This is a genomic window from Aeromonas sp. S16(2024), from assembly GCF_041403065.1.
GTDB lineage: Bacteria > Pseudomonadota > Gammaproteobacteria > Enterobacterales > Aeromonadaceae > Aeromonas.
In genome coordinates, this window is the sequence record NZ_JBGLQX010000007.1 from 55,796 (window position 1) to 171,138 (window position 115,343).

Genomic DNA, 115,343 nt, shown 5'->3' on the forward strand with positions numbered 1-115,343 from the left:
AAAACCAAGCCCCACCAGCAACAGCATCAGGGTGAAGCCGACGCAGATCCCCATGAGCAGCGGCAGGCTGCGCCTGATCCCGAAGTTGGCGCCGGCGCTCATCACCATGATGTTGTTCGGTCCCGGGGTGACCGATGCCGAGATGGCAAAGAGCACCACGGCGTAGAGATAGTCCATGAGAGCCTCGTGGGTGACATTCCGTTGTCTTCCCTATATTGGGGGACTGCCCCCGCTTTCAAGGTGCGGGAAGGGCAGAAAAAAACAGGCCCCATGACGGGGCCTGTGCAAGCGGGCGGGATCAGACGGGGTGGTTCCCCGCCGGCGGCAGGGCCGGGCGGGATTCCACCTTCTGCTCGTCTCCCTGCATGTTCTTGATGTAGACATCCATCTGGTTGAACGCGATCTCGATGCCATGCTCACGGAACAGCACGTCGATGCGGCGGTTCAGCTCGTCGATGGCCGGGTTGCGATCCCCGAGCTCGCTGACGAAGAAGCGCAGCTCGTGATCCAGAGTGCTGGGGCCGAAGGTGAGGAAGTAGACGATGGGCGCCGGCTCCTTCAACACACGGCTGTTCTCCGTGGCAGCCTGCATCAGCAGGGTGCGGGTCAGCTCCAGATCCGAACCATAGGCCACCCCGACCCGGGCGATGACCCGGGTGACGGTATCGGACAGGGACCAGTTGATCAGCCGCTCTATCATCAGCTGCTGGTTCGGGATGATCACCTCCTTGCGGTCGAAGTCGGTGAGGGTGGTCGAGCGGATGCGGATCTTGTTGACCGTGCCCGAGATGGTGCCGATGGTGACCGTGTCCCCGATCCGTACCGGACGCTCGAACAGTATGATGATGCCCGAGATGAAGTTGGAGACGATCTGCTGCATGCCAAAACCGATACCGACCGAGAGACCGGCGGCCAGCCACTGCAGCTTCTCCCACTGGACCCCCAGCATGGCCAGCGCGGTGAGCGAGCCCATCCCGATCAGCACATAGTTGAGCATGGTGGTGAAGGCGTAGGCGGTGCCCTGGGCGAGGCGCAGCTTGGAGAGCACCAGCACCTCCAGCAGGCCTGGCAGGTTGCGAGCCAGCGACAGGGCCGCCCCGAACAGGAAGAGGCCGGTCAGCACGTCGCTCAGGCTGATGGGATAGAGCACGGCATTGGCACCCGTGCCCTCGCTCTTGTGCCACAGCACCACGCTGTCGAGGTAGGTGAAGACAGCGACCAGATCGGACCAGAGCCAGTAGAAGGCGACGCCGAACACCAGCAGCAGCATGATGCGGGTCAGGCGCAGGGACTGCTGGCTGACCTCTTCCAGATCCATGGGCTGCTCTTCGATGGCCTCGCCCCCTTCCGCATCTTCCGAAGGCTTGTGCTCGCGCTTGGCGACGGCGCGGCGGTAGGCCAGACGGCGGGCCGCCAGCTCCAGACCACGCAGGGCGGTGCGATAGACCAGGCTCCAGATGATGATGAGGTAGAAGGATTCGATCAGGCGACCGGTCAGCTTCAGGGCGGTGTAGTAGTAGCCGAGCGCCGCCAGCACCATCAGGGCCACCGGCGCCAGCGCCAGGGCGACGGCCGTCATGGTCTGCAGCATGCTGGCCTCGCCCTTGATGCGGGCGCGGGAGATGGGCAGCACCAGGTAGGCGGTCAGCCCCAGCAGCAGCATGGTCAGCGCCTGGCCGATGACGTCGTTGCCCAGCGATGAGGGCTCCACCACCGCCTTGGTCGAGAGCATGATGAGGGGCAGCAGGGGTAGCCAGAGGTAACGCATGCTGTTGCGCTTGGCCTGCAGCTCGTCCCGCGGGATGCGGAAGTGGCTCTCGCCGATGCCGCCAGGGCGCATCACCGACAGGTAGACGCTGAACACCAGGTAGCCCAGTGCCAGGTTCAGGGTGATCTGGAAGATGAGGCGCGGGCTCAGCAGGCCGCAATAGGCCAGCAGCAGGCCGGCGGCCAGGATGAAGAGGGTTCCCGGCAGGCGCTGCAATACGGTGTAGAGCAGGGCGCGGGGGGTGTGCCACTGGCTGTCCTGGCGGAAGCGGCCGAGATCCTTGGCGATCCGCTGCTGGCGCTTGACCAGGGTCGGGCGTTTCCACAGCAGCAGGCCACCCACCAGCAGCAGCGGCAGTGCCAGCAGGGAGACCGCCAGCAGCATGTCGCCCCAGCCTTGCCAGTCCGGCTTGAGCACCCAGTCGGAGGCCTGCTTGTAGGCATGGCCCGGCCAGTTGATGAACCACTTGCCATCGATGGGCTTGTTGCTGCTGACCCAGAAGATGTGCTGTTGCAGGGTGAATTCGATGGAGGCATAGATGCGCGTCAGCTGCTGCTGGGTGAGCTGCAGGCTGATGGCGTTGGTCAACTGGGCATCCATCTGGCGGTTGAGCTGATCCAGCAGACTGATGCGGGTGTCGATCAGCTTGACCAGGTTCGCCTTGTCCTCTTCGCTGACGGTCTCCCTGCTGTTGGCGATCAGGTTGTCCAGATACTGGCCCTTCTGGAACAGCTGATCCCGTTGCTGGCTCAGTTCAAACTGGGCCAGGTGCAGGTCGGCGATCTGCTCTTCCAGGTTCTTCACCAGGGTGGAGGGGGCGGCCTCCAGCTGCTGGTAGAGCTGATAGAGGATGCGTGACAGCAGCAGGTTGCCCTTGAGCATCTGCACCTGTTCGTTCAGGTTGCGCTCGGTCTGGGTGCCGCGCTCCAGCCAGCTCTTGGCCTGCAGGTTTTTCTGGGCGAGCAGGTTGAGGTTGGTGGTGGCGCTGATGAGCTGCTGGCTGAGCTGGTGGTTGATCTCCTGCTCTTTTTGCACCAGGGGGTTGCTCGGGGTGGCGACCAGCTCGCCGGTCTGCTCGGCGGCCTTCTCGGTGTCGCCGAGGCGCTTGGCGCTGCTCTGCTCCTGCAGGGCCTGCAGTTTTTGCTCCTCATGGGCGAGGCGCGCACTCTGGTAGTCGCGCTGCTTGACCGCCAGATCCTGCATGCTGGTGCGGTTGTCCAGATCCTTTTGCAGGTTGGCCAGTTGCAGGTCCAGCAAGGCCAGCTCGGTGTTGAGCTTCATCTTCTCGGCGCTGCTCACGCCATCCCCGGAGTTCAGGCGAGTGCGGATCTCCTGGCTGCGTTGATAGGCGCGGCTCATGTTGGCCTGGGCCCGCTCCGGCAGGGTTTGCAGGCTGGTGATCTGGCTGCCTATGGTGCCGAGGGCCTCCTGGGCATCCTGCATGTTGGCCAGCACTTCCGGCTGACGGCTCTCCAGCTCCGCCAGGCTCATGCTGGCGTATTCACTCTTGAGCTGCTCAGGACCCTTGTCCTGGGCCAGGGAGTCTATCTTGGCGCCTATCTCTTTCATTTCGCCGGGCAGGGAGCGTACCCGCTGTGTCAGCGCCTTGGCCTTGGCCTGCTCCTTCTCGATGCTGTCGAGCAGGCCTAAGGTATCGGTGAGCAACTTCTGATCCGCCTGCTGGCTGACGGTCAGGGTCTCTGATTTGCCGAGGGCATCGAGCGCCCGCTGTACTGTGGCGCGCTGGGGCAGATCCTGCGCCATGGCTTGGGGGGCGCAGAGGCTGATGAGTAAACAGAGCAGCGGCAACAGGGTGGCCGAGGCTCTTCTGAACTGTATTGAGGGCATAAAACGTCCGGGTGATTATGCGAGATTCGGGAGGTTTCCCACTGGGGGAAATCCGCGTGGATTCTAGCACCGGCGCGAGAGAGGCAGCAGGGGGGAGAGATAAAAAAAACGGCGCCCCAAGGCGCCGTTTTCAATGGTTCAGGACTGATTACAGTACGTGAACGGAGGCGGTGTTGGTGGTACCGCTCGGTACCAGGGCACCGGAGACCATGACGACCACGTCACCCTTCAGGCCCATGCCGCTTTGCAGTGCCGCTTCCTTGCCGATGCGATAGAAATCGTCGGTGGAGGCGATGCTGTCAACAACGTGAGCAACCACACCCTTGGTCAGGACCAGCTGGGCAGCAGTTTTCTTGTTGGTGGTGATGGCCAGGATCCAGGCTTTCGGGAAGTACTTGCGAATGGCCTTGGCAGACTTGCCGCCTTCGGTGGCAACCACGATCAGCGGGGCGTCCAGCTTCTCGGAGGTCTCTACGGCACCTTTACAAACGGCTTCGGTGATGCGCAGCTTGTTGCTGTCGTTGGCAGCAGACAGGTTGGACGGCATCACGGCGTCGGTACGCTCGCAGATGGTGGCCATGATGGTCACGGCTTCCAGCGGGTACTTGCCCTTGGCGGATTCGCCAGACAGCATGACGGCGTCGGTACCATCCAGGATGGCGTTTGCCACGTCACCGGCTTCGGCGCGGGTCGGACGCGGGTTCTTGATCATGGAGTCCAGCATCTGGGTGGCGGTGATGACCACTTTACGTGCCTTGTTGCACTTGGTGATGATCATCTTCTGGGCGAAGATCACTTCTTCAACCGGAATTTCCACACCCATGTCGCCACGAGCAACCATGATGCCGTCGGAGACAGCCAGGATGTCGTCGAAGTTGTCCAGGCCTTCCTGGTTTTCGATCTTGGAGATGATCTGGATGTTCTCGCCACCGTGGGCCTTCAGGTGCTCACGGATTTCCAGCACGTCTTCTTTCTTGCGGATGAAGGAGGCGGCAACGAAGTCCACGCCCTGCTCGCAGCCGAAGATGAGGTCACGCTTGTCTTTCTCGGCCAGGGCCGGCAGCTTGATGGAGACGCCCGGCAGGTTGACGCCCTTGTTCTCGCCCAGATCACCGTTGTTCAGCACCTTGCAGATGACTTCGCGCTCGGTGATTTCGATGACGTCCAGACCGATCAGGCCGTCGTCAACCAGGATGCGGTTGCCGACGCGCAGGTCGTTGGCGAAGCCGGCGTAGGTCACGGCGACTTTGTCTTTGTTGCCAACCACGGTCTGGTCGGTGGTGAAGGTGAAGGTCTGGCCGGCGACCAGAGAGACATCGTTGCCACCTTCCAGCTTCATGGTACGGATTTCCGGACCCTTGGTATCCAGCAGGATGGCTGCGTGCTTGCCGGTCTCGGCCATCACTTCACGCAGGTTGCGGATACGGGTGCCGTGCTCTTCGTAATCACCGTGAGAGAAGTTCAGGCGCATGACGTTCATGCCGGCGTCGAGCATCTTGCCGAGCATTTCTTTGGATTCGGTCTTGGGACCTATGGTGCAGACGATTTTGGTCTTTTTCATGTCAGTCTTCATGGTTAAGGAGTTTCCGCCGTGCAATATACACCAGTTTTTGGATACTTTTTATGATCCAGAAACAACGTTTTGAGCTAAAAACGCCTCAATTTGAAAGATAACGTTTTCGCTCACAGCTGATTTTAGGGGCTAAAATAATTGATTTTCCGCGAGTGAGGCCATTTGGTTCCCATTTTTCGCCCCCGTCGATGACCCGATCCCATGTAGTTAAATGACAAACAAGGGATGAGAGTGCCGGCGACGGGTCAGGGCCCCTTTCCCCCTTTGGCCGTCACCCAGTGTAGTCATTGGGGCGCCACAACGCAGGATGGGCGTCAGCGTCCGACCAGGCGCGTCGCCCGGGCAGGCGGCGCGCCTGTTGCGCAGGCTTAGCCGAAGAACCAGTAACCGCGGTTGATGAGACGGGTCAGCAGCTGCAGGAAACCGGCCTGATCGGCGAGTTCCACCATGTCGGCCTGGGTGATGATGTCCTTGTCGCACAAGAGCGAAATGGCGGCCGCATCCTCGCTCGGCAGGGTCCAGGCCTCGCCGTCGATGTAGCAGCTACGGCTCTCGCCGCTGAACCAGACGGAGCGCAGGCCCGGCACCTTGATGGCGGGCTCGCCCTGGGTCAGCAGGTCGGCCACTTCCTCGGCGCTGTAGTCAGGCTCCATGGGGCTCACGTCCAGATCGTGCTTGGCCTCGGAGATCATGGTGCCGAACCACTCCTTGAACAGGGTCTCGTCATCCAGGGCCTGTTGCATCAGCTCCCGCAGGCGGTGCAGTTCATGGGGCTGGATCTCGCCGTGACGGGCGCGGGGCTTGAGGTCCGGGTCGCCGTAACGCTCGGTGCGCAGATCGTTGTCGATCAGGTGATCGGCAAAGGAGGAGATAAGTGCTTTGGCATCCGGTGCCCGGAAGCCCACGGAGAAGTTCAGGGAGGGCTCGATGGCGTAGCCCTCGTGGGGGAATCCGGGCGGGATGTAGAGGATGTCGCCCGGCTCCATGATGGCGTCGATGATCGCCTCGAACGGCTCGCAGTGCAGCAGGGCGGCGTGGGCGGCAAACTCCTCGAGGGGCTTGGCATCGCCGACCCGCCAGTGACGCTTGCCCTGGCCCTGGGTGATGAAGACGTCGTAGTTGTCGATGTGGGGGCCGACGCCGCCATGGGGGGTGGAGAAGCTCACCATCACATCGTCAAAGCGCCAGCCCGGGATGAACTGGAACGGCAGCGCCAGCTCGTGCACCTCGGGGGCCCAGTGGTTGCAGGCCTGTACCAGCACTGTCCAGTTCTCTTCCCCCAGGTGGTCATAAGACTCGAAGGGCCCGTGTTCGGCGGCCCACTTGCCGTCGAAGCGGGTCACCAGGCGCGATTCGATCACCTCCTCCATGGCCAGCCCAGCCAGCTCGTCCGGGCTGATGGGATCCTGAAAGTCGGTGAAGCCGCCCTTGATGAGGAGCGGGCGCTTCTGCCAGTAATGCTCGAGGAAGTGGGCAATATCCAGATTGAGTTCGTACATGGTGCTTCTCGTATCTTGTGAGAGATCTTGCCCAAATCGGGCTTGGGCAAGGGCTCTGAAATGGCCCGATAGCCTGTGATGCTATCAAATGGGCCAAAATCAACGGGGGCCCTGCCGTCATGACAGAGCCCCCGCCGGTTCGGTTTAGCCGCTTACTTCAGCAGATCGACCAGACGCTGGGCCTGACCGAGGTAGTTGGCCGGAGTCAGCTTCTTCAGTTCGACCTTGACGGCCTCGGGCAGTTCCAGGGTATCGATGAAGGTGCGCATGCCTTCGGCATCCACGCGACGGCCACGGGTCAGCTCCTTGAGCTTCTCGTAGGGCTTCTCGATGCCGTAGCGGCGCATCACGGTCTGGATGGGCTCGGCCAGTACTTCCCAGTTGGCGTCCAGATCGGCGGCCATGGCGTCCGCGTTCGCTTCCAGCTTGGAGATGCCCTTGAGGGTCGCCTGATAGGCAATCAGGGAGTAACCCACGGCCACCCCCAGGTTGCGCAGCACGGTCGAGTCGGTCAGATCACGCTGCCAGCGGGAGATGGGCAGCTTGGAGGCCAGGTGCTGGAACACGGCGTTGGCCAGACCCAGATTGCCTTCGGAGTTCTCGAAGTCGATGGGGTTGACCTTGTGCGGCATGGTGGAGGAGCCGATCTCGCCCGCCACTGTGCGCTGCTTGAAGTGACCCAGGGAGATGTAGCCCCACACGTCCCTGTCGAAGTCGATCAGGATGGTGTTGAAGCGGGCCATGGCGTCGAACAGCTCGGCGATGTAGTCGTGGGGCTCGATCTGGGTGGTGTAGGGGTTCCAGGAAAGGCCCAAGGAGGTCACGAACTCCTCGGAGAACTGGTGCCAGTCCACTTCAGGGTAGGCGCTCACGTGGGCGTTGTAGTTGCCCACGGCACCGTTGATCTTGCCGAGGATCTCCACCGCCATGATCTGCTTGTACTGGCGCTCCAGGCGATAGGCGACGTTGGCCATCTCCTTGCCCATGGTGCTCGGGGTCGCCGGCTGGCCGTGGGTGCGTGACAGCAGCGGCATGTCGCGGTACTCAACGGCCAGACGCTTGAGCTCGGAAATCAGCTTCTCGCAATAAGGCTTGATGACCTCGTCGCGGGCGGTTTTCAGCATCAGGCCGTGGGAGTTGTTGTTGATGTCTTCCGAGGTGCAGGCGAAGTGGATGAATTCGCTGACGGCGGCGAGCTCCGGGTTCACTTCGACTTTTTCTTTGAGGAAGTACTCCACCGCTTTCACATCATGGTTGGTGGTGCGCTCGATCTGCTTGATGCGCGCGGCGTCCGCTTCGTTGAAGTTCAGGACTATGCCGTCCAGCACGGCATTGGCGGCCGCACTCAGGGCAGGGACTTCCGGGATCCCGGCGTGGCTGGCCAGTTTTTGCAACCAGCGCACCTCGACTTCGACGCGAAAACGCAGCAGACCGAATTCGGAGAAGATGGGACGCAGGGCATCGGCCTTGTCGCCATAACGACCGTCAATCGGGGAAACAGCAGTCAGCGCGGACAGCTCCATGGGGTGAACTCCTGATGATTGGTGTGGGGGATTCTCATCAACTCGCGCTCCTGTTACGAGACCGTTATCAAGGCTCATGTGCTGCTCGGCATCCTTATTTATCGACATAAACTCCGGTACCTGCGTTGCGCTTCACCTTGCTTCCGGCCTCTCACGACGGAGCTCGAGCCGATTCTTAGAAACGTTTGGCCAGTTCGACCATCTTCTTGCGAGCGAAGATGATCTGGGTACGGCTGCCGCCAAGCTGGCGCCACAGCACGCAGGCACGGATGCCTGCCAGCAGCAGGGCGCGCACCTTGTGCTGCACCAGGGGCTGCTGCAGGAACAGCGGGGTGCCCGCCACCTGGATGCGCGGCCCTATGGGGCTGATGAGATCGCTGTAGATGCTCGCCATGTTGGCCAGGATCTGCTCGTCGAGCAGATCGAAATGCTGTTGCTGGCGGCCGATCTGTCCGATCCGCTCCCCCAGCATGTTGAGAATGTCCTTGCGCTTGGCCAGCTTGCGCTCCAGCGCAATCAGGCTCACCACGTAGCGGGTCAGCTCGGCATTCTTCTGGCTGCCGTCGGCCCCCAGCTGCTCCACCAGGGCGCGGTAACCGTCGCGGATGGCGAGGTGGCTGCCGAACACTTCCAGCGGCTGCTTGGGATTGGTCACCAGCACGCTTTGCAGGCTCTCGCGCAGGGAGGCCTCGTCACAGTTGCCGTCACGGGCCACTTTCTGCACCAGATAGGCCGCCTGGCAGATGCCGGCGAAAGCCATTGTTCTGTCTTGGAATTTGTCGCTCACGTCTGCTGCCTTCTGTTAAGGATTCAAACCGGATGGCTGAAACGCTGTTCTATGATGCCGCCGCCCAGGCAGACTTCCCCGTCGTAGAAGACGGCGGACTGGCCCGGGGTCACCGCAGCCTGTTTCTCGTCGAAGATGACCCGTATGGTCTCATCGTCGATGGGCTGGATGAGGCAGGGGATATCCTGCTGGCGGTAACGGGTCTTGACGGTGCAGCGACGCGGCGCCCGGATCGGGGTGCGATCCACCCAGTGCAGCTGGCTCGCGATCAGGCCATCGGAGTAGAGGCGGGGATGCTCGCCTTGCGCCACCACCAGGGTGTTGCGCTCCACCTCTTTGTCCACCACGTACCAGGCCTCTTCGGTCGCATCCTTCATGCCGCCGATGCCGAGCCCCTTGCGCTGGCCCAGGGTGTGATACATCAGCCCCTGGTGCTCGCCGATCACCTTGCCATCCACGGTTTCGATGGGGCCGGGCTGGGCGGGCAGGAACTTGGCCAGGAAGTCCTTGAACTTGCGCTCGCCGATGAAGCAGATGCCGGTGGAGTCTTTCTTCTTGGCGGTGATGAGCTCGAGCTGCTCGGCGATGCGGCGCACCTCGGGCTTCTCCAGATCGCCGACCGGGAACAGGCTCTGACCCACCTGGGCTTCGCTCAGGGTGTAGAGGAAGTAGCTCTGATCCTTGTTGGTGTCCAGACCGCGCAGCAGGCGCGGGTGGCCGGTGCTGTCGTCACGGCGCACATAGTGGCCGGTGGCGATGTAGGTGGCACCCAGCTCTTCGGCGGCAAATTCGAGGAACGCCTTGAACTTGATCTCCTTGTTGCACAGGATATCCGGGTTCGGCGTGCGCCCCGCCTTGTACTCTTCCAGGAAGTGCTCGAACACGTTGTCCCAGTACTCGGCGGCGAAGTTGATGGTGTGCAGCTTCATGCCCAGCTTGTCGCAGACGGCCTTGGCATCAGCCAAATCCTGGGAGGCGGAGCAGTACTCGTCCGTGTCGTCTTCTTCCCAGTTCTTCATGAACAAGCCTTCGACCTGATAACCCTGCTGCTGGAGCAGGTAGGCCGAGACGGAAGAATCCACGCCGCCGGACATGCCGACGATCACCTTGATTTGGCTGTTGTCTGTCATTAGTCGAAGTTACCAGTTCGTTTAAACGGGGCGTATTCTACCAGAGTTTTGCGCCCCCGGTCACATCTCCCTGCCGTCGTTCCCCTCGGGAGCCCGGCGACGGGAAATCGTTTTTCCGTCGTTTGCCAAGATAGGCAAAAAACGGCTTCAAATGGACTCAAATAAAGGCCTTGAGCGCCGACAGGGGCAGGCGGGTGCCCCCCAGGTAGTCCTGGATGCACTGCCACACCAAGGGGCTGCGCAGGGCCGGTTTGCACTCGGCTATCTCTTCCAGGGTGAGCCAGTGGCAGGCCAGCACATCGCCGTCGGGATCCTCTGGATGGTGCTGACCCGGCGCCTTTTCAAGGTCGAAGATGACGGCGGTGCGCACGAAGGTGGCCTCGCTGTCCGCCGGCTTGAACAGATAGACCCCGAGCCAGGCGCTGGGGGTTGCGGTCAGCCCCGTCTCCTCTTTCAGCTCGCGGCAGGCTGCCTCAATCAGGTTTTCCCCCGGCTCCACGTGGCCGGCGGGCTGGTTGAAGCGGCGCTGCCCCTTGATCTCCTCTTCCACCAGCAGGAAACGACCCTGCCAGTGCACCAGGGCGGCCACCGTCAGGCGGGCGGGCAGGGGCGGGTGTTCGATCATGATGACTCCTTGTCGCCGGGGTGGCGGGCGGGTCGGCGGGCCGTGCCCCGGCCGCTGCTGCGGGGTTTGTTCTCGCCCGTCGTGGGTGATGCGGGCTTGCCCGTGCCGCGTGGCTTGTGGCGTTGCGGGGGCTGGCTCGCCCGGCGCGGCGCCTCCCCTGCCGGTTTGGCTGCGCTGCCACTGGTTCGGGGTGATGACGGCTGGCGCCTGGCCGGCGCCAGCTCGGGGGCGGGCAGGCTGCGGCTCTGGCCGGGTGCCAGCCCGTCTTCTTGCCAGTTACCCAAGGTCCAGTCGCCGATGGCGTAGCGAATGAGGCGCAAGGTGGGGTGGCCTATATGGGCCGTCATGCGCCGCACCTGACGGTTGCGCCCCTCGATGATTTTGATCTCGAGCCAGCTGGTGGGGATCTCCTTGCGCATCCGTATGGGCGGGTTGCGCGGCCACAGCTCGGGTTCGTCCATGAGCCGCACCCCGGCGGGCAGCGTCATGCCGTCGTTGAGCTCCACCCCGGCGCGCAAGCTGGCCAGTGCCGCCTCGCTCGGCACCCCTTCCACCTGCACCCAGTAGGTCTTGGGGGTCTTCTCCCCGGGCTGGGTGAGGCGTGCCTGCAGCTTGCCGTCGTTGGTGAGCAGCAAGAGCCCCTCGCTGTCTCTGTCGAGCCGGCCCGCGGCATAGATGCCGGGCTCTTTGATGTAATCCTTGAGGGTTTCGCGCCCCGCCTCGTCGGTGAACTGGCAGAGCACCATATAGGGCTTGTTCAGCAGCAAGAGCTTGCGATCTGCCGGTGCCACCTCTGGTTTTTGCCCCGCCACTCTGGCGTCGCCCGCCTGCCGGGTGCCGGCCCGTGAGCGGGCAAGGCCGGGCTTGTGGGCCTCATCCTGTGGGGGGCGGCCAGCGGCGCTGGTGCGGTCGGAGAGGGAGAGGCGGGGACGGGCAGGTTTCATCGCGTGCATACCAAAAACAGGGGATGCCGGAGTGTATCACGGCGGCGCTCGCCATGGGTCATCGGGGCATAGAGGGAAAGAGTGCGGCAGACCCTCTCCCTGCCTCTCCCTTCGCAGGGAGAGGGGTTGGGAGATTCAGCCGAGCATGCTGTCGATGACGATGGCCTGGCGGGCGGGGGCCGAGCTTGCGTGCAAGAGCGCCGTGCTGACCACCTCGTCCATCAGGGCGCGGGCCAGCCGGGTGAGGGGGCGCAGCTGTTCGGGGGCCAGACCGGCCGGAATGGCCAGCAAGATGATGGTCTGCACAGGCCCGAGCGCCGACCCCCAGGGGAGGGGCTCATCGCAGCTGAGCAGCGAGAGGGCGGGCTGGCGGATGGCGGGGCAGATCACATGGGGCATGGCGAGGCCCGGCCTGATGATGGTGGCGGCGAGTCGCTCCCGATCTGCTACGGCTTGCTCCAGCGCGGCTCTGTCGCGCACCCGCTCCGCTGGCAGCAGATCCACCAGGACCTGCAACGCTAAGGCCTTGTCGAGGGGCGCCGAGCTGTGGCCGAGCTGGGCGAGGGAAAAGCCGTAGTCGGGCAGGGCGGCGGCCAGCCGCTGCTCGGCCCGGGCCGAGGTGGCGGGGCGCCCCAGCGGCTGGCCCAGCTCCACGCACCAGCAGGTGAAGGCCATGTGGGCGAGCTCGGCATCCAGTCCTTCGATCAGCAACTGGCAGAGATCCCCGGGCTGGGTGGCCAGGGTGAGCAGGGCGAGCTGGCTGCTCGCCTCTGCCCGCTGGCGACGGCTGATGTTGATGAAGAGGATCTGGGACTTGAACAGCCCGGCCAGTCGACAGAGCTGCTTGGCCTGGGTGATGGTCAAGCCCTGATGGCAGCAGAAGGTGAGCTCGCGGCGGAGCATTCAGGCGCCAGGGGTGGCGGCTTTGAGCACGGCGGCGGCGTCCAGCAGCACGGACTCCAGGGATACCTGGCGCACTGTGCAGCCGAGGAAGCGCTCCTTCTGCTCTATCTCGATGTCGGAGGCGATCAGCACCAGATCCGCGCTGGCGATGTCCCGGGCGGTCAGCACGTTCTCCAGCCCCATGGCGCCCTGGGTCTCCACCTTGATCTTCAGTCCCAGCTTGTCGGCGGCGTTTTGCAGCGCCTCTGCGGCCATGTAGGTGTGGGCGATGCCGGTGGGGCAGGCGGTGACGGCGAGGATCTTCATGGGCTCTCGAAGCAAATTGAGGTGGGGCCACAAGATAGCGCCATGGGGCGGCTTTTGCCAAAGGTGCGGGGTGAAAGTGGGATCTTGGCCGCGCCCACAGGCCTTGGCTGCGCAAGGGGTGAGCAGAGAAGGGGGCATTGGCAGGCGCTTGACGCCTTGGATAAAAAAACGGCCCGCCAGAAAGGGGGGCCGAATGCACGCTACGAAGTGAAATGTGTTGCTGTTATCAGGCGGACTGGGTAGCCAGCTCGGCGGCTTTCAGTTCACGCTTGATGCGGCGGATCTTGCGCTCCTCGGCCACGGCCACGCAGGCCATCAGCACCAGGCAGGCGGCGGCGGCCATGTCCAGCGCCGCGAAGGTGCCGGTCCAGCCGGTCAGGCCGAAGATGGGGGTGCCGTCGGCTATCATGCCCAGACCCAGCTTGGCGAAGCTGTCACCGATGAGGTAGGCGAAGGTCCCCTTGACCCCGTCGGCCACGCTGATGCCCTGTTTCGGCACGAAGCCCACGGCGGCCACGCCGATCAGCAGTTGCGGACCGAACACCAGGAAGCCCAGCAGGAACAGGGAGCCCAGGAACATGAACTGGGTGGTGGCGTGCTGGTAGAGCCCCAGGGTGGCGATGATGAGCGCCAGTGCCACGCAGGCCACCAGACCACGGCGACCGTTCGCCAGATCCGAGAGGTAGCCCCACATCAGGGTGCCGACCAGGGCGCCCACTTCGAAGAAGGTAAAGCCCTGGATGGCGACTTCCTTGGAGAAGCCGAGCTCCTGGTGGGCGTAGACGGTGGACCATTGGTCGATGCCGATGCGCACCACGTAGAGGAAGATGTTGGCAAAGCAGAGCAGCCAGATCACCTTGTTCATCAGCACGTACTTCACGAAGATCTGCCACTTGGTCAGCTTCTGCTCTTCGGTGGCGATGTCCTCTTCGCTGGCGACTTCGTCAAACAGCTCCTCCACCTTGCCAAGGCCATAGGCTTCCGGCGAGTCGCTGCCAAAACGCAGGCCGACGAAGCCGACGATGAGGGCGATGATGGAGGGGAAGATGAACATGCCGAGCACGTTGCCATCGAACAGGTAGTTGGCACCGAACAGCGCCACACCGGCCGCACCGGCGCCGCCCACGTTGTGGGAGAGGTTCCACATGCCGAGGTAGGTGCCGCGCTTGTTGCGGGGGGTCCACTTGGTGATGGTGGAGTAGCTGCAAGAGCCACCACAGCTCTGGAAGAAGCCGCTCAGGGCATAGAAGAAGATCATGAAGTAGAGGCTGAACCCCGTGCCCCCCATGCTGGCGCTGAAGCCCAGCATGCAGAGGGCAGAGAGGATCAGCATCAGCGGCAGGAACTGCTTGGTGTTCTTGCCGTCGGCATAGTAGGAGACGACCGTCTTGCCCACCCCGTAGGTGATGGAGAAGCCAAGGCCTATCATGCCGAGTTCGGTCATGGAGAGACCGTACTCCTGGATCATGTCGTTCTGGGCGATGTTGAAGTTCTTGCGGATCAGATACATGGTCAGATAGCCAATGAATACAACCAGATAAGATTGCATGAATGGCTTGAACCAGAGCTTGCGCCGGGCTTCGACCGGCAGGTCCAGGGTGGGGATCCGGACCTGTTCGAGCAGTTTAAACATCTTCGTTCATCCTCTGCGAGATAGACGCTATTCCCGCCGCGTTCCTCATTTGTGTATTGAACTCGTTCAATCTGTTATGGGAGGTCACGCCACGGAAAGGGCGACAGGAAGAGGGCGAACTGCGCTGCGCTCCCCTGTCGATTGAACCCATGCCCGAACGCACCATGGCGTGCCGGGTAACTACATCAGGTAGGTCGACTGTAAAGAGGCGGGCTGTGGATGGCGTGAGAGCCATGCCTAGGGGGCTTAAGAAAATTTCCTAGTTTGGCGGCTTGTGACCCTGAAGCGTGAAGGGGATCACAGTGTCGGCTCACAGGGTCGCGCGCCTGGTGTGGCGTCGCGCCGCAGAGGCAGGAGCCGAAAGGCTCACAAAAAGGTGGTCAGGGCAGGGGCGTGCAAAAGCAAGGAGGCCACCCGGGGGTGGCCTCCTTGTCATCTCAAGTGCCTGTGGTGGACAAGGTTCAAGCCGCCTGGGCCAGCGCCACCTGGTCAGCTTTCTTCACCCGCAGCTTTTTCAGGGCGACCGCCACCACGCCGGTGACGATGGCGCCGCAGATCATGCAGAGCAGGGCCAGCAGCGGCTTGTTGACGGCGCCGAGCAGGGCGACTATGGGACCACCGTGGGCGACGCTGTTGGTGATACCAAACAGGAAGGCCATCACGGCGGCTGTCATGCTGCCCAGCACGTTGGCGGGGATGACCGCCAGCGGATCACGGGCGGCGAACGGAATGGCGCCCTCTGAAATCCCCACCAGACCCATGGCACCGGCAGCCTTGCCCGCCTCAATCTCGGTGGCGTCGAAGATGCCGAGCTTGCGACCGAGCACGGTGGCGAGCGACATGCCAAGCGGCGCCGCCGGTATGGCGCAGGCCATGGCACCCATAAACTGGGTCTGGCCGGAGGCAATCATGCCCACCGAGAACAGGAAGGCCACCTTGTTGACCGGGCCACCCATGTCAAAGCCCGCCATGCCCCCAAGCACTATGCCCAGCAGCACCAGACTGCCACCGCTCATGGAGAGCAGCATGGCGTTCAGACCCGTCATCATGTCGGCGATGGGCGCACCGATGATGAAGATGAAGACAGCGGCGATAAAGAGCGAACCGACGATGGGGGCGATCAGGATGGGCACCAGCGGCTGCACCATCTTGTGGTAGTGACGGGTGGCAATCCAGCGCACCAGATAACCGACCAGCAGGCCCGCTATGATGGCACCGATAAAGCCGGTCCCGGCGTCGGCGCCGTAGAAGCTGCCGTTGTTGGCGATCCAGCCGCCGATAAAGCCCGGTGCCAGAGCGGGTCTGTCACCTATGGCGTAGGCGATATAGCCCGCCAGTATGGGGATCATCAGGGTGAAGGCGGCGACGCCCACGTTGAGGATCTGGTTCCACATGCTCCCTGCCGGGATCTGCATGCCGCTCGGGGTCGGATCCCCACCGATGGCGAGCGCCAGGGCGATCAGCAGACCCCCCGTGACCACGAAGGGGATCATGTGGGAGACGCCGTTCATCAGATAACGGTAGAGATCCGAACTGCCGCCCGTGCTCTTCTCCTCGCTCTTGCGCTCATCCTTGTCCGCCACATAGGCGGGGGCCTTCAGCGCCTGCTCGATCAGACCCTTGCCATCCTTGATGGGGGCCTTCACCCCGGTCTTGATGAGCGGCTTGCCGTTGAAGCGGGCCATGTCCACCTGCTTGTCACAGGCCACGACGATGGCGCTGGCGCGGGCGATCTCGGCCGCGGTCGGGCTGTTCTTGACGCCGATGGAGCCGTTGGTCTCCACCTTCACCTCAAAGCCCAGCTCCTTGGCGGCGCGCTCCAGGGATTCCGCCGCCAGATAGGTGTGGGCTATGCCGGCCGGGCAGCCGGTGACGCCGATAATCAGCCCCTTGTCGGCGGCCGGGGCGGCCACTTGCGGTTCTTTCTTCTCGAGCAGCAGGGCCAGCGCATCGGTCGGCGTCCTGGCCGCCAGCAGGGCGTCGATAAAGCCCTCTTCGATCAGCTTGGCGGATAGCTCGGCCAGCACCTCGATATGGTGGTTGGCGCCGCCCGCCGGGGAGGCAATCATGAAGAACAGCCGGGAGGGCTTGCCATCCTCGGCGCCGTAATCGATGCCGCTGCGGCTGATGCCGATGGCCACCGCAGGGGTGCTCACCGCCGCGCTCTTGGCGTGGGGCAGGGCCACGCCTTCCTCGAAGCCGGTGTTGTCCAGCTCTTCCCGGGCCCACAAGTCCTTGATGAACTGCTGCTCGTCGCTGACCTTGCCTTGGGCGACCAGCAAGCGGGTCATCTCGGTGAAGACCTCCTCCTTGCGCGTCGCCTTTAAATCGAGCGCGATCAGCTGCTCGTTGATAAGGGTGGTGATCATGGCGTTCTCCCTGCTCCCTTGATGGAGCCTGTTGGCATTGCCGTGCTGGCACGACATGCAGACAAAATTGACACGACTATTATCGCGCCGGGACACACGCCACCCTATCGGACAAATGTGCGAATGACTGGATTTTTGTGCGGTAAAATACCGAGTGTGAGCCGGATCCCAAAGCGAGGAGTTGGGCAGTAGTAGCTAATCTAATTGGTTTTTACATATAAAATCATGTTGTTAGCGGGCATTCTCTTGCGGTTATATAGCTGTGGCCCTACCAGTCTGGACGGGAGAGACAAGCTTCTTCTGTAAATTTGTGAGAAGGCGTGATGAAGAAAGATGTGAAGCAGCGCACACAAATAGCGGTGATGGGGCTATTGATAAGAGGAAGCAGGCGAGGGGAAAGGTGGAGAAATGGGTTGAGCCATTGGAGCCGGACAGCCCACCACTACGCGCGAGTGAAACCACAGCTATGAGGACCCCGTAGGGTGCAATGAACGAAGTGAATGGCACCGCTTGTGTGGTGGCAGAAAAGGTAGGGGTGCAATGCGCTGCGCTTATTGCACCCTACTGTGCTGGTGACTGTCCGGGGCGGGCCGCCCTCGAGACCTGGTCGTTACTCAATATTCCAGAAACTTTTCGCCGCAGCGCTCGCAGATAAGGTGCTTTACATGGGTGGCCTGATAGGCCAGGGTCTCGCCGAATGCCCAGTTGGTGAGGGTGCTGGAACGAAAGGCTTGCCAGAAGGCCTTGCGCGGATCCTTGGGCATGATGTCCTGACTGTGATCGCGAGGGACCAGCACCACTATATGGCGGGTGCGCTCCCCGCACCGGTCGCAGCGGTGGATTTCGCACTGCTCCTGTTGTTCACTCCGTTTTTGCTGTTCACTCTGGGCTGTCATGATGCACTGGCTCCTGTTCTGGATGGCGCGCTCATCATATTCCTCTCCACTTGGCTCTCCTACTCCCCATACGGAGTTCTGCAATCGGGAGCGGGCTCACTTTTTATCTGCCGGGTTATCTGCCGGGGGAAGGGGCGGCAAGTTTCCCTGGTTAGAGCCAGCATCATCTGTCGGGGCAGGGGGCGACCCGTTTTCACTGGCTAAAGCCTGCCGCATCACGCTGCGCCAATGCTCGCTCCACATAGAGATAGCCGATGCCCATCACCTGTTGGGCACGGGTGAGCGTGCCAAAGCGCAGCTGGGTCGCATTCACCGCATCGCTGCAGTCGAAGGGGTTGGCACCGGTCTGGCTGACGATGGTCTGCAGCCAGGGCTCGCCGAAGTCGCAGCTGCGGCCATAGAGCCAGATGCGGTTGATGTTGAGGATATTGAGGAAGTTGTAGAGGCTCAGGCCAATGGCGCGGGCCCCTTCGTCCACCAGGGCACGGATCATGGCATCCCCCTGATGGTAGAGCGCGAGCAGCTGGGCCGTGTCGAGCTCCCCACCCGCCAGCGCCGGGTTGTCGGCACTGGTTTGTTGCTTGAGAAAGACCCGGGCCCGTTTTTTGATGGCAAACAGCGAGGCGACCGTCTCCAGGCAGCCATAGCGGCCGCAGGCACAGGCGCTGCCGTCCGGGTTGATGATGGTGTGGCCTATCTGGCCGCTGCCAAAGAGAGCACCCCGGTAGATCTGGCCGTTGATGATAAAGGCGGAGCCGATGCCGTAGTCGACGTTGATGACGCAAAAATCCCCGTTTCCTTCCCGGCCCTGCCACTTCTGGGCCAGCGCCAGCATGATGCAGTCGTTATCCACCATCACCTCGCAGCCGAGACGCTCTTCCAGCAGGTATTTGAGCTCGACCGGCGCGTGCCAGGGGGCCTGTGGCATGGTTTGCGACACCCCGGTGGCCGGGTTGACCTGACCGTGTACCGCCAGCGCCAGCCGGATCGCTAGCCCCTTGTGGCGGCGCTTGTGCTGGTAGTAGTGCGCTTCAATCAGGCGCAGCAGCTCATCTGGGGTCTGCGGCGCTATCTTCTGGCCGCTGAACTCACCCAGTGGGGTGATCAGGTTATCCACCAATATGCTCTCCAGACTGGTGGGGCTGATATTGAGGCAGAAGATGGCCCCCTGGCCGCTGGCGATGCGGTAGCTGCCGCCATTGATGCCGCGCAAGGAGAGGTTCTGTTCGCTGTGGCTGATGGCGCCGTCGGCCACCAGTTCGTCGAGGATCTTGCTGACCGCCGGGATGGAGAGCTCGCAATGGCGGGCCAGGGTGGACTTGCTCGCCTCCTTGAGCTGGTAGAGCAGCGCCAGCAACACCTGCTTGTTGTGGTGGCGTACCTTCTGGTTGTTCAGGCCGATGATCATCAGTTCACTAAACTCCGCTTACTGTATTGCGTGATCTTTAAGCGAAAATCGCTGTAATCACCATTCTAAACTGGCCTCATCGAAACGTTTACTAATAAATGTTGAATGAGGCGAGATTGATGAGAGCTGATGTAAGAGTCTGGGTAGAGGCCGTCACCCTGCCGACCTACGAGGTCGGTGCCGAAGATCCCAACCCCATGTTTCTCGAGAAGCGGGTCTATCAGGGCTCCTCGGGGGCTGTCTATCCCTATGGGGTGATCGACACCCTGACCGGCCAGAAGCAGATGAAGTCCTATCAGGCGGTCTGGCTGGAGAACGACTTCATCAAGGTGATGCTGCTGCCGGAGCTGGGTGGCCGTATCCACCGCGCCTACGACAAGGTGATGCAGCGGGACTTTGTCTATTACAACGAGGTGATCAAGCCGGCACTGGTGGGGCTGGTGGGTCCCTGGATCTCCGGCGGCATCGAGTTCAACTGGCCCCAGCACCACAGACCCACCACCTTTATGCCGGTGGACTTCACCATTGCGGATCGCGAGGGTGGCGCCAAGACCGTCTGGCTCGGCGAGGTGGAGGCGATGCGCGGTCTGCAGGTGATGGCGGGCTTTACCCTCTATCCGGACAAGGCGCTCATCGAGATCACCGGCAAGGTGTTCAACGGCAACGACACCCCGCGCCACTTCCTCTGGTGGTCCAATCCGGCGGTGAAGGGGGGCGATGCCCACCAGAGCGTCTTCCCACCCGACGTCACCGCCGTCTATGACCACGGCAAGCGCGATGTGAGCGCCTTCCCCATCGCCCGCGGCACCTACTACAAGGTGGATTACTCCGCCGGGGTCGATATCTCCCGTTACCGCAACATTCCGGTGCCCACCTCCTATATGGCGGACAAGTCCGACTACGACTTCGTCGGTGCCTACTGCCATGACGAGCAGGGCGGCCTGTTGCACGTGGCGGATCACCATGTCTCCCCTGGCAAGAAGCAGTGGAGCTGGGGCAACTGCGACTTCGGTCTGGCCTGGGATCGCAACCTCACCGACCACAATGGCCCCTACATCGAGCTGATGACCGGGGTCTACACCGACAACCAGCCCGACTTCACCTGGCTGGATGCGGGGGAGGAGAAGGTGTTCGTGCAGAACTTCCTGCCTTACAACACCCTCGGCACCCTGCAAAATGCCAACACCCGCGCCGCCATCAAGCTGGAGCGCACCGACGACGGCCTGCTGTGCGGTGCCTACGCGATCGCGCCGTTGTGCCACGCTTGCTTCGAAGTGAGCGACGAGGGGGGCGCGCTGTTTACGCAACCTCTGGATCTGCAACCGGGTCAGGCCTGGCTTGAGTCGTTCGCCATCACCAGCGAGGGACGCTTGCAGGTACGCCTGCTGGATGAGCAGGGCCAGTCGATCCTGAGCTATCTCGAGCATCAGCCTGCGGGCGAAGCCCTGCCGGATCCGGCCACGGCGCCGGAACCTGCCGTCAATCTCGATTCGGTCGATGAGCTCTACTTCATCGGCCAGCATCTTGAGCAGTATCTGCACGCCAGCCGCTCCCCCTTTGATTACTACCTGCGGGCTCTGGAGCTAGACAGTGGCGACTATCGCTGCAACCTGGCGCTGGCAACGCTGGAGTACAACCGCGCCAACTATGAGCAGGCGCTGGCCTACGTCAATCAGGCGCTGGTCCGTGCCCATCGGCTCAACAAGAACCCCCAGTGTGGCAAGGCGAGCTTGCTGCGGGCCCATATCGAGGAGCGTTTGGGCCAGTTTGATGCCGCCTTCGATGACTTCTACAAGGCGACCTGGAGCGGTAACTGCCGCGACAGCGGCTTCCTCGGGCTGGCCCGCATCGCCATGGTGCGCCGTGACCCGCTGCAGGCGCTGCCCTTTGTCGAGAAGAGCCTCGCGGTCAACGGTACCCACTATGGCGCCATCGCCCTTAAAGGGTTGGCGCTGCTGGAGTCTGGCCAGCGGGAGGCAGCCATCGCCTATATCGACGAGCAGCGAGTCCGTTATCCGCTTCACTATCAGCTGGCCTTCCTGCGCTGGCTGGCAAGCGAGCAGCCGACCGATCTCGAGGCGCTGCGCACCCTGTGCAACGGGCGCGGGGTGAACCTCTGCTTCCTGGCCAGTAATCTGCTGGCACTGGGGCGCCCCGAACTGGCCCTCGAGCTGCTGACGTCGGTGCCGGTGGAGGAGACCCTGCCGCTGCTGTTCCAGGCCGCGTTGCTGCCGGAAGGTGAGGCGCAGTATGCCCTGCTGCAACGGGCCGAGCAGGCCTTTGGCCGCAAGGTGCGCTTCCCCAACACTCTGGGGGAGGTGGCCATGCTGGCTCAGCTTTCCCACAGCTGGTTTGCCAGCTATCTGCTGGGCTGCTTCCACTACAGCAAGCGCAGCTACCCGCAGGCCATCGCACTGTGGCAGCGGGTGTGCGAGCAGGCACCCGGGTTTGCCCCCACCTGGCGCAACCTTGGCATCTATCACTTCAACAAGAGCGGCGACCTGGCGGCGGCCGAGCAGTGTCTGAGCCGGGCCTTTGCCCTCAAGCCGGATGATGCCCGCCTCTTGTTCGAGCTGGATCAACTGCACAAGCGCTGCGCCATGGCACCCGCCGAGCGGTTGGCGCTGCTGGAAGCACACCGTGAGGTGGCCCTCAAGCGCGACGACCTGACCGCCGAACTGCTCAGCCTCTATCACATCGAAGGGCGGCTGGAAGCGGCGGCGGAGATCTTGCGGCTGCGCGAATTCCACCCCTGGGAGGGGGGCGAGGGCAAGGTGACCGGCCAGTACCTCATCAACCAGCAGCGCCGGGCGCTGGTGTTGATGACTCAGGGACGTCACGAGCAGGCCATTGTGTTGCTGCAACAGGCGCTGCACTACCCCCTCAATCTGGGGGAGGGGCGTCTGGTGGGGCAAACCGACAACGATATCCACTACCTGCTGGCGCTCTGCCACCTTGCCTGTGACCACCAGAGTCTGGCCGCCCAGTGTTTGCAACAGGCCTGTCTCGGTCAGGGGTCGCTGGGGGTCAGTCGCTACTACAACGATCAGCCGGTGGATTACCTCTTCTATCAGGGCATGGCGCTGGCGCGCCTCGGCCGCGCTCCTGAGGCCCATCGCCTGTTTGAGGGGATGGTCGGCTGGGCCGAGCAGGCCATGGACGAGCGGGTCGAGGCGGATTTCTTCGCCGTCTCACTGCCTGACCTCATCGTGCTCGATGACGACCCGCAGCACAAACATCGCCAGCACTGTCTGCTGGTCAGGGCGCTCGGCCTGTTGGGGCTGGGTCAGCGGGATGGCTGTGAACAGACCTTGCGAGAGCTGCTCGCCCTCAACCCGGCTCACGACAAGGGGCACCTCTTTGCCCTGATCTGCCGCGAGTTGTCACTCAACTCATAACTCTCATAACAAAAACCGGCGCTTCGCCACGGTGCGAAGCGCCCCAGTACCCTACAATCGACAAGATAGAGAGAGTGCGTCATGAAAAGTTCGCAAAATCAATTGGATACGTACGGCCTCAATATGGGCTACATCTGGATGATCTGCCTGGTGGCCGCCTGCGGTGGCCTGCTGTTTGGTTATGACTGGGTGGTGATTGGCGGGGCCAAGCCCTTCTATGAGGCCTATTTCGCCATCACGGATCCGGCCCAGTCCGGTTGGGCCATGAGCTCGGCGCTGGTGGGCTGCGTGCTGGGGGCGGCCATCTCCGGCTGGACCGCCGATCGCTTCGGTCGCAAGAAGCCGCTGATCCTGGCCGCCATCCTCTTCACTATCTCGGCCTGGGGCACGGCCGCTGCCGGCAACTTCGATCTGTTCGTGGTCTATCGCATCATAGGCGGCATCGGCATTGGTCTGGCTTCGGCGCTCTCCCCCATGTACATCGCCGAGATAAGCCCGGCCGACAAGCGGGGCAAGTTCGTGGCCATCAACCAGCTCACCATAGTCATCGGGGTGCTGGCGGCTCAGCTGGTGAACCTGATGATCGCCGATCCGGTGGCGAGCAACGCCACCCAGGCCGATATTCTGGCGACCTGGAATGGTCAGTCCGGCTGGCGCTGGATGTTCGGTGCCGAACTGGTACCTGCCCTGGCGTTTCTGGTGCTGATGTTCTTCGTGCCGGAGTCGCCGCGCTGGTTGGCCAAAGATGGCCAGTATGAGAAGGCCTCCCGCATGCTCGGCAAGATTGGCGGTGATGCCTATGCCAAGCAGACGCTGGCCGAGATCCGCCAGACTCTGGTGGGCGAGACCCACAAGGTGTCGCTGTCGGAGCTGGGCAAGCCCTCGGTGCGCCCCATCCTCGTCATCGGGATTGTGCTGGCGGTGTTCCAGCAGTGGTGCGGCATCAATGTCATCTTCAACTACGCGCAGGAGATCTTTGCCTCCGCCGGGTTTGACATCAACAGCACCCTCAAATCCATCGTCGCCACCGGTCTTATCAACCTGCTGTTTACCCTGATTGCGCTGCCCATGGTGGACAAGATTGGTCGTCGTAAGCTGATGCTGATTGGCTCGGCCGGTCTCACCATCATCTACGCCATGATGGCGGCTGCCTATGCCAGCGGCGTGCTGGGGCTGCCGGTATTGCTGCTGGTATTGGCGGCCATCGCCATCTATGCCCTGACCCTGGCGCCGGTCACCTGGGTGCTGCTCTCGGAGATCTTCCCCAACCGGGTGCGGGGGTTGGCGATGTCGGCCGGTACCCTGGCGCTCTGGATCGCCTGTTTCGTATTGACCTACACCTTCCCGCTGCTTAACGCCGGGCTGGGCGCCGCAGGCAGCTTCCTGCTCTACGGCCTCATCTGCTTCGCCGGTCTCATCTTTATCTACCGCAAGGTGCCCGAGACCAAGGGGGTGACACTGGAAGCGCTGGAAGCCCAGCTGGCCCAAGGCAAGGTTGAACTGACGCCGGCCAAGGCGAGCACGGCTGCATGAGGGTATACACATTGAGCAACCCGCATCTTAGGATGCGGGTCTCTGCACAGGGGGCTTGCCTGCTGGGGCTGGAAGATGACAAGGGGCGTCCGCTGCTGCGAGACACCGACCCGGCGCAGCCCTGGCATCCCGGGCAGAGCGCGCTGTTTCCCATGCTGCCCTTGGCCAATCGGGTTGCAGGCAACCGGTTCGAACTGTGGGAAGAGCAATATTCATTGCCCGCGAGCGAGTGCGATCCCCACTTCTTTTTGCATGGGGATGGCTGGTTGCAGCCATGGCAGCCGGTGGCGCTGACCGGCAGCTCGGTGACCTTGCAGCTCACCAGCCATTGCGGCCCTTTTCACTATCTGGCGGAGATCGACTATCGCCTGCTGGGGCCGAGTCTGGTGGCGCGCATCGGCTTGACCCATCTGGGGGAGGTGCCCTGCCTCTACGGCGCGGGTTTCCACCCCTTCTTCTGGCGCGTCGAGCAGACCCGCATTCGCTTTCTGGCGAGCGGCGTCTGGCAGGAGGGGCCGGATCATCTGCCGACCGACTGGTCGAGCAGACTGGCGCCCCACCTCGACTTTCGTCAGTGGGCTCGCCCACAAGGGTGGCTCAATAACTGTTACGGCGGCTGGCGTGGTCAGGCCGAGATTGACCACCCGGCCCGCCAGCAGCGCCTGCTGGTCTCAAGCGGGTGTGAATTCCTGATGCTCTACCAGCCCGATGAGGGGAGCGGCTTCGTCTGCCTGGAGCCCCAGAGCCATGCCGCCAATGCCCACCAGATGGCCGGTCACCCCGGCTTGCGGCTGCTCGACAGAGGGGATCGCATGAGCCTTGGTATGACCCTCAGCCTGCGCCGGCGCCATGACTCAGGGTTGGCAATGACAGGGGCCCGAAAGGGCCTCACTTGTTGGCGTCTGGCGCGGTTCTGCGGCGTATAAGGGGCGGCTTGTCAGGGACTTGGGGGCGGGTTGCCAGGTTTCATCGCGATTTTCTTAACCCAGGCTGTCTGCGCCGTGGCTTTCGGTGGACGGCAAAATGCCCCCTTGCTCTACTCCCCGTCTGGTTCAAACAGCCGCAGCGACAGGCGGTCCCGGCGCACGCTGAGCGCGCCGGCAAGGGCGTGGTTTAGGGAGAAATGGGTAATGGCAGTGGGCAAGTGGTTGGTAGCAGGATTGGCAGCGCTGGCGCTGCTCGGGTGTGGCAGTGATGACGAGGAAGGTTCAACGGGGGAGGGGCCCTCCCTCGCCTCGCTGCAGATTAGTCCGGAAGAGATCAGGATCCCGGTCGGCATCGAGCAGCAGTGCCAGGTGCAGGCGACCTGGGATGATGGCGCCGTGCAGGACGTGACCGGGCATCCCGACCTTGTCTGGAGCAGCAGCGACACCGCCGTGGTCAGGGTGGATGAGCAGGGCCTCGCCATGGGGATCGGCCCGGGCACGGCCACCCTGACCAGCGCGGGCACAGTCAACGGGGAGTCTCATAGCGCCACCGCCAGGGTGGAGGTGATCGATGCCTATGTGACAGAGTTGCAACTGACCCCGGTCACGGCCAGGGTGCCGGTGGGATTGAACCAGCCCTTCGTGGCCATCGCCACCTTCTCCGACGGCCAGTCGCGAGACGTGACCAATGCCGCAGGCCTGCAGTGGCGCAGCAGTGACGAGGGCAGCGCCCTGGTCAGCAACGACGCCGGCAGCAAGGGCCTTGCCACCGGGGTGGCGGTCGGGGAGCCGAACATTGAGGCCAGCGGCACCCTCAATGGCGCGTCCTTCCAGGCGTCGGCCCCGCTGGCGGTGACGGATGCCGTGATCACCGGGCTGGATATCCATGCCCCCCAGGATCCGCTGCCCATGGGATTGAGTGCGCAGCTGCACGCCTTCGCCACCCTGTCCGATGACAGCGATCCCATCGAGGTGACCGAGCATGACGCCTTGACCTGGCACAGCAGCGATCCGGCGGTGGCGAGCATCAGCGAGACCGGGCTGGTCACCGGGCTGACGCCGGGGAGCGCCACCATAGGGGTGAGCGGCATGATCAACGGGGTCTCCCTCGAGGCGACCGAGCCGCTCAGGGTGAGCTCGGCCGCCGTCATCGGACTCGAGGTGCAGTCCATGGGGGGCGCCATTGCGGCTGGCCTGCAAACACAGTTTGTCGCTGCGGCCAATCTCACCGATGGCACCTCGTTCGATGTCACCGACAACGACCTCATCCAGTGGCAAAGCAATCAACCCGGGATAGCGAGCGTCAGCAACCAGGCGGGGAGCAAGGGGCTGGTGACGGGCCAGACGGTGGGGACTGCCGCCATCATGGCGAGCGGCACCCTGGACGGCACCACCTTCACCGCCTCGGCCCCGGTGGCCGTCTCATCCGCCGTGGTGACCAATCTGGAGCTGACGCCCGCGGATGCCTCTGTCACTGTGGGGGGCAGGGTGCAGTTTCAGGCCATGGCGACCCTCTCCGATGGCAGCAACCAGGAGGTGACGGACGACGACAGCATCCTCTGGTCTTCCGATGCGCCCGCCGTTGCGTCCATCAGCAATGCCTCTGGCAGCCGGGGGGAGGCGAGCGGCCTGAGCGAGGGGATGGCACTCATCACCGCCAGCCTGGGGGGCGTCACCAGCACGTCGGCCCGGCTGACCGTGATGCCGACGGCCCCCGAGGCTCCCATCCTCATCGAGCCGCGGCAAAACCAGTTGGCCTCGCTGCAACTGAGCCCGGAGGCCTTTGCATTCTGGAATGCGACCTCCATCAACTCCCCCGAGGGGCAGGCGGCGCTGAAAGATCTGACCGGACAGGTCTACAACCAGTTCAGCGATGCCTTCGACTTCATCACAGTGGTGATGAACAACGACGATGTCCCAGCGGGCATGCCCACCGGCGAATATGCCCACGTCAGAAACGATGTGGCGGGCATAGGCCTTGGCATGTTTGATGAGACGGCGGCATTTCACTCGGACGGCAAGCTGCAGGGGGTCTTCTTCCTCTACAAGAAGAAGTACCTGTCGACCTCGACCTATGGTCCCATCCTGCACGAGATGGCCCATCGCTGGGCGAACTGGGTGGTGCCACCCGCTACCGGGCACTGGGCTCCCTGGCTCGGCATCGTCGGCCAGTTGAACAACGTGAGTGCCAACTACGCCGACATCGAGCTCTACCTGATGGGGTTGATGGACGCCTCCGAGATGACGGATCCCGCCAGTCTCGATGCTTATGCCCTGATCCCGGCCGATCAGAAGCCCAGGGTGCCGAGTACGGCCACCTCGCAGAAGGCGTTTCGTACCCTGCTGCTGATCCTGTCGGATCGGCCGCTCAATGCCACCGAGATCCAGAACTACAACAACGGGGCCACCCTGCTGACCCGGACAGACAACCCGTCCCAGCAGGGCACCAACTTCCACAAGATGACCCGAGGCAGAGGCACCCTGACGGTGAACGCTCTGGATACCCTGATCAAGCCGACCCCTTGATCCGGCTGCGTGACAGGCGATCGCGCCCCATCCCGACCGGCGAGCCGGCCGATAGCGGCCGCCCATCACGATGTTATCCGGCGCCCCCTGGCGCCGGATTTTTTATGGGGGTGGGTCAAGGGTGAGCGGGCGTCTCGGGTGGCTTGGTTTCGTTCTGAGGAGGAGGTTCAGGCCGGTAGCGGGTCTGCTCAATCTGATCGTGCCGCAGCAGCAGGGTATCCCCCTCCATGAGGCGATAGGCGCAGTAGGTGCCGTTGCAGGCGATGCGGATATGGGGTTTATTCCCCAGCAGGGGTGACTGGCTATGGGCCTCGCTTATCGGCCAGTTGCCTTGTTCTAACTGCGCTATCTGTTTTTTAGCAAGGTCTTCGCCCATGGGCTTGAGATGTTCAGAGGCCATGATGACCAGCAAGGGAGGCACGATAAAAACAGCGAGTTTTAAAATAGAGTTCCTTAGCCAGATCATGGACTTGAAGGTAAAGGGGGCCGGGTAGTTATTGGCTATTTTTCCTCCCTTCTGCACGAGAGGGCTCAGGACAAAGAAGCGAATAACCCACCATGAGAACGTCAGGCGCCACTTCACGGCAAACAGCATGGCAAAGAGAGCAAGAAAAAGCGTTCCTAGCACTGCGATTAATGGGACTACATAGGGTAAAAGAAACTGGAGCAGCAGATAGAAACCGGTAAAAAGCGTGATATCGGCGGATGGAGAAAACTCTGTTGAGTCCAGTCCGAATTGCTTCAGGTAACCTTGGTAATAGCGCATTCCCACAAAGTACACCGTTGCCGTCAGCAAGGGGATCAGAGCGCATAGAATGCCGACGAATCCCAGCATTCCCCCTTTCTCTTCATCCTCATCCTTTGCTGCCCGCAGCTCTTGCAGATGTTTCTTAAGCCAACGCCTGCGCAGGGTGTTCAGATCCATATCTGGTGTCATCAAATCCCTTCTAGCGACTTGGCTTGGCTGTGGTGATGGATAAACCATCAAGGGTGGTTGCGTACCCTAATGGCATAGCAGTTGGCACCTTGTCAGAGGATGGCGCGGCTGCGAAACAGCACCTTGCCGCAGGCAAGGCAGGTGTGGCGCAGGCGGTAATCGCCGGCACCGGTAAGAGGAAGGAACAGCACCTTGTCGGAGCCGCAGCCATGGCAGCGGGCGTTTTCGGCATCCTCGATGGCGCACTCGGGGTGCCGCTCGAGGTACTCAGGCAGGGTCGGCAGCCTGTCCCAGTCGGGTTGGGTAACCGAGCGGTTTTTGAGGATGATGCCGGCGGTGACCAGACCCGCCAGGGTGAGCAGTGCGTCAGTCAGTTCCATGAGTATCAAGGCTTCCATTCCGGGGGCCGCAGGGCAGTCGGCCTGTGCGAGATGACGCTTATCCTATCGGGCGGTAGGCTGAGTGCGCCATCCCCACCTGGATAGCCGACACCGCAGGCGGGTTGGCTCCGAGCGCTTGACTGCGTGAAATAAGTGGAGGGGCCCTCGGCCCCTCCTGTTGCACATCAGATAAAGCGTCTTCGTCAGGCGACCTTGCTGCTGCCGGCCAGGGTGCGGGCCAGCAATCCATCTGGATTGTGGATAGCATCCTTCGTTTTGACATCGATTATTTCGATACTATTGAAGCGCTCCCGGTGCTTGATGGCCACGTCATGGGCCAGGATGACGCAGCGGGCGTTGGCCACGTCCTTGGGGGTGATGCGGTTGATGATGCCGTTGGCGCCTTGGGTCTCCACCTTGAGCTTGATGCCCGCCTTGGCGGCCGCCTTCTGCAGGCTCTTGGCGGCCAGGAAGGTGTGGGCCACGCCGGAGGGGCAGGCGGTGATGGCGAGCACCTCTGCCTCACCTTCCGCTTCGATGACCTCATAGCCGCCATCCGGGGTGGTGACCTCTTCCTCGTCGGTCACCGGTTTTTTCAGCAGGTTGACGACAAGGGCCGTGGTCAGGGCGCCGAGCAGGGTGCCGAGGATATAGCCCATCTTGCCCTCCACCACTGGCAGCACTATCCAGCCGCCCCAGGGGGCGTGGTTGATGCTGTGCATCATGAAGCCGGTGATGTTGCCGACGATGCCGCCCGCGACTATGGCCGGGATGACGCGCACCGGGTCGGCGGCGGCAAAGGGAATGGCCCCCTCGCTGATGCCTATCATGCCCATGATGGCGGCCGCCTTGCCCGCTTCACGCTCCTCCTTCTTGTAGCGGCGGGGGGAGAGCAGGGTGGCCAGCGCCATGCCGAGCGGCGGCACGCAGATGGCGATGCCGACGCCCCCCATCAGCCAGGGCTGGGTGTTGACCTGGGTCTGGGCGAACAGGGTGGCCACCTTGTTGACCGGGCCGCCCATGTCAAAGGCGGTCATGCCACCGAGGATGGCCCCCAGCATCACCTTGCCGGAGCCCGCCATGCTGGAGAGCCAGTGGTTCATCCCCTCCATCATGGCGGCGATGGGCGCCCCTATCACCCACATGACGATGCCGCACACCAGGAAGGTGCCGATCAGCGGATAGATGAAGATGGAGCCGAGCGAACTCATGGAGTCCGGCAGCTTGATGCGCTTGAGCTGATTGACGATGAGGCCGGCGATAAAGCCCACCAGGATGGCGCCGAGAAAACCGGTGTGGAACTGCTGCACCGCTACCCAGGAGCCGATCATGCCGGGGGCTAGGCCAGGCTTGTCCGCCATGGAGTAGGCGATGTAGCCGCCAAGCACGGCGGTAAACAGGGTGAGCCCGGCGATGCCCATGTCGGCCATGTCCTTGAGCACGCCCGCCTCGGGCACGGCGCCCTTGCCGCTCATCATCACCGAGAGTGACAGCAAGACGCCCCCCGCGACGATGAAGGGGATCATGTGGGAGGTGCCGAACAGCAAATGCTGCTTGAGGGTGTTGAGCTGGCCCTTGAGGCTGCGATCCCGGGGCTCGGGCGCCTGGACTCGCGGTTGAGCGGTTGCCCCGGCGCGTACCGGTTGCTTGCCGGCTGCACTGGCGGGTGCCTGGGCCGCCAGCAGCTTGAGCACCTCGGCCTTGCTGGTGGCCGCTTGCACCTGCGGGATAAAGCCCGGCTCCAGCAGCTTGGTGGAGAGCTCGGCCAGCACCTCGATATGGTGGTTGGCGCCCCCCGCCGGGGAGGCAATCATGAAGAAGAGTTTGGAGGGCAGGCCATCTTCGGCGCCATAGTCTATCCCCTGGCGGCTGATGCCGATGACGATGGCGGGCTGCAGCACCGCCTCGCTCTTGGCGTGGGGCAGGGCGACCCCCTGTTCAAACCCCGTGTTGTCGAGGTTTTCCCGCGCCCAGAGGTCGCGCACGAACTGATCCTGATTGGCTATCTTGCCGCAGGCTTTGAGGCGGGCGGCCAGCTCGACAAAGAGCCCCTGTTTGTCGTTGGCCGCTATGTCGAGGCAGATCAGCCCTTCGTCTATCAAGGTGGTGAGCATAGGTGTCTCCTGGCTCCTTCATGGAGCCGTTGCGATGGGTAACAATTGACCCGCCTATTGTTTCGTCCTTGCCCTCGGGTCGAAATCGGATATATGTGCCCTTTACTGGATTTTTGTGTCAGCACCCCCGTCCTGTGACCCCGCTCGCATTTTCCTGTCGGTTTGCTGACTCGATGGGTTATTTTTTATTTCTCTTTAAAACAATTATTTATGTTTTATTTTGATTCATTTATCAGAAGTGGGCTGCCAGATGCCGATTTCAAGCCAAGAGCGAGAGTTGGAGATTTGTGTGATGTGGCCGTGCCCTGAAATGTGAGCCATCTGGCAAAAGTGCGGCTCGAGAGCGGTTTCGCATGGGCGAGGCGGCCCAGGCGGGGGAGGTGAAAAAAAATCTGCATAACCAGAAGCCCCCGACAAGGTCGGCGGAAAGGCTGAGGTGAATTTGTTCAATTTACTGATAATAAAAGAAAAAGCAGGATTTTATTGCACCAGTTCAGGAGGCTTTTATGTGGTTTCACAAGAGGCCCCTTGCTGCTTTTTAGATTGGTTTTTGCATAATAAATCGTTTATTTAGTTGGACAATCGGGAAAGAGTTGGTGTCCAATCGGGTAGAGCAGGTTGGCCAACAGTGCCGTCAGCCAGTGTGTAACCCGAGATACAAGGAGACATCCTGATGGAAAAACTTGACCAAGAAATCGACACCATGCGCCAGGAATTTGAGTCACAGGGGCAAAAGCAGGCCCATGACAAATGGCAAGCCAGGGTCGATGAACTGCAGCGGGAACGCTCGGAAGCTCCCCAGCCGGAAGCGGCAGAACACTAGCCCCCGACGGCCATGCTGGCCATCGGTTGAGCAGATAATGAAAAACCACTGCCCTGAGTCAGGGCAGTGGTTTTTTTCAAGGGGCGGGCACCCCTGAGTTACAGGCGATAGAGATTCTGGGCTATGTCGAAGTGCGCCGCACTCTCCCCCGTGCCGCCGTTGAGCACTGTGTGGAAGAAGGTCGCCACCTTCTTGTTGGCGATGGCATCCCCCTCGAAGTAGGCGTGGGAATCCCCCACCTGGGGCTGATCGGTGAAGTCGACGTAGATGGCCGTCCTGGAGTCCAGCTTCCTGGTGTAGTGGCCGAGGCGCGCCTTCTGCTGCTCCCCCATCTTCATCCGCGACGCCATGAGGGCGCTGTCCCGCTCATTGATGGTGATGTAGAGGCGGTTGCGACACTGGATCCGGTCGACCCACTGGGCGTGGTCCTCGTTGTTGGTATCCGCCGCCACCATGACGACGTTGTCGAACAGCAGGTGGTTGGCGTTGTAGGTGCTGCTGCCGAGCAGGTGCTTGAACAGGTAGTTGCCCATGCTGTGCAGCATCAGGTTGATGGTGAAGGGGCAGCGTTTGTTTACCTCCTTCGAGAAGTAGCGATCCCAGGCCTCGCCGTTACCGGCAAACTTCTTCTGGGCCTTGCCCTCCAGCTCGGTCACATACTGGGCATTGAACTCCTCGAGCAGCAACCGCATCTTCTCCAGCACCCGATCCAGGGCCCCGGCAGAGGCCAGCGCATCGCGCTTGTCGCTCTTGTAGCTCAATACCCCCTGGACGCCCCCGCCATTGGCGGGCCAGCTGAAGCAGAGCACCTCGACCCCATACTGGGCCTCGAGACCGGCCGCCCGCTCAAGCACATCCTCCAGGTTGTTGTTGAAGCCATGGACGAACAGCAGCAGGTGCTTGCCGGTCTTGAGCTTCTGTTTGCCCGTCCCCGTACCGGCGCAGCGCTCCAGCAGCTTGCGCGCCACATAGGCGCTGGCCGGGTAGCTGGCGGCGGGATCCAGCCCCACGCTCTCGGCCATCTCGGGGGTGATCTGGTCGGGTAGCAAGTCGAGCTGCCATTTGTCTCCCTGGCGGCTGGCTTCCGCCAATCGCAACTCATTCGGGCCTGCCTCCGGCCTGTCGCCGAAGACGCCAAGGGGGCTCTTGCTCCCCTCGTTCACCACACGGTTGGTGACGATAAACATGATGTTCTCCTTTTCTCGTGCGCTCCTCAGGTGGCCAGCGACTCGTTTGAGGTCCTGACCGATTGGGAAAGAGCCTAGTCGGGATCCGGCGACTCTTCCTTGGGACAGAAACGACAAGGGCCATCAAAAGATGGCCCTTGTGGATTAGGGGTCATGGCGCCCCTTAGCAGCGGTTGCCGGCGCGGGCGACCCGCCCCTCGGCCAGCAGCTGGTAGCTGCCGGTGGCGGCGGGGACGAAGGCGGACTGCCCCTTCTCGAGGCGCAGTGACTGCTCACCCTGCTGGAGGACCACTGTGCCATCGATGGCAAACAGTATCTCGGCGCTGGCGGTGGTGAGTGCATGCTCACCGGCCGGGTAGACGCTGAAGGTGAAGTCAGGTACCGGCACCTCGAAGTGCTGCACCGCCCCTTCAAGGTGGGGGACCAGCAGGATCTGATCGTCCGGCTTGGGCAGGCAGCGGGTGCAATCCAGCAGCTCGGCCACGTCTATGTATTTGGGGGTGAGGCCGGCGCGCAGCACGTTGTCGGAGTTGGCCATGATCTCAAGACCCGTGCCGCGCACATAGGCGTGGGGGGTGCAGGCGTCCAGATACATGGCCTGACCCGGCTTGAGTGTCACCACGTTCAGCAAGAGCGGCGAGAAGAGCCCGACATCCCCCGGATACTGGGCAGCCAGACTGGTGATCAGCGCAAAGGTCTCTTCATCCTGATGGACGGCGGCATAGGCCAGCAGACCCGCGAGGGCGGCTTCCTTGCGAGTCCCCTCCAGCACCAGCAACTGGTGGAAGAAGTGTTGCAAGCCGGCCTCATCCTGTGACTGGCGCAGCGCCGCGGTCAGCTCGGCCAGCGCCGGCAGTGCCATGGCATCGAACAGCGCCAGTATGGCCGGGATGGTGCGAAAGCCGTTCATCGCCTGATAGGGGGTGAGGGCAAACACCAGCTCCGGTTTGTGGTTGGGGTCTTTGTAGTTGCGATTGGCGGCCGTTGGCGAGATGCCGGCGGCCTCTTCCTTGGCAAAGCCGGCTTCGGCCTGGGCCTTGCTCGGGTGCACCTGGATGGAGAGGGCCTTCTCGGCGCACAGCACCTTGAACAGGAAGGGCAGGCTGCCGAAGCGGGCCAGGGTGGCGTCCCCCAGCACGGCGGCGGGGGCGCGCTCTATCAGGGTCGAGAGCCTCTGCACATCTCCCGCCAGGGTCACCTCGGAGCAGCCGTTGGGGTGGGCTCCCATCCAGAGTTCCGCCTGGGGTTTGCCGGCCGGATTGGGGATGCCAAACAGTGTGGTGAGGGCGTCATGGCTGCCCCAGTCGTAACCTTGAATCGGATTTTGCATCAACAGAAAGGAGGGCAGATCTCGACTGCTCATAAGGGACGCCTCATTTGGTGTGAACAAAGTGGTTTGAAGAAAAGGGTGGAATTGACGGTCCGGCCCGGACTATAACATGGGCGGCCTTTGCCGCCGCAACCGCTTGCCTCTCTCTTGATCGGGATCATCATGTCACTCATCTTCAGCCAGCTGCTCGACGGCGCCCTCCACGACCAGGTTCCCTTCGAACGGATCTGGTTTGCCCAGGATCAGGGGGTGCCACCGGGCTTCAGCTACCAGGTCAACTTTCCCCGCCTCGAGCTGGTGTTCAGCGGCGAATACCTCAACCAGGTCTGGGACAGGGAGTCGGGCTGCCAGGAGATAAGCGTGCTGCCGGGGCAGGCGCTCTACATACCCCCGAACGGCTGGAACAAGCCGCTCTGGACCACGGATTGCTCGGTGCTGAGCCTGCTGTTTGGCAAGCGCCAGCTCGGTTTCAGCCTGGTGAGCAAGCGCCGGGAAGACCCGGATTTCTTCGATGTGCAAAAGCACAGCATCATGGCCCGGGCCGGCCATGTGAATGAGCACATACTGGCGGCCCTCAACGTGCTGGTGGAAGATCCTGGCCGCTCCCCCACCGACAACCACCTGTTGCAGGCGCTGCTCACCAGCGCCCGTCAATTGCTGGCGGAGTCCACCTTCGAGCGGCCGAGGGGGGCTGAGCTGTTTCACGGCATCTGCATCTATATCCAGGAGAACTTTCACCGCCCCATCACCCGGGACTCCATCGCCCACCGCTTCAACGTCTCGGCGAGCCACCTCTCCCACCTGTTTCGCGAGCAGGGGCACATGCGCCTGGCGGACTACATCAGCTGGGTACGCATCGATAGGGCCAAATTCATGCTGAAAAAATATCGCTTTCGCCTCGAAGAAGTGGCGAGCCGCTGTGGTTACGGCGATGTGAACTATTTCTGCCGGGTGTTCAAGCAAAAGACAGGGCTCACCCCCTCCCAGTACCGCGCCCTGAGCCAGCCCCAGGGCCAGAGCGAGAGCCTGACGCCATGACGGCGGCGCTCGCCATGGCCGAACTGCACTGGCTTGCACCTCATGGGGCGCAAAGAGAAGTGGCGCATTGTGATCCAGTCCCCGACTATGGTCGGACATGCACGCCCGCCATTTGATTATGCAAATGGATGGGCTAAGATGGCCGCGCGCAACGATCAACGATCAGATTGATAACAAACGGAAGTTAGGAGATGCCGATGGAAAGCAAAGTAGTTATCCCGACCCAGGGTCAGAAAATCACCGTCGATGCCAGCGGCAAGCTGCAGGTTCCCCACAACCCCATCATTCCGTTTATCGAAGGGGATGGTATCGGTGTGGACGTGACCCCGGCCATGCTGAACGTGGTGAACGCTGCGGTCGAGAAAGCCTACAAGGGCGAGCGCAAAATCGCCTGGATGGAGATTTATACCGGCGAGAAATCGACTCATGTCTATGGCGAAGGTGCCTGGCTGCCGGCCGAAACCCTGGATTTCATTCGTGAATACTGCGTGGCCATCAAGGGCCCGCTGACCACGCCGGTCGGTGGCGGTATTCGCTCCCTCAACGTGGCCCTGCGTCAGGAGCTGGATCTCTACATCTGCCTGCGCCCGGTCCGTTACTACGAAGGGACCCCGAGCCCGGTCAAGCACCCCGAGCTGACCGACATGGTGATCTTCCGCGAGAACGCCGAAGACATCTACGCCGGTATCGAGTGGAAGGCGGACAGCGATGAAGCCAAGAAGGTGATCGCCTTCCTGCAAAACGAGATGGGCGTGAAGAAGATCCGCTTCCCCGAGTCCTGCGGCATCGGCATCAAGCCCATGTCCAAGGCCGGTACCGAGCGTCTGGTCCGTGCCGCCATCGAGTACGCCATCGACAACGATCGCGACTCCGTGACCCTGGTGCACAAGGGCAACATCATGAAGTTCACCGAAGGTGCCTTCAAGGATTGGGGCTATGCCCTGGCCCAGAAAGAGTACGATGCCCAACTGATTGACGGCGGCCCCTGGTGCTCCTTCAAGAACCCGAAGACCGGCAAGACCATCATCGTCAAGGACGTCATCGCCGATGCCTTCCTGCAACAGATACTGCTGCGTCCGGCCGAGTATGACGTCATTGCCTGTATGAACTTGAACGGTGACTACATCTCCGACGCCCTGGCCGCCCAGGTCGGTGGCATCGGTATCGCCCCGGGCGCCAACATCGGTGACGGCGTGGCCCTGTTCGAGGCCACCCACGGCACTGCCCCCAAGTACGCAGGTCAGGACAAGGTGAACCCGGGTTCCCTCATCCTCTCCGCCGAGATGATGCTGCGCCACATGGGCTGGGTCGAAGCGGCCGATCTCATCATCAAGGGCATGGAAGCGGCCATCGCCAACAAGACGGTCACCTATGACTTCGAGCGACTGATGGAAGGCGCCACCCTGCGCTCCTGCTCCCAGTTCGCCCAGGACATGGTCGATCAGATGTAAGCGGTGAGACTGAAATGCAAAACCGGCGCCATGTGCGCCGGTTTTTTTATGGGTGAAGAGCTGAGGGACTTATTGCGCCTGCTCTGCGTGCTGCTGATAGCGCTGCTGCCATTTGCTGCTTTCGGCTTCGTCGCCCTGGGTCTGCCAGAACTCGCAGATGGAGTTGGCGAGCTCGGATGCCATGGCATGATCGCCATCGCGACGACTCATCAGATATTGTCCAAGCCAGCTTTGATATTGTTTCATTGCCCGATCTCCTTATCTAAGGTGCCCCTGGTGTCGCTCGCTGGAACAGGCCGCCAGCATTGACTCAACCGGGTCACTTGTGGTGCCGCGCCGCCGCTCGTTGTGCCCACCGGACTGGGTGGTGATCTTGCAGGATCAAGGCGCTAACGGGGCGCAGATGTCAAAAAACGGACCCTATCTTATCACAAAATAACCAACTTGGGGGGATTGACGGCGGGGAGAGCGGGACGGGGAGTGGCAAATCGTCGGCAAAGAGCATGCCATCTTGCTGATCCCAGAAGAGAAAAACCCGCCAGGGTGGCGGGTTTCTTGGTTGAAAAAAAGATCAGAGGTGGGCAGTGGCGAGGTATTTTGCCATCTCCTCGGCGGGCACCATGCCGCCGCCGGTGGCCCACACCAGGTGGGTGGCCTGCGCCATGCGACCGGCATCCAGAGCGCGCGATGCCTGCCAGTCGCCATCGGCGCTGACCCGCCAGGGGCCCGGCATACCGGCCAGGGCGGAGGGTTCGAGGCGGATCTGCTCATCCCGGGCCAGCAGCCCCAGCAGGTCATACATCTCCTGATCGCTCAGGGTGTAGAAGCCATCGAGCAGCCGCTCCATGGCGCGGCCGACGAAACCGGAGGCGCGTCCTACCGCCAGGCCGTCGGCGGCGGTGAGGTTGTCGATCCCCAGATCCTGCACCGCGATGGCATCGTGCAAGCCGGTGTGCACCCCGAGCAGCATGCAGGGGGAGTGGGTGGGTTCTGCGAAGAAGCAATGAACGTTGTCCCCGAACGCGAGCTTGAGGCCAAAGGCCACCCCGCCGGGACCACCACCGACGCCGCAGGGGAGGTAGACGAACAGCGGATGGTCGGCATCCACCTTGATGCCCATCTCATCGAACTGTTTTTTCACCCGCTCACCGGCCACCGAGTAGCCGAGGAACAGGGTGCGGGAGTTCTCGTCATCGATGAAGAAGCAGTTGGGGTCGCGTTCGGCCTCCTTGCGCCCCTGCTCCACAGCTACCCCATAATCTTCCGCATATTCCACGACGATCACGCCGTGTTCGCGCAACTTGCGCTTCTTCCACTCCCGCGCATCGGCGGACATGTGGACGGTGACGGTGAAGCCGAGCTTGGAGCTCATGATGCCTATGGACATGCCGAGGTTGCCGGTGGAGCCCACCGCAATGCTGTACTGGCCGAAGAACTGGCGAAACTCCTCGCTGAAAAGCGTGCGATAGTCGTCCTCCTCTCGCAGCAACCCGGCCTTGATGGCCAGCCGTTCGGCGTGGGTCAGCACCTCGTAGATGCCGCCGCGCGCCTTGATGGAGCCCGAGATGGGCAGGTGGCTGTCTTTTTTCAGCAGCAACTTGCCGGTCAGCTCGACGCCGTAACGCTGGTTCAGAGTGGCCTGCATCGCCGGGATGGCCGCTATCTCGGACTCCAGAATGCCCTTGCTGGCACGGGTCTCGGGGAAGGCGTCGCACATGTAGGGGGCGAAGCGGGCGAGCCGGGCGGAGGCATCCGCCACATCGCTGCCATCCAGTCCCACATAGGGCAGGCCGACCTCGAGCGTGGTGGCCTTGGGGTTGAACCAGGTCACGGGCTCGAGTGCTATCAGGGATTGCACCAGCGGAAATTGGCTTGTGAGTTGTTGGACGTCGATGTTTTTCATGGGATGTCTCTGTCTTGTTACACGATATAGGAGAGCAGGAAGGTACCGGCCAGCGCCATCAGAGAGGCGACAAAGGTGGCACTGGTGTAGTACTTGAGCGTTTCGTTCAGGGTGGCGCCGCAATACTGCTTGACCAGCCAGAACAGGGAGTCGGTCACCATGGTGCAGCCGATGGCGCCGGATCCGATGGCCAGCGTCATGATCTCCGGGCTGATGTTCGGGTAGTGCACCATGATGGGGGAGACGATGGCGGTGGCCCCCATCATGGCGACGGTAGCGGAGCCCACGGCGGCGTGCAGCACTATGGCCACCAGCCAGGCCAGCAGTATGGGGTGCATGTCCAACTGGGAGAGGATGGTCGCCAGGCTGTCCCCTAAGCCGCTCGCCTTGAGCACGCCGTTGAAGGCACCGCCCGCGCCGATGATCAGCAAGATGTTGGCGATGGAGGAGAAGCACTCCTCTGTCTTGTTCAGCAGCCCTTCCATCTTCATCTGCTGACGGATCCCCAGCACGTAGTAGGCGGTGAAGGCGGCGATAAACATGGCGGTGATGGGGTTGCCGATAAACTCCAGCAGGGTATAGAGGTGGCTGGCGTGATCCATGTTGAGCTCGGCCACCGTCTTGGCCAGCATCAGCAGTATGGGCAGCAGCACGGTGAAGAGAGAGGCACTCAAGGTAGGGAGGCTTGCCTCATCCCGGGCCTCGATATTCGCAAAGGCGGCGGGTACCTCCTTGAACGGCACCCGTTTACCCAGCAGTTTCAGAAACAGCGGGCCGCCTACCAGGGAGGCAAACAGCCCGACCGCCAGACCATAGACGATGACGGAGCCTATGTCGGCACCTAGCTGATTGGTGACATAGAGCGCGGCCGGGTGGGGCGGCACTATGCAGTGCACGGCCATCAGGGCGGTGCAGAGCGGGATGGCCAGGGTCAGCAGCGAGGTTTTGGTCTTGCGGGCGATGGAGAAGGCGAGCGGAATGAGCAGTACCACCCCCACTTCGACAAACAGGGTGATGCCGCACACCAGACCGACCAGCACCATGATCACCTGGGGCGAGAGCCAGCGGCATTTTTGCAGGGCGAGACCGATGCGCTCCGCCGCCCCCGACACCTCCATCATCTTGCCGAGTATGGTGCCAAGACCGATGACGGCGGCGAGAAAGCCCAGGGTGCCGCCTATGCCCGCTTCCATGGCATTGACCATCTTGACCGGGTTCATCCCCATCATGGTGCCCACATAGAAGCTCGCCAGCAGCAGGGCGAGGAAAGGATGCACCTTGCCCTTCACTATGGTGAAGACAATCAGGATGATGCTAGTCAGCAAGGTACCGACGACCCACACTTCAGAATTCATACTGCGCCTCTACATGTGTAATGAGTGATGATTTATGCGCTATTGAATGAAAATGACGGGCGGCTGACAAATGATGAAAATGGCCTCTTGGATGAACTGGGTTGATGCAAAGGTGCCACATTCATCACATTTAGCGGTATTTATGTGACTTGGGTTCGGTTACGTCATCCTGAATCGGGTCGTCCGGGATATCATGACGGCGATGTTGAGCCTGTGACGGGGAAGGCGGATGTATACCGAAGACAACTATGTATCGAGAAACAAGCTGCTGAGCGGCTATCAGCTCGCCAAGCTGCACACCTTCGAGGCGGCGGCCCGCCACAGCTCCTTCGCCCTGGCGGCGGATGAGCTGGCGCTCAGCCCGAGCGCGGTGAGCCACAGGATCAGTGCGCTGGAAGAGGAGCTCGGCTTCAAGCTGTTCCAGCGTTTTCACCGCAAGGTGATGCTGACCGCAGAGGGGCAGCGGGTCTTCTGGGCACTCAAGTCGTCGCTTGAGTTCATCAATCAGGAGATCCTGGAGATCAAAAATCAGGAGCTGTCCGGTTCCCTGACCGTCTATTCGCGCCCCTCCATCGCCCAGTGCTGGTTGGTGCCGCGGCTCGCGGATTTTTCCCGCCTGCATCCCCAGATCGATCTCAACATCATGACCGGCAACGAGAACGTCAATCTGCACGGCTATGGCATCGATCTGACGATCTATTTCGATGACAAGGTGCCGGAGCGGCTCGCCATCCACCCGCTGATGGATGAATACATGGTGCCGGTGTGCAGCCCCGAATATGCCGAGCGGCACCAGCTGCTCAACAACCCGGACAACTTGAACCACTGCCGCCTGCTGCACGACAGGCAGGCCTGGGGATATGACTCCGACACCGACGAGTGGTGCAGCTGGGCTCGCCAGGCCGGGATCTCCCTAGATGGCTGCCAGTCGAGCATGGGCTTCGATCGCTCCGATCTCGCCATCATAGCCGCCATGAATCACGCCGGCGTGGCCATGGGTCGCAAGAACCTGGTACGTCAGCGGCTGGAGCGCAACGAACTGGTGGAGCCCTTCCCGGGCAAGGCGGTTCGCTGCCATCAGCGCTACTACATGGCGACGCTCCCCCATCGCCAGTGCCCCAAGATCCAGGCATTCATCGAATGGATAAACGCCCAGGCAAAGGAAATTGATTGAACCAGGGACAGAGATACACAGCAGCAGAACTGCCCGGTCTCGATCTCATTTCATTCGACCTTGGAATGAAGAGGCCAATATTTGTACATTTCGTGCCTATGGGCTTAAGCCGCGGTATGGCTTGCTATATATGAACGCAGATGCTTGGATGACACCCCTTTTATCTCTGTGACAAATACCTGGGGAAGTGGGCCGATTAACCCATGTTGAAGAAATAATGTCTGTGGAGTGGTGAGCCGATAAGATCCCTGATGTGAATTAACCACGGTGAATAATGATCATGGGATTGTCAGGAATAGCGCTGGCACTATAAAATCATTATGTTGTTATCGAGTGGACATGCTATTCTCAAAATGAGTTATCCCTGTGACATACAAAAATAATTCTGTGAGGAAGTAATGAACGAGTTTCTGAAGGTTCTGCTGAACATTCGCAGCTTGCGCGCTGCCATTCGTGAACTGCCGTTTGAGCAACTGCAAGAAGCGAAAGAAAAGTTTGATCTGGTATATAACGAGCGTGCCGAGTCCGTAGAGCAAGAGCGTGCCGAGCAGGAAGAGCGTCAGCGCAAGCTGAGCGAGTTTACCGAGATGCTGCAACAGGCTGGCATCGATCCGCGCGAGCTGATCGGCAGCGTGGCTGCACCGGCCGCTGCTGGCGCGACCAAGAGCAAGCGTGCTCCGCGTCCTGCCAAATACAAGTATCAGGAAGATGGCCAGGAGAAGACCTGGACCGGCCAGGGCCGCATGCCCAAAGCCATTGCCGAGCAAGTTGCGCTGGGCAAGGATCTGAACGACTTCCTGATCTGATTGTCAGGATAGCGTCGTCAATAATGCCGCCCAAGGGGCGGCATTATTATTTTCAGGATCCTGTCTATCTATTGCCCATCCAGGAAGCCACCTAATTAGGATCGCCCAACCACAATAGCCATGACCATCATGGGCCAATAAAAAGTATCCTTTGGCGGTAAGCCAATCTCTGTCGCGCCTCGTCAGCGACACAATGAGGACTCATACAGCCCATTTGTTATCTCTGATGACAAAAGATGACAAATAATGGCCCGTCCTTATGGAATGAAATAGGTGGATTGACGGGCATGCCTCCCGCTTTGCCTAGCTACCCATTCTCCTATCAATGGGGAAGTGCTGGTCCCTCTCGCACTATTTTTCTTTCCCCATCACTGCCCTATTTGACACCCCTTTTCAGACAATATGTGAATGTCATTTCTCGGGGGGGATTGAATAGGGGCCTGGCGACCCCGCTGCGAATAAATAGGAAATAGGTCAGCTGACCGGCTGGCCGAGATCACTGCGAAGGGGAATGGGGTGACTGTGTGCAAATTGACGGCGCGCCATGACCCCATCGGCCAGCATGGCCAGCAGGGTCTCACTCTCTTGCCAGCCGAGGCAGGCATCGGTGACCGACAAGCCATATTGCAGCTCACTCAGTGGCGCCGGTTTCTGGCTGCCCCCCTGCAGAAAGCTTTCGACCATGACGGCGGCGATGGTATTGCTCCCGCCCCGCAACTGGCGGCAGAGCTCCCCGGCGACCCGAAGCTGGTTCTGGTGCAGTTTCTGGCTGTTGCCGTGGCTGCAATCCACCATCAGCCGAGGGTTGAGCCCCTGGCGCACCAGGCGCTCGGCCGCGTCCATCACGTCGCTCTGGTGGTAGTTTGGCAGGGTACCGCCACGCAATATGATATGGCCGCTCGGGTTGCCCTCGCTCCTGATCACCACCATGCCCCCCTGGCTGCCAGGGGCGGTGAACAGATGGGAGGCCTCGCTGGCCAGGATGGCATCGATGGCCACCCTGATGTTGCCATCCGTGCCGTTCTTGAAGCCGACCGGACAGGGCAGGGCCGAGGCCAGTTGTCTGTGTACCTGGGATTCGGTGGTGCGAGCACCGATCGCTCCCCAGCTGACGAGATCCGCCAGATAGAGGAAGCTGGTGGTATCGAGAAACTCGGTGGCGGTGGCCAGCCCCAACCGGTTGATGTCGAGCAGCAGCTGACGTGCCAGGCGGAGCCCGTGACCGATGTCGTTGCTGCCATCGAGATGAGGGTCGAATACCAGCCCCTTCCAGCCGACCGTGGTGCGCGGTTTCTCGAAATAGGTGCGCATCACTATATGCAGGTGCTCCTGATGCTCGGTGGCGAGCCGTGCCAGCCTCTTGGCATAGTCGAGGGCGGCGACGGGATCATGGATGGAGCAGGGGCCTATCACCACCAGCAGACGATCATCTACCCCGCTCAGGATCTGGCGTACCTGGTGGCGGTGCTGGTCAATGTGCTGCGCCATGTCGGCCGGGCAGGGATGCTGTGCCAACAGGTCGGCAGGGGTGGGGAGCGCCTCCACCGCGAAGGCGCGCATTACCGAATTCAAAACAGCCATCTGGGGTTACCTTGCAGTGCAAATGGGGTCGACGACGTGTCCGGAGCGTTCGGGTGTCTGGATCAGGGGATCTGCGCCCGGCACACATCATCTTTGTTGAGAGTGATTATCATTATCTTGCTGTTCGTCTCAAATGCAAGCACTACCGAGAGGATCACCAAAGATGGGGGGCTGGCTGAAAAAGGGGGAAGGAAAACGGCAACCAGGCCCGCTCCCGAGCGGGAGAAGGCCTGATAAGAGCAAGGAATACAGGGTGTTATCAGCTATCCATCACGACATGGCGATCCTGATGGTAGGCGTCTTCATCCTTGCCGCTGCGCCAGTAAGGCACTGCGTAGACCCGCTGGCGATCGGTGTCCAGGGTCCGCCTGACATGACGACGCAGGGGCACCACCAGACCCTCTTCCCCCCCGAACCAGAAATAGCTCTCCTCGGCGGCCATGGGCAGGGAGGTGAAGTACTCCACCAGGGGGCCGGTCTGGTCCGGCGTGCCGACAAACCAGCGCAGGCTGACCCCTTCGGGCAGGGACAGATCCTGCACATCGTCCTGATGGGGCACCAGCAGGGCGATATGGCCCCTGGCCTCTGCCGGCATCACCTCGGCCATGGCGCTGATGGCGGGCAGGGAGGTGAGATCGCCGGCCATGTAGTAGTGAGCGGCCAGCTGCAACATGGGGTCCGGGCCGCCCGGACCCGAGATGGCGAGCCTGTCCCCCGGCTTGGCGTGGAGGGCGAAGCGGCTGGCGGGGCCGACGTCGCCGTGCAGGGCGAAGTCGATGTCGATCTCCAGGGCCTCGCGGCGGAAGGCACGGATGGTGAAGGTGCGGATGATGGGCTTCTGGCTCGGATCCTCCCAGCGGGGACCCTTGGGGGTCGGGGTTGGCAGCACTATCTCGCTCTGGCCCGGCCGGGGCAGCATGATCTTGATATGGGCACCGCCACAGCTGAAGGGGTAATCCGCCAGTTCGGGGCTGGTCAGGCAGACTCGGCGCAGATGAGGGCTCACATCGTGGACATGCTTGACGGTGAGCAGGCGAGGGCGATTGACCGGGGCGGGCTGTGACATTTGAGTACTCCTGACAGACGAGAGCGCTCATTTTTCATCAAATGAAAACTATTATCAATTGCTTTGTTATGAAGAGGATACAAGGGCAGCCAGCATGGAGGTCATGTCGGCCGCCCTGGGGGCTGACCGGGCTCTAGCTCCGATCGCTCCCTCCCAGCGCCCGGTAGATCCCGGCCATGGTCTTGAGCTGGCTCTGTTGCTGGGCCAGCACGCCGAGCTCGGCATCCCACAGTCGATTCTGCTCGTCCAGCCAGGGCTGAACCCCGGTGGCGCCCGCCAGGAAGCGGGCCCCCGCCAGCCGCTCGGCCTCTTTGGCATAGGCCAGCTGCTGCTCGAGATAACGCAGCCGCTGCTCCCCCTGCTGGCGAGCGGCCAGGCCGTCTTCCACCTCCAGCAGGGCCGTATAGAGCTGCTTGCGAAACTCGGTCTCGGCTATCTGATAGTCAATCTCGGAGCTCGCGATGGAGAGCCGGGTCTTGTTGTACTCGAGGAAGGGGAGCGCCAGGGTCGCCCCCAGGGTCCCCACCGGGTTTTGCAGCACCTGGGTCAGGGTGTCCGAGGTGGTACTGGCGCCGCCGGTGAGGCTGAGGGTGGGGTAGAAACCGGTGCGGATCTCGTCCCCTCTGGCCAGCGTCTTGCGAAGGCGCAGCTCCGCGGCCCGCACGTCTGGGCGCCTGGCCAGCACATCGGCGGGGATGCCGACCGCCAGCGTCGGAATGGGGCCCATGGCGAGGGAGGTCGGGGCAAATTCCAGCGGGCCGCTGCTGCGGCCGAGCAGCAGGCGCAGGGCGTTGCCGGCCTGCTCCCGTTGCAGGGTGAGAGAGGCGAGCTCCGCCTGCTTGCCGGCTTTCTGCTGGCTGGCCTGTACCAGATCGAGGCGGGTGACGGCCCCTGCGTCATATTTTGCCCGGGTCAGCCGCTCTATCCGCTCGTAGTTGGCCAGCTGACGCTCGCCAAGGGAGAGGGCCGAGCCGAGATACGCCAGCTGCCAGTATTGCTCCAGGGTCTTGCCTACCAGCATCAGGCGGGTGGCGGCGCGATCCTGCTCGCTGGCCTCTGCCTCCCACTGCGCCTGATCCCGCACCGAGGCGAGCCGGCCCCAGAGATCCACCTCATAGCTCAGGTTGAAGGAGGGGCCCAGGTTGCTGCTGGCGCTGCCATCCTTGATGTTCTTGTTGCCGCTCGCCCCCAGGCTGGCGTTGACCGAAGGGGTGAGGTTGGTGTCGGCGAGATCGGCGCCGAGCAGGGCGCTCTTGAGCCTGAGCCCCGCCACCTGCATGTCCGGGTTGGCCGCGAGCACCTTATCGACCAGCTGGTCGAGGGCGGGATCCCGGAACCCCTGCCACCAGAGCCCGGCCTGCTGGCCGCCAAGATCCCGGGCGTCCTGCTGCCACGCTGGCGCCACATCCAGTTCGGGTCTCTGGTAGGTGCTCTGCTGGCTGCAGGCACCGAGGCAGACGGTGAGCACCAGGCTGAGCGCAGTCTTTGACCAGAGGCGCAGCCCCCGGCCGGATACGTTGTGCATCATCATTCCCTCGCCAGTGCCTCGACCGGATCGAGCCGGGCCGCATTGCGGGCGGGCAGGTAACCAAACAGGATCCCGATGAGCGAGGAGCAACCGAAGGCCATCAGGATGGAGAAGAGCGAGAAGCGCATCTGGAAGCTCTCCACGAGCAGGGAGAAGATAAAACCGATGAAGATGGCCAGGCCGATGCCGAGCAGGCCCCCCAGCAGGCTGACCATCACAGCCTCGATCAAAAATTGCTGCAGGATGTCGGACTGACGGGCGCCGACTGCGATGCGGATCCCTATCTCCCGGGTGCGCTCCACCACAGACACCAGCATGATGTTCATCACCCCGACCCCGCCGACGATGAGGGAGATCACCGCGATGGCGGAGACCAGCAGCGTCAGGGTAGCCGTGGTCTTCTCCACCGACTTGACGATGCTGTCGCTGCTGAAGGTGAAGAAATCCTTCACCCCGTGGCGCTGGGTCAAGAGCGCCACGGCGGCCTGCTCGGCCAGCGCGGGCTGGACCCCGTCCTTGACCCTGATGGTGATCTGGCTGAAGTGGTTCTGGGAGATGAGGCGGCTCATTACGGCGCTGTAAGGCAGCCAGACATTGACCGACTGGCTGCTGGGGCCAAAGCCGGTCTCCTGGGCCACCACGCCGACGATGCGCACCGGCAGGGTGCCGACCAGCACCACCTGGCCGACGGGATCCGTCTTGCCGAGCAGGCTGGTGATGGTCTTGCCATCCACCACGGCCACCGCCGTCCGGCTGCGGATGTCCCGCTCGTCGAGCAGGCGGCCCTGGGTGAGGGTCATCCCCTTGACCCGGAAAAAGTCGCTGCCGACTCCCACCACGCTGCCGCTGCTGGTCTTGTTGCGATAGCGCAACTGGCCCGAGGTGGCGATCTGGGGGCTGGCCCCCTCCAGATAGGGCTGGCCGAGCAGGGCGTCGAGATCCCGCTCGTTCAGGGTCTGGATGCTGGCGGCCTTCTCGTCGCCCCAGTCCTTGCCGGGGAAGATGTCGATGGTATTGGTGCCCATGGCGTTGATGTCGTCGATCACCTTGGCGCGGGCCCCCTGGCCGAGCGCCACCACGCTGACCACGGCGGCGATGCCGATGATGATGCCGAGCATGGTGAGGAAGGTGCGCATGCGGTGGGCCAGCATGGCGTGCAGGGCCATGCGACCCGCCTCCCGGTAGCGATCCCAGCCCTGGCTGCCGCGTTTGGCGACGGAGGCGGTGGGGAGCCGGTCCGGCGCCGGCTCGCGGGCTTTCTGCCCGGTAGCTGGCCGGGGGAGGGCGCAAGATAGCTGTTCGACGCTGGCCTGGGGGATCTGCTGACGCTCTTCCATCCCCTGGGCCTTATCTGGGGAGATGGCGAGGCTGGCAGCCGGCTGGCCGCTGTCCTCTACCACGCGTCCGTCCCGCAGGGTGATGATGCGATTGGCGTGGTTGGCCACCGCCATGTCGTGGGTCACCAGAATGATGGTGTGACCCTGGGCGTGCAGCTCCTTGAGGATGGCCATCACCTCCTTGCCGCTGTGGCTGTCGAGGGCGCCGGTGGGCTCGTCGGCCAGGATCACCTCGCCGCCATTGGCCAGCGCCCTGGCTATGCTGACCCGCTGCTGCTGGCCGCCGGAGAGTTGGCCCGGCCTGTGGTGGCTGCGATCGCTCAAGCCCAGGCGGGTCAGCAGGGTGCGGGCACGTATCTGGCGCTCGGGGCGGGAGGTGCCGGCATAGATGGCGGGGATCTCCACGTTGGCGGCCGCATCCAGATGGGGCAGCAGGTGGTAGCGCTGGAAGATGAAGCCGAAGTGGTGGCAGCGCAGCCGCGCCAGGGCCAGGGCATCCAGACCGGCGGTGTCCTGACCACGAAACAGGTATTGGCCGCCGCTCGGACGATCGAGGCAGCCCAGCAGGTTCATCAGGGTGGACTTGCCGGAGCCGGAGGCACCGACGATGGCCACCATCTCCCCCGCCGCTATGGTCAGATCCAGCGGGTGCAGCACCGTCACCTCGTGCTCCCCGCTCTGGTAGCGGCGCTCTATGCCCTTGAGCTGGATCAGGGGCTCGCTCACGGGACCATCTCCATCTCATCGTTCTGGACGGGCTTGCCCTGCTCCAGTGTCACCTTGTCCTGCTCGTCAAGGCCGCTCACCACCTCTATCTTGATGTCATCCTTCATGCCGGTCTTGATGCGGCGGGTCTCTTTCTGCCCGTCCTCCTTGAGCAGAGAGACCTCATATTCGTTCTCCCCCAGCTTCTTGCCGAGGGCGGTCTGGGGGATGGCCAATACCTGTTTGCGTTCACCCAGCACTATGGTGACCTGGGTCGTCATGGCGACCCTCAGCTGATGGTCGGGGTTGGGCACATCGAACAGGGCGTAGTAGTAGATGGCGGCATTGCTGGTGGTCGTGGTGTTGGCGCTCTGCTCGTTGATGTTGGTGGGGGCCAGATCGACAGTGCGCAGGGTGCCGTGATAGCGGCGGTCCGGGTCTCCGATCAGGGTGAAGTAGACCGGCATGCCGGCCCTGACCTTGGTGACATCCGCCTCCGAGATCTGCGCCTTGACCGTCATGGTGTCCAGGTTGGCGAGCTTGAGCAGGGTCGGGACCGTCTGGCTGGCGGCCAGGGTCTGCCCCTGGCGGGTCACTATGCTGACGACGGTGCCATCCATGGGGGCTTGAATGCGGTTATAGCCGAGCTCCGTCTTGGTGCGCTCCACCTTGATCAGGGCGTTGTCGATGTCCGCCTGGGCGCTCTGCAGCTCTGCCCGGGTGACGGCCAGCTGCGCCTCTGCGCTCTCCAGATCGGCCCGGGAGCTCGCCTCCTGCTTGAACATCTGCTGCTGGCGGCGCCAGGCCAGCTCGTTCTGCTTGAGCTGTGCCTGCTTGATCTTGAGCTGGGCACGGCGGCTGGCCAGCTCGGCCTCGGCGGTCTTGAGGTTGTTCTGGGCTATCAGGGGATCTATCTCTGCCAGCAGGTCCCCCTGCTTGACCTGTTGCCCGGCCTCCACCGCCAGATAGGTGACCTGACCCGAGACCTGGGCCCCCACATCCACCTGCTCTATGGCCTGCAGTACGCCGCTGGCCAGCACCGTCTGCTCCACGTCCTGACGGGTCACGGTGGCGGTCAGCACGGGGTCCGGGGTCTTGCCGGGCCAGGCCAGCCAGACCACGAGGGCCAGCAGTGCCAGGGCAAGCAGGGCATATTTGCCTGGTTTTGGAAGAGTCTTCATTTATCACCTGAACGAAACGAGTGAAGGCGTGCGAGGGCGATATCCTGCAGCAAATGGCACTTAAAAAGAAGCGAGCAATGTGTAAGAAATCATGTAGATGAAGTTGTCAATTAAGTGGCCGGGTGACGGCGGGAGGAGGGAGGGTGGACCAGCATGATACCCGCTGGGGGCGGTGCAAGGGGCCGGGAGGTCTACCTAGGGGATAAATGCAGGGAGCCCGCTCGTTGAGCGGGCTCCCGGGTACTCAACCGACGGCCTTGAGCTGCTCGGCATAGGGCTCGTGGCAGATCTGGATATCGACGGGCAGCTTGTAGATGAGCAGGCGGGCCAAGGATCCCTCCATCCAGTGGTGGCGGCTGCCGACCAGCAGGAGCGAGGCCGGGTGGGTGCTCAGCCACTGGCCCAGATCCCTGACCACGTCATCGACCACCAGGCAGTGGTAATCCACCGGATGAGGCAGCAGGGCGATGAGTTCGCTGATGATGGCCTTGGCATCCAGCGTGCCCTGGGCACTGCGCTCTTCCTCGGACAGCGACAGGCTATTGCGGCGCACCTTGCTGCTGTGCGTCAGGTGCAACAGGGTCAGATCGCCCCCCAGCCCCTGTGCCAGGCGGCTCGCCTTGGCCAGCGTCTCCTGCTCGTAATCCTTGCCTTCCAGCAACAGCACTATGTTGGTGTGGGTCATCAGCAGTTCTCCTTGGCATGGCGCGGGTCACCGGGAACAAAGGGGCTGTCCCCTACCACAGTGATCCCGCTCTGTATTGCATGGTTCTCACTAGTCTGTGGGCGCCAGACGTCATCCTTTGTCGGTGAGGGCGCGCAAGATCACCTTTGTTTACATCAGCATAACAGAGGCAGTTGAACGGAGAATGAAGACATGCCGCCCATGGCCCCCTTGATGGAGGAATGAGATGGGTAAATGGTCTATGGGCAGCATAGCTGTGGGATTTTTTTTGGATGAGCCTGGTGATCATGCTGCTCGCCCGGCTTCGAGCCAAGGTGCCGGGACCTGGTGTCGAAGGGGGGAATCCCAGTGGCGGTCGGCGGGCCGCCACTGTGACAGGGGCTGGCTGGGGGCTTATGACAGCTGTCGGGTCAACCAGGGAAGCCCCTCTTTCTTGCGGCTGAGGGCACCCGCCAGCTGGACCGGCTCGACTGGCAGTATGCCCCTGCTGGCAAAGTGGAGCTCACTGCTCCCCTTGGCCAGATCGGTCAGCATCAAGACATAGCCATCCAGCGAGTCCTGGGTCAGCCTCTGCGTCATGGCGTGATGCAGCTCCTCCATCCGGCTGTGCACCTGGCTCGGATCCATCACGCAGATCTGGCTGACCATGAGGGAATGACCCGCTATCTGGTAAGCCTTCTCGTCGGCAACGAGCAGCTCGCACAGGGGGGTATCGCCCAACTGGGTGCGCCGCTCCAGCAGGGTCTGGGCAAAGGGGGCCAGGGCCAGATCGGCGATGGGCAGCAGCCGGTCGACCGCGAGCCTGTCCTCTGCCGTGGTGGTGGGGGAGGTGAAGTTGAAAGTGTCGCTGATGATGGCCCCCAGCAACAACCTGGCCTGGGCGCGGGACAGATTGTCATGGCCCATCAGCTCCAGCAGCACAGTGGCACTGCACCCGACCGCCCTCACCCAGGCATCGAGGGGGCCACGGGTGATGAGGGTGCCGATGCGGTGGTGATCGATGAGGCCCTGCACATCGGCCTCCGCCAACCCCTCAGGCCCCTGCTCCAGTTCGCTGAAATCCACCAGAAAGACCGGCTTGTCGGCGACGCTGCCCGTCAGAACCGGGGGGGCCTCCACCCCTGCCGTCTCCAGGATGAAGCGGGTCTCGGCAATGGGTTCACCCAATGCATAGGCCTGGGCGGGGCGACCCTGACGGTTGAGCCAGTCGGCGGTGACCAGCGCGGTGCAGATGCTGTCGCTGTCGGGATTCTTGTGGCCAAAGACATGAAGCATGAGGCGGTTCCTGATGTGGGGTGATGGTCTCGGCGCTGTGTCGCGGCGCCGGGCCAGAGGGGGCCATGGGGCCCGAGTCGGTTCCACTCTACTGTCTGGCGGTGATGGGGGCAAATCCGGCCAGGCTCTGGTCTCTGGCCTGGGGCACCGAGAGTCGGAGAAGGAGAGGGCGCACCGCCGTCATTGACCAGGGCCACTGGCGGCGGGTCCGGGGTATGGGGTGACTGCGTGGGCGTGCTTGGGTTCGTGATTTCGGGCAGATCACCGAAAGAATTGAAGACCCGCCACTTTGGGCATGCCGCCAAAGGGGATGGTTCACCTTTCCGGGCAGGTTGCCGGAGAGGTTTGCTACTCGTCTTCCCGGTCAGGCCACCGAAAAGGTTGAAGGCCCGCTTCTCTGGGCAGGTCACCGAGGGGGGGATGGTTCGCCACTCAGGGCTGGTGCCGGAAGGCAGATGACTCACTCCCGGTCAGGTCATCGAAGGGGCTGATGGCTCGCCGCCCCTGAGGCGGCGAGCGGCGTCGATGGCTTGCCGCACCGCCCTCAGGAGGCAAGCAGTTCGCGGGCATTGGCCAGGGTGTTGTCGGTGATCTGATCCCCCCCCAGCAGACGGGCCAGCTCGTTGAGGCGGGCACCCTGGTTGAGCGCCTGCATCTGGGTCTCCGTGGTCTTGCCGTCCGTGTGCTTGCTGACCACCATGTGCTGGTGACCCTTGCCGGCCACCTGGGGCAGGTGAGTGACCACCATCACCTGGGTGGATTCGCCGAGCTGGCGCAGCAGACGGCCCACCACGGCCGCCGTCGGGCCGCTGATCCCCACGTCCACCTCGTCGAAAATCAGGGTAGGGGTGGAGATTTTGCGGGCACTGATCACCACTAGGGCGAGGCTGATGCGCGACAGCTCGCCGCCGGAGGCCACCTTGCCCAGCGGCTGTATGGGCTGCCCCGGGTTGGTGGTGACCATAAATTCCACTCGATCGATGCCGAGTGGCGACAGGCTGCTCTGGGCGTCGGGGCGCACCTCGATGGCGAAGCGGCCATCGGGCATCGCCAGTTCGTGCATGCTGGCGGTCACCTGGGTGGCCAGCTCCTGGGCATAGCGCTGACGGCTCTGGCTGAGCACCTCTGCCGCCTGGACAAAGGCCTGACGGGCCTCGGCCAGTTCATCCTCCATCCCCTCTAACCGCTCCTCATCGGAGTGGAGGCGGGCGAGATCGCTGGCCAACTCCTGATGGTGCGACGGGAGATCCGCCGGCTTGACATGGTGCTTGCGGGCCAGATTGATCGCCTTGGAGAGGCGGGCCTCCAGCTCGTTGAAACGCTCGGGATCCAGCTCCAGCAGATCCAGATAGCTGCGCAGCTCGCTGTGGCTCTCCTGCACCCCGATCAGAGCTTCGTTCAGCATGCCGAGCACGTTGCCAAGGCGGCTATCCATGCCGGCCAGGTTCTCGGCTCTGTCCACCGCCACCTGCAGCAGGCCGGCTATGGTGGTCTCCTCGTTGTCATAGAGCAGGTCGAGGCAATAGCCGCACTCCTGCATCAGCTCGGTACCGTTGGCGAGGCGCTGGTGCTCCTCTTCGATGGCCTCAAACTCCCCGGGTTGCAGGGCGAACTCGTCCAGCTCCTGCACCTGATACTCGATGAGCTGGCGACGGGCTTCCCGCTGCTGCTGTTCGGCCTTGAGACGGTTGAGCTCGTTCTGCAGCTGACGCCAATGCTGATAGTGCTGGCGCACCTCATCGAGCAGCAGGTGGTGACCGGCATAGCCGTCCAGCAGGGCGAGCTGATAGTCAGGTTTGAGCAGCAGCTGATGCGCGTGCTGGCCGTGAACGTTGACCAGCAACTGACCTAGGCTCTTGAGCTGCACCAGGGGGACGGGGACGCCGTTGATGTAGCTGCGCGAGCGCCCCTCGGCGGAGAGCACCCGCCGAACGATGCACTCACCGTCGTTCTCCAGCTCGTTGGTGGCGAGCCAGGCGCGGGCGGCGGGGTTGCCGTCCAGCAGGAAACGGGCACTGACTTCCGTCTTGTCGCTGCCCGGCCGCACCATGCTGGCTTCGGCCCGCTCGCCGAGGCAGAGGCCGAGGGCGTCGATGGCAATGGATTTGCCTGCCCCCGTCTCCCCTGTGATGCAGGTCATGCCGGATTGCAGATCGAGTTCGAGAAACTTGACGATGGCGAAGTTGTTGACGGTCAGCTGGGTCAGCATGGTCTCATCCTGTATGGGTCAACATTACTGTGTATGCATCCAGTATATACTGGTCTTATATACAGTAAAGTGTGCGTGGCGGGATTTTTTTGCCGGGCAAGGGGATGAGGGGCTGTGCGAGAGGTGCTGCATAGGGAGAGGCGCTGAGCCGCCATGGCATCTCATGGGCGATGTGTCCTTAGGGGCCAGGTGCGCGATGAGCCTGTATTCGTTCACCTTTATGGGGTCTTGTCGAGGCGGTGAACTTGTGGAGTCCGGGTGGCTGAGACACACTCGAGACAGGCATGGATCGGGTTCACCGGGCAGGCCACCATGCTCTTCACCAAGGATGCGTCTAGATGATCCACACCCCGACCCTGCTGTTGATCTCTCTGGCAATCAATCTGATGTCGGCACTGCTCATGTTGTTCATCCATTTCTTGAAGCCTGGTCGGCGCAACTTCCTGTTCTGGTCCCTGTCGGCCTTCCTCTTCTCCCTCTCCATCCTGCTGCTCAGTCTGGGGATAGGGAGTGGCCATCCGGCCCTGGGGATCAGGGTCGGTGGCCTGGTCTCCCTCATGAGCATATTGCTGTTGCTGGCCGGCTTTTATGCCCTCTATGGCCGGTCCTGGCGCCCCCGTCCCCTGTGGGGAGGGGTTGCCCTGTTGCTGCTTGCCTATCTGGGGCTGTCGAGCCGCTTCGAGGTGCGCATGGTGCTGGCCCTGATGGAGTCGGTGGTCTACCTCTGGTGTGCTTGTCTCATCGTCTCCCTCAGCCGGCACCAGAAGCGGGTGCTCCATGCCGTCGCTGCCATTTATCTGCTCCATTTCACCATACTGCTGAGCCAGGGGCTGCTGCTCTTGCTGGGGCCTGATAGCCGCATGGGCAACGGAGACGGGCTGCTCGATGGCATCTTCTTCATGCACATGGTGCTGACCATAGGCTCGGTACTGCTGCTGCCCCTGGTGGCCTATGTGGAGGCGGAGCAGGCGCTGCTGGCCCTCTCGGAGCGGGATCCCCTCACCGGGGTGCTCAACCGGCGCGGCCTGTTCAGGCTGGGGGAGCGGGCGCTGCCGGGGCAGATGCGCTGCGTGGTGGTGCTCGACATAGACCATTTCAAGAGCGTCAATGACCGATTTGGCCACGGCTGCGGTGACGAGGTGATCCGCTACGTGGCCCGGGTGCTGGTGGCCGAGGCGCGCAAGGATGATCTGGTGGGGCGCATAGGTGGCGAGGAGTTCGCCCTCATCATGGGAGGGGTGAACGGCCAGATGGCCCATGACATCTGCGACCGGATCCGCCGCCAGATAGAGACGGGCTCCCGTCAGGGGGCCTGCCCGCCGTGCGAGGGGGTGACGGTCAGTGTGGGGGGCGTCTGCGCCTGTGCAGAGACAGGGTTGGCGCACTTGCTGACGAAGGCCGACGAGGCCATGTACAGGGTCAAGGCAGCGGGGAGAAATGGCGTGCATCTGCAGCTCGAACCCGGACCGCTTCGGCTGGTTGAGGGGGGCGAGGGCTAGGCCCTCGCCTTCAGGCTAGCGTCGGCCCGGGCCCGCTTTCTAGAACAGCTTGCTGCCCCAGCCGAGCTTGTTGCGCAGCACGTGGAAGTAGCTGTAATCCAGCGGATGCACCAGGTGCAGCTTGTGCTGGCTCTTCTTGATGAGGATCTCGTCCCCCGGGTGGACCGCCAGAGTCACCTGACCGTCGCAGCTCACCTGCATGGCGTCATCCTGATTGTCGGGGGAGACCAGCAGCCGCACCTCGCTGTCCGCGTCCAGCACGATGGGACGGCTGCTCAGGGTGTGCGGGAACATGGGCACCAGCGTGATGGCGTTGAGCTTGGGGGTGAGGATGGCGCCCCCCGCCGACAGGGAGTAGGCGGTGGAGCCGGTGGGGGTGGCCACTATGATGCCGTCCGAGCGCTGGCTGTACATGAAGCTGCCATCGATATAGACCTCGAACTCAATCATGTGGGCTATCTTGCCCGGGTGCAGCACCGCCTCGTTGACCGCCAGGTTGCTCGACTTGCGCTCGCCGTGGCGATAGACGGCGGCCTCCAGCAGGAAGCGGTGCTCGCTCTTGAAGTGGCCGGAGAGCACCTGCTCCAGGGGCAGCAGGTAGTCCTGGGGCGAGAGATCGGTCAGGAAGCCGAGGTTGCCCCGGTTCACCCCTATCACCGCCACATCGAACCGGGACAGCACCCGGGCGGCCCCCAGCATGTTGCCGTCACCGCCGACGACGATGGCGAGATCCGCCTGCTCGCCGAGCTGCACCAGATCCATCACGTTGTCACCCAGGATCCCCAAGGTCTGGGCGACCCGGCTCTCCAGCAGCACCCGAAAACCGCGGGTACTCAGGTATTGATACAGGCCGCTGAGGGTCTGGTTGGCCCCTTCATGATGGGGCTTGCCGATGAGGGCAACGGTTTTGAACGGAGAATCCATAGGTTATCGGGTCTGGGGAAGTCTTGCGGGGAGTATACCGCGCTTTGCCGGGGATTTGTCTGTCTCCATGCCCCTTGGCGCAATCGGCCCCGAAAAGCGGCAAGCTGGCCGGCTGGCGGCAGGCATTGTGCCCGATATGCCCTTTTCCCCTTGAAAGCCGGGGCTGCGTCCCCATAATAGCGCCAACACAGGGTCCGCTGACGCGTGTCGCTTGTCTGAACGTCAGCAGCCCCTCATAAGCAACCCTGAATATTGGAGATGTCATGAGCCACGAAGAACAAAAGGTTGAAGCGATGGAGCAAGTGGAAGTCCAGCCAGTCGAGCCGACCGATGTAGACAGTGAAGTGACAGCCGAGCAGGCCCGCATTGCCGAGCTGGAGGCCCAACTGGAAGCGGCCCAGCAGGCCTCCCTGGAAGAGCGCGAGCGCGCCGTGCGTGCCGTCGCCGAGATGGAAAACCTGCGTCGCCGCGCCGCTCAGGACGTGGAGAAGGCTCACAAGTTCGCGCTGGAGAAGTTCGCCGCAGAGCTCTTGCCGGTGCTGGACAACCTGGAGCGCGCCATCGAGCTCGCCGACAAGGAGAGCGAGGCGCTCAAGCCGATGATCGAAGGGGTCGAGCTGACCCTCAAATCCATGCAGAGCTCGGTGGCCAAGTTTGGTCTGGTCGCCCTGGATCCGCAGAACCAGCCGTTCGACCCCAACGCCCATCAGGCCATGAGCATGATAGAGAACGCCGAGCTGGCGCCCAACACCGTCATCGCCGTGATGCAGAAGGGCTATGAACTCAACGGTCGGGTGATCCGTCCGGCCATGGTGATGGTCTCCAAGGCCCCGGCCTGAGTCCCGTCCCTGTGCTGAGCCCGCCGCTCGGCGGGCTTTTTATTGGTAGCGGCGCCATCAGGATATGTATTGGCGCCATTTGGCAAGCACTCTTGCGCCCAAGGGGCAAGAATGCGCGGTTTTTTAAGGTCAGGGCTTGAAGCGTCGGCTTGAGACCCCATATAGGTGGCAAGGCCACGGCGGCATCTGATTTCAGTGGCATGGAAACTTGAGTGACACGGAAAGAATTTGATGTCGGGTGCTTGAAAGCCACAGTGTCAGGCCCCACCTAGCCGTTAACGTATTTAAGGCGAGCCCCTCGCCAGTTTATTCAAAGTATTTGGAGATTCGTCAAATGGGTAAAATCATCGGTATTGACCTGGGTACTACCAACTCCTGCGTTGCTATTCTGGATGGCGACCATGCTCGCGTGATCGAGAACGCGGAAGGCGACCGTACTACTCCGTCCATCATTGCCTATGCCGATGACGGCGAAATCCTGGTTGGTCAGCCGGCCAAGCGCCAAGCCATCACCAACCCGAAGAACACGCTGTTCGCCATCAAGCGTCTGATCGGTCGTCGTTTCGAAGATGAAGAAGTACAGCGCGATCTGAAGATCATGCCGTACGCCATCGCCAAGGCTGACAACGGTGACGCCTGGGTAGAAGTCAAAGGCAAGAAGATGGCACCGCCGCAGATCTCTGCCGAAGTGCTGAAGAAGATGAAGAAGACCGCCGAGGATTACCTGGGCGAGCCGGTGACCGAAGCCGTCATCACAGTACCGGCCTACTTCAACGACGCCCAGCGTCAGGCCACCAAGGATGCCGGTCGCATCGCCGGTCTGGATGTAAAACGCATCATCAACGAACCGACTGCCGCGGCCTTCGCCTATGGCGTGAACAAGGTCAAGGGCGAGCGCAAGGTTGCCGTGTATGACCTGGGTGGTGGTACCTTCGACATCTCCATCATCGAGATCGACGAAGTGGAAGGCGAAACCACCTTCGAAGTACTGGCGACCAACGGTAACACCCACCTGGGTGGTGAAGACTTCGACAACCGCGTCATCAACTACCTGGTTGAAGAGTTCAAGCGCGAGCAGGGCATCGACCTGCGCAACGACCAGCTGGCTCTGCAGCGTCTGAAAGATGCCGCCGAGAAGGCCAAGATCGAGCTCTCTTCCGCCCAGCAGACCGACGTGAACCTGCCGTACATCACTGCAGATGCCACAGGTCCGAAGCACATGAACATCAAGGTGACCCGCGCCAAGCTGGAATCCCTGGTGGAAGACATGGTGAAAGACTCCCTGGAGCCGGTCCGTGTCGCCCTGAAAGACTCCGGTCTGGCGGTTGGCGAGATCGACGACGTCATCCTGGTGGGCGGTCAGACCCGTATGCCGCTGGTTCAGAAGACCGTTGCCGACTTCTTTGGCAAAGAGCCGCGCAAAGACGTCAACCCGGACGAAGCCGTGGCCATGGGGGCCGCCATCCAGGGTGCCGTACTGTCCGGTGACAAGACCGACGTACTGCTGCTGGACGTGACCCCGCTGTCGCTGGGTATCGAGACCATGGGCAGCGTGATGACTGCGCTGATCGAGAAGAACACCACCATTCCGACCAAGAAGTCCCAGGTGTTCTCCACTGCCGAAGACAACCAGTCTGCCGTGACCATTCACGTGCTGCAGGGTGAGCGCAAGCGCGCCAGCGACAACAAGTCCCTGGGCCAGTTCAACCTGGAAGGCATCCGTCCGGCACCGCGTGGTCTGCCGCAGATCGAAGTGACCTTCGACATCGACGCCAACGGTATCCTGCACGTCTCTGCGAAAGACAAGGAGACCAACAAGGAGCAGAAGATCACCATCCAGGCTTCTTCCGGTCTGTCTGACGAAGAGATCGAACGCATGGTACGCGAGGCGGAAGCCAACGCGGCGGAAGACAAGAAGTTCGAAGAGCTGGTGCAGACCCGCAACCAGGCTGACGGTCTGGTCCACTCGGTACGCAAGCAGGTGACCGAAGCCGGTGACGCCCTGCCAAGCGATGACAAGACCAAGATCGAGACTGCACTGTCCGAGCTGGAAGCTGCCATCAAGGGTGACGACAAGGCTGCCATCGAAGCCAAGCAACAGGCCCTGATGGAAGCGTCCCAGAAGCTGATGGAGATTGCCCAGCAGCAGGCTCAGGCGCAAGGCGCCGGTGCCGAGGCCGGTCACTCCTCTTCTTCCGCCAAGGCTGACGACGACGTGGTCGACGCCGAGTTCGAAGAAGTGAAAGACGACAAGAAATAAGCCCAACCCAGATGGGCAGAGCAGACTCTGCCCATCGGCTCAGAATCTGTTCGCGGTCTGTCGCGAGAGGCCGTCAGCAAGGTAAAGAGCAGCGCAGGAACCGGAGTGTATGTGAATACATGAGGATTCCGAGCAGCACATGAGCCTTGATCACGGCTTCGTAGTAAGAGTGTGAGCAGATTCGTCAATGAATTTACGGGCGTTGGGTAACCAACGCCCGTCTGCATAACGGCTTAAGTAGAACAGGATGAGTATGTCGAAGCGCGATTTCTACGAAGTGCTCGGGGTATCGAAAGGTGCCGACGAGCGCGAGATCAAGAAGGCGTACAAGCGTCTGGCGATGAAGTATCACCCGGATCGCAATCAGGGTGATGCCGCATCGGAAGAGAAGTTCAAAGAGGTCAAGGAAGCCTACGAGGTCCTGACCGACGAGAACCTGCGTGCCCGCTATGACCAGTACGGTCATGCCGGCGTGGATCAGAGCCAGGGCGGCGGCCACGGCGGTGGTGCCGATTTCGGTGACATCTTCGGCGATGTGTTTGGTGACATCTTCGGCGGTCGTGGCGGTGGTCGTCGCGGCCCGGCCCGTGGCTCCGACCTGCGCTACAACATGGAGCTGACCCTGGAAGAGGCGGTGCGCGGGGTCTCCAAGGAGATCAAGATACCGACCCAGGTCCATTGCGAGGTCTGCAACGGGTCCGGTGCCCACACCGGCAGCCAGGCCCATACCTGCCCGACCTGCCACGGCTCCGGTCAGGTGCAGATGCGCCAGGGCTTCTTCGCGGTGCAGCAGGCCTGCCCCCACTGTCACGGTCGCGGCAAGATCATCAAGGATCCGTGCCGCAAGTGCCATGGGGAAGGGCGCTACCAGAAGACCAAGACCTTGTCGGTGAAGATCCCGGCGGGCGTCGATACCGGCGATCGCATCCGTCTCTCCGGCGAAGGGGAAGCGGGGGAGGCCGGCGCACCGGCAGGCGATCTCTACGTACAGGTCCACGTCAAGGAGCACGAGATCTTCGTGCGTGACGGCAACGATCTCTACTGCGAGGTGCCCATCAGCTTCACCACGGCGGCGCTCGGCGGCGAGATCGAAGTGCCGACCCTGGATGGCCGGGTCAAGCTCAAGGTCACGGCGGAAACCCAGACCGGCAAGCTGTTCCGCCTGCGGGGCAAGGGGGTCAAGTCCGTGCGCTCCGGCCAGGTGGGGGATCTGATGTGCAAGGTGGTGATCGAGACCCCGGTCAAGCTGACCGAGACCCAGAAAGATCTGCTGCGCCAGCTGGACGAGTCCTTCAGCGGTGCCGCCGCCAAGACCCACAAGCCGAAATCCGAAGGCTTCTTCGAAGGGGTGAAACGCTTCTTCGACGACCTGACCAAGTAACCGCGACCCGCGTGACCCAAGCCGGCCTTCAGTGCCGGCTCTTTTTTTGCCTGCCATTTGCCCTCGGATCCGCCCTATTGAGTGGATCCCGATGAGGGATCCTCCTCACAACTCCCGGCGGTTTTTCCTGTGCAAACGTTACCCTGATCACAAGTGGCTGAAACGGTTTAGCTAGCATATTGAGTTAGCTAAAGCGGTTTAGCTATTCTCTGCTCGTCCATAACAACAGCGCCCGGACGGGCGGCAGATGACAGGTGAGGAAGATGACGATGTTCAAGAGCAAGTTGGCGCTGGCGGTGGCGCTGGGATTGGGGATGAGCAGCCCGCTGTGGGCGGCCGAGGGCGGTATCGAAGCCCGTCTGGCGGCGCTGGAGGCGCGGGTGCAGGCGGCTGAGGCGCGTGCCACCGCCGCCGAAGCGCGGGCAGATGAGGCCGAGAGCAAGGCGAGCGAGGCCCGGGAGACAGCCGTGGTGGCCAAGGCCCAGAGCGAGAAGGTGGACAAGCAGACCGCCGGGGCCCAGGGCTTCGAGTTTCACGGCTACGCCCGCTCCGGCCTTCTGGTCAACGGCAATGGCAACGGCGGGCGCGGCGGCCCCTACATCACCCCGGCCGGCTCTGTGGGCGGGGCTGTCGGTCGCCTTGGCAACGAGGATGACACCTACATGGAGGCCAACCTGCTGAAGACCCAGACGTTTGATGATGGCAGCTGGGCCCGCTACAAGCTGATGCTGGCGGACGGGGTGGAGACCAGCAACGACTGGACCGCCAGCGATTCCAGCCTCAACACCCGTCAGGTGTTTGCCGAGATCGGCGACCTGGCGAGCTTCAGCGGCCCCTTCCAGCACTCGGTGCTCTGGGCGGGCAAGCGCTTCGATCGCGACAACTTCGATATCCACTGGCTCGACTCCGACGTGGTCTTCCTGGCCGGGACAGGTGGTGGCGTCTACGACGTGCAGCTGGCCGACAGCTGGAAGGCGAACTTCTCCCTCTATGGCCGCGACTACGGCGACATCAGCGAGAGCGGCCTGTCGGACATAGAGAGCTACATCCTCACCATGAACAATCGCGTCGGCAACTGGCAGTGGATGCTGAACGGCCTCTCGGCCAATGACAACGAGGCGCGCATCAACGACGGCGGCGTTGGCAGCGAGGCGGCGGACAAGGGGGCGCACACCCTGGTGGCCTACCACGCGGACAGCTTCTTTGGCATCAACCCCGGCTTCTCCAAGGCCGCCGTGCTCTACGGCCATGGCCTGGGGGCCGAGCTCAAGGGGCTGGGCTCCGACAGCGAGCTGCTGCCGGACGCCGACGCGGTGCGGGTCGCCGTGTTTGGCGCCACGGATCTCAGCCCGCGCTGGCGTGTCGCACCGGCCCTGCTGGCGGAGCAGAGCCAGGATCGCTACGTGAAGGGGGACGAGTATCAGTGGCTGACCTTCAACACCCGGGTGGCCCAGGTGCTGAGCCAGAACGTCGAGCTGGTCTACGAGGCCGCCTGGCAGTACATGGACTTGGATCCCAAGGGCTACAAGGGGCGTCAGGCGGTGAGCGGCAACTTCACCAAGCTCACCTTCGCCCCCACCTTCAAGGCGCAGACCGCTGGCTTCTTCGAGCGGCCCGAGCTGCGGGTATTCGCCACCTGGATGGACTGGTCCTCCGAGCTCGACAACTACGCCAGCGACGACGCCATGGGCCAGAGCGATTTCACCGCCGGTGGCGAGTGGAACTTTGGCGTGCAGATGGAAACCTGGTTCTAGTTCGTTATCCCGATCACAAAAATGGCAGCCGACGCCGGGATCTGTTGGTTAGCTAAAACGGTTTAGCTGATAATGCCGACCAAGAGATCAGAGCCCGGCTCTGGCAAATCCTGTGCAGCAGTGGAGTAGCAAGGTGACGAATCGTGTGTGGGTAATGGGGGATGCGGTGGTGGATCTTATCCCGGAAGGGAAGGAGCACTACCTCAAGTGTCCGGGGGGCGCGCCCGCCAACGTGGCGGTGGGGGTGGCCCGGCTTGGCGGTGAGTCGGCCTTTATCGGCCGGGTCGGCGCCGATCCCTTCGGCCGCTTTATGGCCGATACCCTGGTGGCCGAGGGCGTCGACATTCGCCACCTGATCCAGGATCCGGCCCACCGCACCAGCACAGTGCTGGTGGAACTGGATGAAGAGGGGGAGCGCAGCTTCACCTTTATGGTGCGCCCCAGTGCCGACCAGTTCCTCGAACCGGCTGACTTGCCCCGCTTCGAGGCAGGGCAGTGGTTGCTCACCTGCTCCATCGCGCTCGCCAACGAACCGGTACGCGGCAGCTGCCTGCAAGCCATGGCCGCCATCAAGGCGGTCGGGGGACGGGTCTGTTTCGACCCCAACTTGAGGCCCGAGGTGTGGGGCAATCCCGCCGAGATGCTGCCGCAGGTAAGCGCGGCCATGGCTCTCGCGGACGTGGTCAAGCTCTCGGTGGAGGAGCTGCAACTGCTGAGCGGTCTGGACGATCTGGCCGCAGGGCTTGCCACCATACAAGGGCCCGCCCTGGTGCTGGTGACCCGGGGGGCGGCCGGTGTGGTGGCCCGTTTGGGTGGCGAGCTGCTGGAGTGGATGGGGCCCAAGGTGACCCCCCTCGACACCACGGGGGCGGGGGATGCCTTCGTCGCCGGGCTGCTGGCTGCGCTGGCCGGGCGTTCGTCGCTGCCGACCCTGGCCGAGCTGCCCGCCATCCTGGCTCAGGCCCACGGCTGCGGAGCGCTCGCCACCACCGCCAAGGGGGCCATGACGGCGCTACCCACCCGCACCGAATTGGATGAATTTTTGCGATCAGGCGCAAGCGGCCGTTGATCTACGGCTAGAACCGCAGCTCAACAGCCCCTACTCTCATGTGACAAGGGCCCGCCAGCTGGCGGGTCATAAGAGGAAGATTATGAATATCAGTGCGATAGCCAAGGATCTGGTGCCCCTGCTCGGGGGCAAGGAGAACATCGTCAGCGCCGCCCACTGTGCCACCCGGCTGCGGCTGGTGCTGGCGGACGACAGCAAGGTGAACAAGGCCGCCATCGACAAGCTGGAGGGGGTCAAGGGGTGCTTTAGCAACGCCGGTCAAATTCAGGTGATCTTCGGCACAGGTCTGGTCAACAAGGTCTATGCGGAGTTTGTGGTGTTGACCGGCACAGGCACCGCCAGCAAGGCGGAGCTGACCGACATGGCGGCGGCCAAGCTCAATGTGGCCCAGCGCCTGGCGCGGACGCTCTCCAACATCTTCGTGCCGATCATTCCGGCCATAGTCGCGTCCGGCCTGCTGATGGGGCTGCTCGGCATGGTGCGCACCTACGGTTGGGTCAATGCCGACAGCGCGCTGTTCGTCATGCTCGACATGTTCAGCTCGGCGGCCTTTATCATACTGCCGATCCTGATCGGCTTTACGGCGGCGCGGGAGTTTGGCGGCAATCCGTATCTGGGGGCGACCCTCGGGGGCATTCTCACCCATCCGGCGCTGACCAACGCCTGGGGCGTGGCGGGCGGCTTCAAGACCATGGACTTCTTCGGGCTCGATGTGGCGATGATCGGCTATCAGGGCACCGTCTTCCCGGTGCTACTGGCGGTCTGGTTCATGTCCCACCTGGAGAAACAGCTGCGCAAGCGCATCCCGGATGCCCTGGATCTGATCCTCACGCCGTTTCTCACCGTCATCATCACCGGTTTCGTGGCGCTGCTCTTTATCGGCCCGGCGGGTCGGGTGCTGGGGGATGGCATCTCGTTCGGTCTGAGCGCCCTCTATGAGCAGGCGGGCTGGCTGGCAGGTCTGGTGTTCGGCGGGACTTATTCCCTTATCGTCATCACCGGCATCCACCACAGCTTCCACGCTATCGAGGCGGGGCTGCTCACCAACCCGCAGATCGGGGTCAACTTCCTGCTGCCCATCTGGGCCATGGCCAACGTGGCGCAGGGCGGGGCCTGCCTGGCTGTCTACTTCAAGACCCGGGATGTGAAGATCAAGGCCATTACCGTGCCGGCGGCCATGTCCTGCCTGCTCGGCATCACAGAAGCGGCGATCTTTGGCGTCAACCTGCGCTACATCAAACCCTTCCTCGCCGGTCTGTTTGGCGGGGCCTGCGGCGGCGCCTACGTGGTGGCGGCCAAGGTGGGGATGACGGCGGTAGGGCTGACCGGTATTCCCGGCATGGCCATAGTCCAGCCCATGAGCCTCATCCACTACGTCATCGGGCTGGTGATCGCCTTCGGTGCCGCCTTCGCCGCCTCCTACCTGCTCAAGTACAAGGTGGAGTGATGAAGGAAAGCCATCTTCTCAACCAGATTGTCCGGTCACTGCTGGCCGGACAGCTCAAGGCGGCGGCCGATCCCCATCGGCCCCGCTGGCACCTGGCAGCCCCGGTGGGGCTGCTCAATGACCCCAACGGCTTTATCGAACACGACGGGCGCTACCACCTCTTCTACCAGTGGAATCCGCTTGGCTGCGAGCACAGCAACAAGGGCTGGGGTCACGTCACCTCCACCGATCTGCTGCACTGGCAGCACGAGCCGGTGGCGCTGTTGCCCACCGAGGCCTATGAGAGCCACGGCTGCTATTCCGGCTCGGCGGTGAGCGACGAGCAGGGGCGCCTGACCCTCATCTACACCGGCAACGTCAAATACCCGGACGGCAGCCGCACCGCTTACCAGTGCCTTGCCCGCTCCGACGGTGAGGGCGGCTTCGACAAGCTGGGCCCCGTGCTGGAGCTGCCGCAAGGCTACAGCGGCCATGTGCGCGACCCCAAGGTGTGGCAGGACGGCCAGCAGTGGCTGATGGTGCTGGGGGCCCGCACCCTGGACGATCGGGGCGAGGTGCTGCTCTATCGCGGCCAGACGCTGGAGGAGTGGCAACTGGTGGGCCCCATCGCTGGCAGCGGGCGCGGCGGTCTCGGGGACTTTGGCTATATGTGGGAGTGCCCGGACCTCTTCCCGCTAGGGGATCGCCACCTGCTGATCTGCTGCCCGCAGGGGATTGCCCCGGTGGGAGAGGATTATCGCAACCTCTATCAGTGCGGCTGGCTGGCGGGCAGCTTTGATGGCGAGCAGTTCGAGCACGGGGCCTTCCACGAGCTGGACAGGGGCTTCGAGTTCTATGCGCCGCAGACCACCCAGGACAGTCAGGGGCGGCGGCTCTTGTTCGGCTGGCTGGGGCTGCCGGAGGAGAACGAGATGAGCCAGCCCACCATCCCCTATGGCTGGATCCATCAGATGAGCTGCCCGCGGGAGCTCTTCTGGCAGGACGACTGGCTCTGCCAGCGGCCGGTGGCGGAGATCGAGGCCCTGAAAGGGGAGCAGACCCGCTTCGAGGGGGCAGTGGGCGAGCTGCCGAGCCTGGCCATCGACTCGGCCTGGCTCGATCTGGATCTCTGCGGTGAGGGTCGTCTCGGGTTCGGCGCCCTGGCCGAGCTGGTGTGGCAGCCGGGACGCATCACACTTCGGCGCCAGAACTGGCAGAGCGGGGAGTGGGAGGAGCGATGCTGCCCCTGGCTTGGCGGCAAGATCACCGTCCTGTGCGATCGCTCCAGCCTGGAGTGTTTCGTCGATGGCGGTCGCCAGAGCCTGTCTACCCGCTACTTCCCCGGTGAAAATCCAGTACTTTCCGCACGTTGTGACGGTGATGGCAGCAAAATTTGCCTCGATCACTGGCCGCTGGCGGCCTGCCTAGTACAATAGCCCGGTGCTAGTCAGCCGGGAGGCCAGGTGGAGAAGAAGAAACGGATCACTATTGCCCAGATAGCCGAACTGGCGGGGGTGTCCAAGGCGACCGCCAGTCTGGTGCTTAACGGCAAGAGTGCGGAGTACAGGATTGCCGACGATACCCGCAAGCGGATCCAGGCGGTGGCGGATGAGTGCCACTACCAGCCGAGCTTTCATGCCCGCTCCCTGCGCGAGACCCGCAGCTACACCTGGGGGCTGGTGATCCCCGATCTCACCAACTTCGGGTTTGCCAGCATAGCGCGCGCCCTCGAGGCCCACTGCCGGGAGGCGGGGATCCAGCTGCTCATTGCCTGCTCCGAGGATGACCCCACTCTGGAGCAGCGGGTGGTGGACAACCTCATCAGCCGTCAGGTGGATGGCCTCATCGTCGCCTCCAGTGGTCACAGCGACGACATCTATGCCCGCATTCACGACCGCCTGCCGGTGGTGCAACTCGACCGCCACATCGGCGAGTCGCGCCTGCCCATGGTCATTTCGGACGCCTGCAAGGCGACCGCCGAACTGGTGCAGGACATGGCGATCGATTGCGACGAGGAGATCTACTACTTCGGCGGCCTGCTGGATCTCTCCCCCAGTCGCCACCGGCTGGCGGGCTATGAGCTGGGGCTCCATCGCGCCGGCTTTGAGGCGGATGCCGTACGGGTGCGCCATCGCGACTATCAGCCGCGCTCGGGTTATCAGCTGATGGCCGAGCTGGTGGAGGAGCTGGGAGCGCCCCCCCGCGGGCTCTTCACCGCCTCCTTCACCCTGCTGGAAGGGGTGCTGCGCTACCTCAACGAGGCGGGGCTGATGGAGACAGGGATGCGGCTCTGTACCTTCGACGATCACGATCTGCTCGACTGCATTCCCATGCGCATCGACTCCGTGGCCCAGGATTGTCCGGCCCTGGCCCGGGCCGCCTTCGAGCTGATGCAGCAACTGATCGCGGGCAATCCCCCAGCACAGACCGCCCAGGTGATCCTCCCCAGGGTGCGCTGGCGCAGCCGCCGCTAGTCGCCCATCACGTCTCATATGAAAAAGCCCCGCCAATACTGGCGGGGCTTTTTGCTGTTGGCGGCGGGCTCAATCCGTGGTGCTGGCACGCCAGAAGATCTGCTTGATGCGGGGATGCTCCCCCAGCGTCTTCATCAGGGCGTCCAGCTCGTCGCCGTCGATGGAGGTGGCGAGCAGCACAGCCGAGATCTCGATGTCCTGCTCCCCGAACGGCTCTATATCCAGCTCGCTCAGGGGGTAGTTGGCCTGCTCCAGCTTCTGTTCCAGCCAGGGCAGCACCTCCTTCTGATGAGTGCGGCGGATCAGCGCCGTGACGCGGTAGGTCACCTCGGTGTCGGTGTTGTCCACCGGATGACGGTTGATCTGATTGACCAGGGGCCGCAGCAGGGTGTTGGCAGCCAGCACAAACAGCGCGCCGAGCACCGCCTCCAGAGCGAACCCGGCGCCGCTGGCGGCCCCCACCGCCGCCACGCCCCAGAGGGTGGCGGCGGTGTTGATGCCGCGGATGTTGCCCGATTCGCGCATGATGACACCGGCACCGAGAAAGCCGATGCCGGAGACGATATAGGCCACCACGTGCACCACCCCATAGCTGCCACCGTGCAGGTCATAGATACGCTGGGCCAGGTTGACGAACAGGGCCGCCCCCACGGCGACCAACACGTTGGTGCGAAGGCCGGCGGTGCGCTGGCGGTACTGACGCTCCAGCCCGACCAGGCTGCCGAGCACGAAGGCGAGCAGCAGGCTGGCCAGGGTGTCGAGCAGGGCGAGAAAATCGAGTTGTTGCCACATTCTCATGAGGTACTCCTTCTGATGAGTGATGGCTGCACGCCATCCATGATGAAACGCTGGGTGGCGGATGGATCAGGGGATGATTGCGCGGATGGCCAGCAAAAAATGAAACACGGCGTGCGGGGCGTCCCCTGTGCATCCCATAGGACAGGGCTGACTGCTCAAGGGGCCGGCATGACCCCTTGAGCCTTGTTAACGTGCCATGGCGCTGTCAGGGGCGCCCGGGATCGCCACCGCGAGGGCGCAGTTCCCAGCGAACCGGGTGAGCGGCCCCGACCTGATGGACAAACTGCACCAGATAGCGGCGCTGGGGCGGGGTGCACTTCAGGTTGAGCACCAGCTCACGCCCGCCGCTGCGGCCCGGTGTCATGGACTGCATTGGGTGCAGCCCGGCCGGTTGCAGGGTGTGGCTCACCATCTCCAGCACCTGCTCCAGATCGGCGCGATCCTCGCAGCGGATCTGCAGCCGGTAGTGGTGCTGGCGCCGTTTGCCCCGCAGCCAGCGCGGCAACATGCCAAGGCCCAGCTTGTTCAGCAGGGGGTGAGTCGATACAGACTGGGTTGATATCAAACGCATAGCAGCCTCCTTGTGGGAAGCAGAAACTATGCAGGCAAGGCGCCCATGGCGGTTGGCCAGGAGTCACCCGACGTCAAGTGTAAAAAGAGAAGAGGGGAGTGGATTTCCGCTTCTCGCAGGGCTGCGAGTTGCGGCAGAGGGACTCTGCGGCTAGCTCGCGACCAGGGTGCCGACGACAGGAGTCGGCGTGGATCTGTCACTTGATGAGTTGCCCACCGACGGTCTCCGCTATTGATTAGAGGCGACATGGTAGTCGATACGGCCGCCGGGGTAAACCCTGGGCCGCCGACAGCAACATATTGAAACAAAATGGGGTTTTCCCACGAGGGAGCCAAAGCTCCCTCGTTTTCATCGTCCGGTCTGGGCTATTTTATGCCCATGCGCTGCAGGATCATGGCGGCGGGGCAGAAGCCGGTGAACGCACTCTGTATCAGGTTGACCCCGACAAAGACGCTCAGCCAGACGAAGCCCGGGTGGACCCAGGCAGTGAGCAGCAGCGACAGCAGCAAGATGCAGCCTGCGACCACTCTGACTCCGTTATCGACTGTCATGTGTCTCTCCTCTTTTTTGGTTATTTAGTGGTTGCTAATTTAGTGTTGATTTATACAATAGACTAAATATCAGCAATTGCTAATTTATGCTTATGAGCCCATTCGACGAGATGACCGGACACGCGACGGCGGCCGCCTCCCTGCTCAAGGCGTTGGCCCACCCTGAGCGCCTGATGGTGCTCTGCCAACTGGTGGGAGGGGAGAAGGGGGTCGGGGAGCTGTTGGCCCACAGCGAGCTCGGGCAGTCGGCCTTCTCCCAGCAACTTTCGGTATTGAAGCGCCATGGCCTTATCCGTTCGCGCAAGGTCTCACAGCAGATCTACTACTCGCTGGTGAGCGAGGCGGCCGCCGATGTGCTGGCGGCGCTGCAAACCCATTTTTGTCACTCAGAAAATAAGGAATCTTGATGATGGAAAGCCAATGGCTGCTCTCTTTGGGCGGCGGCATGCTGGCGGGGCTGTCGGCCCTGATCCTGATGTTATTCAACGGCCGGGTGGCCGGGATCAGCGGCATTCTGGCCGGCGCACTGCAACACCGGGCGCCCTGGCGGGTGCTGTTTCTGCTGGGGCTGGGGGCGGGTGCCTGGCTGGCACTGACCCTGGGTTGGGCCAGCATGCCTGCATTCACCAGCCTGCCCGGCTGGCCTGTGGTGTTGCTGGCCGGTCTGCTGGTCGGCATCGGTACCCGTCTTGGCAATGGCTGCACCAGCGGTCACGGCATCTGTGGCATGGGGCGGCTCTCCTCGCGCTCCATCGTCGCTACCCTGACCTTTATGGCGGTTGGCTTTATCACCGTCTTTTTCACCCACCACATTTTCTGACAGGTTGATTGCCATGAGATTGCTGACAAGTTTGCTTGCGGGCCTGCTGTTCGGGCTGGGGATGGCCATCTCCGGCATGATGGATCCCGCCCGGGTCACCGGTTTTCTCGATCTGGCGGGGGCCTGGGATCCCAGCCTCGCCTTCGTGATGGGGGGCGCCCTGCTGGTCTTTATGCCGGGTTATTTTCTGCTGGTGAAACCCCGTCGCCAGAGTCTGCTGGGGGAGCCCATCGTCGCCCTACCGGCCCCCAGGCTGGATCGCCGTCTGATCGGCGGGGCCGCCCTGTTTGGCATAGGCTGGGGGCTGGTGGGCATCTGCCCGGGGCCAGCCGTGAGTCTCATCTCCAGCGGTCAGCCCATGATACTGTTGTTTATTGCGGCCATGGTGGCCGGGATCCTGCTGTTTGACAGAGGGCTGGCCCGGGTGCTGGTGCGCGCACGGAACAAGGCTCGCCAGTCCCATACCGCCTGATCCCGTGAAGTGACTGATGACGCCAGGGAAGGAGAGTGATGATGGAAAAGATCCGGTTGCTGGGGATCACCTTGCTGGTGATGACATCGCAGGCCATGACATCCACCCAGGCCCTGGCCGCAGAAGGGGGGCCTGTGCCCCCGCTGACAGTGGCTTCGTTGACAGTATCGCCACAGCCGGTGACCGACTGGCTCACCCTGGATGGCACCGTCAGTGCCATCAATCAGGGGACGGTGGCGGCCCAGACCAGCGGTCGGGTCTCCCGCATGCTGGTGGATGTGAACGACGAGGTGCAGGCGGGGCAGCCGCTGCTCGAGATCAGCGGCAAGGAGCAGTTTGCCGCCGTCACGGGGGCGCAGGCGCGGCTGGCGCGGGCGCAGGCCCAGCAAGTGGAAGCCGAGCGCCAGCTCGCCCGCTTTCAGGCGCTGATCGCCAAGGGGGTGATCACCCGCGCCCAGCTCGACAATGCCCAGGCGACCGATCGCGCCACCCGCGCCGAGGTCAATGCCGCCGAGGCGGCCCTCACCCAGGCCCGCGAGACCTACGGCTATACCCGCATTCTGGCCCCCTACGCCGGAGTGGTGACCAAACGGCTGGTGGAGCTGGGGGAGACGGTGGCCCCCGGTACCCCGCTGCTGTCGGGTTTCTCTCTCGACACCTTGCGGGTGGAGGTGGAGTTGCCCCAATCCGCCCTGACACTTGCTCGTGAGCCTGCGGATGTGCAGGTGCTGCTGCCCGATGGCAAGAGGGTTATCCCGGTCAAATTGACCCGCTTCAACTATGCCGACAGCCAGAGCCACGCCTTCAGGTTGCGCCTCGACTTGCCGCCACAAACCACCGGAGTCTTGCCCGGCATGTGGCTCAAGGTGCGGCTCAAGCAGGGTGAGCGTCAGGTGTTGCAAGTGCCGGATCGCGCCCTGCTGCGGCAAGGGGAGTTCGACGGTGTCTATCTGCAGCAGCCCGCTGGCTGGGCCCTGACGCCGGTGCGTGTCGGCCGCTGTATCGCGGGGCAGTGCGAGATCCTGGCCGGGCTGCAAGCTGGCGACAAGCTGGCCCCCGATGCCTGGGCACAGCAGCAGGAGCTGGCCCATGAGTAGCGAGCTGAACGGCAACAAGGAGAGGCTGGGGCCCGCGGGTCGGCTGGCGGCGCTGTTTCAGGGCTCGGCCATCACCCCGCTGCTGGCGCTGGTGGGGCTCTTGCTCGGCCTGTTTGCGGTGCTGGTGACCCCCAAGGAGGAGGAGCCGCAGATCGATGTCACCTTCGCCGATGTCTACATTCCCTTCCCGGGGGCCACTCCGGCTGAAGTGGAATCTCTCGTGACCACACCTGCCGAGCAGGTAGTCTCCCAGATAAAGGGGATTGATACCCTCTACTCTTTTTCTCAACCCGATGGTGCCCTGCTGGTGGTGGTGTTCAAGGTGGGGGTGAGCCGCGAGCAGGCCATCGTCGATCTCAACAACCAGCTCGACTCCCACCGCGACTGGTTGCCACAGGGGATCGGGGTCGGTCAGCCACTGGTGAAACCCCGGGGGATCGACGATGTCCCCATCGTCAGCCTGACGCTCTGGAGCAAGCAGCTGGGTGCCCCCGAGCTGACCCGGGTCGCCCATGAGCTGGAGACCGAACTCAAGCGCATTCCCGGTACCCGCGATATCTACACGCTGGGCAGTCAGAGCAGCGTACTGCGGGTTATGCCGGATCCGGCGGCCCTCAGCGCCCACGGCATCAGCTGGGGCGAGTTGAGCCAGCGGCTTGCCGTCGCCAATCAGGTGGGCACGACACAGGCCATCTGGCAGGACAACAGTGAGATCAAGGTGCAGGTGGGGCAGTTCCTGCAAAGCGAGCAGCAGATCCGCGAGCTGGTGGTGGGGCTGCACGACGGCAAGCCGGTCTATCTGGGGGAGGTGGCCAGTGTTTCTCTAGGTCAGGAGACCCCGACCAGGCGCAGCTGGATGGGGCTGGGGCAGGCCAGTTATCCAGCGGTGACCCTGGCCATCGGCAAGCAGCCGGGCCAGAACGCGGTCGATGTGGCCAAGCGGGTGGAGGCGCGGGTCGAGAGTCTCAAAAATCGGCTCATCCCTGCCGGGGTCGAGGTGACGGTGACCCGGGACTACGGCGTCACCGCTGAGACCAAATCCAACACCCTCATCGGCAAGCTGATTTTTGCCACCACGGCGGTGGTGCTGCTGGTGCTGGTGAGCATGGGCTGGCGCGAGGCGCTGGTGGTGGGCGTTGCCATCGTCATCACCCTGGCGCTGACCCTGTTTGCCAGCTGGGCATGGGGCTTTACCCTCAACCGGGTGTCGCTGTTTGCGCTGATCTTCTCCATCGGCATTCTGGTGGATGACGCCATAGTGGTGGTGGAGAACATCCACCGCCATCGTGGCCTGGGCAAGGGGGCACTCAGGGATCTCATTCCGGGGGCTGTGGATGAGGTGGGGGGGCCGACCATACTGGCGACCCTGACCGTGATAGCGGCCCTGCTGCCGATGGCCTTTGTCAGCGGCCTGATGGGCCCCTACATGAGCCCCATCCCCATCAATGCCAGTATGGGGATGCTTATCTCCCTGCTGGTGGCCTTTATCTTCTCCCCCTGGCTGGCGAGCCATTTGCTCAAGGGTGAGGTACACGGTGCCCACGGCGAGGCCAAGGCGGGTCTCTTTCACCGGCTGATGACCCCTTTCCTGATCGGTGACGGCGCCAAGCGCGCCAGACACAAGCTCTGGCTGGTGGTGTTGCTGCTGGTCGGGGCGGCCGCCGCCATGCCGGTGGTGCAGTGGGTAGTGCTCAAGATGCTCCCCTTTGACAACAAGTCGGAATTCCAGCTGGTGCTCGACATGCCGGAAGGGGCGACCCTGGAGCAGACCGAACGCACCCTGCTGGCGGTGGGGCGGGAGCTTGCCAAGGTGGAGGAGGTGAAGGATTACCAGATCTACGCCGGTACCGCAGCCCCCATCAACTTCAATGGCCTGGTGCGTCACTACTTTATCCGCAGCGGCGCCAACGTGGGGGATATTCAGGTCAATCTGGTGGACAAGCATGAACGGGATCGCAGCAGTCACCAGATTGCCCAGTCGGTACGGACGCCGCTGCAGGCCATCGCCAGTGCGGCAGGGGGCAACCTCAAGGTGGTGGAAGTGCCCCCCGGCCCGCCGGTCTGGTCCCCCATAGTCGCGGAAGTGTATGGCCCGACACCGGCTGCCCGTGAAGCCGCTGCCCGCGCCGTACAGGCCCGTTTCGTGGCCACCGCGGATCTGGTGGATGTGGATATCTATCTGACCGACCCGCAGCCCAAGTGGCGGCTGGTGGCGGATCGCAGCAAGGCGGCCCTGCTTGGGGTCGATCTCGGGGTACTGGTGAGCACCCTCAATGGCGGGGTGGGTTATCAGGATGCCAGCTGGCTGCAGGGGCACGGCGCCAAGTATCCGGTACCTGTTCGCATCGAACTCGCCCCCGGTGACAAACGGGATCTGGCGGGTGTGCTGGCCCTCAAGGTGCGCAGCCAGAGCGGCCAGCTCATCCCGGTCTCCGAGCTGGTGAGCCGCCGTGATGAGGTGGCCCCCAGCTATATCATGCACAAGAACATGCAGCCCATGGTGATGGTGGTGGCCGACATGGGTGGCCATACCGACAGCCCGCTCTACGGCATGTTTGCCGCCGGTGCCGACATCTCGCTGCCCCAATATTACGTGCAGCAGCCCGATAAATTGGGGGAGGTGGCACTGTTGTGGGACGGGGAGTGGAAGATCACCTACGAGACCTTCCGCGATATGGGCATCGCCTACGGGGTGGGGATGATCCTCATCTACCTGCTGGTGGTGGCCCAGTTCCGCTCCTATCTGGTGCCGCTCATCATCATGGCGCCCATTCCGCTCACCCTCATAGGGGTGATGCCGGGTCACGCCCTGCTGGGGGCCCAGTTTACCGCCACCTCGATGATCGGGATGATAGCCCTGGCCGGGATCATAGTGCGCAACAGCATCCTGCTGGTGGACTTTATCGAACAGCAGCGCAGCGCCGGAGTGGCGTTCGAGCTGGCGGTGATCGAAGCGGCCCAGGTGCGGGCCAAACCCATCATGCTGACGGCGCTGGCGGCCATGATAGGTGCCCTGTTTATCCTCGATGACCCCATCTTCAACGGACTGGCCATCAGCCTGATTTTCGGGATCCTGGTCTCCACCTTGCTCACCCTGGTGGTGATACCCTTGCTCTATTATGCCCTGCTCTCCCGACGCTCATGACGGGAGGCACTAGCGAAGGCGAAATGATGCCCTGCTCTCCTGCCAGACGTGACGGGAGTCAATAGCGAAAGGATGCGCGATGAAGAGAGGCTGGCTGTGGTGGGCGGCGGGTGCCGGGGTGGCGGTGGCGGCCCTGGCATGGTGGTGGCGACCCCAGGGGACGCCGGTCAAGCTGGTGGCGGTCGGGCGGGGAGATGTGCTGGTGACCCTGGTCAACACCCGGGCCGGCACCATCAAGTCGTGCCAGCGGGCGGGGCTCAGTCTGCCCGGTGGCGGCGTGGTGGCGCAGATCGCCGTCAAGGCCGGGGACAGGGTGGCGCAGGGGGATCTGCTGCTGACCCTCTGGAGCGACGATATCCGTGCCGATCTCAGCCGCGCCCGCGCCCAGCAGGCCCTCGGCAAGACCCAGCGCGAGGAGCGCTGCAGCGAGGCCGCCTACTACGAGCGGGAGGCCAACCGGCTGGCCACCCTGCTCGCCAAGAACCTCACCTCCCGCACCCTGGCGGAGCAGGCCCAGAACCTGGCCGATACCCGCCGCTATATCTGCCGGGCCTCCCGCCAGCAGGAGCGGGTGGACGAGGCGCTGGTCGCCCAGGTGGAGGCCCGTCTGGCCGAGCGCCGTCTGCAGGCGCCCTTTGCCGGTGTGGTGGCCGAGGTCAACAGCAAGCTGGGCGAATACATGACCCCCTCACCCCCAGGGGTGGCCATGCCCCCCGTCATCGATCTCATCGACGATCGCTGCCTCTATGTCTCGGCCCCCATAGATGAAGTGGATGCCGCCCGCCTCAGGGTGGGCCTGAGCGCCCGGGTACTGCTCGATGCCATGCCCGGGCGCGACTTTGCCGCCACCGTCACCCGTATCGCCCCCTATGTGAAGGAGCTGGAGAAGCAGGCCCGCACCGTCGAGGTGGAGGCGGCGCTCACCGCCCCGCCGAGCGACGTGCCCCTGCTCATCGGCTACAGCGCCGATCTCGAGGTGGAGGTGACCCGCGCCACCGATGTGCTGCGGGTGGCGGCCAGCAGCCGGGCCGACGATGGCAGCGTGCTGCGGCTGGAGGGGGATCGGCTGGTGCGGGTGCTGCCCCGCTGGGGGGTGGAGAACTGGAACTGGATTGAGGTGGCAGAGGGGCTGGCCGCCGGTGACAGGCTGGCGGCCCAGCCCGGCCAGATAGTCGGGGAGGGACCCTTCACCGCCGCCAAGGAGCAGACGGATGAGTGATCTCATTCGCCTCGAGGCCGTCAGCCGTCGCTTCACCCTGGGGGGCACTGAGGTGGCGGCCCTCGCGCAAGTCTCCCTGCGGGTCGCCGAGGGGGAGTATCTGGCGGTGATGGGTCCCTCGGGCTCCGGCAAGTCGACCCTGCTCAACGTGCTGGGACTGCTGGACCGGCCAGACGAGGGGTGCTACTGGCTGGGAGGGGAGGATACCGCCACCCTGTCAGAGCCGGCGCTGGCCCGGCTGCGGGGTCAGCGCATCGGCTTCGTGTTCCAGTCGTTTCACCTCATCTCCCGCCTCACCGCCCGGGAAAACGTCGAGCTGCCGCTGATGCTGTGCGGCGTCCCCCCCGCCGAGCGCCACAGTCGCAGCCAGCACCTGCTGGAGGAGCTGAGGTTGGACAATAGGGCCGACCACAGGCCCGCCGAGCTCTCCGGCGGTCAGCGCCAGCGGGTCGCCATCGCCCGGGCCATGGCGCCGCGCCTCATCCTGGCGGACGAGCCCACCGGTAACCTGGACTCCCGCTCCGGGGAGGAGGTGATCACCCTGCTCGAGGGGCTCAACCGGGAGCAGGGTATGACCCTGGTGGTGGTGACCCACGACCCTCGCCTCGGCGAGCGGGCGGGCAGGCGGCTCTCGATGGATGACGGCCGCATCAGCAGCGACAGCGGCGGGGGCTGAATGCGGCGCCCCGATGCCCTCCGCTTCGCCGCCGTGGCCCTGCTGCGCCAGCGCACGCGAGCACTTGTGCTGATCCTGGCGGTGAGCCTGAGCGTCACCTCGGTGCTGCTGCTCACCGCGCTGGGAGAGGGGGCGAGGCGCTATGTGGCCGAGCAGTTCAGCTCCCTTGGCAAGGATCTGCTGGTGATGTTCCCGGGCCGCAAGGAGACCACGGGCGGGCTGCCGCCGGTGACCGGCAACAGCCTGCGGGAGATCACCCTGGATGACATGCACTACCTGGGCCAGCATCAACCCCAGCTCAGGCTGGTGCCGCTGGTGATGGGCTTTGCCGAGGCCAAGCAGGGGGCCCGGGTGCGCCAGACCATGCTGCTTGGCAGCAGCAACGACTTGCGGCATACCCACGGGCTGACCCTGCTCGCCGGCCGCTGGCTGCCGGGGGAGGCCACAGAGGATAGGCCGGTCGCCCTGCTCGGAGATGTGGCGGCCCGTGAGCTGTTCGGTCAGGCGGATCCGGTCGGCCAGTGGCTGCGTTTTGACAATCGCCGCTTTCGGGTGGTGGGAGTCTTCACCAGCCAGAGCAGCAATCTGGGGATGGACATGGCCGAGGCGGCGCTGATCCCGGTCGGCAGCGCCATGGGGCTGTTCAACACCGAGGGGCTGTTTCGCCTGCTGATCCAGCCGTTGGCCGGGCAAGCTGTGCCCCCGCTGATCACGCGGCTGGAGCAGCTGATGCAGGGGCGCCACGGGGTGCTGGATATTACCCTGGTGCGGCGCGACGCCATGCTGGCCACCTTTTCTACCATTCTGGCCACCCTCACCCTGGCGGTCGCCGGTATCGGGGCCATCAGCCTGCTGGTCTCCGGCATCATGATGATGAATCTGGCGTTGATCAGCACCCGCCAGCGCACCGGCGAGATAGGCCTGCTCAAGGCGCTGGGGGCCGACAGCCGCCAGATCCGCCAGCTGTTCTTGTGGGAGGCGCTGCTGCTGAGCGGTGGTGGCGCCCTGTTTGGCACGGCCCTGGGCTATGCCCTGGTGGCCCTCGCCGCGCTGATCTGGCCGAGCTTCCCGGCGGCGGTGCCCTGGCTCGCGCCCCTCTGCACCATACCGGCGGCCCTGCTGACCGGGCTCTTCTTCAGCTGGCTGCCGGCCTCCCGGGCGGCGCGGCAGGATCCGGTCAGCAGTCTGCGCAGCGGGCAATGGAGCGGTGGCTGATGTGCCTCGCCGATCTGCTGTTCTGGCTCTGGCGCGCCTTGCTGGCAGGGCGCAGTCGCAGCCTGCTGTCGGCGCTCGGCATCGCCATCGGGATCGCCTCCGTGACCCTGCTCACCGGCATAGGCGAGGGGCTCAGGCTCTATCTGCTCGACAGTTTCTCCCAGTTCGGGACCCGGCTGATCGCCGTGACCCCGGGCAAGACCGAAACCGCTGGCGGCCCGCCCGGCATCCTCTCCAGCAGCCGTCCCCTGCTGCTGGAGGATGCCGATGCCCTCGCCAGATTGCCAGGGGTAGAAGCCGCCCTGCCGGTGGTGCAGGGGCAGGGGGAGGTGCGCAGCCGGGGGCTGACCCGCAGCACCTCCATTCTGGGCACAGGCTCGGCGGCGCTCCTTGGCTGGCGCCTCACCCTGGTGCAGGGGCGCTTTCTGCCCGCGGACGACAGCGCCATGCCCCGTGCCTATGCGGTGCTGGGCGCCAAGGTGGCGGCTGAGCTGTTTCCCGGCGGCGATGCACCGGGGAGCCTGTTGCGCGCCGGTGATCGCCGTTTTCGGGTGGCCGGGGTGCTGGCCCCCAAGGGGCAATTTCTCGGCTTCGATCTGGACGACATGATCTATCTGCCCGCGGCCCATGCCCAGGCGCTGTTCAACAAGGAGGGGCTGCAGGAGATAGACGTCATCTATGGCGCCGGACAGACAGAGGCCGAGATCACCGCCCAGATCCGGCGGGTGCTGATCGCTCGCCACGGCGCCGAGGATTTTACCCTCACCTCCCAGCAGGACATGCTGACCAGCCTCGACAAGATACTCTCCATCATCAAGCTGGCGGTCGGGGGGCTCGGGATCATCTCGCTGCTGATCGGGGCGGTCGGCATCTTCAGCATCATGAGCATCGCCCAGCAGGAGCGGATCCCCGAGGTGGGCCTGCTGATGGCGCTGGGCTGCCCACGGCGCCGCATCCTGCTGCTGTTTCTGCTGGAGGCCGTGGTGCTGGCACTGCTGGGGGGCGCCATGGGGCTGGCCCTGCTCGGGGGCCTCAAGCTGCTGTTCGCGCTGCTGGCGGCCGGCTTGCCGCTCAGCCTCCATCCCCTCTATCTGCTGCTGGCCCTGGGGTGCAGCGCCCTGGTCGGTCTGCTGGCCGGGGTCGCCCCCGCCTTGCGGGCAGTGCGTCTCGACCCCGTGGTGGCCCTGCGGGGTGACTAGGGAGTGGCCTCTGCAATCTGTTGGGGGTCGCCGGCCTTGAACAGCGGGAAGTAACGCCTGTCCGCCTGGCTCATGTGGCCGACCACCAGCTCCTGCAGGATGAAGTTGAGCAGCTCGTCGTTGCCGAGCGTCCCCGCTCTGGCGGCAGCCATCAGCTGATCTGCCTTGTCCAGCAGCCTCTGGTGATCCCGGCGGTGGCTGGCGAGCTCCCCGTAGTCCCACTCTGCCAACAGTTGCTCCTCGAAGGCGAAGTGCTGGCGGGCCAGCTCGAACAGGCTCGCCAGACTCCCCAGGAACAGCTCGGGCTCTTCGCTCCGATCCTTGATGTGCTCCAGCAGACGGTTGGCCAGCATGAAGAGCCGGTGATGCTCGGCATCGATGCGGGGATGGCCGCACTCATGGCCGGGGTGCCACAGCAGGGCCCCCTGCGCCGGATCCCAGGAGGTCGTGAACAGGCAGACCCGGCCACGCCCCCGGTTCTTCGCCTGATACATGGCCTGATCGGCGTGGTGCATCAGGGTCTTGGGGTCGGCGCCATGCTGCGGATAGAGGGCCACCCCTATGCTGCTGGAGATGCGCAGCGCCTGCTGCTCGAGCAAGAATGCATGGTGCAGGCTCTGGTGCAGCTTGTCGGCCACCCCCAGGGCGGCGTCGCCGGTATCGGGCAGCAGGATCACGAACTCGTCGCCCCCAAGCCGCGCCACCAGATCGTCCTCGCGCACGCAATGACCCATGCGCTCGGCCACCAGCTTGAGCAGCAGATCCCCGGTCTCGTGGCCGAAGGTGTCGTTGATCGGCTTGAAGTGGTCGAGGTCGATGAAGATGAGGGCCAGGGGGCGATCGGGTGCCTGCTGCAGCCTCTCTTTCAGCTTCTGTTGCAGCAGCCGGCGATTGGCCAGGCCGGTGAGGGGATCGTGGAAGGCGAGCCGGCGCATCATCTCCTCCCGGGCCGCCCGCTCTGTGATATCCCGGGTCACCCCCAGGATGGCGTCCGGCCGCGCCCGGGTGTTGCCGTGCAAGGTGGTGATCGTCTCTATGGCCACCAGATGGCCATCCTTGTGGCGCAGCTGGGAGTGGATGACGCAGCGGGTCTGGGCCTGTTCACCCCGTTGCCAGGCGGCCAGGGCGGCGGTGATCTCGTCGCGCAGCTGCCTTCTGGATTCATCGGGCAGCAGTTGCTTGAGGGACATGGTGAAGAGCTCGGCGGGCTCATAACCGCTGAGGAGCCCGATGGCCGGGCTGACGTAGCGAAAGCGCAGGGAGGCGGTATCCATGGTCCAGATGACGTCGGCGCTGTTCTCCGCCACGAAGCGGTAGTGCTGCTCGCGCTGGGCGAGTTCGCGGGTTAGCCGCTGGCGATCCCGCGCCTCCTGACGCAGCCGCAGATGGAGGTGCAAGAAGATGCCGAGCAGCACCAGCAGGCTGAAGGTGATCAGTATGGCCACCGCCACGCTCTTGTCGAGCAGTTGCCGCTGCTGATGCAGGCTGGCCTGCGCCGGGTCGTAGATAAAGGGGGCCAGGCTGGGCACCGCCTTGAGCATGCCGGCGTCCAGATAGGTTCTGGCGATCTGCAGCCAGCGCTCCCGCTGCATGTAGCCCGGCTCGATGAGGTCGGGCTGCATCAGCGCCCGGGTTTCACGGGCCTCGAACGCCAGCTGCTCGCGGCCCGCCCCGCTCGGATACTGCGCCATGATGAGGTCTATCATCTCCTCGGGATGGTCCATGGCATAGCGCCACCCCTTGAGGCTCGCCTGCAGGAAGGCATGAACCCGCTCCTGACGGGTGACAAGCTCCTGCTCCGAGGTAAAGAGGTTGTCGCCGTAGAAGTCAAAGCCGATGTCGCGGGGATTGAACACCCGGTAGGAGATGCCCCTCTGTGCCAGATAGAAGGGCTCGGTGGAGCTGTAGGCACTGATGGCATCCACCTTGCCGTTCAGCAGCGCCTGCACCCCCTGCTCGTAGGGCTGGGTGTTCCACTGCCTGGTCTGCGTATAGTGATGGAGATAGGTCAGCAGCTCGTTCGAGCCCGGCTCCAGCATCAGCCGCTTGCCGGCCAGATCCGCCGGGGTGCGGATATCGGGTCTGTCCAGGGTGAGCAGTACCAGGGGGGAGTGCTGCAACATGGCGGCAAGCACCACCACGGGACGACCGGCGGCCCGGGCCAGCAGCAGATCGCTGCCACGGATGCCGAAGTGGGCCCGGCCCGTGGTCACCTCGTTGATCACATCGGTGCGGGGACTGGCCTCGCGCAGGGTGACCCGTAGACCGGCGTCCCGATAGAAGCCCTTGGCGATGGCGGCATAGTAACCGGCAAACTGGAACTGGTGCTGCCACGGCAGCTGTACTATGACGTGCTCGTCCGCGCGAAGGGGAGCTGTGGTCAGGGCGGATATCACCACCCAGATGGACATGATCCAGCATCTACGCTGGCAGGGGGCATCGGACTCCGTCATACGGCGGTTCTCTCGGGAGGTGCTCTGCTGGCTAGAGTCAAACAATTTCTTCTCTTTCGCAAGGGGAGAAAAGCCCATAAAGCGCAGGAATGCGGGCTATTAAAACTCATTTTTGTGTCATTCATCACGACAGGTGGAGGAGTAGTGCGTTTTGGCACCTCATCTGGCCAGATGGCGGCCCCTGGTGGATGAAAAAGAGAGTCATTTCCTTGTGCTCTTTGCCCTTGCAGGCCACGCCCTTGCTGATAGATTGCATTTTTCGATGCTTCCAGCTCAATTCATGCCATTGTCCCAACAGTGGAGGGCAGAGCGGGTGACCTGGGCCCGCCGCCAGGGGAGGACACCCCGGGAGCTGGGTGATATGGTAGTCTCCCCTTTTTCCAATGAGGTCCCCCTATGTCTCCTCCCATGTCTCCCTTGCGCCTGCTCGTCTCCGACTCTCAGGATCCCCTGTTCAACCTGGCGGTGGAGGAGTGCATCTTCCGCCAGATGGATCCCGCCCAGCGGGTGCTGTTCCTGTGGCGCAACGCCAATACCGTGGTGATAGGCCGGGCGCAGAATCCCTGGAAGGAGTGCAACACCCGCCGCATGGAAGAGGACGGTGTGACCCTGGCGCGGCGCAGCAGCGGGGGCGGGGCCGTGTTCCACGATCTCGGCAACAGTTGCTTCACCTTCATGGCGGGCAAGCCCGGCTATGACAAGAGCGTCTCCACCGCCATCGTGCTGGATGGCCTCAAGCGGCTGGGGATAGCGGCCTTTGCCTCGGGGCGCAACGATCTGCTGGTGGCCACGGCGGAGGGGGATCGCAAGGTGTCGGGTTCGGCCTACCGGGAGACCCAGGATCGCGGCTTTCACCACGGCACCCTGCTGCTGGATGCGGACCTCGGCCGGCTCGCCAACTACCTCAACCCCGACCCCAAGAAGCTGGCGGCCAAGGGGATCACCTCGGTGCGCAGCCGGGTCGCGAACCTGTGCGAGCTGCTGCCGGGGATAGATCATCAGCAGCTGAATGACGCCCTCATCGAGGCCTTCTTCCACCACTATGGTGAACGGGTAGCGCCCGAGCATATCTCCCCCGAGCGGATGCCGGACCTGCCCGGCTTCGCCGAGACCTTCGCCCGCCAGCGCAGCTGGGAGTGGAACTTCGGCCATGCCCCGGCGTTCAGCCATCAGCTGGACGAGCGTTTCGGCTGGGGCGGGGTGGAGCTGCATTTCGACGTGGAGAAGGGGGTGATAGGGCGGGCGCAGATCTTCAGCGACAGCCTGGATCCGGCGCCCCTGGATGCCCTGGCCGAGCGGCTGGTGGGGGCGCCCTACCGGCCCGAGGCGATGGCGGCGCTGCTGCACTCGCTGATGGGGGAGTTCCCGGCCAGGGCCCACGAGCTGGCGGAGCTGGAGGCCTGGCTGATGACGGCCCTGCGCTAAGAGGCATGATCCGGATCACGAAACGGAGCACGGGCTCCGGCGAAGGGGGGCCGCCAGCCCCCGACTGCCGTGGTCATGATAAAAAGTAGGGCAGGCCATTAGTTATTGTCGCTGTCTCCTGCGCCGCCCCGGGGGTATAACCGGGGCACATTTGCAGTACTAATGGTCTTATCATGAGCGATCTTGTCTATCTGAAAGATGACGGCGTCAACGCCGTCCACCCCGAATTCTCCGCCCGTTTCGCCACCGTCAAAGCCAACTTCTTCTCCCGCAACCCCGATCTCTGGCCGGTGTTTCGCGAGCCCGGTTTCGCCACCCTCAACGAGTTTCGCGCCCGTGGCCTGGCGCCGGATGCGCGCCTCAATGCCTGGCCCGATGGCCGCGCCCGCCTCGCGGATCTCTGCGAGACCATGCCGGTGCCCGCGCAGATGCGCACCCCGGGGGAGCCCATGGCGGAGCTGCTGTTTGCCGGCGCACTTTCCAAAGACTGGGAGAACCCCTCCAGCGTCGAGAACGTCATCACAATGTCGGCGGATCCCGCCATCTACGGCGCCCAGATGGGGATCCTCGCGAACCCCAACCTGGTCTACTCCGAGTATGCCGGGGTGGCGGAGGAGCTGGAGAAGAAGGTGGTGCGCCAGATTGCCCTGCTGGCGGGTTACGATCCGGCCCGCGCCACCGGCATCTTCACCCAGGGGGGGACCTTCTGTAACCTCTATGGCTATCTGCTCGGCATCCGCAAGAGCCTGCCCGAGGCCAAGCACAAGGGGCTCGGCCACTATCAGGACTACCGCATCATCAACTCCCAGGGCGGCCACTACTCCAACATCACCAACCTCTCCCTGCTCGGGGTGGATATCGAGAACAAGACCATCCGCATCCAGGTCGGGGAGAACAACGACATCGATCTCGCCGATCTCGAGCGCACCCTGACCGCCTGCTTTGCCCTGAAACACGTGGTGCCCACCATCATGCTCACCATGGGGACCACCGACACCTTCGGGGTGGACCAGGTGAAACCCGTGGTCGAGCTGCGAGACAGGCTGTGCGAGCGCTTCGAGGTGGCGGTCAAGCCCCATATCCACGTGGATGCCGCCATCGGCTGGTCGATGATCTTCTTCCTGGAGTACGACTTTGCCGCCAACCCGCTCGCCATCAACGGCGCCACCCTGGCGGGCATAGAGCGCAACGTGGCGCGCTTCTCGGAGCTCAAATACGCCGACTCCTTCACCGTGGACTTCCAGAAGTGGGGCTATGTGCCCTACACCTCCAGCCTGGTGATGATCAAGGAGCAGGACGACCTCAAGGCGATGGAGAATGACCCGGAGAACTTTTCGTATTTTGAGCGGGACATCCAGGGCCAGACCCACCTGCAGTCCACCATAGAGTGCTCCCGGGGGGCGAGCGGCCTGTTCGGCGCCTATGCGGCCCTCAACTACCTGGGGGTGGAGGGCTATCGCACCGTGCTGGCCCACTGCCTGCAAAATGCCAACTACTTCCGCTTCCGCCTGAGCCAGCTCGGCAACGTCAAGCTGGTGGCCCAGGAGAACCAGGGGCCGAGTGTGGGCTTCAAGATCTACAACCCCGAGTGGGTGAGCGACCCGGAAGCCGAGTTCGCCTTCGAGCTGGCCCGCAGCCCGGACGCAGCCTACAAGGCGCGGCTGGCCCGCAACACCGAATACCACCGCAACCTGTTCAAGCAGCGCGGCAAGGTGGGGCTCTACACCAACTGGGTGGAGGCGGTGGCGCACTCGGAATACGACGAACGCGGCAAGTACTCCTACATCGCCGGGGAGAAGGCGGTCTTTATGAACCCCGCCTGCACCCGCGAGCAGATCGACGCCTTTATCGACCATATACGCGGCTGAACGGCCTAGATTGCCAGGGCTCGGCTAGCAAAACGGCGGGATAATCCCGCCGTTTTTTATTACCGTGGCCAGCGCTCACTGCTTCTGCAGTTGCGTCACCGTCAGCTTGCCCGCCGGGTTCTCGGCGTGGAACAGGACGGCATCCCCCACCTTCAGATCCTTGAGCAGGGCCGGATCCGCCAGCAGGAACACCATGTTCATGGGAGGCATCTTGAGGTTCGCGATGGCCTCGTGCTTGATGCCGACCTTGCCGCTGCCGTCATCAAGGCGGGTGATGACCCCCTTGGTCATCACACTCTCTCCCGTCGCCTGCATATCCATCCCCTCCATCTGGGCCATGTCGTGCCCCTCGTGGTTCAGGGTCATCTCGGCCCGGGCCTGGAGAGAGGCGAGGCCAAGCAGCAATGTCAGGGTCAGCGTTTTGTAGTTCATGATGGTTTCCTCATCGTTCAGTCAATATGGATCGTGAAATCGGGTTATTCGGATTGCGGGTTCGCGCCCTTGCCAAGGCTGCGGCTGCGCCACAGGTAGTAGGCGGCGGGCAGCACCAGCAGGGTCAGCACCAGCGCGCTCACCATGCCGCCGATCATCGGGGCGGCGATGCGCTGCATCATCTCGGAGCCGGTGCCGTGGCTCCACATGATGGGCAAGAGGCCGGCGATGATGGTGACCACCGTCATCATCTTGGGGCGCAGGCGCAGGGCGGCGCCGTGGATCACTGCCCGGTGCAGGCCCGCCTTGTCCGGCTTGCCGCTCGCCACCAGCTCATCCCAGGCGTGGTTGAGGTAGACCAGCATCAAGACGCCGGTCTCCACCGCGACGCCAGCCAGGGCGATAAAGCCCACCCCGACCGCCACCGAGAGGTTGAAGTCGAGCAGCCAGAGGGTCCAGATCCCGCCCACCACTGCCAGCGGCAAAGTGGTGAGAATGAGCAGCACCTCCTGAACGCGGCGAAACGCCAGATAGAGCAGCAGCACTATGATGGCGATGGTGAGCGGCACCACGTAGGCGAGACGTGCCTTGGCCCGCTCCATGTACTCGTATTGGCCAGACCAGGTGAGGGCGTAGCCCGCCGGCAGCACCAGCTGCTTGTCCACTTGTGCTTTGGCCTCATCGACGAAGGAGCCGATATCGCGGCCACGAATATCGACGTAGACCCAGCCGTTGAGCCGCGCGTTTTCACTGCGCAGCATGGGGGCCTCGTCGCTGATGTAGACCCGGGCCACGTCCGCCAGCGCGATGCGCGCGCCGCTCGGGGTCACCAGCGGCAGCAGCTCCAGGCTGGCTACAGAGTCGCGATAGCTCTGGGGATAGCGCAGGTTGATGGGGTAGCGCTCACGCCCCTCTATGGTCTGGCCCACCTCCATGCCGCCCACTGCGGTGGCGAGCACCGCCTGCACGTCGGCGATATTGAGGCCGTAACGGGCCGCTTTCAGCCGGTCGATATCCACCTTGACGTAGCGGCCGCCCGCTACCCGCTCGGCGTAGACCGATGAAGCGCCCTCCACCTTGCCGACGATCTGCTCAAGCTGCTGGCCGAGCTGCTGGATCACCTTGAGATCGGGCCCGGCTATCTTGATGCCAACCGGGGTCTTGATGCCGGTGGCCAGCATGTCGATGCGGGTCTTGATGGGGGGCACCCAGGCGTTGGTAAGGCCGGGGAAGCGGATAAGGGAGTCGAGCTCCTCCTTGAGCTTCTCCGGGGTCATGCCGGGGCGCCACTGATCGCGGGGTTTGAGCTGGATGCTGGTCTCCATCATCACCAGATCGGCGGGGTCGGTGGCCGAGTCGGCGCGCCCCGCCTTGCCGAACACGTTCTGCACCTCGGGCACGGTACGAATGAGCTTGTCGGTCTGCTGCAGGATCTCCCGCGCCTTGCCCACCGAGATATTGGCCGCGGTGGTGGGCATATACATGATGTCCCCCTCATCGAGCGGTGGAATGAACTCGGAGCCCAGATATTTCAGCGGCCAGAAACCCGCCACCGTCACCACGGCGGCGATGGCCAGGGTGGTTTTCGGACGGGCCAGCACGGCCCTGAGCAGCGGCACATATGCCTGGCTTAGCCAGCGGTTTAGCGGGTTGGCCTGCTCCGCCAGTACCTTGCCACGGATGAAGTAACCCATGATCACCGGCACCAGCGTGATGGCGAGCCCGGCCGCCGCCGCCATGGCGTAGGTCTTGGTGTAGGCGAGGGGGTGGAACATCCGACCCTCCTGCGCCTCCAGCGCGAACACCGGCAGGAAGCTGATGGTGATGATCAGCAGGGAGAAGAAGATGGCGGGCCCTACCTCGATGCTCGCCTCGGTGATGATGCGCCAGCGGTTCTTGTCGGTGAGCGCCTCCCGCTCCATATGCTTGTGGACGTTCTCGATCATCACGATGGCACCATCCACCATGGCGCCGATGGCAATCGCGATACCGCCTAGCGACATGATGTTGGCGTTGATCCCCTGCAGGTGCATCACGATAAAGGCCACCAGAATGGCAATGGGCAAGGTGATGACCACCACCAGCGACGAGCGCAGGTGGAACAGGAAGGCGAGGCAGACCAGCACCACCACGGCGAACTCCTCCAGCAGCTTGCCGGAGAGGTTGTCGATGGCGCGCTGGATAAGGTCGGATCGGTCGTACACGGTGACGATCTCCACCCCCTCTGGCAGGCTGCTTTTCAGCTCTGCGAGCCGTTTCTTGACCCCGTCTATGGTGTGCTGGGCATTCTCGCCGTAGCGCATGACGATGATGCCGCCCACCACTTCCCCTTCGCCGTTGAGCTCGGCAATGCCGCGCCGCATCTGGGGGCCGGTGACCACATCTGCCACGTCACCCAGCAGCAGCGGGGCGCCGCGCACAGTGGTGCCGAGGGGGATCTGCTTGAGGTCTTCGACGCTCTTCAGATAACCGTTGGATCGCACCATGTACTCAGCTTCCGCCATCTCGATGACGGAGGCGCCGGTCTCCTGATTGCCCTGCTGGATGGCCGTCTCGATAAGGGAGAGCGGGATGCCGTAGGCGCGCAGCTTGTCCGGATCGACCCGCACCTGATACTGGCGCACCATGCCGCCCACGGTGGCGACTTCGGAGACCCCCTCCACCGTTTGCAACTCGTACTTGAGGAACCAGTTTTGCAGCGAGGTGAGCTCGCTCAAGTCATGCTTGCCGGTTCTGTCCACCAGGGCGTACTGATAGACCCAGCCCACCCCGGTGGCATCGGGGCCGAGCTGGGGGCGGGCGGAGGCGGGCAGATTGGGCGCAACCTGGCTCAAATACTCCAGCACCCGGGCACGGGCCCAGTAGAGATCCGTGTTGTCGTCAAACAGCACATAGACGAAGGAGTCACCGAAGAAGGAGTAGCCGCGCACAGTGGTGGCTCCCGGCACCGCCAGCATGGCGGTGGTGAGCGGGTAGGTCACCTGATCCTCCACCACCTGGGGCGCCTGCCCCGGGTAGGTGGTCTTGATGATCACCTGCACGTCGGAGAGATCCGGCAGGGCGTCCACCGGGGTTTGCTTCACTGACCAGAGTCCCCAGGCGGTGAGCATGACGGTCAATAGCAGTACCAGAAAGCGGTTGCCGATGGACCAGCGAATGATGGAAGGGATCATTGTTTGGCTCCCATATCGTGCTGGCTATGGTCCATGCCTTCCATGTCCGTCATGTCATCTTTGGCAGGCGCGGCCTTGTTGGCGGGGGCATCCTCGATATGGATGGTGGTGATGCGGTACTTGTCCCCCTCCTGCATTACCTGCAGATGCAGGGTCTGCCCCTCGACCAGCTTGCTGATATCGACCCCTTCGGCGACGGTGAATTCCATCTCCATGGCGGGCCACTGCCACTCGGGGATGGGCTGGTGGGCCACCATCAGGGTGCGACTGGCCAGATCGATGCTTTCAACCTCACCCTGGGTCCACACCTGGGCGGGACGCACCGCCGTCATGCGCTGGAAGTCCGAGTCGATGGCCGATTCGGAGTCGAGCAGGAACTGGGCCGAGCTGACGATGCTGTCACCCTCTTCCACCCCCGCCTTGATGGCGACCTTGTCGCCAAACTGGGGGCCCAGGGTGACGGCCACCGACTTGAAGCTGCCATCTCCCAGCGCCAGCACCAGTCTGTCCTGGCTGCCGGTGCGGATCACCGCTTCGCTCGGTACCACCAGCCGGGGTTCCCCCTGCCCGGTGCGAATGCTCACCTTGGCAAACATATTGGGTTTCAAGAACTCATCCGGGTTGGCGAAGCGCAGCCGTACCTTGAGGGTGCGAGTGGCGGCATCCAGGCTGGGGTAGAGGTAATCGACCCGACCCTGCCAGCGGCGGCCCGGGGCGTAGTCCAGGGTCATGGTGACCGGATCCCCCACCTTCAGCTGGGCCGCCTGGCGCTCGAACACCTCGGCGCTGACCCACACCTGCTTGAGGGTGCTGATGTTGAACAGCGCCGCGGCGGGCTCCACATACTGGCCCTCGCGCACCTTCAGCTCGGAAACATAACCGCTGCTGGGGGCATAGATGCGCACCGTCTCCTGCACCTGGCGGCTGCGCTTGAGGGCCGCTATCTGATCCGCCGGCACCTGCAGCGACTTGAGCTTGCCCTCGGCGGCGCGCAGAAGCAGGGGGTTGGCGGTGTTGAGCGCCAGCAGGTACTCGTGCTGGGCGTTGACCAGATCCGGCGCGTAGAGCTCGTAAATCAGGCTTCCCTTGCTCACCTGCTGCCCCTCGCTCTTGATGGCGAGGGTGCGGATCCAGCCCGCCATGCGGGCGTTGACCGCCTCCAGCTTGTCCTCGTCATAGCCGACGTAGCCCACCGTCTCGATCTGCTGGTGGATGGGCAGCTTTTCGACTTTGGCGAGCCGCACCCCCAGGTTCTGCTGGATCTCGGGGCTGATGGTGACGGTGCCGGGGGAGCCGCTTTTTTGCTCCTCATAGACGGGAATGAAGTCCATCCCCATGTTGTCCTTGGCGGGGCCATCGCGTTTATCGCGGGGATCCATGGGGTTGACCCAGTAAAGGGGCGTCTTCTCCTTGGCGCTGGCGCCATCGGTGCTTTGTTTGGCGACCCAGTAGCCGCCACCGGCGCCAAGGGCGAGCAACAGGGCCGACATCAGGATGGTCTTGTTCATGAGTGGTCTCCAGCGCGGATCTGCGTGCAGAACGTGCAGGAGAATAAGGTGCCCGCGAAGGCCGCAACCTTGGACGGTGAAAAGTGGGCTGGTGACATGATACGTCTTCTCTTGTGCAGGCCGCCGGGCGGGTGAGGTGCAAGGCATCACCCAAGGGGCTGGCGGCAAACGGGGCGCAGCTGTGTCAGCGCGCACGGCTCCCTGCGAGCAGGCCGGTTTGGCCAGGGCACAGGGTCAGGCAAGGCGGCAGAAAACGGGCAGGCCGAGGCTTGCCGCCGCCGCGAGAGAAGCGCTTTCTAGTGGCGCAGCACCGACAGCATCAGGTGTCGGCGCGGCCAGGAGGGAGGGTGGGTACCGCGGGATCGCAGGAAGGGATCCCGCAACCAGTTGTCCAGCACGCTGCTCGCCGTCCCGAGGGGCAGCAACAACAGCGGCAGAGCGAGCAGGGTCAGCAGGGCGGCCAGCAGCGGCAGCCCGGCCCCCATGGGCGAGGTGAGGCCGCCGTGCATCTGGCACTCGTCCTGATTGGGGTCGGCGGCAGCGTAGCCATCACCGCCGTCGTGGCAGGAGAGCCCCTGCATGGCCGCAGGCATGGTGGGGGCCCCGGTCATGGCGATGGGTGAGGACGTCGCCTCCTCCCTTGCCGCTGCGCCATGCCAGCTGATGCAGAGGGTGAGATTGCAGACGAGCAGCAGCCCCAGCAACAGCCGGGCGATGAGCACTGTGGGCAATCTCGATGACAACATGGGCGGTTTCCCTGGGACGGATGGGCCGAATCTAAACCTTGCCGAAAGGTGAAGGTCAAGGTTTGGCAAAACCCGTCAGCCAAAGAGTTGATATGGATTAAGAAAGGACGGGCTGTGAACAAAAAAGCCCCCGCATGGGCGGGGGCTGGCTCTCTTTGCGAGGGGGTGCCTGGCGCCGGGATCAGGCGAAGCAGGCCCAGATGGGGGCGTGATCGGAGGGTTTGTCGATGCCGCGCAGCTCGTAGTCGATGCCGGTCTCGGTCACTTTGTCCTTGAGGGCATTGGACGCCATGATGAGGTCGATGCGCAGGCCGCGGTTCTCGTCAAAGCCCCTGGAGCGGTAGTCGAACCAGGAGAAGCGCTCGCACTCGGTGGGGTTGGCGGCGCGGAAGGTGTCGGTGAGGCCGAACCCCTTGAGGCGCTCCATCCACTCCCGCTCTATGGGCAGGAAGGAGCACTTGCCATCTCGCAGCCAGCGCTTGCGGTTCGCCTCGCCGATGCCGATGTCGAGATCCGTGGGGGAGATGTTCATATCCCCGATCAGCGCTATCTGGTCGTCCGGGCTGTGGTGGGTCTCGAGGTAGTGCTGCAGGTCCTCGTAGAACTTCTGCTTGGCCGGGAACTTGGTCTCGTGCGCCTGGTTCTCCCCTTGCGGGAAATAGCCGTTCATCACCTTGATGAGGGAGCCGTCTTCCCGCTTGAAGCTGGCCATGATCATGCGGCGCTGGGCATCCTCGGGGTCTGTGGGGAAGCCTTTTTGCACCTCGATGGGGGCCTGCTTGCTCATGATGGCGACCCCGTAGTGACCCTTCTGGCCGTGGAACACCACGTGGTAACCCATGGCCTCCACGTCCGCCACCGGGAAGGCCTCGTCGTGAACCTTGATCTCCTGCAGGCCGATCACATCCGGCTGGTGCTTGTCGATGATGGCTTGCAACTGATGAAGACGGGCGCGCAGGCCATTGATATTGAAAGAGATGATCTTCATGTCAGGGATGCTCATGTCGTTTTTATTAGTCGCTATTGGACTAGGAATCCGGTCTGGATGCAAGTTCCCGGGCTGTGCTCGGCGCCGCGCCTCTGCCGTGGATCGGGCTATCGGCAAGCTGTTCACGGCCTCGCAGCAGGAGCGTGAACAGCTTGTCAGCGGGTCATCTTCTTGACAAACACCACCACGAACAGCGCCAGCGTGAAGCTGCCGGTGAAGGCCTCGAAGGCGGCGAAGATCCGCGACAGGCCGACCGGGGTGAAGTCGCCGTAGCCCAGGGTGGTGAAGGTCACCACGCTGTAGTAGAGGCATTCGAGCAGGAAGATGGCGTTCTCTTCGAGGGTCGCCTCCGGGCGGTAGATGAGGTGGTTGCCCGCGAAGTTGAGGCCGCAGAAGAAGTAGAAGATGCTGCAGATGAAGATGAGCAGCAGGGAGAAGAGCACCACCCGCATGGGGGCCTCCCCGTAGCCGCAGAACAAGTCCACTATCCAGGAGGCGAAGCGGTGATAGGACCAGAACGGCATCTGCAGGCGGCGCATGGTGAGCTCCTGCTGGATGTAGCGGCCGGACATGGTGAAGATCCCCTGGGCCTCCGAGGCCTTGCGCAGATCCCGGTAGGTCTCTTCCGCCTCCTTGAACCAGACGCGGGCCTGCACCGGATCCCGTTCGCTTCGCCCCTTCCTGTCCTGCATCAGGCGCCTGCCGGTGTCCAGGTTGTCGAGCCGGGTGTTCTTCCAGCGAATGCCGAGCAGGTTGACGTCGTGCAGCTCGGCGCAGTGCAGGTTGGCGTCACTGACGTCGGCCTTCATCAGGCTGCCGCCCTTGATGCGAATGCCGTAGAGATGGGCGCCCCTCAGGTTGGCGCGATAGAGGTTGCACTGCTCCAGCAGAAATCCCTGGGGCCCCTCTCTGTTCACCAGGTTGAGACCGGCGAGATCGGCGCGGGCCAGTTGCAGCCCGTGGCACAGGCCCCCCTGGCGCACATAGTGCTCCAGCGCCGCGGCTGTGTCCGGGGATGAGTGAGAGGCATGGGGGTCGTGCCAGTGGCACAGCTCGTGCTCTCCCGCCTCTTCGCTGCAGTGGCGGCCATCTGCCACCAGGTATCGGCACATCCCCATGCTGTCGCCCCTCCTTGCCTGAGTCTGTATCAGCATAGGTGAGGGAGGGGCGCCGCTGGCTAGGCTAGCTGGTTAAATTCCTGGCGCAGCTTGCGAAAGCGATCCTGCTGAGCGGGGTTCAGGGGGATGCCCTCCAGCACCTCCAGGGTCTCCTTGCACTCGGCGCCAAATTCCGGGCTCTTGCGGTTCTTCTGCATCAGTTGCAGCAGCACCTGGATCTTGTTGAGGGCGGCGCCGGTATTGGCGGGAGCCCGGCGCAGGGCCTCGCGGAAATGGCCGAGGGCCTGCTCCAGCTCCCCGCTCTGGTAGGCCTTGATGCCGAGATCGTTGAGCTGCTGGTAGCGCTGACGGCGCTCCTGCACCGTCTTGTCGTCGCGGGTCACCTGGATGCAGGTGGTGAGCAGCCGGTCTTCATCCTCCGCCAGCAGGGATTGCAGGCTCTCGGCGTACTCGAACTCCCCGAGCTGGTAGAGGGCGAGTATGGTCTCGCCGAGCAGGGCGGGGGGCATGGTCTCGGGCTTGTCCAGCCAGTTCTGGTTGGCGCGATAGAGCATCTTCTTGCCCTTGAGCAGCTCCCCCAGGGCGATGCGCACCCTGGCCTGACAGATCTGCTCGAACACCGGGTAGTTGAACTCCGACATCATCAGGGAATCCCGAATGCGCGACAGGGCGGAGTTCACCTGTTTTTGCAGGTTGGCGATGTGATAGCCGTCGTTGCTGTTGAGGGCGTAGAGAGTCAGGGTCTGGATGTAGGCCCCGAGATAATGCGGCGTGCGGTGGATGGAGTTGCGCGACAGGTCGATGAGGGCGAGCAGCACATCCTTGGCCTGGCCGTAGTCGTGGCGCTGCAGGCACACCTCTGCCAGCCGGCGGGAGAGTTGCACCGACTGGGGGGAGATGTCCACCGCCCGGCGCAGCTCCTGCTGGGCCAGCTCCTCCTTGCCAAGGGAGAGCAGGGACTCCGCCAGCCAGAGGTGGGCCTCCACCATCAGGGGGGTGTTCTTGAGCGTCGCCTGCAGGTGGCTCACCGCCTCGTCATGAAGGCCGAGGGTGTGGCAGGCCTTGCCCAGGGTCAACCTGGCCCAGCTGTTCTCCTGGCCGGCCAGCAGCTGGCGCATCAGGCTGCGGGCCTCCTTGGCCTGGCCCAGCTTGAGCTGGGTGTCGGCCTGCAGGCAGCGGCAGAAGTTGGCGAAGCGCGGCACCGCATCGGCCTGTCTGGCGCAGGCTTCGACCAGGGCCGGCAGGTCATCCCGGGTGAGGGCGATGAAGACGCTCTCCAGAGACTGGCGACGGGCGAGGGCGCGCTTCAAGCGAAACGAGAACTGCTCCTGGGAGAAGGGCTTCATCAGGTATTCGTCGGGCTCGGCCTCCAGCGCGCTCAGCACCATGGCGCGAGAGCTGTCGCTGCTGACCATGATCACCACGCTCTGGGGCGGGATCAGCTGCTGGTCCCGCAGGCTCTCCAGCAACTGGCGACCGTTCTCGCCCGCTCCCAGCTCGTAGTCCAGCAGATAGATGTCGAAGCTCTCCTTCTGGCAGCGGCGGCGCGCCTCGTCGGCGGAATTGATGTAGGTGATGCGGTTGATGCCGATGTTGATCAGCATCGCCTTCATCATCATCTGAAAGGATCGCTGCTCGTTGACCAGCAGGATGCGCCTGGGTTTGGGCTGGGCTTTCTTCTCTGGTGCGGGATCCGGTGTCTGCATCTGTCTTGCATCGAGGCGCTGCGGGCTGGTGGGAGAAGTGTGCCACCAAAGTCCGCAGACAGGCAATTGAACATGGGAAGGGGGCCCCGTTTTTCCCGCCAGGGCAGGAGGCGGCCCGCAAAAAATCATGGCGCTCCCTTGATCTTCGTCAACCGGACGCGAGATGGCAGTGGCGCGGTTCGGCCCGGTTTTTAGACTTGAAGGGAGGCAGATCCCGGCGATCTGCAGCCATCACCCGCACCACAAGGAGGAATCAAATGAGTTTGCTACCGAGCCGCACCAGCCTGTTTGATGACCTGTTCCACGACATGGCCTCCGGCTTCTACATCCGGCCCCTGCACGGGGATCCGCTGCCCAGCCGGATCACGCTGGATCTGAGGGAGAGCGACGGCGGTTACCTGCTGCAGGCCGAGCTGCCCGGGGTGGCCAAGGAGGACATCCACGTGGACGTGCACGGCAAGCTGGTGACCCTGAAGGCGGAGATCCGCCAGCACGACAGCCAGAGCAAGGAGGATAGATCCCTGCGCAGCGAGCGCTACTATGGCAGCGTGTCGCGCACCGTCGAGCTGCCGGTGGAGGTGGCGCCGGACCAGGTCAGCGCCCGCTTCGAGAACGGCATCCTCACCCTGCAACTGCCCAAGCAGGCGGTCACCCCGGCGCCCCATCGCATCCCCATCGAATAGGCTGCCTATGAAAGAGGCCCCGCATTGCGGGGCCTCGCCGTTCATGGCTGGCTGCGCACCAGGTAGGGGGCAAACGCCGGGGTGTGGCGTGCAACAAACCCCTGATCCGTCTTCTCGATGAGATAGACCGCCAGCTTGTGCTCGGTGGCAAAGGCCATCGCCTGCTCGGGCCCCATCACCATGAGGGCGGTGTCGAGGGCATCGGCCTCGAGCGCGGTGGGGGTGATGATGCTGGCGGAGACCAGCTTGTGGGTCACGGGCTCGCCGGTGGCGGGATCGATGATGTGGGAGTAGCGCCGGCCATCGAGCTCGTAATAGTTGCGGTAGCTGCCGGCGGTGCTCAGGGCCATGCCGTTCGGGGTGACCACATCCTCGATGGCGCCCGGCCTGTCCGAGGGCTCGACGATGGCCACCCGCCAGGGGTTGCCCTTGTCGTTGTGCCCCTTGCTGCGCACGGCGCCCGCCACCTCGACGAGGTAGTTGTGCACCCCCTTGCGCTCCAGCAGCGCGGCGATGTCGTCGGATGCCGCCCCTTCCCCCAGGGTGGAGAGATCCAGATAGAGGTCGGGGATGGCCTTGCCAAGCAGGAAATGGTCCCCTTGCGGCGTCAGGCTGAGCTTGTCGATGCCGACCCGCTCCCGCGCCCGGGCGATCTGCTCTGCGGTGGGCCGCTTGACCGGGCGCTTGTCCGGCCCGAAGCCCCACAGGTTGACCAGGGGGCCCACGGTGACGTCCAGCTTGCCCCGGGTGAGGCGCCCCGCATCCATGCCCTGCTGTACAATCTTCGCCATGCTGGCCGGTATGGGCATGGGGGCCTTGCCTGCATCCTGATTGAAGCGGGAGATGAGGGAGCCAGGATCATAGGTGGAGATCTCCTGGTTGATGCGCGCCAGCAGGGCATCGACCTCCCCCTGCAGCGCGGCCTGGCCGCCGGGGAAGGGGTCGCTCAGGGTCACCGCATAGTAGGTGCCCATGGTGTTGCCCTGAATGCGGGTCTGGGTCGGGGCCGGCTGACAGGCGGTCAACAGCAGCATCAGGCAGAGCAGCAGGCCGCGGGGGGCCAGGGAGAGGGTCTTCATCTTGCATTCTCGCGGGAGTCGTCGACGGGGGAGCAGCTTAGCCAAGGGCGCCGCCATTGACGAGCCCCGGGCGCCGGGCCTGGGTGGAAATAATTAAGCTGCGCTGGGTGAACCCGGCAGATCTGTTCCACAGTTCAATGGACCCCGGGAGTGACCTGGTCCGCAGCTTTGAGCAAAAGCCGCTGCCCTCCGGCGACATTTGGGTACAATGAAGATCTATCATGACAGCATCTTTACGTGTCGCCGTGCGATTCGACAGACAAGGGTGTTGCCATTCCTCGTCAATCAAAGGAGAAGATGATGAAAAAGGTGTTAACCCTGCTGCTGCTGAGTTCCCTGGCTGCCCCGGCGCTGGCCGATGAGTGCGCCCTGGTCATCGAAGGCAATGACGCCATGCAGTTCAATCAGAAGGAGATGAGCGTGCCGGCCACCTGCAAGGAGGTGACGGTGACCCTCAATCACACGGGCAAGCTGCCGGTGGCCAACATGGGTCACAACTGGGTGCTGGCGAACACCGCCGACTATCAGGCCGTCGCCACTGCTGGCATGAGCGCCGGCGCCGATCACGACTACCTGCCCAAGGACGACGCCCGTATCCTGGCGCACACCAAGCTGGTGGGGGGCGGCGAGAGCACCAGCGTCACCTTCAAGACCGAGGGGCTGGCTGGCAAGGATCTCACCTTCTTCTGCTCCTTCCCCGGCCACTTCGCCTTGATGAAGGGCACCTTCAAGGTCGGTTGAGCCGCGCTGGTCTGACAGGAAAAAGCCGGGATATCCCGGCTTTTTTGTGCCCGCTATCTGGCTTGCAGGGTAAAGAAGGCGAGGATGGTCTTCTTGCCGCACTCGAAGCGGATGCTCTCCTCTCCCTGCACCACCAGGGTCTCGTTGATGGCCACGGCCTGGTCTGCCACCGTCATCTGGCCGCTCAGCAGGTGGCAGAGGTAGGTCTTGTCCGCCTCCAGGGTGAGGGTCAGGGGGAAGGGCACATTGAGCACCCGCACGTTGGCGCCGATGCGTTTCGGGTCGTAGATGAGCCCCAGATCCGTCACCTCCTTTTTCAGCAGCTCGCAGTGGGTCTCGTCATCCCCGCTGAAGTGGGCCGCCTCGAAGGTGGCGTAGGGGTGGCCGTTGAGCACGAAACCGGCGCCGCTGACGGGCAGCAGGATGCGCTGATAGCCGGGAAATTTGGAGAAGGGGCCCGCCGCCTTGATGGGGGCCGAGCTCAGCCGGTAGTCAAAGTCGAGCTTCTCCAGGGTCGAGCCCGGGGGGGAGACAAGGATCTGGGCCGTGGTGCCCTGCCTGTTTTTCCAGGGCATCTTCAGCTGGTCAGACTCTTTAATCAGGGTGATCACGTTGGCGCCTCGGCGAGGAGTGGGGAGAGAGGGGCCAGTGATACCATCTCCGGGAGTGGCTCACAAGGCGGCGTCAGCGGCGGCCGTGCTGGTTGGCCACAAATCAGGCAATGAGGCCCTTGATGCAGGTGTTGGATCTAATCGGTTGATCCAAGCGCTTTTTCTATCTTGCCCAGCAGTTGCTGCAACTGCTCTACCTCTGCCGGTTCCAGCAGGGAGCACAACCGCTCGTCGAGCAATGCGGCCAGCTGCTCCCCCTGATTGACGCGCTCGCAGGCCAGCGGGGTCAAGGCCAGACAGATGCTGCGTTTATCCGTCGGATGGGGCCGTTTCTCTATCATCCCCTGTTTCTCCATCTCCTGTAGCAGGCGTGTCACCTGCGCCTTGTCGCGGCCCGTCAGCTGTGCGATGAGCTGTGGTGTGGCCGGATCCTGTGCGTGGATCAGTTGCAGCACCTTGTAATGGAGGGGGCTAAGGGCGATCTGCTGTGCCCGGAAATGCTGCGCCAGGGCGATTCTGTAGTGATCGAGGAGCCGGAAGAGACGGTTTGACAGGTTCATGGTTGATAAAGTCAACTTAAATTGGTTTAATTGATTTTATCAACCATATGGGCAAAAGCCCAGCCCGAGAGGAGATGAAAGATGCCACACCCGTATCGTGTACAGGTCCAGGCGCTGGACCGCGAGGTTCCCCCGTTGCAGTTCGATTGCCAGAATCACGACGACATATTTGCCATCCTGGCGCTCAGCAAGGGGAAGCTGCCCATGTCGGAGCAGGAACATCAGGCGTTTATCGTCGGGTTGAAGCTGTTCGGCGAAGTGATGATGCAGCATCGCAAAGAGGAGCTGTTCAAGGAGTTTCTCCCCCATTTCAAGCAGTTCATGGGGCAGCTGAAACGCACGGCCAGGGGTCAGGAGGCCGAGGTAGAGCCATCCCGGCAGTGATGTCAGCCTGATCCGGAAGGCAAGGGAGGGCTCGTGCCCGCCATGGGGCCGCCCGGTTTTTGTCATGGCGCCAGCATGCTTGAGGCAGATGAAACCCCGAGGCTGTGATCCTGACGCTGTTAATCGGGCCCGGGGTCGCTACACTGGCACTTCTGCCGTATGGAGGCCCCATGACCCACAAGATCATTCTGGATACCGATCCCGGTATCGACGACGCCATGGCAATACTCTTTGCCGAGGCCCACCCCGCCATCGACTTGCTCGCCATCACTACTGTGTTTGGCAATGCCACCATAGAGAACGGGACCCGCAACGCCCTCTGGCTCAAGCAGAAATACGGCATGAAGGCAGAGGTGGCCCAGGGCGCCGCCGCGCCGCTGCTGCGCGAGCCCGTGGGGCCGACCACGGTAGTGCACGGCCCGAGCGGGCTGGGGGACGTGGAGGCGGGGGAGGTGACCCTGACCCCGGATCCCCGCCCGGCCTGGCAATACATAGTCGAGACGGTGAAGGCCAACCCCGGCGAGATCACCCTGGTGACAATCGGGCCCCTCACCAACCTGGCGCTGGCGTTGCAGGAGGCCCCCGAGATCACCGCGCTGGTGAAGCAGGTGGTGGTGATGGGGGGCGCCTTTGGCGTCAACGGCCATCGCGGCAACGTGACCCCCTATGCCGAGGCCAACATTCACGACGATCCCGAGGCGGCCGATCGGGTGTTCACCGCCCCCTGGCCCGTGGTGATCATCGGGCTGGACGTGACCCAGCAGAGCTTCTTCAGCAGTGCCTACCTGGATGCCCTGCGGGACGACGCCGGTGAGCCCGGCCGCTTCCTGTGGGCGGTGAGCCGCTTCTACCTGCGCTTCTATTCCGAGCGCATCGGCCTCAATGGCTGCCACGTGCACGATCCGTCCGCCATCGCCTACGTGATCGATCCCGAGCTGTTCACCCTGCGGGAGGGGCCGGTACGGGTCATCGACCATGGCCCCGCCATCGGCCACACCCTGCAGAAGTTCGACGGCAAGTCCCATCCCCACGATGAGTGGGCGGACTTCCCGGCCCAGCGGGTCGGGGTGGCGGTGCGGGATCAGGCCCTGCTGGCGCTCTATCGCGACACCCTGGTGGCCTGGGGCAAGGATTGCTGACTCGGGGATGGGCAAAACGTGATGTCCGCCCACTCCTCGCCGACCGCCGCCACATATACTGACGCACATCGAGGCTGGCAAAGGGAGAGAGAGATGGCCTGGTTGTCGTTGTTGGTGGCGATCGCCCTGATCGGGTGGTTGATGACGCTGGGGCGCGGCGCCCTGTTCGAGATCCGGCTTGCCCCTGGCAAGGTGCAGGTGAAGCGAGGCTCGGTACCGCCGCGCTTCCTGGCCCAGGCCAAGCAGATCCTGCAGCAGGAGCCGGTGCGGGGGCGCATCCTGGGTCAGCGCGATGGCAACGGGGTCAGGCTGGTCTTCTCCCGCTCCATCCCGGAGCCCGTGGCCCAGCGCCTGCGCAACGTATTCCCTTACGGGGACTACAGGGGCGCGGCCCAGACCCCGGATGGGCGCAACTCTCGCTGACCGCGTTCTGTTGACGCTGTCATTCACTTCCGGCGCCGGGCACTCTGCCCGGCGTCTGCTTTTCCCTCAGGCCAGAGAGCGCCGCCATCAGCGCGGCCCTTGCAAGGGCTTCATCACCTCGATCAGAAAGTCGATGAAGGCGCGGGTCTGGGGCTTCAGGAAGCGGCCGCCGCGAAATACCGCATGGATCTCGTCATGACGATCCTCGTACGGGGAGGCCTGCCACCCGGGCAGCAGTGGTTGCAGGGTGCCGTTGTCCAGCCCCTGCTGCACCATCCAGCTCGACAGCAGCAGTATGCCGGCGCCCGCCTCGGCCGCACACAGCAGCGGCGTGCCGCCGACCGAGGCGAGGTTGCCCCGCACCGCGACCCTGTGCCGCTGCACGCCTTGCCGGAAATACCAGTGCTGGCGCTGACGGCCATGGCCGCGGATCAGGCAGTTGTGGTGTGCCAGCTCATCGGGATGGGCGGGCTCGCCATGGCGGGCCAGATAGGCGGGGGAGGCGACCAGCAGGGTCCGGTTGGTGAGCAGGTGGCGGCTATGGAGGCCGCTGTCCACTGGGCGTCCGACGCGCACCGCCAGGTCCACGTTTTCGGCGTCGAGATCCACCAGCCGGTTGTCGAGCTCGATCTCGAGCCGCACCCCGGGGTAGCGGGCCAGGAAGGCGGGCAGGCGCGGCGCCAGCCAGGCGGCGCCGAAGCTCTCGAACACCGAGACCCGAAGCGGGCCCTCTGGCGCCACCGGCAGGGGCTGCAGGGATTGCACCAGCTGATCCGCCTCCTCCAGCAGAGGGATGGAGCGGGCGAGGAAGTACTCCCCCTGCTCGGTCAGCACCAGCTGGCGGGTGCTGCGCTTGAACAGGGGGATCCCCAGCTGTTGCTCCAGCGCATCTATGGTGCGGGTCACCGAGGAGGGGGCCAGGTTGAGGGCGCGGGCGGCCCGGGAAAAACTGCCCGACTCCACCACCTGAGCCAGGATACGGACGCGATCCAGCATGGGAATACCTTTGCGGTAAATGCAAAACTGTTGCAGGTTGTGGCTGTATTCTGATTTTTAATGAAAAAATGAACAATGTGCTCATCGCCCATGGGGGCGCTCATCCAAGGAGTCTTGCCATGTCCCACCGTATCCAGCTCGCCAGCCAGATCCCCGCCGCCATCCAGGCCATGCGGGGGCTGGAAACCTATCTCGGCAGCACCGACATTCCCCTGTCGCTCAAGGAGCTCATCAAGCTGCGGGCCTCCATGCTCAACGGCTGCGCCTACTGCATCGAGATGCACGCCGAGGTGGCGATGAAGCACGGCGACAGCCCCCAGCGCTTGCTGGCGCTGTCCGCCTGGCGCGAATCCCCGCTGTTCGATGAGCGGGAGCGGGCCGTGCTGGCCCTGACCGACGAGGTGACCCTGATCGGCGAGCGAGGGCTCACCGAGGATACCTACCAACAGGCCCTGGCCCTGCTGGGGGAAACCCTGCTGGCCCAGTGCCTGATGCAGGTGGTCACCATCAATGCCTGGAACCGCATCGCTGTGGCGACCCGAATGGAGCATAAACACCCCTGAGGGAGACCCCGAGGTGGGATATCGTCTCAAGCGGGCCTTACATGAGGCCCGTTTTTCATGGCGGGCCCCAGACAGGGCAGCCCCTTCTGCGCTTCTCTCGGCCCCGGGAAGTTAATCATACATTCGTTTGATTAATTATTTTTTTATTTCCCCTCGGAATGTACGCATCCAGATCAAGGAATGGCGAGGGCGCCTGTGCATCAAGAGGGGGTTGAATGGCTCTTTTTTGCCCTGTTTCTCCTTTTGAAAATAAGGGTAATGGACCATTTTGATTAATTGGTGAGCGATTTTGGCGGGGAGATAAATTAACGGGAGATGAATTGAGAGTCTGTGAATTTAATAAATTGGTCGCTGTCAAGCGATTAACATCTGATACCTGTTTTCACCACCCTTGGAACATTTTTGGGATTAATTTTTCATGTTGTTCACATGCCGGTCTGATGCAATAAAATGCGGCATTTTTATTATACCAATAAGCCTTGAAACGATGAGGACATTGCATGAGACCTTTTGAAGTAAAGAGGGGCTTGGGCGCTTTGCTGTTGATCGCAACCGCTGGCTTGCTGAGTGGCTGCGACATGGCTCTGATGAGCCCCAAGGGGCAGGTTGGTCTGGAGCAGAAGTCACTGATATTGACCGCACTCGGGTTGATGTTAATCGTGGTGATTCCTGTGATTATTATGACGGTGGCATTTGCTCGTAAATACAGAGCATCCAATACCACTGCCAAATACACCCCGGATTGGTCCCACTCCAACAAGATTGAAGCGGTCGTCTGGACCGTGCCCGTCATTATTGTCGCCATCCTGGCGGTGATTACCTGGAAAACCTCCCACTCCCTCGACCCCTACAAGCCGCTGGAATCTGACGTCAAACCGATCCAGGTCGATGTGATTTCGCTGGACTGGAAATGGCTGTTCGTCTATCCGGAGCTGGGGATCGCCTCGGTCAACGAGCTGGCCTTCCCGGTCAACACCCCGATCAACTTCCGGGTGACCTCAGACACCGTGATGAACTCCTTCTTCATCCCCCAGCTGGGCGGTCAGATCTACGCCATGGCCGGGATGCAGACCAAGCTGCACCTGATTGCCAACGAGGCGGGTCAGTACAAGGGGATCTCCGGCAGTTACAGCGGTGCCGGTTTCTCTGGCATGAAGTTCAAGGCGATTGCCACCCAGGACCAGGCCGGTTTCGATGCCTGGGTCGCCAAGGTGAAACAGTCTCCCAAGATGCTGAGCACCATGGGTGAGTTCGATGCCCTGGCCAAGAAGAGCGAAAACCACCCGGTTGAGTACTTCGCCAGCGCCGATCCCAAGCTGTTCGTCAATGTGATCAACAAGTTCATGGGCGGCATGTCCCATGGCGGCCATGACGCTGCAAAAGATGGCGCCATGGACCACGAGGCCATGAAGCATGACGCCGCGAAAGCAGAACCCATGGACCACAAGGCCATGAACCATGACGCTGCAAAAGCAGAGCCCATGGACCACGCGGCCATGAGTCACGACGAGCATGCCGGACACATGGCCACGTCCATGGCTGACAAGAGTGTGAAAGCAGGATCCGAGGAATAATCGATGTTTGGAAAATTGACACTCGAGGCTGTTCCGTACCATGAACCCATCATCATGGTCACGATAGCCGGTATCATCTTGGGTGGGCTGGCGCTTGCCGGTCTCATCACTTATTACGGCAAGTGGCAATATCTGTGGAAAGAGTGGCTCACCTCGGTGGACCACAAGCGCCTCGGTATCATGTATCTCATCCTGGGGATGGTCATGCTGCTGCGCGGCTTCGCCGATGCGGTCATGATGCGTGGTCAGCAGGTCATGGCCTCCGCCGGTAGCGAAGGCTACCTGAACGCGCACCACTACGATCAGATCTTCACCGCCCACGGCGTCATCATGATCTTCTTCGTGGCCATGCCGCTGGTGATCGGTCTGATGAACATCGTCGTGCCGCTGCAGATCGGTGCCCGTGACGTCGCCTTCCCCTTCCTGAACAACCTGAGCTTCTGGTTTACCGCCGCGGCCGTGGTGCTGATCAACGTCTCCCTCGGGGTCGGTGAATTCGCCCAGACCGGCTGGCTGGCCTATCCGCCCTTGTCGGGGCTGGAGTTCAGTCCCGGGGTCGGGGTCGATTACTGGATCTGGAGTTTGCAGATCTCAGGGTTAGGTACCCTGCTGACCGGTGTCAACTTCTTTGCCACCATCATCCGGATGCGTGCCCCCGGCATGACCATGATGCGTCTGCCGGTGTTCACCTGGACCGCCCTGTGCGCCAACATCCTGATCATCGCTTCCTTCCCGATCCTGACCGTCACCATCGCCCTGCTCACCGCAGACCGCTACCTGGGTACCCATTTCTTTACCAATGACATGGGTGGCAACATGATGATGTACATCAACCTGATCTGGGCCTGGGGTCACCCCGAGGTGTATATCCTGGTGCTGCCGGTATTCGGGATCTTCTCCGAAGTGGTGGCGACCTTCTGCAAGAAGAAGCTGTTCGGCTACACCTCCCTGGTGTGGGCGACCGTGGCCATTACCGTGCTCTCCTTCGTGGTCTGGCTGCACCACTTCTTCACCATGGGGTCTGGCGCCAACGTGAATGCCTTCTTCGGCATCACCACCATGATCATCTCCATCCCGACCGGGGTGAAGATCTTCAACTGGCTGTTCACCATGTACCGCGGTCGCATCGAGTTCACCTCGCCCATGTTGTGGACCGTCGGCTTCATCATCACCTTCACCGTGGGTGGCATGACAGGGGTACTGCTCTCCGTGCCGGCCGCCAACTTCGTGCTGCACAACAGCCTGTTCCTGATCGCCCACTTCCACAACGTCATCATCGGCGGCGTGGTGTTCGGTTGCTTCGCCGGTATCACCTACTGGTTCCCGAAAGCGTTCGGCTTCAAGCTCGATGACGTCTGGGGCAAGCGTGCCTTCTGGTTCTGGATCACCGGCTTCTTCGTGGCCTTCATGCCGCTCTACGTGCTGGGCTTCATGGGCATGACCCGTCGTGTCAGCCAGAACATAGATCCCGAGTTCCACGGCTGGCTGGTGGTTGCCGCCTGCGGCGCTGGCCTCATCGCCATCGGCGTCTTGTGCCAGGTCATCCAGGTCGTGGTCAGTATCCGTGACCGCGAGAAGAACCGTGACTGGACCGGCGATCCCTGGGGTGGCCGTACCCTGGAGTGGGCTACTTCCTCTCCGCCGCCCTTCTACAACTTCGCCATCGAGCCCAAGGTGACCGGTCTGGACGCCTTCTGGGAAGCGAAAGAGGACGGCAGCGCCTATCGCCAGCCGGCCAAGTACGCTCCCATCCACATGCCGAAGAACTCAGGTGCCGGTGTCATCATCGCCGCCTTCAGCGTGGTGTTTGGCTTTGCGATGATCTGGCACATCTGGTGGATGGCCATCGCCGGCTTCGTCGGCATGATCGCCACCTGGATCATCCACAGCTTCAACGACGATGTGGACTACTACGTACAGGTTGACGAGATCGAGCGCATCGAAGGTCAGCATTTCGACAATATCAACAAGGTGGCCTGACGCTATGACAACTGGCGCTCCAGATCACATTCACCTCAACGGTGCCCATGACGCATGGGCACCCGAAGGTCAGCATTTCGACAATATCAACAAGGTGGCTTAACTCCATGGCGACTGACGTTCTACATCACTCTCACGGTGCCCATGAGGATGGGCACCATGATGCCGGTGCCACCAAGGTATTCGGCTTCTGGATCTACCTGATGAGTGACTGCATCCTGTTCGCGACCCTGTTCGCGACCTATGCGGTCCTGGTCAACGGCACCGCCGGCGGCCCCGCCGGCAAGGACATCTTCGAACTGCCGTTCGTGTTCGCCGAAACCATGCTGCTGCTGCTGAGCTCCATCACCTTCGGGTTCGGCATGCTGGCCATGAACAAGAACAAGGTCTCGGCGGTTAACACCTGGCTGCTGGTCACCTTCATTCTTGGCGCCGGCTTCATCGCCATGGAGATCTACGAGTTCCATCATCTGATCGTCAATGATGCGGGCCCGGATCGCAGCGGCTTCCTGTCCGCCTTCTTCACCCTGGTCGGTACCCACGGTATCCACGTGACCAGCGGCCTTATCTGGATCATCGTGATGATGGTCCTGATCAGCAAGAAGGGGCTGACCGAGCGCAACCGCACGCGCCTGATGTGCCTGAGCCTGTTCTGGCACTTCCTGGACGTGGTGTGGATCTGCGTCTTCACCGTGGTTTATCTGATGGGGGTGATGTAAAAATGAGCAACCATACCGTTGACAATCACGGCGCCAGCCACGGCAGCGTCAAGTCCTACATGACCGGCTTCGTGCTGTCACTCATCCTGACCGCAATCCCGTTCTGGATGGTGATGGACGGCTCCGCCTCCCATGCCATGGTGCTCGGCACCGTGGTGGCCATGGCGGTGGTGCAGATCTTCGTGCACCTGGTCTACTTCCTGCACATGAACACCTCCTCCGAGGAGCGCTGGAACCTGGTGGCACTGGTCTTTACCGTGCTCATCATCGCCATCGTGGTCGTGGGTTCCCTGTGGATCATGTACAACCTCAACATCAACATGATGGTTCACTGAGCGGGTTGATGTGATGATGAAGCAATACCTGCAAGTGACCAAGCCGGGCATCATCTTCGGTAACCTCATCTCGGTTATCGGCGGCTTCCTGCTGGCCTCGAAGGGGAGCCTGGATGTGCCCCTGTTCATCCTGACCATGGTGGGGGTGTCACTGGTGGTGGCCTCCGGTTGCGTGTTCAACAACTACATCGACCGGGACATCGACTGCATCATGGAGCGCACCAAGAACCGCGCCCTGGTGAAGGGGTTGATCGCGCCGGGCGTCTCGCTCTGGTATGCGACGGCGCTGGGCGTTGCGGGCATTGCACTGCTCTACTTCGCGGCCAATCCGTTGGCTGCCTTGCTGGCGGTGCTGGGCTTCCTGGTCTATGTGGGGGTCTACAGCCTCTACATGAAGCGTCACTCTGTCTATGGCACCCTGGTCGGCAGCCTCTCCGGCGCCGCGCCACCCGTCATCGGCTACTGCGCGGTGAGCGGCCAGTTCGACTCGGGAGCGCTGATCCTGCTGGCTATCTTCAGCCTGTGGCAGATGCCGCACTCCTATGCGATCGCCATCTTCCGCTTCAAGGATTACCAGGCCGCCAACATACCCGTGTTGCCGGTGGTGAAGGGGATCCCGGTGGCCAAGCTCCACATCACCCTCTACATACTGGCGTTCATGGTGCCGACCCTGATGCTGTTCCTCGGCGGCTACGCCGGTTACAAGTATCTGGTGGTGGCCACCGCGGTGAGCGTCTGGTGGCTGGGGATGGCGCTGTCCGGCTACAAGGCGGCGGTGGATGACTCCCTCTGGGCCCGCAAGCTGTTCATGTTCTCCATCGTCACCATCACGTGTTTGAGCGTGATGATGTCGGTGGACTTCCAGCCGGACGCCGCGCCTGTATTGGTGAGCATGCTGCCCTGAGGCAGATGCCAGCCAGACTCGGTGTTGTGATGCAACGCGGGAAAATCAATAGAATCCAGAGCCGGGAACCTTCCCGGCTCTGTTATTATGAGGCCCGCCCCACGGGGCACCTTGTCGGCTTTTTCGGGTGTGGCGTGCCTTGTCATCCGCCCCTTTCTGTCTCCTCTCCCTGACCTATCGAGGCCATCATGAATGATTTCACCATGACGAGGGGCGAGCGCCGCGCGACCTGGGCGCTCGGCTCCGTCTTCTCGCTGCGCATGCTCGGCATGTTCATGGTCCTGCCGGTGCTGACCACCTACGGCATGTCCCTGGCGGGCGCCTCGGAGGCGCTGATCGGCCTGGCCATCGGCATCTACGGCATGACCCAGGCGCTGTTCCAGATCCCCTTCGGCCTGCTCTCCGATCGCATCGGCCGCAAGCCCCTCATCGTCGGCGGCCTGCTGATGTTTGCGCTGGGCAGCGTCATCGCCGCCCTGAGCGACTCGATCTGGGGAGTCATCGTCGGGCGCGCCCTGCAGGGGAGCGGCGCCATCTCCGCCGCCGTCATGGCGCTCCTGTCGGATCTCACCCGGGAGCAGAATCGCACCAAGGCCATGGCCTTCATCGGGGTGAGTTTTGGCATCACCTTCGCCATCGCCATGGTGACAGGCCCCCTGATCACCCAGGCGGTGGGACTCTCCGGTCTGTTCTGGCTCATCGCCCTGCTGGCGCTGGCGGCCATCGCCATGGTGATCTGGGTGGTGCCGACCCCGGCGGCTCACCTGCAGAATCGCGAGTCCGCCATGGTGCGCGGCGGTTTTCGCACCGTGCTCACCAACTCGCGCCTGCTCAAGCTCAACCTCGGCATCCTCTGCGTTCACACCCTGCTGATGTCGAGCTTCGTGGCGCTGCCGCCCCTGCTCGAACAGGCGGGCCTGGCTCGGGAGCACCAGTGGCAGGCCTACCTGGTCACCATGCTGGTCGCTTTCGTGAGCGTGGTGCCCTTCATCATCTATGCCGAGAAGCACCGCCAGATGAAGCGGGTCTTCATCGGGTGCGTGGGGGTGATGCTGGCCGCCGAGCTGGTGCTCTGGCAGAGCGGCCTGCAGCTCTGGGGCCTGCTCGCCGGGCTGCAGCTCTTCTTCATCGGCTTCAATGTGATGGAGGCGCTGCTGCCGTCCCTTATCAGCAAGGAGTCCCCGCCCGGCTACAAGGGGACCGCCATGGGGGTCTACTCCACCAGCCAGTTCCTCGGGGTCGCCATCGGCGGCAGCCTCGGCGGCCTGCTCTACAGCCTGGGGGGCGGCCCCCTGGTGTTTGGCGGCTGCGCCGTGCTGGCCCTGCTCTGGCTCGGGGTCAGCCTCACCATGGCGGAACCCCCCTACGTCAGCAGCCTGCGCATAGTGCTGCCGGAGGGGGTCGAGGCCACCCCGGCGCTGGAGCAGCGGATCCGCGCCTGCGACGGGGTGAGCGACGTGCTGCTGGTGCGCGAGGAGCACTCCCTCTACGTGAAGGTGGACAGCAAGCGCCTGACCCGCAGCGATCTGGAGCGGCTGGTCTCTCTTTGAGGGTGACCAGGCTCTGAGGGTGATCATGCCCCGAGGGCGGCCAGGGGCACGGCTGCTATGCTGAGATCCTCAACCACAGGAGGAACCTCTCATGTCATATGTAGACGGATTCGTGATCGCCGTGCCCACGGTCAACAAGCAGGCCCTGATCGATCATGCTGGGCTGTTTGACCCCATCTTTCTCGAATATGGCGCCACCCGGGTGCTGGAGTGCTGGGGGGATGACGTGCCCCACGGCAAGCAGACCGACTTCTACCGCGCGGTGGCGGCCAAGGAGGACGAAGCCGTGGTCTTCTCCTGGGTGGAGTGGCCGAGCAAGGCGGTGCGGGACGAGGCCATGGCCAAGATGATGAAGGACCCCAGGATGGATCCGGCCAGTCCCATGCACCAGACCATGCCCTTCGATGGGGCCCGCATGATCTTCGGGGGCTTCACCACTGTGCTGGAGCTCAAGGGCTGAGGGCCGTCAGCGACGCCCAAGCACGCCATTCAGCCTGATCTTGGGGCTTCACCATTGTGGCTGGAGCTCAAGGGCTGAGGGCCCGCCGCCGGTACAAAAAGCCCGCCATTTGGCGGGCTTTTTCATTGGGCGAGGGGACGTCGCGCAAGTCAGCTCGGGCGCCAGAAGGGCTTGTCCCCGAGTATGGTGGCCCTGTGCATCACCCGGCGTGCCGGCAGGTAGTCGGCATTGGCATAGTGCTGGGTCACCCTGTTGTCCCAGATGGCGATGTCGTTCTCCTGCCAGCGCCAGCGCACCTGAAACTCGGGGCGGCGGATGTGCTCGAACAGAAAGCCGAGCAGTGCCTCGCTCTCCTTGGGGGGCAGCCCGGGCAGCCGGGTGGTGAACCCCTCGTTGACGAACAGGGCCTGCCGGCCGCTCACCGGATGGGTGCGGATCACCGGGTGGCGCAGGGGCGGGTGACGGGCCACGGCAGCCTGCCAGCGCTGGCGCTCCTCCTCGCTGCCGTCGTGGCGGTGAGCCGGGAAGGACTTGGTGAAGTCGTGCTCGGCTTCCAGCCCCGCCAGCAGGGTTTGCAGGGGCGGGGAGAGGGCTGCCAGCGCCGCTATGCCGCTGGCCCAGAGGGTGTCCCCCCCGGTGGGAGGCAGCTGCTTGGCGGCCAGAATGGCCAGCGCCGGGGGCGTGTCGATAAAGGTCACGTCGGTGTGCCAGTTGTCGTTGTCCGGCGGATTGTCGTCGTGGGTATCGAGCACGATGATCTCCTCGGCCTCCTCCGTGTGGGGGTAGACGGGGTGGATATGCAGATCCCCGAAGCGGTTCGCCAGCGCCCGCTGCGCTCGCGGGGTGATGGGCTGGTCGCGAAAGAACAGCACCTGGTATTTGAGCAGGGCGCGATGGATCTGCTCGAACTGCCCCTGGGTCAGGGGCTCGGCCAGATTGACGCCGGCGATCTCGGCGCCGATATGGGGGCCCAGGGGGCTGATGGTCAGCTTGTCGGTCATTGTCTTGCTCCATGCCTGTGGGCGCGCAGGCCCGGTTCCAATACGAAGGCGATGTGAAGGTTCGCGGTCAGCCTGTGGTTCATTGTCCTTCTCCATGCCAGGGGGTGAGCCTGCGCTGCAGGGCGCGCAGGCCCGGTTCCAATACGAAGGCGATGTGAAGGTTAGCGGTCAGCTTGTGGTTCATTGTCCTTCTCCGTGCCAGGGGGTCAGCCTGCGCTGCAGGGCGCGCAGGCCCAGTTCCAGTACGAAGGCGATCAGGGCGATCACCAGAATGCCTGCCAGCACCACGTCGGTGGCGAGAAACTCGCCGGCGGATTGCACCATGAAGCCCACCCCCCGGGTGGCGGCGATAAGCTCGGCCGCCACCAGGGTGGACCAGCCCACCCCGAGCCCGATGCGCAGCCCGGTCAGGATGTCCGGCAGGGCGCCTGGCAGGATCACGTGCCAGAGCACCTGCATCCGGGATGCCCCCAGCGCCTGGGCCGCCCGTACTCGCACCGCGTTGGCGCTCTGCACCCCCGCCAGGGTCGCCAGGGCCACGGGGGCGAAGATGGCCAGATAGATGAGCAGCACCTTGGAGGTCTCGCCGATGCCAAACCAGATCACCATCAGGGGCAGGTAGGCCAGTGGCGGCACCGGGCGGTAGAGCTCGATGAGGGGGTCCAGCACGCCGTTCACCGTGGGGCTCAGCCCCATGGCGATGCCCACAGTGATGCCAAAGAAAGCCGCGGCAGCGAGCGCCACCAGTATTCGCCCCAGGCTGGCCCCCAGGTGTTGCCACAGAGTGGCATCCATAAAGCCCTGGGGCCCGGCGATGGTGATGAGCTGTGCCAGCACCCGCTCTGGGGGCGGCAGGAACAGAGGGGCGACCCAGCCAAGGTGCGCCACCAGCCACCACAGGGCCAGCAGGACGAGCAGGGTGGCTAGGCTCAGGGTCAGACGACGGGGCAGGGGCCAGCCCGCTGCGCGTGCGTGGGTGACATCCCGTTGCCGGGCGAGGGCGAGGGTCATGGGAAGGCCTCCCGCTCTGCGAACACCCGTCCCAGCACGTATTCACGGCGCTCGATGAAGGCCGGGTCGGATTTGATGCTGCGGCAGGGCTCCCCGGCGGCGAAGCGGCGACCGAACTCCAGGGTCAGCCGCTCCATCACCCGTCCGGGGGAGGAGGAGAGCAGCACCAGCTCGGTGGCCATGAATATGGCCTCCTCGATGTCGTGGGTGATGAGCAGCATCTGGCGCCGATGCTCGTGCCACAGGCGCAGCAGCAGGGTCTGCATCTGCTCCCGGGTGAAGGCGTCCAGGGCGCCGAAGGGCTCGTCCAGCAGGAGCAGGCGGGGCCGGGTGGCCAGGGCTCGGGCGATGCCGACCCGCTGGCGCTGGCCGCCGGAGAGCTGCCAGATGGCGCGATTGCCGGCGCCTTCCAGCCCCACTTGACGCAGCAGCGCCTGGGCCTGTTCGGTGCGCTCGGCCCTGGGCACCCCCGCCAGTTGCAGGCCGAGGATCACGTTGTCCAGCACGTTGCGCCAGGGCAGCAGCCCCTCGCTCTGGAACACCACGCCGCGCTCGGCGCCGGGGCCGGTGACCTGCTTTCCCTCGAGACTTATCTGGCCGTGGTGGCAGGGCTCGAAGCCCGCCACCAGGTTGAGGAGGGTGGTTTTGCCCGATCCCGAGGGGCCGAGCACCACCATCAGCTCCCCCTCGGGCAGGGAGAGGCTGATGTTGTCGAGCACTCGCCTGCCGGCGTACTCGGCGGACACATGAGAGAGCTGCAGCATGGTCGTCTCCTCCGATTTACTGGGCCACGGCTTTCACGAAGCGATCGGTCACGAACTGGCGGTAATCCGAGGCGGCGTTCGCGACCTTGCCCTGGCTCTCGAGGAAGCGGGCGGTGTCGATGATGGTCTGGTTGACCAGGCTGCCCAGCTCGGCGCTCTGGGCCTTCGCATCGAGATAGGTGTTGCCCTTGACCAGGCCGGGCACCTCGGCCGCGGGAACGCCGCTCAGAGCCGAGAGCTTGCCGAGGTTGTCAGGCTGGGTCAGCCAGTGATCCGGGTTGGCGAGATAGTCCCGCTGGGCGGCCAGGGTGCTGTTCACGAAGGCCTGCACCACCTCGGGGTGTGCCTTGGCAAAGTCCTTGCGCACCACCCACACATCCAGGGTCGGTGCCCCCCATTCGCCCACCCGGGCCGAGTCGGTCAGCACCTTGCCCTCCTTGGTCAGCTGGTTGAGGGCCGGGGCCCAGACGTAGGCGCCGTCGATGTCCCCCCGCTGCCAGGCGGCGATGATGGCCGGGGGCTGCAGGTTCACTATCTGCAGCTCGGCGGGGTCGACGCCCCAGTGCTTGAGGGCCGCCAGCAGGCTGTAGTGGGTGGTGGAGGTGTAGGGCACGGCGATGCGCTTGCCCACCAGGTCTTCGGGTTTCGCGAGCCCCTGTTTCACCACCAGCGCCTCGGACTCCCCGAGCTTGGAGGCGAGCAGGAACACCTCTATGGGCAGGTTCTGGCTGGCCGCCACCGCCAGGGGGCTGGAGCCGATGTTGCCTATCTGCACGTCGCCGGAGGCGAGCGCCCGCACCACGCTGGCGCCACTGTCAAACTTGCGCCAATCCACGGTGGCGCCGCTCTCTCTGGCGAAGGTGCCGTCGGCCTGGGCCACCTTGGCGGGCTCTGCCGAGGTCTGGTAGGCGACGGTAACCTCGACCGCCAGGGCCGATTGGGTGACCAGCGCCAGTGCCGCAAACCAGAGGGAAATTCCTTTTCCTTTCATGATGTCGTTCCTTGAATGACGGGGTGGAAACCGCATCTTTCCCCGAATGGCGCGGGGAATGAAGGAACGAGAAGGCAGCTGTCATGAGTTATGGTTCTTAGAAAAAGAACGGTAAATCAATGAGGTAATTCACATATGCCGGTTTGTGCCTAGCTTGTGCGAAAAACAGGGGATGGACTGCCAGAAGGGGGGACAGTCAGAGAGGGAGGAGAGGGGACATGAAGGAAGGGCGGCCCAGAGGAGGGCCGCCAGGGCATGGGGGCTGGCCTAGCGCTCCAGCAGCGGGGCCGAGCGGTAACTCCAGAGGCCATAGGTGCGCAGGGCATCCCGGTAGATGCCGAGCAGCTCCTCCGGGCTCGCCTTGGCCAGGGCCGAGAGGGGCTTGTCCGGGTAGGCGACGCTGTCGATGCGGATATTGGCCGGGCCGCTCTGCCAGCAGGCGATTTCCAGCAGGGTCTGGCCCCGGCGCACGTGGCTCGCCGAGCTCACTAGGGTGGCGAACTCAATCTCGTGGCGGGCGAGGGCATAGCCGCTGTAGAGGGCGTTCTCCACCGTGCTGGTGGCGTAGTTCTCCTCGATGATGCGGGAGCGGTCGATCCCCTTCTTCGCCAGCCAGTCCGCCATCAGCTTGCCCTCGGTCTGGCGGTTCTTGGGCACGCCGCCGGTGAGGATGACGAGGGCCGCCGGATCGGCCTGGGCCAGGGCGCGGGTGGTCTCGAGGCGCCCCAGCAGGATATCGTGCATGGAGCCATCGGGATTGAGGGCATAGCCCAGGGTGACGATGGCGCGGCGCCCCTTCTTCTCGCCCCGTCCCTGACGCTCCTTGAGGGGGGCGGCGATCACCCGATCCACGGTGGCGAACAGCCGCTGCAGATCGGTGGCGCGACCGGCGTTGAGCTCGCCGACCCGCTTGAGGTAGCCATCGGACTTGGCCTGGTTGCCCTTGAAGCGCTGCCAGGTGGCGAGATAGGTGTTGAGATCCAGATCGTCCGGCGCGGCGGTGAGGGCCTGCTCGAACAGGGCGATGGCTCTGTCCACGTTGCCGTTGTAGATCTGGGCGTTGGCCGCCGAGATGAGCAGATCGGTGCGGTAGGGCTCGAGCTGGTGGGCCTCCAGCAGCAGGGTGGTCACCTGCTCCATGTTGCTCGGCATCTTGGCGGTGAAACCGGCATCCGAGACCCGGGCGGGGGAGTGGAAGATGCGGGCGGCGTCCGCCAGCAGCTGATCCACCACCTGGCGCTTGCTGATGTACTGGTCGTAATTCTGCTCCTTTTGCAGGGAGCGCACCGGGGCGGCCCAGGCATCGGATGCGACAAAGAGCGGCAGCGCCAGCAGGCTGGTGAGGGTCAGGGCAATCGCGGTTTTCTTCATCATGGGGCTCCCCCTGGGGTGAGGGGCGCGATGCCGTGGCTCGTCCCCTGAATGCTTTTCCAATAAAAACAGATGCTTGGTTTGCTGCCTACTCTACTCCTTTCCCGATGAAAAAAACGTGAACCGTTCCGGTTATCCCGATGGCGCCCCTCAGCGCAGCCCCAGCCGCTCCTGCAGGAAGGCGAGCCAGGCCTCCACCTTGGCGGGCAGGTGGCGGCGCCTGGGATAGACGCACCAGATGCCGTGCTCGGGCAGGGCATGGTCAGGCAGGACGGGCACCAGTCGGCCGATGGCGAGATCCCGCGCCACGATGAAGTCCGGCATGTTGCCTATGCCAAGCCCCGCCAGCAGTGCGGTGTGGATGGCATCGCTGTTGTTGACCTCGAAGTTGCCCCTGGGGGTGATGGCGACGTCCCCCTCGGGCCCGTGCAGCCGCCACTGGGTGCCGCCGCGAAACAGGGAGTAGAAGAGGCAGTTGTGGCGCTCGAGATCCGCCGGGGTGCGGGGCGTGCCGGCCTGCGCCAGGTAGGCGGGGGCGGCGCACAATGTGCTGAGGCAGGGGGCGAGGCGGCGGGCGACCAGGCTCGAGTCCTCCAGCTCGCCGATGCGCACCGCCACGTCGAACCCCTCGGCCACCAGATCCTGCTGGGCATCGCTCATCTCGAGCTGCAACTGCACCTCGGGGTAGAGGGCGAGAAACTCCGGGACAAGGGGGGCGATGTGGCGCCGGCCATAGACCATGGGCACAGTCACCCGCAGCAGGCCGCGGGGGGCCGATTGTAGGGCGCCGATGGCATCTTCCCCGTCGCTGGCCAGGCGCACCGCATGGCGCACCGTCTCGAAGTAGCGCTCCCCCGCCTCGGTGAGGGTGAGGGAGCGGGTGGTGCGATAGATAAGCTGGCAACCGAGGGTTTGCTCGAGCTGGCTCACCTTCTTGCTCAGCACCGACTTGCTGAGGCCGAGCTGACGGGCGGCGCCGGAGAAGGTGCCCGACTCCACCACGGCGACGAAGGCCGGGAGCAGGGCGAAGGCTTCCTG

General features: G+C 63.3%; 95 protein-coding genes (2 of these 95 running past the window's edge). 42 read left to right on the forward strand and 53 right to left on the reverse strand.

Translation table 11 applies throughout. The features are described from left to right. The 15 genes from ACB030_RS07150 to ACB030_RS07220 form a co-directional block, all read right to left on the reverse strand. Positions 1 to 177: the 5' end (the start) of a LysE family translocator gene (locus ACB030_RS07150; RefSeq protein WP_371158779.1), read on the reverse strand. 183 nt of this gene lie to the left of the window's left edge; only the first 177 of its 360 coding nucleotides appear in the window; its start codon is at positions 175 to 177; its stop codon lies off the left edge, out of view. Positions 178 to 298: 121 nt separating this feature from the next. Further along, entirely contained in the window at positions 299 to 3,616 is a 3,318-nt protein-coding gene (mscK, locus tag ACB030_RS07155) for a mechanosensitive channel MscK (RefSeq protein WP_371158780.1), read from the reverse strand. Positions 3,617 to 3,764: 148 nt separating this feature from the next. Next, the gene (gene pykF, locus ACB030_RS07160; RefSeq protein WP_025327713.1) at positions 3,765 to 5,177 is read right to left on the reverse strand and encodes a pyruvate kinase PykF; all 1,413 of its coding nucleotides are present in this window, start codon (positions 5,175 to 5,177) and stop codon (positions 3,765 to 3,767) included. A 380-nt stretch (positions 5,178 to 5,557) separates the two neighbouring features. Further along, positions 5,558 to 6,688, reverse strand: coding sequence for a cupin domain-containing protein (locus ACB030_RS07165; RefSeq protein ID WP_139439356.1), 1,131 nt, complete (start codon positions 6,686 to 6,688; stop codon positions 5,558 to 5,560). Positions 6,689 to 6,840: 152 nt separating this feature from the next. Further along, positions 6,841 to 8,211, reverse strand: a complete 1,371-nt coding sequence (gene purB / locus ACB030_RS07170; protein WP_139439357.1) for an adenylosuccinate lyase — start codon at positions 8,209 to 8,211, stop codon at positions 6,841 to 6,843. A 175-nt stretch (positions 8,212 to 8,386) separates the two neighbouring features. Further along, the gene (gene hflD / locus ACB030_RS07175; protein ID WP_371158781.1) at positions 8,387 to 8,998 is read right to left on the reverse strand and encodes a high frequency lysogenization protein HflD; all 612 of its coding nucleotides are present in this window, start codon (positions 8,996 to 8,998) and stop codon (positions 8,387 to 8,389) included. 23 nt (positions 8,999 to 9,021) lie between these two features. Then, positions 9,022 to 10,128: a tRNA 2-thiouridine(34) synthase MnmA gene (gene mnmA / locus ACB030_RS07180; RefSeq protein ID WP_371158782.1), complete on the reverse strand. Its 1,107-nt coding sequence runs from the start codon at positions 10,126 to 10,128 to the stop codon at positions 9,022 to 9,024. A 157-nt stretch (positions 10,129 to 10,285) separates the two neighbouring features. Further along, the gene (locus tag ACB030_RS07185; protein ID WP_371158783.1) at positions 10,286 to 10,753 is read right to left on the reverse strand and encodes an NUDIX hydrolase; all 468 of its coding nucleotides are present in this window, start codon (positions 10,751 to 10,753) and stop codon (positions 10,286 to 10,288) included. After that, entirely contained in the window at positions 10,750 to 11,697 is a 948-nt protein-coding gene (locus tag ACB030_RS07190) for a pseudouridine synthase (RefSeq protein ID WP_371158784.1), read from the reverse strand. Before ACB030_RS07190 ends, ACB030_RS07185 begins: the two co-directional genes overlap by 4 nt. 135 nt (positions 11,698 to 11,832) lie before the next feature. Next, on the reverse strand, positions 11,833 to 12,600 hold the full coding sequence (locus ACB030_RS07195) for a PTS sugar transporter subunit IIA (protein WP_371158785.1): 768 nt from the start codon (positions 12,598 to 12,600) through the stop codon (positions 11,833 to 11,835). Beyond that, the gene (locus ACB030_RS07200) at positions 12,601 to 12,906 is read right to left on the reverse strand and encodes a PTS fructose transporter subunit IIB (RefSeq protein ID WP_371158786.1); all 306 of its coding nucleotides are present in this window, start codon (positions 12,904 to 12,906) and stop codon (positions 12,601 to 12,603) included. A gap of 226 nt (positions 12,907 to 13,132) precedes the next feature. Beyond that, entirely contained in the window at positions 13,133 to 14,539 is a 1,407-nt protein-coding gene (gene uhpT / locus ACB030_RS07205; RefSeq protein WP_371158787.1) for a hexose-6-phosphate:phosphate antiporter, read from the reverse strand. Between the two features lie 461 nt (positions 14,540 to 15,000). After that, positions 15,001 to 16,908, reverse strand: a complete 1,908-nt coding sequence (locus ACB030_RS07210) for a fructose-specific PTS transporter subunit EIIC (protein ID WP_371158788.1) — start codon at positions 16,906 to 16,908, stop codon at positions 15,001 to 15,003. Between the two features lie 614 nt (positions 16,909 to 17,522). After that, entirely contained in the window at positions 17,523 to 17,804 is a 282-nt protein-coding gene (locus tag ACB030_RS07215) for a hypothetical protein (protein ID WP_371158789.1), read from the reverse strand. 193 nt (positions 17,805 to 17,997) lie between these two features. Further along, positions 17,998 to 19,212 (reverse strand): ROK family protein, encoded by a 1,215-nt coding sequence (locus ACB030_RS07220; RefSeq protein ID WP_371158790.1) that lies wholly within the window; start codon positions 19,210 to 19,212, stop codon positions 17,998 to 18,000. 119 nt (positions 19,213 to 19,331) lie between these two features. Here ACB030_RS07220 and ACB030_RS07225 point away from each other — a divergent pair, with 119 nt between their 5' ends. The 4 genes from ACB030_RS07225 to ACB030_RS07240 all read left to right on the forward strand — a co-directional run bounded on the left by ACB030_RS07225 (position 19,332) and on the right by ACB030_RS07240 (position 27,595). Further along, positions 19,332 to 22,610 carry a DUF5107 domain-containing protein gene (locus ACB030_RS07225; protein ID WP_371158791.1) on the forward strand — a complete coding sequence of 1,093 codons (3,279 nt, stop codon included), beginning with the start codon at positions 19,332 to 19,334 and terminating at the stop codon, positions 22,608 to 22,610. An 81-nt stretch (positions 22,611 to 22,691) separates the two neighbouring features. Beyond that, a complete protein-coding gene (locus ACB030_RS07230; RefSeq protein WP_371158792.1) occupies positions 22,692 to 24,143 on the forward strand; it encodes a sugar porter family MFS transporter in 1,452 nt (483 codons plus the stop codon). Next, positions 24,140 to 25,069: an aldose 1-epimerase gene (locus ACB030_RS07235; protein WP_371158793.1), complete on the forward strand. Its 930-nt coding sequence runs from the start codon at positions 24,140 to 24,142 to the stop codon at positions 25,067 to 25,069. Before ACB030_RS07230 ends, ACB030_RS07235 begins: the two co-directional genes overlap by 4 nt. A gap of 204 nt (positions 25,070 to 25,273) precedes the next feature. Next, the gene (locus tag ACB030_RS07240; RefSeq protein WP_371158794.1) at positions 25,274 to 27,595 is read left to right on the forward strand and encodes an Ig-like domain-containing protein; all 2,322 of its coding nucleotides are present in this window, start codon (positions 25,274 to 25,276) and stop codon (positions 27,593 to 27,595) included. Positions 27,596 to 27,710: 115 nt separating this feature from the next. On the opposite strand, the gene ACB030_RS07245 is transcribed toward ACB030_RS07240, so the two are convergent. The 3 genes from ACB030_RS07245 to ACB030_RS07255 all read right to left on the reverse strand — a co-directional run bounded on the left by ACB030_RS07245 (position 27,711) and on the right by ACB030_RS07255 (position 31,026). Next, on the reverse strand, positions 27,711 to 28,520 hold the full coding sequence (locus ACB030_RS07245; RefSeq protein ID WP_371158795.1) for a hypothetical protein: 810 nt from the start codon (positions 28,518 to 28,520) through the stop codon (positions 27,711 to 27,713). Between the two features lie 104 nt (positions 28,521 to 28,624). Then, the gene (locus ACB030_RS07250) at positions 28,625 to 28,912 is read right to left on the reverse strand and encodes a hypothetical protein (RefSeq protein WP_202046776.1); all 288 of its coding nucleotides are present in this window, start codon (positions 28,910 to 28,912) and stop codon (positions 28,625 to 28,627) included. Between the two features lie 203 nt (positions 28,913 to 29,115). Continuing rightward, positions 29,116 to 31,026, reverse strand: coding sequence for a PTS fructose transporter subunit EIIC (locus ACB030_RS07255; RefSeq protein WP_371158796.1), 1,911 nt, complete (start codon positions 31,024 to 31,026; stop codon positions 29,116 to 29,118). 673 nt (positions 31,027 to 31,699) lie between these two features. On the opposite strand from ACB030_RS07255, the gene ACB030_RS07260 reads away from it, so the two are divergent. Next, positions 31,700 to 31,849: a hypothetical protein gene (locus ACB030_RS07260; RefSeq protein ID WP_005328920.1), complete on the forward strand. Its 150-nt coding sequence runs from the start codon at positions 31,700 to 31,702 to the stop codon at positions 31,847 to 31,849. Positions 31,850 to 31,947: 98 nt separating this feature from the next. On the opposite strand, the gene ACB030_RS07265 is transcribed toward ACB030_RS07260, so the two are convergent. Together ACB030_RS07265 and manA are read right to left on the reverse strand one after the other, a co-directional pair. Next, positions 31,948 to 33,036 (reverse strand): alpha/beta hydrolase, encoded by a 1,089-nt coding sequence (locus ACB030_RS07265; RefSeq protein ID WP_371158797.1) that lies wholly within the window; start codon positions 33,034 to 33,036, stop codon positions 31,948 to 31,950. Positions 33,037 to 33,199: 163 nt separating this feature from the next. Then, a complete protein-coding gene (manA, locus tag ACB030_RS07270; protein WP_371158798.1) occupies positions 33,200 to 34,399 on the reverse strand; it encodes a mannose-6-phosphate isomerase, class I in 1,200 nt (399 codons plus the stop codon). A 129-nt stretch (positions 34,400 to 34,528) separates the two neighbouring features. Between manA and ACB030_RS07275 the strand changes: the two genes are divergently transcribed. Then, positions 34,529 to 35,404, forward strand: coding sequence for a helix-turn-helix transcriptional regulator (locus ACB030_RS07275; RefSeq protein WP_371158799.1), 876 nt, complete (start codon positions 34,529 to 34,531; stop codon positions 35,402 to 35,404). Positions 35,405 to 35,601: 197 nt separating this feature from the next. Then, positions 35,602 to 36,855, forward strand: a complete 1,254-nt coding sequence (gene icd / locus ACB030_RS07280; protein WP_371158800.1) for an NADP-dependent isocitrate dehydrogenase — start codon at positions 35,602 to 35,604, stop codon at positions 36,853 to 36,855. Between the two features lie 69 nt (positions 36,856 to 36,924). Here the strand turns inward: icd and ACB030_RS07285 are convergent, their stop codons facing one another. From ACB030_RS07285 to dsdX, 3 genes are all read right to left on the reverse strand, one after another. Then, a complete protein-coding gene (locus ACB030_RS07285; RefSeq protein WP_005312753.1) occupies positions 36,925 to 37,101 on the reverse strand; it encodes a hypothetical protein in 177 nt (58 codons plus the stop codon). A 325-nt stretch (positions 37,102 to 37,426) separates the two neighbouring features. Beyond that, positions 37,427 to 38,758 (reverse strand): D-serine ammonia-lyase, encoded by a 1,332-nt coding sequence (locus tag ACB030_RS07290; protein WP_371158801.1) that lies wholly within the window; start codon positions 38,756 to 38,758, stop codon positions 37,427 to 37,429. 17 nt (positions 38,759 to 38,775) lie between these two features. After that, entirely contained in the window at positions 38,776 to 40,113 is a 1,338-nt protein-coding gene (gene dsdX, locus ACB030_RS07295; protein WP_371158802.1) for a D-serine transporter DsdX, read from the reverse strand. A 229-nt stretch (positions 40,114 to 40,342) separates the two neighbouring features. Between dsdX and dsdC the strand changes: the two genes are divergently transcribed. Then, positions 40,343 to 41,287 carry a DNA-binding transcriptional regulator DsdC gene (dsdC, locus tag ACB030_RS07300; RefSeq protein WP_371158803.1) on the forward strand — a complete coding sequence of 315 codons (945 nt, stop codon included), beginning with the start codon at positions 40,343 to 40,345 and terminating at the stop codon, positions 41,285 to 41,287. Positions 41,288 to 41,685: 398 nt separating this feature from the next. Beyond that, positions 41,686 to 42,093: an H-NS family nucleoid-associated regulatory protein gene (locus ACB030_RS07305; RefSeq protein ID WP_005332615.1), complete on the forward strand. Its 408-nt coding sequence runs from the start codon at positions 41,686 to 41,688 to the stop codon at positions 42,091 to 42,093. A 474-nt stretch (positions 42,094 to 42,567) separates the two neighbouring features. Here ACB030_RS07305 and ACB030_RS07310 read toward each other — a convergent pair whose 3' ends face one another. From ACB030_RS07310 to recN, 8 genes are all read right to left on the reverse strand, one after another. Beyond that, on the reverse strand, positions 42,568 to 43,674 hold the full coding sequence (locus ACB030_RS07310) for a 3-deoxy-7-phosphoheptulonate synthase (protein WP_371158804.1): 1,107 nt from the start codon (positions 43,672 to 43,674) through the stop codon (positions 42,568 to 42,570). A 259-nt stretch (positions 43,675 to 43,933) separates the two neighbouring features. Then, positions 43,934 to 44,740, reverse strand: a complete 807-nt coding sequence (locus ACB030_RS07315) for a siderophore-interacting protein (RefSeq protein WP_371158805.1) — start codon at positions 44,738 to 44,740, stop codon at positions 43,934 to 43,936. A gap of 133 nt (positions 44,741 to 44,873) precedes the next feature. Next, positions 44,874 to 46,271 carry an efflux transporter outer membrane subunit gene (locus ACB030_RS07320; protein ID WP_371158806.1) on the reverse strand — a complete coding sequence of 466 codons (1,398 nt, stop codon included), beginning with the start codon at positions 46,269 to 46,271 and terminating at the stop codon, positions 44,874 to 44,876. Beyond that, complete coding sequence (locus tag ACB030_RS07325; RefSeq protein WP_371158807.1) at positions 46,268 to 48,331, reverse strand: MacB family efflux pump subunit; 2,064 nt, start codon at positions 48,329 to 48,331, stop codon at positions 46,268 to 46,270. Before ACB030_RS07325 ends, ACB030_RS07320 begins: the two co-directional genes overlap by 4 nt. Next, positions 48,328 to 49,491 (reverse strand): efflux RND transporter periplasmic adaptor subunit, encoded by a 1,164-nt coding sequence (locus ACB030_RS07330; protein ID WP_371158808.1) that lies wholly within the window; start codon positions 49,489 to 49,491, stop codon positions 48,328 to 48,330. The genes ACB030_RS07325 and ACB030_RS07330 overlap by 4 nt, the downstream gene beginning before the upstream one ends. Positions 49,492 to 49,735: 244 nt before the next feature. Continuing rightward, a complete protein-coding gene (locus ACB030_RS07335) occupies positions 49,736 to 50,176 on the reverse strand; it encodes a universal stress protein (RefSeq protein WP_371158809.1) in 441 nt (146 codons plus the stop codon). Between the two features lie 393 nt (positions 50,177 to 50,569). After that, positions 50,570 to 51,451: a DHHA2 domain-containing protein gene (locus ACB030_RS07340; protein ID WP_371158810.1), complete on the reverse strand. Its 882-nt coding sequence runs from the start codon at positions 51,449 to 51,451 to the stop codon at positions 50,570 to 50,572. 544 nt (positions 51,452 to 51,995) lie between these two features. Beyond that, the gene (gene recN / locus ACB030_RS07345) at positions 51,996 to 53,660 is read right to left on the reverse strand and encodes a DNA repair protein RecN (protein ID WP_371158811.1); all 1,665 of its coding nucleotides are present in this window, start codon (positions 53,658 to 53,660) and stop codon (positions 51,996 to 51,998) included. Between the two features lie 338 nt (positions 53,661 to 53,998). Between recN and ACB030_RS07350 the strand changes: the two genes are divergently transcribed. After that, the gene (locus ACB030_RS07350) at positions 53,999 to 55,159 is read left to right on the forward strand and encodes a diguanylate cyclase (RefSeq protein WP_371158812.1); all 1,161 of its coding nucleotides are present in this window, start codon (positions 53,999 to 54,001) and stop codon (positions 55,157 to 55,159) included. Between the two features lie 39 nt (positions 55,160 to 55,198). On the opposite strand, the gene nadK is transcribed toward ACB030_RS07350, so the two are convergent. After that, a complete protein-coding gene (nadK, locus tag ACB030_RS07355) occupies positions 55,199 to 56,083 on the reverse strand; it encodes an NAD(+) kinase (protein WP_005332581.1) in 885 nt (294 codons plus the stop codon). 263 nt (positions 56,084 to 56,346) lie between these two features. Here nadK and grpE point away from each other — a divergent pair, with 263 nt between their 5' ends. From grpE to ACB030_RS07395, 8 genes are all read left to right on the forward strand, one after another. Beyond that, the gene (grpE, locus tag ACB030_RS07360; protein WP_025327678.1) at positions 56,347 to 56,922 is read left to right on the forward strand and encodes a nucleotide exchange factor GrpE; all 576 of its coding nucleotides are present in this window, start codon (positions 56,347 to 56,349) and stop codon (positions 56,920 to 56,922) included. A 334-nt stretch (positions 56,923 to 57,256) separates the two neighbouring features. Next, positions 57,257 to 59,182, forward strand: coding sequence for a molecular chaperone DnaK (dnaK, locus tag ACB030_RS07365; protein WP_371158813.1), 1,926 nt, complete (start codon positions 57,257 to 57,259; stop codon positions 59,180 to 59,182). A gap of 253 nt (positions 59,183 to 59,435) precedes the next feature. Beyond that, positions 59,436 to 60,563: a molecular chaperone DnaJ gene (gene dnaJ / locus ACB030_RS07370; RefSeq protein WP_042649830.1), complete on the forward strand. Its 1,128-nt coding sequence runs from the start codon at positions 59,436 to 59,438 to the stop codon at positions 60,561 to 60,563. Positions 60,564 to 60,826: 263 nt separating this feature from the next. After that, complete coding sequence (locus ACB030_RS07375; protein ID WP_371158814.1) at positions 60,827 to 62,317, forward strand: carbohydrate porin; 1,491 nt, start codon at positions 60,827 to 60,829, stop codon at positions 62,315 to 62,317. A gap of 112 nt (positions 62,318 to 62,429) precedes the next feature. Then, entirely contained in the window at positions 62,430 to 63,386 is a 957-nt protein-coding gene (locus ACB030_RS07380) for an aminoimidazole riboside kinase (protein ID WP_371158815.1), read from the forward strand. Positions 63,387 to 63,468: 82 nt separating this feature from the next. Continuing rightward, complete coding sequence (locus tag ACB030_RS07385) at positions 63,469 to 64,833, forward strand: sucrose-specific PTS transporter subunit IIBC (RefSeq protein ID WP_371158816.1); 1,365 nt, start codon at positions 63,469 to 63,471, stop codon at positions 64,831 to 64,833. Further along, positions 64,833 to 66,248: a glycoside hydrolase family 32 protein gene (locus tag ACB030_RS07390; RefSeq protein WP_371158817.1), complete on the forward strand. Its 1,416-nt coding sequence runs from the start codon at positions 64,833 to 64,835 to the stop codon at positions 66,246 to 66,248. The genes ACB030_RS07385 and ACB030_RS07390 overlap by 1 nt, the downstream gene beginning before the upstream one ends. 27 nt (positions 66,249 to 66,275) lie before the next feature. Beyond that, positions 66,276 to 67,286, forward strand: coding sequence for a substrate-binding domain-containing protein (locus ACB030_RS07395; protein ID WP_111910207.1), 1,011 nt, complete (start codon positions 66,276 to 66,278; stop codon positions 67,284 to 67,286). Positions 67,287 to 67,355: 69 nt separating this feature from the next. On the opposite strand, the gene ACB030_RS07400 is transcribed toward ACB030_RS07395, so the two are convergent. The 3 genes from ACB030_RS07400 to ACB030_RS07410 all read right to left on the reverse strand — a co-directional run bounded on the left by ACB030_RS07400 (position 67,356) and on the right by ACB030_RS07410 (position 69,206). Next, a complete protein-coding gene (locus ACB030_RS07400; RefSeq protein WP_371158818.1) occupies positions 67,356 to 68,084 on the reverse strand; it encodes an MgtC/SapB family protein in 729 nt (242 codons plus the stop codon). 205 nt (positions 68,085 to 68,289) lie between these two features. After that, positions 68,290 to 68,655: a hypothetical protein gene (locus ACB030_RS07405; protein ID WP_371158819.1), complete on the reverse strand. Its 366-nt coding sequence runs from the start codon at positions 68,653 to 68,655 to the stop codon at positions 68,290 to 68,292. Positions 68,656 to 69,020: 365 nt separating this feature from the next. Then, complete coding sequence (locus tag ACB030_RS07410) at positions 69,021 to 69,206, reverse strand: DUF2892 domain-containing protein (protein WP_371158820.1); 186 nt, start codon at positions 69,204 to 69,206, stop codon at positions 69,021 to 69,023. A gap of 92 nt (positions 69,207 to 69,298) precedes the next feature. On the opposite strand from ACB030_RS07410, the gene ACB030_RS07415 reads away from it, so the two are divergent. The 9 genes from ACB030_RS07415 (at position 69,299) to ACB030_RS07455 (ending at position 79,049) form a co-directional block, all read left to right on the forward strand. Further along, entirely contained in the window at positions 69,299 to 69,613 is a 315-nt protein-coding gene (locus tag ACB030_RS07415; RefSeq protein WP_371158821.1) for an ArsR/SmtB family transcription factor, read from the forward strand. After that, positions 69,613 to 70,026 (forward strand): YeeE/YedE family protein, encoded by a 414-nt coding sequence (locus ACB030_RS07420; RefSeq protein WP_371158822.1) that lies wholly within the window; start codon positions 69,613 to 69,615, stop codon positions 70,024 to 70,026. Before ACB030_RS07415 ends, ACB030_RS07420 begins: the two co-directional genes overlap by 1 nt. Before the next feature lie 13 nt (positions 70,027 to 70,039). Next, a complete protein-coding gene (locus tag ACB030_RS07425; protein ID WP_371158823.1) occupies positions 70,040 to 70,498 on the forward strand; it encodes a DUF6691 family protein in 459 nt (152 codons plus the stop codon). 41 nt (positions 70,499 to 70,539) lie between these two features. Beyond that, the gene (locus ACB030_RS07430) at positions 70,540 to 71,595 is read left to right on the forward strand and encodes an efflux RND transporter periplasmic adaptor subunit (RefSeq protein ID WP_371158861.1); all 1,056 of its coding nucleotides are present in this window, start codon (positions 70,540 to 70,542) and stop codon (positions 71,593 to 71,595) included. Beyond that, complete coding sequence (locus ACB030_RS07435) at positions 71,588 to 74,740, forward strand: efflux RND transporter permease subunit (RefSeq protein ID WP_371158824.1); 3,153 nt, start codon at positions 71,588 to 71,590, stop codon at positions 74,738 to 74,740. The genes ACB030_RS07430 and ACB030_RS07435 overlap by 8 nt, the downstream gene beginning before the upstream one ends. A gap of 79 nt (positions 74,741 to 74,819) precedes the next feature. Next, complete coding sequence (locus ACB030_RS07440; protein WP_371158825.1) at positions 74,820 to 75,959, forward strand: efflux RND transporter periplasmic adaptor subunit; 1,140 nt, start codon at positions 74,820 to 74,822, stop codon at positions 75,957 to 75,959. After that, on the forward strand, positions 75,952 to 76,635 hold the full coding sequence (locus ACB030_RS07445; RefSeq protein ID WP_371158826.1) for an ABC transporter ATP-binding protein: 684 nt from the start codon (positions 75,952 to 75,954) through the stop codon (positions 76,633 to 76,635). Before ACB030_RS07440 ends, ACB030_RS07445 begins: the two co-directional genes overlap by 8 nt. Continuing rightward, on the forward strand, positions 76,636 to 77,850 hold the full coding sequence (locus tag ACB030_RS07450; protein WP_371158827.1) for an ABC transporter permease: 1,215 nt from the start codon (positions 76,636 to 76,638) through the stop codon (positions 77,848 to 77,850). Continuing rightward, positions 77,850 to 79,049: an ABC transporter permease gene (locus tag ACB030_RS07455; RefSeq protein WP_371158828.1), complete on the forward strand. Its 1,200-nt coding sequence runs from the start codon at positions 77,850 to 77,852 to the stop codon at positions 79,047 to 79,049. The genes ACB030_RS07450 and ACB030_RS07455 overlap by 1 nt, the downstream gene beginning before the upstream one ends. Here the strand turns inward: ACB030_RS07455 and ACB030_RS07460 are convergent. Then, positions 79,046 to 81,460, reverse strand: a complete 2,415-nt coding sequence (locus ACB030_RS07460; protein WP_371158862.1) for a diguanylate cyclase domain-containing protein — start codon at positions 81,458 to 81,460, stop codon at positions 79,046 to 79,048. The genes ACB030_RS07455 and ACB030_RS07460 overlap by 4 nt on opposite strands. Positions 81,461 to 81,910: 450 nt before the next feature. Here ACB030_RS07460 and ACB030_RS07465 point away from each other — a divergent pair, with 450 nt between their 5' ends. Both ACB030_RS07465 and ACB030_RS07470 read left to right on the forward strand, forming a co-directional pair. Beyond that, positions 81,911 to 82,927: a lipoate--protein ligase A gene (locus ACB030_RS07465; RefSeq protein ID WP_371158863.1), complete on the forward strand. Its 1,017-nt coding sequence runs from the start codon at positions 81,911 to 81,913 to the stop codon at positions 82,925 to 82,927. A gap of 173 nt (positions 82,928 to 83,100) precedes the next feature. Next, positions 83,101 to 84,795 carry an aspartate aminotransferase family protein gene (locus ACB030_RS07470; protein WP_371158829.1) on the forward strand — a complete coding sequence of 565 codons (1,695 nt, stop codon included), beginning with the start codon at positions 83,101 to 83,103 and terminating at the stop codon, positions 84,793 to 84,795. Between the two features lie 75 nt (positions 84,796 to 84,870). Here the strand turns inward: ACB030_RS07470 and ACB030_RS07475 are convergent, their stop codons facing one another. The 7 genes from ACB030_RS07475 to ACB030_RS07505 all read right to left on the reverse strand — a co-directional run bounded on the left by ACB030_RS07475 (position 84,871) and on the right by ACB030_RS07505 (position 94,466). Beyond that, positions 84,871 to 85,227, reverse strand: coding sequence for a copper-binding protein (locus ACB030_RS07475; RefSeq protein WP_371158830.1), 357 nt, complete (start codon positions 85,225 to 85,227; stop codon positions 84,871 to 84,873). A 44-nt stretch (positions 85,228 to 85,271) separates the two neighbouring features. Continuing rightward, on the reverse strand, positions 85,272 to 88,400 hold the full coding sequence (locus ACB030_RS07480) for an efflux RND transporter permease subunit (protein ID WP_371158831.1): 3,129 nt from the start codon (positions 88,398 to 88,400) through the stop codon (positions 85,272 to 85,274). Continuing rightward, positions 88,397 to 89,908 (reverse strand): efflux RND transporter periplasmic adaptor subunit, encoded by a 1,512-nt coding sequence (locus tag ACB030_RS07485; RefSeq protein WP_371158832.1) that lies wholly within the window; start codon positions 89,906 to 89,908, stop codon positions 88,397 to 88,399. The genes ACB030_RS07480 and ACB030_RS07485 overlap by 4 nt, the downstream gene beginning before the upstream one ends. A 296-nt stretch (positions 89,909 to 90,204) precedes the next feature. Then, positions 90,205 to 90,654 carry a hypothetical protein gene (locus tag ACB030_RS07490; RefSeq protein WP_371158833.1) on the reverse strand — a complete coding sequence of 150 codons (450 nt, stop codon included), beginning with the start codon at positions 90,652 to 90,654 and terminating at the stop codon, positions 90,205 to 90,207. A gap of 181 nt (positions 90,655 to 90,835) precedes the next feature. Then, positions 90,836 to 91,642, reverse strand: a complete 807-nt coding sequence (gene xthA, locus ACB030_RS07495; RefSeq protein ID WP_371158834.1) for an exodeoxyribonuclease III — start codon at positions 91,640 to 91,642, stop codon at positions 90,836 to 90,838. Positions 91,643 to 91,797: 155 nt separating this feature from the next. After that, entirely contained in the window at positions 91,798 to 92,760 is a 963-nt protein-coding gene (locus ACB030_RS07500) for an ion channel (RefSeq protein ID WP_371158835.1), read from the reverse strand. A 59-nt stretch (positions 92,761 to 92,819) separates the two neighbouring features. Beyond that, positions 92,820 to 94,466, reverse strand: coding sequence for a response regulator (locus ACB030_RS07505; RefSeq protein ID WP_371158836.1), 1,647 nt, complete (start codon positions 94,464 to 94,466; stop codon positions 92,820 to 92,822). 257 nt (positions 94,467 to 94,723) lie between these two features. Between ACB030_RS07505 and ACB030_RS07510 the strand changes: the two genes are divergently transcribed. Next, positions 94,724 to 95,149 (forward strand): Hsp20/alpha crystallin family protein, encoded by a 426-nt coding sequence (locus tag ACB030_RS07510; protein ID WP_205642121.1) that lies wholly within the window; start codon positions 94,724 to 94,726, stop codon positions 95,147 to 95,149. 41 nt (positions 95,150 to 95,190) lie between these two features. On the opposite strand, the gene ACB030_RS07515 is transcribed toward ACB030_RS07510, so the two are convergent. Continuing rightward, complete coding sequence (locus tag ACB030_RS07515; RefSeq protein WP_371158837.1) at positions 95,191 to 96,228, reverse strand: FAD:protein FMN transferase; 1,038 nt, start codon at positions 96,226 to 96,228, stop codon at positions 95,191 to 95,193. Between the two features lie 300 nt (positions 96,229 to 96,528). On the opposite strand from ACB030_RS07515, the gene azu reads away from it, so the two are divergent. Next, positions 96,529 to 96,969 (forward strand): azurin, encoded by a 441-nt coding sequence (gene azu, locus ACB030_RS07520; protein ID WP_371158838.1) that lies wholly within the window; start codon positions 96,529 to 96,531, stop codon positions 96,967 to 96,969. Between the two features lie 53 nt (positions 96,970 to 97,022). On the opposite strand, the gene ACB030_RS07525 is transcribed toward azu, so the two are convergent. Both ACB030_RS07525 and ACB030_RS07530 read right to left on the reverse strand, forming a co-directional pair. Continuing rightward, entirely contained in the window at positions 97,023 to 97,580 is a 558-nt protein-coding gene (locus ACB030_RS07525; protein ID WP_371158839.1) for a HutD family protein, read from the reverse strand. A gap of 137 nt (positions 97,581 to 97,717) precedes the next feature. After that, positions 97,718 to 98,140: a MarR family winged helix-turn-helix transcriptional regulator gene (locus ACB030_RS07530; RefSeq protein WP_371158840.1), complete on the reverse strand. Its 423-nt coding sequence runs from the start codon at positions 98,138 to 98,140 to the stop codon at positions 97,718 to 97,720. Positions 98,141 to 98,221: 81 nt separating this feature from the next. Between ACB030_RS07530 and ACB030_RS07535 the strand changes: the two genes are divergently transcribed. The 3 genes from ACB030_RS07535 to ACB030_RS07545 all read left to right on the forward strand — a co-directional run bounded on the left by ACB030_RS07535 (position 98,222) and on the right by ACB030_RS07545 (position 100,086). Beyond that, complete coding sequence (locus tag ACB030_RS07535; RefSeq protein WP_139436382.1) at positions 98,222 to 98,524, forward strand: DUF3861 domain-containing protein; 303 nt, start codon at positions 98,222 to 98,224, stop codon at positions 98,522 to 98,524. A gap of 170 nt (positions 98,525 to 98,694) precedes the next feature. Beyond that, positions 98,695 to 99,663, forward strand: a complete 969-nt coding sequence (locus ACB030_RS07540) for a nucleoside hydrolase (protein ID WP_371158841.1) — start codon at positions 98,695 to 98,697, stop codon at positions 99,661 to 99,663. Positions 99,664 to 99,756: 93 nt separating this feature from the next. Further along, positions 99,757 to 100,086 carry a DUF3634 family protein gene (locus tag ACB030_RS07545; protein WP_162519194.1) on the forward strand — a complete coding sequence of 110 codons (330 nt, stop codon included), beginning with the start codon at positions 99,757 to 99,759 and terminating at the stop codon, positions 100,084 to 100,086. A gap of 87 nt (positions 100,087 to 100,173) precedes the next feature. Here the strand turns inward: ACB030_RS07545 and ACB030_RS07550 are convergent, their stop codons facing one another. Further along, positions 100,174 to 101,082, reverse strand: coding sequence for a LysR family transcriptional regulator (locus tag ACB030_RS07550; RefSeq protein WP_371158842.1), 909 nt, complete (start codon positions 101,080 to 101,082; stop codon positions 100,174 to 100,176). Between the two features lie 119 nt (positions 101,083 to 101,201). Between ACB030_RS07550 and ACB030_RS07555 the strand changes: the two genes are divergently transcribed. The 8 genes from ACB030_RS07555 (at position 101,202) to ACB030_RS07590 (ending at position 109,167) form a co-directional block, all read left to right on the forward strand. Continuing rightward, complete coding sequence (locus ACB030_RS07555; protein WP_371158843.1) at positions 101,202 to 101,645, forward strand: carboxymuconolactone decarboxylase family protein; 444 nt, start codon at positions 101,202 to 101,204, stop codon at positions 101,643 to 101,645. 500 nt (positions 101,646 to 102,145) lie between these two features. Next, entirely contained in the window at positions 102,146 to 103,219 is a 1,074-nt protein-coding gene (gene cyoA, locus ACB030_RS07560; protein ID WP_371158844.1) for a cytochrome o ubiquinol oxidase subunit II, read from the forward strand. Between the two features lie 3 nt (positions 103,220 to 103,222). Then, positions 103,223 to 105,199: a cytochrome o ubiquinol oxidase subunit I gene (gene cyoB / locus ACB030_RS07565; protein ID WP_371158845.1), complete on the forward strand. Its 1,977-nt coding sequence runs from the start codon at positions 103,223 to 103,225 to the stop codon at positions 105,197 to 105,199. Positions 105,200 to 105,246: 47 nt separating this feature from the next. Next, positions 105,247 to 105,918, forward strand: a complete 672-nt coding sequence (locus ACB030_RS07570) for a cytochrome o ubiquinol oxidase subunit III (protein ID WP_371158846.1) — start codon at positions 105,247 to 105,249, stop codon at positions 105,916 to 105,918. Between the two features lie 2 nt (positions 105,919 to 105,920). Continuing rightward, on the forward strand, positions 105,921 to 106,253 hold the full coding sequence (locus tag ACB030_RS07575; RefSeq protein WP_371158847.1) for a cytochrome o ubiquinol oxidase subunit IV: 333 nt from the start codon (positions 105,921 to 105,923) through the stop codon (positions 106,251 to 106,253). Positions 106,254 to 106,263: 10 nt separating this feature from the next. Then, positions 106,264 to 107,157: a heme o synthase gene (gene cyoE / locus ACB030_RS07580; protein ID WP_371158848.1), complete on the forward strand. Its 894-nt coding sequence runs from the start codon at positions 106,264 to 106,266 to the stop codon at positions 107,155 to 107,157. A gap of 188 nt (positions 107,158 to 107,345) precedes the next feature. Then, the gene (locus ACB030_RS07585) at positions 107,346 to 108,707 is read left to right on the forward strand and encodes an MFS transporter (RefSeq protein WP_371158849.1); all 1,362 of its coding nucleotides are present in this window, start codon (positions 107,346 to 107,348) and stop codon (positions 108,705 to 108,707) included. A 91-nt stretch (positions 108,708 to 108,798) separates the two neighbouring features. After that, positions 108,799 to 109,167, forward strand: a complete 369-nt coding sequence (locus ACB030_RS07590; protein ID WP_202046725.1) for a DUF1428 domain-containing protein — start codon at positions 108,799 to 108,801, stop codon at positions 109,165 to 109,167. A 149-nt stretch (positions 109,168 to 109,316) separates the two neighbouring features. On the opposite strand, the gene tauD is transcribed toward ACB030_RS07590, so the two are convergent. From tauD to ACB030_RS07620, 6 genes are all read right to left on the reverse strand, one after another. Next, positions 109,317 to 110,168 (reverse strand): taurine dioxygenase, encoded by an 852-nt coding sequence (gene tauD / locus ACB030_RS07595; RefSeq protein WP_371158850.1) that lies wholly within the window; start codon positions 110,166 to 110,168, stop codon positions 109,317 to 109,319. 180 nt (positions 110,169 to 110,348) lie between these two features. Continuing rightward, complete coding sequence (gene tauC / locus ACB030_RS07600) at positions 110,349 to 111,179, reverse strand: taurine ABC transporter permease TauC (RefSeq protein ID WP_371158851.1); 831 nt, start codon at positions 111,177 to 111,179, stop codon at positions 110,349 to 110,351. Further along, the gene (tauB, locus tag ACB030_RS07605) at positions 111,176 to 111,943 is read right to left on the reverse strand and encodes a taurine ABC transporter ATP-binding subunit (protein WP_371158852.1); all 768 of its coding nucleotides are present in this window, start codon (positions 111,941 to 111,943) and stop codon (positions 111,176 to 111,178) included. Before tauB ends, tauC begins: the two co-directional genes overlap by 4 nt. Before the next feature lie 16 nt (positions 111,944 to 111,959). Continuing rightward, complete coding sequence (tauA, locus tag ACB030_RS07610; protein WP_371158853.1) at positions 111,960 to 112,934, reverse strand: taurine ABC transporter substrate-binding protein; 975 nt, start codon at positions 112,932 to 112,934, stop codon at positions 111,960 to 111,962. Between the two features lie 267 nt (positions 112,935 to 113,201). Then, positions 113,202 to 114,305 carry an ElyC/SanA/YdcF family protein gene (locus ACB030_RS07615; RefSeq protein WP_371158864.1) on the reverse strand — a complete coding sequence of 368 codons (1,104 nt, stop codon included), beginning with the start codon at positions 114,303 to 114,305 and terminating at the stop codon, positions 113,202 to 113,204. 150 nt (positions 114,306 to 114,455) lie between these two features. Beyond that, positions 114,456 to 115,343, reverse strand: partial view of a LysR family transcriptional regulator gene (locus ACB030_RS07620; protein WP_371158854.1) — the 3' portion only. It continues 6 nt past the right edge of the window; 888 of the gene's 894 nt are visible here — the last part of the coding sequence; its start codon lies beyond the right edge, outside the window; the stop codon is at positions 114,456 to 114,458.

Bases quoted from the DNA above. Each gene is read 5' to 3' on its own strand.
- ACB030_RS07570 (WP_371158846.1), top strand. From the start codon at position 105,247: ATGACGCATGGGCACCCGAAGGTCAGCATTTCGACAATATCAACAAGG.
- ACB030_RS07530 (WP_371158840.1), bottom strand. From the start codon at position 98,140: ATGAACCTGTCAAACCGTCTCTTCCGGCTCCTCGATCACTACAGAATC.
- ACB030_RS07285 (WP_005312753.1), bottom strand. From the start codon at position 37,101: ATGAAACAATATCAAAGCTGGCTTGGACAATATCTGATGAGTCGTCGC.
- ACB030_RS07540 (WP_371158841.1), top strand. From the start codon at position 98,695: ATGACCCACAAGATCATTCTGGATACCGATCCCGGTATCGACGACGCC.
- tauD (WP_371158850.1), bottom strand. From the start codon at position 110,168: ATGACCGACAAGCTGACCATCAGCCCCCTGGGCCCCCATATCGGCGCC.
- ACB030_RS07195 (WP_371158785.1), bottom strand. From the start codon at position 12,600: ATGCTCCGCCGCGAGCTCACCTTCTGCTGCCATCAGGGCTTGACCATC.
- ACB030_RS07240 (WP_371158794.1), top strand. From the start codon at position 25,274: ATGGCAGTGGGCAAGTGGTTGGTAGCAGGATTGGCAGCGCTGGCGCTG.
- ACB030_RS07245 (WP_371158795.1), bottom strand. From the start codon at position 28,520: ATGGATCTGAACACCCTGCGCAGGCGTTGGCTTAAGAAACATCTGCAA.
- pykF (WP_025327713.1), bottom strand. From the start codon at position 5,177: ATGAAAAAGACCAAAATCGTCTGCACCATAGGTCCCAAGACCGAATCC.
- ACB030_RS07290 (WP_371158801.1), bottom strand. From the start codon at position 38,758: ATGAAAAACATCGACGTCCAACAACTCACAAGCCAATTTCCGCTGGTG.
- cyoA (WP_371158844.1), top strand. From the start codon at position 102,146: ATGAGACCTTTTGAAGTAAAGAGGGGCTTGGGCGCTTTGCTGTTGATC.
- ACB030_RS07465 (WP_371158863.1), top strand. From the start codon at position 81,911: ATGTCTCCCTTGCGCCTGCTCGTCTCCGACTCTCAGGATCCCCTGTTC.
- ACB030_RS07435 (WP_371158824.1), top strand. From the start codon at position 71,588: ATGAGTAGCGAGCTGAACGGCAACAAGGAGAGGCTGGGGCCCGCGGGT.
- ACB030_RS07505 (WP_371158836.1), bottom strand. From the start codon at position 94,466: ATGCAGACACCGGATCCCGCACCAGAGAAGAAAGCCCAGCCCAAACCC.
- ACB030_RS07265 (WP_371158797.1), bottom strand. From the start codon at position 33,036: ATGTTTATCGTCACCAACCGTGTGGTGAACGAGGGGAGCAAGAGCCCC.
- recN (WP_371158811.1), bottom strand. From the start codon at position 53,660: ATGCTGACCCAGCTGACCGTCAACAACTTCGCCATCGTCAAGTTTCTC.
- ACB030_RS07305 (WP_005332615.1), top strand. From the start codon at position 41,686: ATGAACGAGTTTCTGAAGGTTCTGCTGAACATTCGCAGCTTGCGCGCT.
- ACB030_RS07255 (WP_371158796.1), bottom strand. From the start codon at position 31,026: ATGCTCACCACCTTGATAGACGAAGGGCTGATCTGCCTCGACATAGCG.
- dsdX (WP_371158802.1), bottom strand. From the start codon at position 40,113: ATGAATTCTGAAGTGTGGGTCGTCGGTACCTTGCTGACTAGCATCATC.
- ACB030_RS07515 (WP_371158837.1), bottom strand. From the start codon at position 96,228: ATGAAGACCCTCTCCCTGGCCCCCCGCGGCCTGCTGCTCTGCCTGATG.
- ACB030_RS07375 (WP_371158814.1), top strand. From the start codon at position 60,827: ATGACGATGTTCAAGAGCAAGTTGGCGCTGGCGGTGGCGCTGGGATTG.
- ACB030_RS07480 (WP_371158831.1), bottom strand. From the start codon at position 88,400: ATGATCCCTTCCATCATTCGCTGGTCCATCGGCAACCGCTTTCTGGTA.
- ACB030_RS07490 (WP_371158833.1), bottom strand. From the start codon at position 90,654: ATGTTGTCATCGAGATTGCCCACAGTGCTCATCGCCCGGCTGTTGCTG.
- ACB030_RS07230 (WP_371158792.1), top strand. From the start codon at position 22,692: ATGAAAAGTTCGCAAAATCAATTGGATACGTACGGCCTCAATATGGGC.
- ACB030_RS07510 (WP_205642121.1), top strand. From the start codon at position 94,724: ATGAGTTTGCTACCGAGCCGCACCAGCCTGTTTGATGACCTGTTCCAC.
- grpE (WP_025327678.1), top strand. From the start codon at position 56,347: ATGAGCCACGAAGAACAAAAGGTTGAAGCGATGGAGCAAGTGGAAGTC.
- ACB030_RS07455 (WP_371158828.1), top strand. From the start codon at position 77,850: ATGTGCCTCGCCGATCTGCTGTTCTGGCTCTGGCGCGCCTTGCTGGCA.
- ACB030_RS07390 (WP_371158817.1), top strand. From the start codon at position 64,833: ATGAAGGAAAGCCATCTTCTCAACCAGATTGTCCGGTCACTGCTGGCC.
- ACB030_RS07430 (WP_371158861.1), top strand. From the start codon at position 70,540: ATGGAAAAGATCCGGTTGCTGGGGATCACCTTGCTGGTGATGACATCG.
- manA (WP_371158798.1), bottom strand. From the start codon at position 34,399: ATGAGCAGTCGAGATCTGCCCTCCTTTCTGTTGATGCAAAATCCGATT.
- ACB030_RS07420 (WP_371158822.1), top strand. From the start codon at position 69,613: ATGATGGAAAGCCAATGGCTGCTCTCTTTGGGCGGCGGCATGCTGGCG.
- ACB030_RS07425 (WP_371158823.1), top strand. From the start codon at position 70,040: ATGAGATTGCTGACAAGTTTGCTTGCGGGCCTGCTGTTCGGGCTGGGG.
- ACB030_RS07225 (WP_371158791.1), top strand. From the start codon at position 19,332: ATGAGAGCTGATGTAAGAGTCTGGGTAGAGGCCGTCACCCTGCCGACC.
- tauA (WP_371158853.1), bottom strand. From the start codon at position 112,934: ATGAAAGGAAAAGGAATTTCCCTCTGGTTTGCGGCACTGGCGCTGGTC.
- ACB030_RS07460 (WP_371158862.1), bottom strand. From the start codon at position 81,460: ATGTCCATCTGGGTGGTGATATCCGCCCTGACCACAGCTCCCCTTCGC.
- ACB030_RS07320 (WP_371158806.1), bottom strand. From the start codon at position 46,271: ATGATGATGCACAACGTATCCGGCCGGGGGCTGCGCCTCTGGTCAAAG.
- ACB030_RS07535 (WP_139436382.1), top strand. From the start codon at position 98,222: ATGCCACACCCGTATCGTGTACAGGTCCAGGCGCTGGACCGCGAGGTT.
- ACB030_RS07335 (WP_371158809.1), bottom strand. From the start codon at position 50,176: ATGACCCACACCAACATAGTGCTGTTGCTGGAAGGCAAGGATTACGAG.
- xthA (WP_371158834.1), bottom strand. From the start codon at position 91,642: ATGAAGATCATCTCTTTCAATATCAATGGCCTGCGCGCCCGTCTTCAT.
- ACB030_RS07235 (WP_371158793.1), top strand. From the start codon at position 24,140: ATGAGGGTATACACATTGAGCAACCCGCATCTTAGGATGCGGGTCTCT.
- ACB030_RS07275 (WP_371158799.1), top strand. From the start codon at position 34,529: ATGTCACTCATCTTCAGCCAGCTGCTCGACGGCGCCCTCCACGACCAG.
- ACB030_RS07385 (WP_371158816.1), top strand. From the start codon at position 63,469: ATGAATATCAGTGCGATAGCCAAGGATCTGGTGCCCCTGCTCGGGGGC.
- ACB030_RS07440 (WP_371158825.1), top strand. From the start codon at position 74,820: ATGAAGAGAGGCTGGCTGTGGTGGGCGGCGGGTGCCGGGGTGGCGGTG.
- ACB030_RS07410 (WP_371158820.1), bottom strand. From the start codon at position 69,206: ATGACAGTCGATAACGGAGTCAGAGTGGTCGCAGGCTGCATCTTGCTG.
- icd (WP_371158800.1), top strand. From the start codon at position 35,602: ATGGAAAGCAAAGTAGTTATCCCGACCCAGGGTCAGAAAATCACCGTC.
- tauB (WP_371158852.1), bottom strand. From the start codon at position 111,943: ATGCTGCAGCTCTCTCATGTGTCCGCCGAGTACGCCGGCAGGCGAGTG.
- mscK (WP_371158780.1), bottom strand. From the start codon at position 3,616: ATGCCCTCAATACAGTTCAGAAGAGCCTCGGCCACCCTGTTGCCGCTG.
- ACB030_RS07475 (WP_371158830.1), bottom strand. From the start codon at position 85,227: ATGAACTACAAAACGCTGACCCTGACATTGCTGCTTGGCCTCGCCTCT.
- ACB030_RS07220 (WP_371158790.1), bottom strand. From the start codon at position 19,212: ATGATCATCGGCCTGAACAACCAGAAGGTACGCCACCACAACAAGCAG.
- ACB030_RS07615 (WP_371158864.1), bottom strand. From the start codon at position 114,305: ATGAAGAAAACCGCGATTGCCCTGACCCTCACCAGCCTGCTGGCGCTG.
- dsdC (WP_371158803.1), top strand. From the start codon at position 40,343: ATGTATACCGAAGACAACTATGTATCGAGAAACAAGCTGCTGAGCGGC.
- ACB030_RS07215 (WP_371158789.1), bottom strand. From the start codon at position 17,804: ATGACAGCCCAGAGTGAACAGCAAAAACGGAGTGAACAACAGGAGCAG.
- ACB030_RS07415 (WP_371158821.1), top strand. From the start codon at position 69,299: ATGAGCCCATTCGACGAGATGACCGGACACGCGACGGCGGCCGCCTCC.
- ACB030_RS07550 (WP_371158842.1), bottom strand. From the start codon at position 101,082: ATGCTGGATCGCGTCCGTATCCTGGCTCAGGTGGTGGAGTCGGGCAGT.
- dnaJ (WP_042649830.1), top strand. From the start codon at position 59,436: ATGTCGAAGCGCGATTTCTACGAAGTGCTCGGGGTATCGAAAGGTGCC.
- ACB030_RS07590 (WP_202046725.1), top strand. From the start codon at position 108,799: ATGTCATATGTAGACGGATTCGTGATCGCCGTGCCCACGGTCAACAAG.
- tauC (WP_371158851.1), bottom strand. From the start codon at position 111,179: ATGACCCTCGCCCTCGCCCGGCAACGGGATGTCACCCACGCACGCGCA.
- ACB030_RS07585 (WP_371158849.1), top strand. From the start codon at position 107,346: ATGAATGATTTCACCATGACGAGGGGCGAGCGCCGCGCGACCTGGGCG.
- ACB030_RS07400 (WP_371158818.1), bottom strand. From the start codon at position 68,084: ATGAGAATGTGGCAACAACTCGATTTTCTCGCCCTGCTCGACACCCTG.
- ACB030_RS07340 (WP_371158810.1), bottom strand. From the start codon at position 51,451: ATGCTTCATGTCTTTGGCCACAAGAATCCCGACAGCGACAGCATCTGC.
- cyoB (WP_371158845.1), top strand. From the start codon at position 103,223: ATGTTTGGAAAATTGACACTCGAGGCTGTTCCGTACCATGAACCCATC.
- ACB030_RS07350 (WP_371158812.1), top strand. From the start codon at position 53,999: ATGATCCACACCCCGACCCTGCTGTTGATCTCTCTGGCAATCAATCTG.
- ACB030_RS07310 (WP_371158804.1), bottom strand. From the start codon at position 43,674: ATGGCTGTTTTGAATTCGGTAATGCGCGCCTTCGCGGTGGAGGCGCTC.
- purB (WP_139439357.1), bottom strand. From the start codon at position 8,211: ATGGAGCTGTCCGCGCTGACTGCTGTTTCCCCGATTGACGGTCGTTAT.
- ACB030_RS07330 (WP_371158808.1), bottom strand. From the start codon at position 49,491: ATGAAGACTCTTCCAAAACCAGGCAAATATGCCCTGCTTGCCCTGGCA.
- ACB030_RS07185 (WP_371158783.1), bottom strand. From the start codon at position 10,753: ATGATCGAACACCCGCCCCTGCCCGCCCGCCTGACGGTGGCCGCCCTG.
- ACB030_RS07445 (WP_371158826.1), top strand. From the start codon at position 75,952: ATGAGTGATCTCATTCGCCTCGAGGCCGTCAGCCGTCGCTTCACCCTG.
- ACB030_RS07315 (WP_371158805.1), bottom strand. From the start codon at position 44,740: ATGTCACAGCCCGCCCCGGTCAATCGCCCTCGCCTGCTCACCGTCAAG.
- uhpT (WP_371158787.1), bottom strand. From the start codon at position 14,539: ATGTTTAAACTGCTCGAACAGGTCCGGATCCCCACCCTGGACCTGCCG.
- ACB030_RS07555 (WP_371158843.1), top strand. From the start codon at position 101,202: ATGTCCCACCGTATCCAGCTCGCCAGCCAGATCCCCGCCGCCATCCAG.
- ACB030_RS07250 (WP_202046776.1), bottom strand. From the start codon at position 28,912: ATGGAACTGACTGACGCACTGCTCACCCTGGCGGGTCTGGTCACCGCC.
- mnmA (WP_371158782.1), bottom strand. From the start codon at position 10,128: ATGACAGACAACAGCCAAATCAAGGTGATCGTCGGCATGTCCGGCGGC.
- ACB030_RS07545 (WP_162519194.1), top strand. From the start codon at position 99,757: ATGGCCTGGTTGTCGTTGTTGGTGGCGATCGCCCTGATCGGGTGGTTG.
- azu (WP_371158838.1), top strand. From the start codon at position 96,529: ATGAAAAAGGTGTTAACCCTGCTGCTGCTGAGTTCCCTGGCTGCCCCG.
- ACB030_RS07575 (WP_371158847.1), top strand. From the start codon at position 105,921: ATGAGCAACCATACCGTTGACAATCACGGCGCCAGCCACGGCAGCGTC.
- ACB030_RS07405 (WP_371158819.1), bottom strand. From the start codon at position 68,655: ATGCGTTTGATATCAACCCAGTCTGTATCGACTCACCCCCTGCTGAAC.
- nadK (WP_005332581.1), bottom strand. From the start codon at position 56,083: ATGGATTCTCCGTTCAAAACCGTTGCCCTCATCGGCAAGCCCCATCAT.
- ACB030_RS07485 (WP_371158832.1), bottom strand. From the start codon at position 89,908: ATGAACAAGACCATCCTGATGTCGGCCCTGTTGCTCGCCCTTGGCGCC.
- dnaK (WP_371158813.1), top strand. From the start codon at position 57,257: ATGGGTAAAATCATCGGTATTGACCTGGGTACTACCAACTCCTGCGTT.
- ACB030_RS07190 (WP_371158784.1), bottom strand. From the start codon at position 11,697: ATGAAACCTGCCCGTCCCCGCCTCTCCCTCTCCGACCGCACCAGCGCC.
- ACB030_RS07165 (WP_139439356.1), bottom strand. From the start codon at position 6,688: ATGTACGAACTCAATCTGGATATTGCCCACTTCCTCGAGCATTACTGG.
- ACB030_RS07450 (WP_371158827.1), top strand. From the start codon at position 76,636: ATGCGGCGCCCCGATGCCCTCCGCTTCGCCGCCGTGGCCCTGCTGCGC.
- ACB030_RS07500 (WP_371158835.1), bottom strand. From the start codon at position 92,760: ATGGGGATGTGCCGATACCTGGTGGCAGATGGCCGCCACTGCAGCGAA.
- ACB030_RS07210 (WP_371158788.1), bottom strand. From the start codon at position 16,908: ATGATCACCACCCTTATCAACGAGCAGCTGATCGCGCTCGATTTAAAG.
- ACB030_RS07260 (WP_005328920.1), top strand. From the start codon at position 31,700: ATGGAAAAACTTGACCAAGAAATCGACACCATGCGCCAGGAATTTGAG.
- ACB030_RS07470 (WP_371158829.1), top strand. From the start codon at position 83,101: ATGAGCGATCTTGTCTATCTGAAAGATGACGGCGTCAACGCCGTCCAC.
- ACB030_RS07200 (WP_371158786.1), bottom strand. From the start codon at position 12,906: ATGAAGATCCTCGCCGTCACCGCCTGCCCCACCGGCATCGCCCACACC.